The following is a 115,343-nucleotide window of genomic DNA, read 5'->3' as shown; positions in this document are numbered from 1 at the left end:
AGTTCACCGCCAGCGCCCCTCGTGTAACAGCTTCCTTCATGACCTCAATCGTCAGGCGAGCGTCATCTGTACGGTACTCCACATAGCTACCGCTTCCCTTCAGTCCATCACGCTTCAACAAAGGCTCGCGCTCTAGCGTAGCCTGGATGTCCAGCATCCGACGGCGCTCACTACGCTTAACACCAGCAAGGAAATCATATACTAGCAGCCCGACAGAGGTGGTGAATGCGTTAAACGTGCCGCCCTTGTGAAAAGGAAGCAGCATACGCTCCGGTATGGTCACATGTGGGCCATTTTCGAATACGATGGCCCGCTCCTTCCCAACCTCGGCTACCATCTTAACTTCAAACTGCTTCAAATAACGAAGACCACCATGCACTAGCTTGGTCGAGCGGCTGGACGTACCTGCTGCGAAATCCTGCATCTCCACCAGTGCTGTCTTCAAACCACGATCCGCCGCATCCAGCGCAATCCCCGCCCCTGTAATGCCGCCGCCAATAATTAAAATATCAAAATGCTCATCTCCCATACGTTCCAAAACAGCGGTTCTCTCCTGCGCAGCAAATCCCTGTTCTCCCATCATGTATCCCTCCAGCTTTGTATATATTCACGATGCAATCTGCCAACCGAATCATCATAAGGTACAAAAAAAGACCACGAACATCGCTGCGGCGGATGCCGAGCGGTTCATGGTCTCTCCAAGTCTCCTGACGAGTATTAACTTATCTATATCGTAGCACACACAGTACGCTATGAAAAGGGAAATCTGCCTGTTGCCAGATGGCTGCCTTCTACCTAAAACTATCTCTACTTGAACGCCATTGCGGCATGAACTGCCTTTTTCCAGCCACCATAAAGCTCAGTCCGCACGTCCTCACTCATGGACGGAGTAAAGGTATGATCACTCTGAGCATATCCCCGGACTTCATCCAGACTGCTCCAAAACCCAACTGCCAGTCCCGCTAAATACGCCGCACCGAGTGCAGTTGTCTCGTTCACAGCAGGTCGTTCTACGGGCAAATCGAGAATATCGCTCTGGAACTGCATCAGGAACTCGTTCATCACAGCACCTCCATCTACACGCAATGAACGCACAGGTACACCCGAATCGCTCGCCATGGCAGTTAGGACATCTTTAGTCTGGTAGGCCAGCGATTCCAGTGCCGCTCGTATAAAGTGCTCCTTGGTCGTTCCCCGCGTCAAACCAAATGTCGCGCCGCGCACGTCACTGTCCCAATACGGGCTGCCCAGCCCCACAAAGGCCGGGACAAAATATACCCCCTCCGTCGAGGTCACACGCGCCGCATACGCTTCACTATCTTTGGCTTCACGGAACATACGCAACCCGTCACGCAACCACTGAATAGCAGACCCAGCTACAAAAATGCTGCCCTCCAGCGCATACTTTACATGACCGTTCAGCCCCCATGCAATGGTCGTAATCAGTCCATGTTCCGAGTCACAGGGTTCATCTCCCGTGTTCATCAGCATAAAGCATCCCGTACCGTAAGTATTTTTAATCATGCCCTTGTCAAAGCATCCCTGACCGAACAGAGCTGCTTGCTGATCACCCGCCGCTCCGGCAATAGGAATTTCCTGCCCAAAAAAGTGATAATCCACCGTATGCGCATATATCTCAGAAGATGATTTCACCTCTGGTAGCATAGACGCAGGAACGCCGAGAATATCCAGCAGCTCCTCATCCCATTTTAGCTCATATATGTTGTACATGAGTGTGCGGGCCGCATTGGAGTAGTCCGTTACATGTGCTTTACCACCGGACAATCTCCAGATTAGCCAGGTATCAATCGTACCAAACAGCAAATCCCCACGCTCCGCTTGAGCTCGTGCCCCTTCGACGTTGTCGAGTATCCATTTGACCTTGGTGCCAGAAAAGTAGGGATCAATGAGTAGCCCCGTTTTGCTATGAAAAATATGATCAAATCCACGGCTTTTCAATTCCTCGCAGATCCCGGCTGTTTGCCGTGACTGCCATACCAGTGCATGATATACAGGCAGACCCGTATGTTTATCCCACACCACTACGGTTTCCCGTTGATTCGTAATACCAATCCCGGCAATTTGGCTGGCTTTCACACCTGATTCCGACAAGCAGGAGGCGATGACGGCCAAAATAGAGCTCCATATCTCATTTGCGTTTTGCTCTACCCACCCCGGCTGGGGAAAATACTGTGGGAACTCCCGTTGTGCCTTGTATACCACTTTTCCCTGCCGATCAAACAAGATGGCCCGCGAACTGGTTGTGCCCTGATCCAAGGCAAGAATGTATTGCTCCATCGTTTTCCAGCCTCCTTGCATATTTATGTATGGTTGCCCACTTGATTTAAATAAAAGCTATTGCTTATAATGCTCGAACAGTTGTTTATTGGAGGTCGTAACTGCTGTGGCTCCCGCAGCCAACGCCGCTTCCACATCCTCAGGGGTGCGAATAAGTCCGCCCGCCAAAATAGGAATGCCCGTGCGTTCGCTAACTTCCTTAATCATCGGTGGAACAACACCGGGCAGCACCTCAATATAATCAGGTCGTGTTTTTTCCACCAGCGCGTAGCTTTTTTCCAGCGCAATCGTATCGAGCAGGAACACCCGCTGTACAGCAAGAATCCCCTTCTTTTTAGCGGTTGCAATCACCCCGGATCGGGTCGAAATAATCCCAAACGGCTTAATTTCCTGACACAAATATTCAGCCGCATACTCGTCATTCTTCAAGCCTTGCACCAGGTCGGCATGCAGAAGCATTTGCTTGTTGCGACTTCTAGCCATCTGGTACAGGTTGCGCAGCTGCGCTACATGCGTATCCAGAAAAACCGCATATTCATAAGAACTGTCCAAAATACCCTCCAGCTGCTTCATATGCTTAGCTGCAGGTAGAATGCGTTGCCCCTGAAATGGCATGAATATCCCCCTTAGGCTGAATGTCAGTCAAACTCGTTCAAATTTTATATTATCACTCTGTTCGACGAACGTGAAGCGGTTTCATTGCAGATATGTATAAAGGCTGCCTTCCCTGCAATAGATGTCAGCAGGAAGAAGACAGCCTAATCGTTCAAAGAACTGGATCAAATCACACGACGGCACCCTTAAAACGCTCTATAGTGTACTAGCCCTCAAACCCTTGGCGCAGCCATGAGGTAGCGAGCGTGATCGCACCGCGCTTGGCCGCGGTTTCCGACAATGGGTTCAGCATCACAAAGTCGTGGATGATGCCCTGAAAGCGTGCAGCGGTTACCTCTACCCCTGCTTCACGCAGCTTGTTCGCATAGGCCTCACCTTCATCGCGCAGCACATCGGCCTCGCCTGTAATGACCAGCGCACGCGGTAGCCCTTTGAGCTGTTCTCTGGTGGCACGTAATGGGGAAGCCGTGATCTGCGCTCGTTCATTGGGATCTGTCGTATATTGATCCCAAAACCATTGCATTCCTTCGCGGCTCAGGAAATATCCTGTGGCGAACTCCTGGTAGGATTCCGTGTCAAAGGAAGCGTCCGTCACCGGATAAAATAACAACTGCTGCCGGATGGAAGGACCACTGCGTTCTTTGGCCAGCAGCGTTACGGCCGCGGTCATGTTACCGCCGACACTGTCTCCGGCTATCGTCAGCGTATCGGGCTTCAGTCCATGCTCGCGCCCATGCTGTGCCACCCATTGAACGACCGCGTAAATTTCCTCAATCGCCGTCGGATATTTAGCTTCAGGTGACAAGCTGTATTCCGGGAATACAACGGCTGCCTGTGAGCCGACTGCCAATTCACGAATCAGACGATCATGCGTGTGGGCATTACCGAATACCCAGCCTGCTCCGTGAATATATACAATGACCGGCAGATCGCTTGTCACTTGTTGTGGACGAACAATTCTGACCTTTACCTCACCGCCAGGCCCACCTGGAATAGTTAAATCTTCTACATCTGCGGCAGGTTTGTCTGCTGGACCGGATTGAACCTCATTGACCGTTTCACGTCCTTTTTCAGGACCCAAATCATATAGAAACGGAGGCTTGGCATTATCGTCTGCAAATTTCTGTGCTGCGGGTTCAAGCTGTACTTTTTTACTCATATCGGTTCACTCTTCCTTTCTTATCTGTGGTCTACATATATCCAATATGGCTTAAGTTTGCTCATTCAGTTTCACCTTATATATTTAAACGAGTTCCTCTCTTTCCAATCGGAGGACTTTAGTTTGCCCAACAGAAGAGCTTGACTTTTATTTTATATTGTAACTATAATAGTTACATATTAAAGTTCGTAAATGCACTGGGTACACTTACGATCAAACGAATGAATCATCCATCATCCACATCATATTTATAGGAGGCTATCTATTATGAAAATTGCAGTTATTGGTGCAACCGGTAAAGCAGGAAGTAATATCGTAAAAGAAGCATTAGACAGAGGGCATGAAGTAACCGCCATCGTCCGTGACTCGGCTAAAGTTACAGAAAATCGTGCTACTGTAGTACAAAAAGACGTTTTTGATCTGAAAACAGATGATCTGAAAGGCTTTGACGTAGTCGTTAATGCATTTGCCGCTCCACTCGGACAAGAGCATCTGCATGTCGATGCAGGTAACGTACTAATTGAAGGTCTGCGTAATGTATCCGGTACTCGCCTGATTGTCGTAGGTGGTGCAGGCAGCTTGTTCACTGACGAATCCCAAACACTTTTGGTAAAAGATGCTCCCGGCTTCCCTGATTTCGTATATCCAACAGCAAATAACCAAGGAAAAAACCTGGAAATTTTGCGTGGTACCAGCGACCTGAACTGGACTTTCATTAGTCCTTCTGCGGAATTTGCTCTGGGTAAACGCACAGGCTCTTACCAAGTGGGAAAAGACACGCTGTTGGTTAATTCCAAAGGTGCAAGCTATGTCAGCTACGAAGATTATGCAGTTGCCGTAGTGGACGAAATCGAAAAACCACAACATCTGAACCAACGTTTCACTGTCGTATCTGAGTCCTAATTACTGTATTCTCGCAGCACATTTAGCATAAAAAAGACCCTTCGCCCATTTTCTCATGCTGCATGGAAAGTCCGCTTTACTCTAAATCAGACTTTCCATGCACGCTATGAGAAGCTGTACCCGAAGGGTCTTTTTGTTATGACCTGTTGAAGCTCTCGTTATGACTTGTCAATGCTGGCCTTCTTTTCTGTATCGTGAGCGGAAGTCTCCCTCTTATCGCTAAAACACAGCTTGAGGATCGGAGGCGAAGCCAAGGTCGTCAGAATGATGGCAATGATCACCGATGTAAAATATTGCTGTGCCAACAGACCCGACTGTAGACCGGTAGCTGCGATAATAAGTGCAACCTCGCCGCGAGATATCATCCCGGAGCCGATCGCGAGGGCAGAACGGTTATCGAAGCCCGTCAGCCGCGCCCCGAGTCCTCCCCCGATTAGCTTTGTCACCAGCGCAATCAGTGTCAAAACAACAACAAATCCGAGCTGCTGTCCTACTCCCTCAAAGGAAACATTTAATCCGATGCTGACAAAAAATACAGGAACAAAGATGGAATAAGCGATGGGCTCCACCTTTTCTTCTACGACGTGCTTAAAGCTGGTTTGTGCAATGGCAATCCCGGCCGCAAAGGCTCCGATAATCCCTGCCATCCCCAACATATCCGCAAAATACGCAAACCCAAAGCAAATAATCAAAGCAGTCGTGATGACTGCTTCAGTCACCTTGAGTGGAGCAAGTATTTTCATAAGCCATGGAACAACGAACCAGCCCCCTAGAATAGCTACGACGAAGAAAACTAGCTTTTTGCCAACAAGAAGCCCCAGCGAAGTTTCTCCACCCATACCGAATATACTCATTACTACCGCTAGCAGCACCACGACAAGCACATCATCCAGCACTGCCGCACCCAAAATGGTCGAGCCTTCCCGGGTATTCAGCTTATTCATATCCTTGAGTACCTGTACCGTAATGCTTACCGAGGTAGCACTCAGAATAATTCCTAGAAACCAGCCTTCATGCACCGAGAATCCAAAGGCTTCCCCTACACCAAAACCGCAAATTAGCGGTAAAATAATACCTCCAACCGCCACAGCTACCGCAGGCTTCCAGTTACGTCGAAGTTGATCCAGGTCCGTCTCCAGTCCAGCAATGAACATCAGCAGCAGCACGCCGATTTCAGACATATTATGTATCAGCGAATCATTCTGAAGCCATCCTAATACGGCTGGACCCAGGACAATTCCTGCGATCAGCTTTCCCAACACCGCTGGTTGACCGAGCTTGACAGACAAATGACCCGCGACTTTTGTGAACAGTAGAATCAGCAGAAGATATAGTATAAATTGCATAGGCTGATAACCTCCTTTTATTTAATCCTTGAACTCATCTGCGCATAACCCACAATATTGAAGAAAACTGATAATCATAAAATGCTAAACAAACGTGCAAAATATGTGTCCGACCTTAAACAAACTGCTCGCAAAATAAAAAGGGAAACCCGAAATACAGCACAGGTTCCCCTAAAAAAGACATAAAGGAGCCTTGGTGACAGGCTCCTCCGGTAAGTTCATATATTCATTTGATGTTGTCGATCATACTTGCGCAAACAAGCAATTTTATCTTTTAATTATATCTCTTCTGCAAACCCGTGTAAACGTGTTGAATCAATTTTCTGCTTTTTTCACATAGCGGTCACGGTATTCGTGGTCCAGCATACTCATCAGAATCGAATCATGGTATTCATAATTGTAGAATAAAGCATCCCGCTGCACACCTTCGCGCTGAAAGCCTACTTTCTCATAGCAACGAATGGCGCGTTCATTAAAATCAAATACATTCAGCTCAATCCGATGCAGATTACAGATACCGAATCCGTAACCCAGCATGAGTACAAGCGCTTCGGTACCGTAGCCTTTCCCCTGATTTCCCTGCTCATTGATCGCAATACGGATGTTGGCACTGCGGTTCAGGCTGTCCATATCCTGCAGGGCTATATCCCCAATGACACGATCATCTTCGCGAAGCGCAATCAACAGCAGCAAGCTTGAGGCATCCTGTCCTTTAGCTTCAATATAACGCGCAATTTGATCCTTGGTAAAGCTGCGTTGTGTGCCTGTCAACCTCCGCACATCCTGATGGAACAATGTATTATAGTATAGCTCGGTGTCCTCTACGTTAACGGGACGCAAGTACACCCGTGATCCTTCAAGTAACCGTGCCACAGACTCTGAGGCTGAAGTTTGTTGAGTCATCATGATCTCTCCCATGCTAAAAATATAAATGACGAAAATCAAAGCAAATTATTGCGCAAGTTCGACTACGCAAGGTCTGCATTTTGCTCCGTAGTCAGGCTAGAATCAGCGAGGGACTCGCGCCAAATTACGGATTGAAGCAGCAGGCCTGCCAAACCCAAGATTCCAACAGTCATCCCGATCCAGACAAAAGCCGTTCCCGCCCCTGCTATTCGGATCAATACTCCCCCCGCAAGCGGGGAAACGACCATGATTGCTCCAATCACGGTACTTTGGATACCAAAGACGCGCCCCACCATATCAGCAGGGGTTTTGGCTTGTAATATATAATTTTGGGTGATAATGTACAGGCCGTTGCCCACGCCCAGCACGGCCCCGATCATAAGCAGTACGGGCAATCCTGTTCCGGGTTGTGCCCAGCCTAAAGCAGCAATAGCTCCGCCAACCAGCACATATCCACCACCGAGCCCCCAGCCTGCGCTTATGCGATTCAAGCGATTAAGCACAAGCATGCAGCCGACGGCGCCAGCACCAATGGCTGAAACCAGCCAGCCAAGCAGTGATTCATTACCCGGAGCGAGCACTCGCAGCAATGTAGGGAACTGGTAGTCGATCATGAGAATGGCGATCAAGCCGAAAAGTCCGAATATAAGCGTATGCAAAAGCATTCGACTGCGCCATAAGAACGCCCAGCCCTCACGCCATTGGTTGAAAAAACGAGATGCGCGGACATGCTCCTCCTGCATTTTGTCTTCATCAGCCTCAGGCGCTGTATGCGCAGCCGACTTTCCTTGCTGCCCGGCTGCAACAGCTTGTTGGTCTGTGCTGACCAGCGTGGGACCGATTCCCCGCAACGGCCACAGCAGCAGGCCGGAACAGAGACGCAGCAATGCATTGAGAATAATGCATGCCTGAGGGGACAACACAGTCAAGGTCATAGCGCCCAGTAATGGCCCCGCCACTTTGGAGGCCTGATTGACCAGCCCATTCAGCGAGGTCGCCCGAAACAGGTCGTCGCTGGCGACTACCGCACGGGTTAAGCCTTGCTGTGAAGGCATTTGGAATACGCCAGCCGCCGCGCGCAGACCGAGCAAAGGCAGCAGCCACGCCGGGCCCGGGACGGCGAGGATCGCCAGCGTCAATAAGGCGATAGCTGCATCGCAGACGATCATCAGCCGGGCCTTGTGTACCCGGTCGGCTAACGTGCCCGCGATGGAACCCAGCAGCAGACCCGGTAGGGCCATCACTACCGGAATCAGCGCAATCATCATAGGGTCGGCTTCCCAGCGATAGGCAACAAGCACCTGAATGGCGATAGCATCAAACCAATCGCCAAAGGAGGCAGCCGTGTGCGCCGCAAACATCCGCCGAAAACGGCCATTGCGCCAAATGCTAGGCGTGGATTGCAGTTCTTTCTTTTCCTTCATTATCTACTCACCCTGCTCTCATTTTCAGCTTCTTTAGCAATAAGAACATTCTAGCGGGTCTATATCAGAGGAAAATCAGACAGCTAAAAACATCAGACGACAGAAAGTGTTTGCTCCAACCAGTGCCTTAGCGCCTGACGATGCAGTGTTAAACTGTTGTCCCGGTCAAGCCGATCATATTGAGCCGCATATTTCTCTTCCAGCGTGGGATAGGTGCCACAGAGCTTCAAAAAACCGCGGATTTGGCAGACCGCCTTGATTTTTAGCAATTCCTGTTTAGCCATATCAAGGGTGTCCAGCCCTTCATCCATGAGCCGCTCGGCGTTGTTCACATCTCCAGTACGTAAAAGCATAAGTCCGCGCATCATGCGATAACGGCCCAATTCACGCAAATACGGAGCCTCCGACAGCAAGCCTTCCAGACGATCAGACAGTTCCGCAGCCTTTTCCATATGATCGGAAACCAGATGCATGTACATCTCCATCAGTGCAACAGGCATCACAAATTTATCGAGATTATCCCGTTCCATTACCCTCAAGGTTAGTGGTAGACCTTCCTGTGCGCGTTCAGGTTCTCCATTTTCCACATAAGCCTCCAAGATGTTGAGAATGCGTAATTCCCGTTCCTGTTCACTGGACAGCAGCCTGCTGGAAAGCGCACACTCACATAGAGCAATCCCCTCGTCCGTTACCCCTGCTGTGCCCGTAAATAGCAGCAACATCCAATACAATCGGTCTACGGGGGCAAAGTCCTCCCGCTTCAAGAACCAAGCCACATCCGCCTGTACAAAATGGGTATACATTTGATAAAAGGCGGACATTTGAAAACCCATCTGCTCCTGCTGGGCAGCCAGCGCTACGATGGAATTTCCCTGCCCCAATAGCTGGTATTTCCGGAATAGTCCATGTACAGCGTCCTGCACCTCCTGATCGTGCAAGGACGGATGATTCTGTGGCTGCACGTCAGTCAAGGTCAAGCTGTAGCCATACCCTCTAACCGTATGAATACGGAGCCCATCCCATGACTTAAGTTTTTTGCGCAATCTGTAGATATGATCATCCACCGTACGTTCCACCGGATACTCCAGCGGCCACACACGATCCAGCAGTTGTTCCCGGGTGAACACCTGATTCCGGTTATCGTACAGAAAGCGCAACAGCGCAAATTCTTTAGCCAACAACATAACACGATCTGCATTACAGACCACACTGTAGCCATCTGCATCAAATTGTAGCCTGATCATCCACCTCGCCTCCGACATATCGTTTCTTGGCTGCACCCAGCCCTATAAACATAAGCAACACACTCAGACACAAGAGCAGCAGCAGCGGGATTGTCCAGCCTTGCGTCGCATCATGCAGATAACCGAACAGCGTCGGTCCTGTTGCTGCTAACAGATAACCAAAAGATTGCGCCATACCAGACAGCTCTGCTGCCTGCTGCGGTGTCCGCGTCCGCAAATTAAAGAACATCATCACTAACGGGAAAGCAAAACCACCCGCTATACCGATACAAATAACCCAAATCACACTCCACTGTGTAGCTCCAAGCAAAAATCCACCCAGACCGATAAAATACAGGGCAGCCATAATCAGAACCAACACCCGTTGATCCTTCACCCGTGCCGCCCAAATAGGCACAATAAAGGTAAATGGCATTTGCGAAAACTGCAGCACGGACAGCATCCATCCCGCAGTCTCTGAATCCATTCCCTGTCCGCTCATCATTTCGGGAAACCAAGCGGCAGGAACATAGAACAAGGCAGATTGCAGCCCCATAAACAGCGTCACCTTCCAAGCCAAAGACGATGTATATACATTCACGGTTCGGGCAGACACTCCCGCTTTATTGGCTGTTTTGCGCGCCTTAAGGAGCTGGGGCACCCAGAGTAAAATACCTACGACACCCACAATCGCCCATATTCCCAAAGCACCTCGCCAGCCCATACCTCCATTCAAAGCCAGCGGTATACTCAGCCCGGATGCTGTTGCAGCGACCACGTTCATAGATACTGAGTATACGCCGGTCATCAGTCCGCTGTTGCGAGGAAACTCCTCTTTGATCAGACTGGGCAGCAACACATTACACACGGCAATAGCCAGTCCCAGCATGGCGGTCCCGACAAATAATGCGGTCACCCCCAGCGTTGAGCGCACCACAATACCTGCGGTCAATAGCAGCAAGGCTGCAAAAATAATAAGAGACGACCCGAAGCGGCGCGACAGTTTGGCTACAAAAGGCGACAACAGGGCAAAAGCCAGCAGCGGCAATGTCGTTAATAGGCCACTCAGTGTATTCGAAATATGCAAAGAATCCTTAATCAAACCGATAAGAGGTCCTACCGAGGTAATCGAGGCGCGCAGATTGGCACCTACCAAAATGATCCCTACGGCAAGCACCCAAGGACCGGCATGCCACAAAGATTTGTATACCAAAGCTCGTTGGTGTTGCTGTGAACTCATCTCTCCATTCTCCAATCTATCTGTGTTATGCTCAAAGGCTCCAACCAAGTGTACGGCTGGAGCCTAGCAATTTTTATCTCATTAAATTATAAAGGCATTCGTGCCATATGCATAGGACGGATCGAAACAGCGCTCCAAGTCTTCAAGTTCAGCATATAGCTTCATTAAAAAAAAAGCTGCCTGAAAGGATAGTTTCCTTTTGAGGCAGCTTTCAGTTCATAAACTTCGATGCGACCAGCGCTGCTTAACGTACCAGCCAGCCGCCGTCCACCGCCAAGATATGACCGTTCATGTAGTCGGAACCCTGACTGGCGAGGAAAACCACAACTCCCATCAAATCAGACGGATCGCCCCAACGACCCGCAGGAATACGCGACAAGATTTCTTGATTGCGACTTTCATCCGCACGGATTGGAGCTGTATTTGCCGTAGCAATATAACCCGGTGCAATCGCATTAATCTGAACGTTATGAACTGCCAGCTCGTTCGCAAATGCCTTGGTCAAACCAGCTACCGCATGCTTGCTCGCTGTATACGGTGGAACGAACTTGCCACCCTGAAAAGCAAGCATAGAAGCGACATTGATAATCTTCCCGCTTTTTTGCTCTACCATCACCTTTGCCACTTCCTGGCTCAGGTGATATACGGCATTCAGGTTAATCTCCATGACAGCGTCCCAATCCTCATCTTTATACTCCAGCAGAGGGGCGCGACGAATCGTACCTGCATTGTTTACAAGGATATCAATTTTACCGAATTCATTGACGCATTCTTCTACAATTTTTTTAATGGATTCTTTCTCTGTCAGATCAGCCTGATAAAAGGCAACCTTCACACCCGTCGGCTCCAGCAAACGTCTTGTTTCTTCATATTCATCATTGTTAGCTACAATGAACAGATTTGCACCTGCTTTGGCCAAAGCTACGGAATATCCTTGACCCAAACCAGTGTTGCCTCCTGTTACAATCGCCGTTTTACCTTTTAGACTGAAAAAATCCAATGAAAAATTGTCCAGACCCATGCCTACGCCTCCATCACAAATTAGTATAAAAACCTATAATTCCTGAAGCCTATAGCGCTGCGCGTACTTCCTTATATTTAGCTACATAACGTGCTGCATTTTCTGTGATCAAGTCGTAGCGACCTTCCTTGGCTGGAGCCGTCAAATTACCCCCAATTCCCACGGCTACACATCCGTTACGCAGCCAGGTTTCCATATTGTCCAGATCAACGCCACCAGTTGGCATAATCTGTACATGAGGCATTGGACCTCTGACAGCCTTCACAAAGTCCGCCCCCATTGCACTGCCTGGGAACAACTTCACGACATCGCTACCCAATTTCATGGCTTCCTTGATCTCATTCAGCGTCATACAGCCGGGCATATAAGGAATCGCGTACAAATTGCATAGCTTCGCTGTTTCTTCTTCAAAAGAAGGACTCACGACAAACTCTGCTCCGGCTAGAATAGCAATTCTTGCCGTCAGTGACTCCAGTACCGTTCCTGCACCAATCACTGCCCGATCCTTAAATTCGTCTCTCAATCTTCGAATGACCTGATCCGCATCCGGCGTCGTAAACGTAAGCTCAATATTATCCAAGCCGCCTTCAATGCAGGCTTTAGACATTAGATATGCTTCCTCCGCCGTGTTTCCCCGAATGACTGCGACGACACCTACTGAAGTGATATGTTCCAAAACTTTCTTTTTCGTCATGTTCCTGATCCTTTCCACGAATGGGATGACCATGTACCCTCAGCCACTTGCAGGTTCACGCCCCAATACACTAATTGGATTAACGCAACTCGCTCATGGCAACCTGGTCCATGTCTTTGTATGTTTTATTTTCACCGGCCATGCCCCAAATGAAGGTATAGCTACCCGTAGCCGCACCGCAGTGGATAGACCAAGGTGGAGAAATAACGGCTTCATCATTTTTCATCACCAGATGGCGCGTTTCGTTCGGTTCACCCATCAGGTGGAACATTCTCGCATTCTCATCCAGTTCAAAGTAGAAATACACTTCCATACGACGGTCATGAACATGTGTCGGCATGGAGTTCCACACACTGCCGTTCTCCAACGTCGTCATCCCCATAACCAATTGGCAACTTTGAATGCCTTCATCATGGATAAAGCGACGCAACGTACGGTTGTTGGCTGTTTCCTGCGAACCCAGACTTTCAGACGGTACATCGGCAAAAGACTGCTTCGTCGTCGGATACGTGGTATGAGCCAGGGCCGAAACGATATAAAATTTCGCAGGCTTTTCACTGGAATCGCTTTCAAAGATCAACTCCTTGCCCCCTCTGCCTACATAGAGACAGTCTTTTGTGGCCAGCTCGTAAGTTTCACCGTCCACCTTGACCGTACCGCTGCCGCCGACATTAAAAATGCCCAGTTCGCGGCGCTCCAGGAAAGTTTCTGCTTTGATTTGATCGTTACCTTCCAGCGCAACAGATTTATTCACGGGATAAATGCCCCCGATAATGACACGATCTTCATGCGTATAGACCAGCTTTACCTCCTCAGGTACAAACAGTTCCTGGATCAAATAGTGCTGACGCAACTCTTCAGTCGTAAAATGCTTGGCATGTTCGGGATGAGTTGAATAACGCATTTCCATAAAAACATTCCTCCTGTTTAGATAAACTTTTTTATCGACGGAATTGTTATAAAAGCGGTTTCTAACTCTACTTCTTAGCTAGAATTGTAATAATTATCTAAGAGGGTGTCAACCCAAAACTTCACTATTCCTAGAAAAACCCTTAGTACATACGAAGTTTTACACACTTTTTACCTTTTGATAAACAAAACCACATTTTTTTATCTATATTACCTAAAAAGTTTTTAGCCAATATATCAACTTCATCATTGTGAAAAACCGATTTATGTGATAATTTCAATTTATTAAGTTGGTGCATGCGCTTACAGATTAAGTTTACTAAACATAAGGAGGAATACAAATGACCGCAACATTGGATGCTGTTACCTTCGGAGAACCGATGGCCATGTTTTATGCCAATGAAGCAGGCTCTCTGGATGAGGTGCGTTCATTCACCAAAGCGTTGGCCGGGGCAGAGACGAATGTTTCAGCCGGTTTGGCGCGTTTGGGTCTACGGGCGGGACTCGTGACTAAACTCGGCGAGGATACGTTCGGCAAATTCATTGCCAGTGCGCTACGTCAGGAAGGGATCGACACACAGAACGTCATGTTTACCAAAGACCACTCTACCGGGATGCTGATTAAATCCAAAGTTACAATTGGGGACCCCGAGGTGGAATATTTCCGCAAACATTCCGCCGCTTCTACATTAAGCATCGCTGATTTTAACGAGGCTTACTTTTCCGGAGCTCGCCATCTGCATTTTACAGGTATTTCTGTCGCCCTCTCCTCTGAGTGCCGTGATTTCGCACGTCATGCGCGGCAATTTATGAAAAAGGCTGGCAAAACCGTATCCTTTGATCCGAACCTCAGACCTAAGTTATGGCCTGACACGAAAACGATGGTGGAGGCGATTAATGAGGCATCTGAGGGGTGCGACTGGCTTCTACCCGGGATTCATGAAGGTAAAATATTAACAGGCTACACCTCACCGGAGGATATAGCTTCGTTCTACCTCGATCGCGGCACCTCGCTGGTCATCATCAAGCTGGGAACCGAAGGCGCATATTACAAATCCGCAGATGCTGAGGGATACGTCAAACGCTTCCGCGTAGAGCATGTCGTGGATACCGTCGGTGCCGGTGACGGATTTGCCGCAGGCGTTATCAGCGCGCTGCTGGAGGGCTTGCCCCTGGCAGAAGCAGTCAAACGCGGGAATGCCCTCGGCGCACTGGCCGTCATGTCAGCCGGAGATATGGACGGCTATCCGACACGAGCCGAGCTGGAATCCTTTTTGCTCAGTGCCAGCACGAATTAGTCCGGGTTTATTCCCCGCATAACCTTCACCGCTATAAGCGCAAGCTCAACAAGGCGAATCCAAAGTCAGCCTTAACTTCCAATAGCCCGTATTCGCGTTTGTACGATCTGAGCAGCATACGCATACTCAGATCGTACAAAGGAATACGGGCTATTTTTCTAATATATGACACATTGCTCGTTACAGCGTTTTGACGGATTCTCCCCGATTGATATCCGGCACAAATCGGTAAATAATCGGAACCGATTCGCCGCCTTCCTCAATGCTGGACAGCAGTGTTTTTGCCGCCTGCTTCCCCATATCCGCAATGGGTTGTGTAATGGTCGTAATCGGCGGATTGTAAATATGGGCAAACTCCGCATCGTCAATCCCGATAATGGACAGCTCTGCCGGAATACGTATACGGCGGGCATTCACATACTTCAACACCTCAGCCAACACGATATCATTCCCGGCCAACAGCGCAGTCGGCGGCTCCGGCAGTTGGAACAGCTCCTTCAGCGTCTGCTGGATTTCTTCTCTCGGCACACTGTGCATATATTCTTCACGAGATGGCAAGCCATGCTCCTCCAGCGCCTTTTTGTATCCGCTGAGCCGCTCCACTCGTGGAGTAATCCGATTCAGGCCCAGGGGCAAGGTAATCAGCGCAATTCGCTCATGCTTGTGAGCCACAAGTTCCTGAATCGCCAGCTTAATCGCCATTTCGTTATCCAGTAGCAGGCTGCGCGTATTTACCCCATCTACCAAACGGTCCAAAAATACTAACGGATACTTTTCACGAATGAGTTGGTTGTAAATATCTGCATGCTTGCCTGTCGGGAAGATGATCAGGCCGTCCACCTGCCGAGCCTTGAGCATCTCAATATACTGGCTCTCCTTGTCTGGATTTTCATCGGCGTTGCAAATGATCACCTGAATGCCAAAACGCTGCAATTCCTCCTCAATCGCACGGATAGACTGGATCGAAAGGGTATAGTCAATGTTGGCTACAATGACCCCCACCATAAACGTCCGGTTTTGCTTCAAGCTGCGGGCCAGCCCGTTAGGCTGATAGTTCAGCTCTTGAATAACCTCGGCAATCCGGTCTCTGGTCTGGTCGCTCATATATTTATATCGTTTGTTCAGAAATTGCGAGACAGTGCTTTTAGACACTCCTGCTTTCTGGGCAACATCTTCAATCGTCGGCTTCTTCATCGGTACACTCCTTGTCTTTCATGTACTGCGTTAGTGCAACAAAAGTATATCTTTTTTTTAGTAAATTTACCATACTTCTATTTATGAATGCCATTATGATATAAGTCGAACTTCAAAGTTGCCTATCGTGCCCCCGTGTAGAAGTATGGTTCTTCAGCAGCAAAAAGAGGCAGTTCAAGATGTTCTCTTGAACTGCCTCCGCGTACACAACTCTATCGAAAAGCTAGGCTCCAGCTGGCCCTAAATGCTGCTCGACATCAATGTGCCGGAACGGGCGTTGCAGACTGATCTGGTGTATCGTGCTCGACCAGCGCATGCTTTTCCCATAACCGGCTCTTCCAGCGGGCATACATGATGACAGCACGAGTCCATTCATCAGCAGCAATCGCCAGCCACACGCCGGCGAGCCCCATGTCCAGCTTGAACACAAGCAGATAACCAAGCGGCAAGCTCATGCAAACCATGGAGATCAGACCCATAAAGACCGGGAACTTTGCATCTCCAGCAGCACGCAACGAGTTAATAATGACGATATTCGTGGTCCGACCAGTTTCTAGCAGAATGCTAAGTAAAATGACCTGCGCTCCCAAACGAATAATTTCAGGGTTTTCCGTGAACAAACCAAGCAAGGGAACACGGAAAAAGATGACCACCGCATCAATAATCACGGTCACGAGCAACGCCCATTTCACACTGGTCAGTACACGTTTATAGGCAGTATCCTTCTGTCTGGCTCCCACGAGTCTTCCTACCACAATAGCCGTACCCATACCGACTGCCATACTGAACAAGTAAATATAGCTTGAAATATTATTCGCATATTGACGTGTCGCCATTGCTTCTGCGCCCAGATAAGTCACGTACAGTGTGAAGATGAGCTGACACGACTGATACATAATGGACTCCAGCGCGGATGGTACACCAATGCGCAATATTTTAGAGATGAACTTTTTGGACAATTGGACGTAATATTTCCACTCAACACGAACCTCAGTGACCCGGTACATCAGCCAGAAGAAGATCAGGAGACAAATAAAGCGGCTACCTACTGTAGAAATAGCAGCACCCTCTACTCCAAGTGCAGGCATTCCCCAATGCCCAAAAATCAAAACATAGTTGCCGACCACGTGGATCACGTTCATAAAAACCGATACATACATTGTTTCTTTGGTAAAACCATGTGTACGAATAGTCGCCGCCAGCGCATTAATCAATGCTTGAAGAAAAATGGCACCCCCGACGATGCTCATATAAGACTCCGCGTAAGCCAGAATCTCACCCTGGACATTCAGCCATTGCAACATGTGCGTACCAAATACGAGAAAAATTACGCTAAGCAAAAGACCTACCATCAAATTCAACGTAATGGCCGTACCTGTAACCTGGGCCGCTTCGACTAGTTTCTTAGAACCGATATATTGAGCTACGACGATAGCAGCGCCGTTGCCGATAACCTCCAGTACAAGGATAGCAATTGAAATAATTTGATTGGACGCGCCCACACCCGACACCGCATTATCAGATACAGAACTGATCATGAATGTGTCGACGCTCCCCATTAGCATAAACAGAAACAATTCAAGGAAAATAGGCCATGTTAGACGGAACAAATTCAGTTCCTTAGCTTCGGACAATACCGAACCATTTTTTAGTGCTCTGGTTGTCATTCATTCACCTTTCTTCATAGATTTATTTAACGATCAAAAGGTATGTTAGCACAGTCATTCTGAAAATACATCCCGTTTACGTAAAATGATTTGCAAAATGCGTAAGAATTCATTTATCACCCTCTTTATAATTGATTATCGAACTTTATTGAAACAGGATATTGCAAGAATATATCAGTAGTCTGGTCTTTTCGACGCAATTATGAACTAAAGAGTATAATAGAATACGAGCCTGTGAGCATTGCCGCTGACAGGTTGTGAAGATTGTTGTATGCTTCCTAAGCATAATTTGTGAAGTAAAGATGGAATATATAGGACATTCATAGGGTTAAAAGGTAATAAAGGAGGCTTTTACAGATGACTCAATCATTTCAAGCTCTTGTCGTCGATCAGACACAGGACGGTGAAGTTCAAGCAGAGGTACGTTCTCTGGAAGCTAGCAGTTTACCTGCTGGAGAAGTATTGATTCGTGTCGCTTATTCCAGCATCAATTATAAAGATGGGCTTGCTGCCCGCAAGGATGGCAATATTGTCAAAGCCTATCCGTTCGTACCAGGCATAGATTGCTCGGGAACCGTCGTCTCTTCGGAGGATAGCCGCTTTAGCGAAGGACAAGCGGTGCTCGTTACCGGATATGGGCTGGGTGTGTCTCAATTCGGGGGATTCAGCCAATATGCACGTGTGCCTGCGGGCTGGGTGGTTCCACTTCCGAACGGACTCACGCCGAGAGAGGCAATGATTTTCGGGACAGCCGGATTCACCGCAGCCCTGTCGTTATATCGACTGGAACAAAACGGCGTTACTCCCGAGCAGGGCAAGGTACTCGTCACCGGAGCGACGGGCGGCGTAGGCGGGGCAGCCATTGCCTTGCTGAACAAGAGAGGCTACCATGTCGTAGCCAGCAGTGGCAAGGCCGATGCGCTCGATTACCTCAAGGCGCTCGGAGCAGCCGAGGTTATTTCCCGCGAGGAGGTCTACGACGGTGCGGAGAGCATCCGCCCGCTGGGCAAGCAGCTTTGGCAAGCGGCTGTTGATCCTGTAGGCGGAAAGCCGCTCGCTTCGCTGCTCAGCCAGATCGCCTACAACGGCTCCGTTGCCGTGAGCGGCCTGACGGCAGGCACCAAGCTGCCTACGACGGTGCTGCCGTTTATTTTGCGCGGCGTAAGTCTGCTGGGCATAGACTCTGTCTTCTGCCCATACGACACTCGCGTAGCAATCTGGAAGCGGCTCGGCAGCGAATGGAAGCCGGAACAGCTGGAGCAGCTCGTTGAGCGCGAAGTCGGATTGGCTGACCTGCCAAGCGCGCTCGAAGACATCCTTGCAGCCCGCTCGCAAGGAAGAACGCTAGTACGGCTGGTTGACTAAGCGGCGTAAGTCCGCAAGCTATCCATTGACGTGTTTTCGCGTGAAGAAGTGTCATCCCTTAGGGTCTAGCTTAGGAACATGTAAGAAGCCTGTAAATCTGCAGTTTTGAGATTTACAGGCTTCTTTTTTTGTGTGGTACATTTGAAGCAGACGGTTTACTTTTCGCAACCAAATGAACCTTTTGAGAACCTCAGTTGTTATATAGATAAACTGCACGAGAAAGGAGAGCACATCATTGGAGAGCAATCGAGAGTTGTTTGATTTGTATCAACGAGATGTATACCGAACCTGCTACTACATGGTACATAATGCATCGGATGCAGAGGATTTAACGCAGGAAGTGTTTATCATCCTGTTTCGCAGCAATCGTGAACAGATCGAACAACTAAAAGCTTGGATTATGAAGATTACGGTCAATCATTGTCTGAATTACCTTAAACGCCAGAAAAGCCTGCATTTGAAGGTATCGGCTAATCCCTATCTATTTAGCGGGGCGGAAGGTAAACCTGTAGACAGGCTGGTGGAAGAACGCGAATCGGCAGAGGAATGGGCCGTTTATATGAATCGCCTTCCGGCCAAAATCCGCGCTGTGCTGACACTCCGCTATATGCATGATTTCACGCTGGCGGAAATATCCAAACTGCTGGAAATTCCGCTGGGAACCGTCAAATCGAGGACTCACAAAGGACTAAAGTTATTGGAGCAAATATTGCGGGATGCAGGGGTACAAATTCCCGAGATGGAAGGAGAGAACTATGAACAACATAGAAAAGGCATTGAAGCGCAAGTTAAATGATGATTCGGAAATGGCCTATCCTGACTTCGATGAGATGTGGAACCGGATGGAACAGACAGGGCATACTGCCCCTACGCTAACCGACACTTCCAATTCATTCACTCCCCACCGACACAGAAATTGGCGCAAAATAGCTATCGCCGCCTCTCTGAGTGCACTTCTCGTTGCCGTTCCCGTCTATGCCGCCATCCACTATAATTGGGGCGATCTGCTGCACGGAAGAAGCGGCATTCAGACGGCACTAAATCAAGACCTTGGACAGCCCTTGGAGCAATCCGTAACCAGAGACGGAGTGAAGCTGACGCTACATACCGCTATTGTCGATGAGAACCGGACCGTGATTCTGTACAGCTTGGAGGTCGGAAAACGAGCAGAGAACGAGTTTTGGAATGTCAAAGGCGTATCGCTAAAAAGTGCTGCGGGGGAAAGCAGTGCAGGGGAATATAACTTTCAGCAATGGGACCCGAAAAATCAACGGTACAACGGGTACTTTGAAAGTGACTGGACACCGCAGCAAGAAACAGAGAACGTGCGGCTGAACGTAGATCATATTGAGCTCACCAGCGTTCAAGAACTGGAATTGCCGCTCGATATCACATCGTCTCAGATGCAGACGTTCAAGCTGGATCGTAACGGCTTACAAGATATGAAAGTGCAGGTATTTGAACAAGGGAAGGATAAGCTGATGCTGTCCTCGGCAATTACCTTCGATTCGTCGATACCCAAGAGATGGGATAATCCGCAAATTGTTGCTTACAGAGGCGGCGAGCCAGTGATGTCGCAGCCTGGAGGGGCTTTTGGCAAACCCGGAGATAACGGGGAGTATACCGCACAACAATATTTTACTAAAGCAGATATACCGGAAGGACAGACTGCTTTCAAACTGCAATATGCACAAACTGAGAAAAGTATACATGAACCCATAAACTTTGATCTGCAGCTAAGCAAGAAGAAAATGGAAAGTGGGACGATTAAAAGCGTGCTGAACACTCCATTGGAGAACGGCAATCCGAATTTTACGCTAGAACAAATGATTGTCACACCTACGCAAATCCGTGTCACGATCAGAAGCAAGGAGAAATTCGCCATGTTACCTTATCAAAAGTACTTACTTTCTGTGAACGGCACAACGTTAGAGGGTAGTCGTTGGTCATCACCTGATCAGGAACACGATCTGAACACAATCCGTTTTGAACGGCCGTCCAATCTTGTGATTACCAAGGATAGTCCTATTACTTTTACAGGCAAATACAAGGTTACGACCCATTCGGACGACAAAACGCCACAGCGTTTAACTGATATTTCTGAGCAAAAGCAGACGCTAACGACGCAAATCGGTGGCTATCCTGTGAAGTGGACCTACTACAAACAGGGATCAGACTTATTCGTAGAAACCGAAAGCGAGGACGCTCACTTTGGAGGGATTAACCAGACGCATATTGGCCTGGGTAAAGAACGGATTATCGGCAAGCCGATCACAGCCAATTTTGCCGGAGACGGCAATAACAAGGCAGTGGATGTCTACAAGAACTTCAAAGGGAAGGAAGCTTCTATCTATATGTTCTACTATACAACGGACGACCCGAAAGCAGAGACAACCGTCCCTTTACAGCCTCCGACAAGCAACAGCGAAGCATCCAAATAGCAATGCTATAAAAAGAGGGTCCTTCTATACCTGTGTGAACCGTGGTATAGGGGACCCCTTTATATTTTCCTATGAAGGCACAGTCTGCCTGGAACGATTGACTCCCGTCCTACTTCACAGAGCCTTGCGTAACGCCGTTGATGATCCATTTTTGTGCCAGCAGATAAACGATAATCATCGGCAGCAAGGCCATTAGATACGAGGCAAAGGCCAGATTAAAGTCGGTATTGAACTGCCCCTGAAATACATACTGGACGAGCGGTAGCGTATATTGCTCCGCATCGCTAATAATAATGAGCGGCAGCAGGAAGTCGTTATATGTGGACAGACAAGTGAGAATTCCCACCGTAGCACTAATCGGCGCCATCAGCGGGAATATAATGCGCCAAAAAGTACCCCATGTCGTCGCACCATCTACCGTGGCCGCCTCTTCCAATGCCACCGGAATGGAGCGAATATAACCAACATACACGAAAACATTAAACGCCAAACCATACACCGTATGCAGCATAATGAGACCCAACAGATTAGTCATATGAAGGCCCGAGGCCAGTTTTACAATCGGCAGCATGATGATCGGGAACGGTATAAACATGGCGCTCACAAAGTAAAAATATAATCCCTTAAAAAAGCGTCGCTGCATATTACGGGCAATCGCATAAGCGACCATCGAATTGGTTAGCAAAGTCAATATGACCGTCGATGTCGTGACCATCACACTGTTCTGAAAAGCGCTGAAGAAGTTGGTCATTTCTACTGCACGACTAAAATTTTCCCAATGCAGCTCGGTCGGAAAGGCAAAGGCGGAATGCGCCATCTGTTCGGGATTTTTAAGTGCTATCGTTACCGTCATATAGAGGGGAAACAGGATAAATATTGCCCCCAACGCTACCAGAAGCAGCACAGGCCAGTTGGTACGTCTGCTTGTTTTCATCAGTTATCCATCTCCCTTCTCTGGAGGAATCGCAGCTGTAAGATGGAAATGATCGCGATCACAATAAAGTAAATAACAGAGTTAGCCGACTGATAAGCAAATTCTCCGCCTCTAAATCCCCCGGTGTATATCAGGTGGGAAATCGACTGGGTGGCTCGTCCCGGCCCGCCATTCGTCAAAGCCACGATCTGATCGAACACCATCAGGGAATTTTTCATCGCCAATACCATATTAATCGTAAAAAACGGTGCAATTAACGGAAAGGTAATGCTCCAGAATTCGCGCCATTTACCCGCACCGTCCAGGTTGGACGCCTCATACAGACTTGTCGGAATGGTTTGCAGCCCGGCCAGATAGAGAATCGTATTAAAGGCAATCCCCTGCCATACAGCTACGATGACAACCCCCACCCAAGCCAGTTGTTCGCTGCCCAAAATGTTCGTCGACAATGAGGTAATACCTAAATTTTGCCCCCAAATCGTAAACACGTTCGAGAATAAGTAATTGAATATGTAACCCACGATTAGCACGCTCAAAATATTAGGCAAAAAATAAATACCGCGGAAAAAGTTACGAAACCGTATTTTAGCATTCAGCCCTAGCGCAATCAGCAAACTAAGGATATTAGTCGCAATGGTAACCACAATCGCAAATTTGAAAGTAAACCAGTATGCGTTCCCCACATTGTCGTCCTGAAACAAATTAATATAGTTCTTAAACCCGACAAAGTGATACTGATGACCAAAGCCATTCCAGTTCGTAAGCGAATAATAAAAGCCCTGCAAGGCAGGCAAGGTCAAAAACACAAAAAACAATAGCACCGCCGGCACCGTCATCCAGTAAAAAGTCGTTAGTCGCTTATTCATGTCTCCTCCTCCTCTCCTATCGGCGGTTAGCTACCTTATCCCATTCTCGGTCCAGCTTGGCCAGATAAGCGTCGATGTCTCTGTTTTGCAGGAAGGCCTGCACAATCGAATTCAATTGGACCGCCTTGGGAATATAGTGATCGGCAAAATCAACGACGCGACCCGATTTAAAATACGGCAACAGCTCTGCCACACTCGGATCATCCTGCGTGACTCCCTTCACCGTCGAAAACAGCGTTTGCTCTGTAATGTATTGCTTGCTGTTCTCCGGCTTCAACAAGAAGGCAATGAACTCCTCGGCTTCCTTTTTATGCGGAGTGCTCTCCGATACGGCTAATAGCGTATCTATACCGGACACCAGTTTGACCGCCTTTTCGTCATTCCCTGTTGGTAATGGGAAAAAACCAAGCTCCACTTTCGGGTTAGCTTTGCGAATTTCAGATATGGCCCACGAGCCCTGAATGTACATCAATCCCTGCCCGTTAGCGAAGGCACGATTACCGTCGGCATAGTTTTTGCCAAAATTATCGCCATGTCCGTATTTCAATAGCTCCAGCTGCTTTTCAGCAACCTCGCGGTACTTGTCCTGAAAGGTGACCTGATTTTCACGCCGTTGCAGGAAAAAATCAATGCCCACCAGATTCGGACCCAGCGCATTAAAGGGGAGGTTCGTTTGCCAATCATCTTTATATGTAAAATAGAACGGGATTTTTCCAGCAGCTTTGATTTTTTGCGCCGTTGCAATCAGCTCATCCCACGTTTTGGGTACCCGTAATCCCATTTCCTTGAAAAGCGTTTTGTTATACATCACACCGTTCGCATTCGCAGCATAAGGAATTCCATACACAGGATCGACCCCGGTTACATCCTTAAGCATTTTGAGGTAAATAGGATCAATCGTACGTGGCAATTCTGTATTCGCCAGGTCCGTAAAAATACCACTTTGTGCCAAAATGGAGTAGGTATCGGTGGCCCCAAGCCCTACAATGTCAGGTACATCGTTTTTGACAACCCGGGTCAATAACACAGTCTCTGCCTCTGGCGGGTTGACCTGTGTCACTTCAATACCGGGATGTTCCTGATTGAATTGAGAGATTAGCTTATCGAATGAACCCTTGGCCTCCGGCTTGTTTTGAAAAAACTCAATTTTCACCTTACCCGAAGCATCGCCCTCGTTGCATGCGCTTACAAAAAAAGCCAATAAAAGGATCGCCGCCAGTGTAGACAGCTTTTTGACCCAACCCCACATGCTCATACCTCCTTTTCCCCTATGTCAATCTATGCGGGACTAGACAATTAATACCCGTCCCTTATGGAAAAGAAACGATACTGCTACAGCATGAACCATTATCTTTTATTTTCCGTCCATATGTACGCCAACTTACAACTACAACAGTGGCAGGTCATGAAGCAGTCCCAAGAAAAAGGCATCGGCTATCTGGGCTCAAAGACTGCTCCGGTATACTGAGAAATAATATCAGGAGGAATTAATGTTAAAAAAGATCCTAATGACCACAAGAGTCGATTGGATCTTTTTCGCTTTTATAATGTTCAGGCTAGATAAAAAACGTGGTATATCTCAGTGAATCAGAAAAGCAGCATCCCAATCTGGATTTTTATTTCCAATTAAGGAAGCTAACGCGAGAGCTACTCCCGCACTTCCATTCAGAAGACCAGCCTCATCCACTTCTGCCAGCTTTCCATCCAATAGGCTATGATCATAGAAGCCAAACAACGAATTAGTATCGAACATATCTAATACATCTTCCAGTAATCTGTCCCGCATCATCCCTAACTGCTCGTGGGCAGTATCTGAGTACATGCGTTGAACCAGATGCAATAATCCCCCAATACCATGACACAATGTAGGAGAAGATAATCCACCTTTGCGGTAAAGCCTTTTTTCAATATCCAAATATGCGCGTAGCCCCGTTTCGATCCATTCTTCATTGCGAGCAGCTTGTCCTGCCAGCCAGATAGAACGTGCAATACCTGGTACACCGTAACACCAGGAATCACGATGATTTTGAGTACTGCCTGGAGATGGTTGGTCTTCCAGCCACTCCTCAAAAGAAACTCGACCAGGCCAAATCATACCCTCCACATCCTGAACACGCCAATGATGTATAAACTTTGCCAGTCTATGTATATCGTTTATTAAAAGAGGAGAGTCCACACCATGAAGGGCAGACAAACTCAGGAAACATAAGGGACCTGAAATACCATGCGAAAGCCCTAAATTAAAATTCCCCTGAGGATATTGTAGCTTTTCATTCTCCTGAAACTGATATTCCGAGGAAATGTGCCAAGAGGGTACAGTGTGACCATTTATATTTTTCTCACCGCACATGACATGGAACAAATCCATTGTCTTTTCCCATACCATTCGCATAGCTGGACGGTTTGGGAACAGCATAGCAATACGCCCGACCCCCGTAAAGCCAGAGATGGTGTCATATTGACTCATCTGTAACTGCCCCTTTTCCCATTCCACTTGATGTAGGGATAGACTATGTAAAGCAGCTTCTTCAAACCATGAAGCAAGCGTATCCAGCATGCCTTGATAACGTGTGCCATTCCTAGATAAGGAGTAAATGGCCAACAAAATACCTGCTAATCCACTATACAGGGATAAGTCGTGAACACCTCTTTGCTCCACCATCATACGAATTCGCTCTAAATATTGATGTCCTACAAGATCCCAACCATCCTCGGGATACAGATAATCCAGCTGACCCATAAGTAAACATATTCCCGTAAATCCACTGCCCAAACTTTCATCTGACCAACGTTCTATCTTCATTCCGTCGGTTTCTATTGGAGGTATCTTTTTCATCCATAAACGCACCTGATCCGGGTCTCTATAGCGTTCAGTAATTTCCTGCAATACTGCGGATATCTTATCCTTCATTTCTCCCTTGACGGGTATCCATTTGTCGCATGTATATGAAGTCGTCGTCATCCTGATACTCTCCCTCCGGTTTGGACCAAAGCTTCTTCTTCATTGAATGAACTAGCTTGAATGTTGTACATCTCTGCATATAATCCATCTAGTAGCATCAGCTCCCTATGGGTTCCCTGCTCAACAATTGTCCCATTATCCATGACTACGATTTTATGCGCCAAACGTGCCGAAGAGGTTCGATGTGTTATAAAAATTCCGATGCTACCCTTCATTAACTCTAGAAATAACTCCAGCAAATCCCTTTCTGCTACTGGGTCCAAGAAGGAACTCGGCTCATCCAAAATATATACATCTGCCTGGCGCAAGAAAGCCCGAGCAATTGCGATTCTCTGCCATTGTCCTCCCGAAAGCTGGAAGCCACCCTCGAACCATTTTCCGAGTTGCGTGTCTAATCCTTCCGGAAGCTCGGTTATAATTTGGTCTATAGCCGCATATTGAGCCGCACGGATGAGCTCCTTGTCCTCCTCCAAACGCTCTAGCGATCCAAACCCGATATTATGACGTGCTGACATTTCATAATGCATAAAGTCCTGGAACACGACTCCTATTTTATCCTGAACTTGCTGCAGATCATAACCCTGAACCGGAAGGCCATTAATCTTAAACACACCTTCATAATTAGAGTAAAGCTGCATCAGTACTTTCATAAGCGTTGATTTACCTGAACCGTTCTTTCCTACAATGGCTATGGTTTGTCCTTTACTCATGGTTAAATGAATATCACGTATAGAGGGAACCGTTTTACCCGAGTAAGTAAAAGAAACACCTTCTATAGATATTTGCTCAATACACAAATTTCCGTTTCTATCTCGAGCAGTCGGTAGCGCTTGTTCCTTTTGCTGCCGAACCGGGTCTGATGTGGGGAGCTGTAAAAATAAAAATAGCTGCTCCATATACAAATTATTTTGAGAAAATTGTACAATTCCCTGAATCAATGCCTGCATCTGGCTTTGCGTCAGCATAATTGCTTGAATATAGCCATATAAGCTACCTATTAAAATTTTCTTCTCAAAGGTCTCCCTAATAGCCACCCATACTACTCCCAACAACACAGCAAGCTCCAACAGACTGTACATAAAAGTAATTGTGACCCGTTTACCTAGAATTCGTCGGTCCTCTACAAAAAATCTCTGCAGCAAATCCCCATATCTCTTGAGCAAATAAGAACTCATATTAAAAATTTTGACCTCCTTGACTGCACGATCATTGGTCAACAGGTAGGTCATATACCAAGATTCTCGATATAACGGAGTTCGATTCATGTAGATTTCAAATTGTTCTTTGTTTAGCTTAAAAATAGAGTATACAGACACCAGAGAGATCACAAATAGAATGATGACCACCCACCATTTCCACAGAAAAATCAAGGTTGCGGAAGACACCATGGTGACCAAGCTGGATAAAATGCCCGCCATTTGCGTATACAGTTGATACGGCCGATAAGAGGCCTCCTGGGAGGCGCGCTTTAATTGATCGTTAATTTCCGAATTTTCATAATCGGCTAATCCTAGAGAGCTCGATTTTTCCCCGATCATCATATTCAAGGACTTGGACAGCACCGCTTCCAGTGTGCCTTCAACAAACGTTTGGCTCATGGTAACTACACTTTTCAGTACGTGAATCGCTATGAACAGACCAAACTGTAACATAATCAGGGAGATGCCTTGAGTGCCAGAGGAAACAATGCTGTTAAGTAGGTTTTGCATAATTATCAGTGTCAAAACAGGCATCAAGCCCTGAACAATATGCAAAAAAATGCTGGATACCATATACGTCTTATTCATACCAAATACCAACGAAAACAGCTTTAATCCCTGTCGTACAGACCTCCAGATAGAAGACTCAAGATTGGTATTCGCTTGAACATCGGTCATTGTCGATTCCCCCGATATTGAACTAAACTGTTCAAAGCATGTCTGGCCATAATCATGATCTTCCGTTCTCGATCCCTGTCTATCCCGAGCAGTCGGTTCAAATGCATATGAATCACACTTAATACAATATCTTCTCTCGTGTTAGTGGATAACCCTTCCACTTCATGCTCATAGAGTACATGGATATACTGCTCTACTGCTCCTTTTCTTATGTTGAAAATACTCTCTATAGCCTGGAGGTTGGATTGTATGGAGTCTGAAGTTTCCAGATCAGATGCCATCCATTGTAAAAAAAACTTCCTTTCTTTGCGAAAATCCTCCAAATACTCTTTGACATCGAAATATCGATTTAGTAATTTAAACGCAGCTTTCTCATGGTAACCAAACTGATAAAGGAGATTGATAACACTTAAAGTGGCTATAATATCCGCTTCTAAGGAAACTTGGTTAAATCGGATGAGGTGTACAAGCTTAGCTGTTACCTCACTGTCGCAAGAAAACATTCTTTCCGCCCAGATCATGAGTTTACTCCCACCGTATCGCTCTATTTCGGGCTCATACGTGTCGATGATCACTCTGGCTATCATCCCTTCATGCAGGAGCATCTCTGTCCATTTATGAAACGTAGAGAGAAACTCATCTGCTGTCCTATTCTTCGAAAGCTCAAATCGGACACGCAGATGCTTGTCCGGATCGGCATATCGTATAAAATATGCCTGAAGGATGGTACCACTGTCTTGATGCTCCCGCACAAATTCTTCCCAATACCCACCTATAAACTCATTTTGTCGGCTGTTCATACCGTATAGCTTCGCGTAGAACCAAGATTCTCCCGGCAGATAAGCATGGACTGTGTTTGTCAGTTGTTGCTCACTCTCTCTTGCAACCAATTCAAGAGAAGCTGCAGTCTCTTCCATAAAACGTTGCGTATCCACAGTCTGATTTCGAACAAGCGGACAAACAAATTCAGCCGTTAAATGTCCTTTTCCACAGGAGACAGGTGAATTGTCAAGACCACCAATGTGCTCTATCAAGGTAACCTTTCCTTTAGACTGGAGATCCCTGCATATTTGTTCGATATGCAGTGGATGGTTCATATCCAGTAAAATACGATTATCTGATTCAATCATATAAACATAGCGTGGTATGTTCCATTTCTCCTGAAATGAACGTATCTCCTTGACGAAGTCCACCATGTTCTTCGACGGGCTACTTGCTGTATCACTTGCAATTCTCCACGTTCCCGGATAGAGAATGATATGCTTGTACCTGAGGCGTGGAGTAAAAGGGGCGTGAGCCACAAATCCCCACTCCAAAGGTGACCAATGGCGATAGCCATTATCGCTAACCTCCACGAGAAAACGGTATATATTGGGGGTCAGCTCCGCATTAAGCATGTGTCCCGGACTAGCAATGACCTCTCGATTGCGGCTCTTTGATTTCAAATAAAAGTGATCGTTCCGCACACCAACGACTAGATCGGAAATATGAATTTGTCGATCTTCCGGCATTGTATGATTAGTCCCTATTGCGATCTCATAAGGTCGGGTTTGTTTCGTTAACACTACATTTGCCGATCTTCCCGAGCTCGGCAAATAAGATATGCCAGCCAGCAGCTTTTCGGGTTGCAAACGCTGCTCTTCCAACTGGATACTAGAGAAGATATCGTTAAAAGGCTCCCCGAACAGGTCCAAAAATCTACCAAACGTCTTTCCTGCTGCGTCAGACCCCTGATTAGGTGCTAGGAGCAGTGTATATTGGCCTTGGTCCAAAGCCTGCTGGTCGGAAGCGATTAGCTGAAAAAATAATTCCATAGAAGGTGCTGCTAGCCATTCCTCCGCTTCCTGACCCTTTATCAATTCGTCTACCATGCCATCTGTCAATACAATTTCATACTTTCCTTCATGAATAGCAGATACAAACCATTGAAACAAAAGCTTCTCCTGATGCGATCTCGACTTGGATGGAGACATGTTCTGTAACCGTACTCGACGGCTCGTGGGGTGTTTATAGCCTGCCGGAGTCCCTAGCCCTGTGTCCTCATCCAGCAAATCCAGCAAAGGTACTTCCCGATATGGTCCGTATTTCTCCAAAAATTCCACACAAAACTCATTCAAAGGTCTGTTCTCACGCGTTGAAAGTTTGGTCAATAATTCAGCAACACACTCAATATCCTTACGTATGGAGTTCGGAAGAATGATACCTCGATCTTCCAGAGAGAGGTCGATTTGCAAGCTTGATTTCGCACTGAACATTTTGTTCATTTTTTGTCTTAAACTCTCTAACAACTGTCCTCCTTGACCTATAGGAAGAAGATTATATTTAGCAGAAGTATCTGCGATGTTATCAAGATCTTCTTTTAATTCTTCAATACCTGTTACTGGGTTCAGAACAGATCGTATATGATTTAGCGGTTCAGTAATCGTCGTAGGTGGAATAAGTTCGGAAATCAGAAATTCTTGCTCGAAAAGTTGCCACACATAACGTTCAATTACCTCAATATTAGCACCCTCAAATGTTTTTTTAAGATGATCGACTAAATCTAGATATGGTATGAAGGTTGAGCTTGCATCCATCACACAATCAAATACCTGAGTTATACGAACAGACACACTCTGATCTTCGCCATCAACCATACTGCCATGCCTTGTCGTATAAGGAATTTTAGCTCGGTTACCCTGACGATAAATTAATGTATTACTCCGAATCCGCAGCTGACGCACAATCTCTCTACGGCTTTCGACCATCTCAACTGCTTTCATTAGCCATTCCATGTCGGGTCTTGCACGCTTTTTAAACGTGTTCGTTTCTTGTAAAAAAAGATGCGATTGTTCCCCGAATCGCCCATATGTGATACCAGATAGTAAACCAAACGGTGTTGGCCGTGTAATCATTCTAATGATATAACGCATAAATGCTTTGATTACTTGTCCTTGTTTGCGCTGATTGTCTTGATTACTGATATGTACTAAAGATTCAAGCAAAGTGGGACTGGAAGCCGCTAGCGCTTCACGAATGAACGGATCGCGGGACAATTCCAATAGACGCTCTAATGCAATCTCCCTGGCATCTTCCCCCTCTTTAATACTGACGGGAAAGCATTTAGAAAACTCTTGGATGGGTAATACAGGAGTACGAAGCATGAAAAAATCTAACGTTTTGTACAGATTTTCTGTTGTCTTCATGAGGAACCTCCGTTCTAAAACAAACTTTTAAATTATTTTTTTTTGCCAACGTACAAAGCTGATAACTGAGCCGATCAATGTGATAGCGATTAAGCACATCCAAAAATTAAAGGAACCTTCCACCCTTAAAGCAAGCACAATTTGTTGAAAGGGATCCATTAGCAAGACAAGCGGTCTAACCACCTGATAAAGAGCGGCGGATAAAACAAAAATAGCAATAAAAGCAAACAAGGGTCTTGAAATAAACAAGCATACGGCACTACTCAACAACAACTTTGCCACACAGGCCAGTGTTAAAACTAAATAGAATGCAAGTGTATATGGGATTGCATCCGATGAGGGAGACGCTGTTCCTGAACCATATTTAAAAAAGGTGGAAGTATGAGGAAAAAGCAACCAGCCAGCTACTATACCTATCACTAGGGCCGTCCCTGTAAAGACGACTGTTGTAACCGATAAAGCGAGTAGCTTGCCAAGCCAGAATTGAAAACGACGATACGGTCTCAATACATATAGCCGATATGCTCCGGTATGAAGATCGCCACTTAACTGATCGACATACAGAATAGGCAACATGGCTAAGATTAAAAATAGAGAAATCTCGCTCATCATAAGCCAAGGCAGATTCAAATTATTAACAATTACCGTCCCTTCACCAAACCGAAATCGCATTGTACCATTCGTCTTGAGACTCCATATATTCACAAAAACAATAAGAAGCATTGCTATATATAATAAAAAAGTAGATTTACGATTCCAAATTCGCTCTAATTCACTCAACCAGATTCCAGACATACAGATCCTCCTAATACAAATAATCATCAGCTGTAAAACGACGGTAAGCCCACCCTGTAAAAAAAATCAGGTGGAACAAGACGGCAATCACAATCGCACCATTGACGGACCAATTCCATATCAGCGATTGATCCAGCCCCTTGTATTGTAAATATGGAATTAATAAAAAAGTAACCAGATTCTTTAAGAGTGGAATAGAAGAGAATACAGCAGCCAACTTCAAGTACAACGGATCAAATAACAAAACACCCAGATTGTACGTCATACAAATACCAATTGCATACGTTACACTTTTACTGCACATAGCAATAAAAGAATAGAGGGAACTGATAGCTAATAAAGAGGCAAATGCCCACCCATAGTATTCAAACGCTTGGAGCCATATTTGCCCGAAAATACCCATACCGTTTATATTATGTGAGAACCTCCAAACAACAACGATTATTTGCGAGGATATAGCATATACGATCAGAAGAAGTAAAATAGAAGTGTTCACAACTAATAGCTTACTCCAGAAAATCTGACCACGGGTAAAACGACGCATAAATAACAATCTCAGCTGTCCGCTCCTAAACTCCTCCGTAAATACAGCAGCCACCAAGGTAGCCACAGCAAAATTGCATATTAAATATAGATTTTCACGCAAGCCTGCAACAATGAAATTTCTGGATAAAACCTCCACAGGAACCCTTAACGTATGCAATATATATATTCCTGTCGAATAGACCAATACAGGGGTACATATAATTAGTAACCAGAACCATTTTCTTTTCCACAATCTCTCAAACTCGCTATAAATAAGTGTCTTCATAGTCCCATCAGCCCCATAAAAGCATCCTCTAACCGTTGACCCTCCTTGACAAGTTGATCGGCGCCTCCCTTCCAAATAAGCGTCCCTTCTTTGATGACAATCAGTTCGTCACACATTTGCTGCAATTCATCTAACAGATGGCTGGAGACAAAAAAGGCATAATTGTCTGAATCACGCAAACGAAGAATTATATCTCTTAGCTCACGCATCCCCATAGGATCGAGACCATTGGAAGGCTCATCAAGCAACAATAGCTCAGGGTTACCCAACATAGATTGGGCTATACCAAGCCGTTGTTTCATCCCCAGCGAATAGGTTTTGACCTTATCATCCCCACGATTTTCCAGCCCCACCCGTTCCAACAATTCTTTAATATGGCTTTCTCGATCAGAGGATACAACTCCCGAGTGCAATCGGGACAAATTACGCAGCACCTGTCTGCCTGTCATATAATCAAAAAAGACCGGAGATTCAATGATAGCGCCCACTTTGGACAGCGCCTTTTCCCGATCCGTCTGTACATCATATGAAGCTATCCTTACAGAACCACTAGTGGGCTGCATCAGCCCCGTCATGATTCGCATCATCGTCGTTTTCCCAGCTCCGTTCGGGCCAATGAATCCATAAATCTTCCCTTTTTCAAGCTCAAAGGAAATATTATTTAACAAGCTTCTTTTGCCCACATTTTTGTTTACCTGCTTTACTTCTAATAAGAAATCGGTCATACTTTTCCCTCCATTACCAAACACAATATCCAAATATCTTTAAATATTTTATAGTTAAAAAATAAATACTTATCAAACAAGAAGAAGGGACTTTAAGGTCCCTCCTTCTTGTTTTTCTTTTATGGAGTACAATAAAAATCATTATTTAAAAAAGCAACAATCGGGATTAGCAGAGTGAACCAACGTTTGTAAAACATCTGTTGCCACAGGTTTCAACACAACTGGCAGCAGTTTTGCCGCTACCACATCCACTAGAACATGCCACAATGCTCAGAACCTGAGGCTCTACAGAACCTTGAGATTTGTTTACTTGAACGTCCAGATCAAATAAGTTTTCAGCCATTGCATTCCCCCCCTTTCGTTTAGATACACCATCAGCCTTCAACGAGATTCATGTCCCGTCGAAATACTCCCCTTCTCCAGTAGGATAGAAGGATTTATATGAACAAAATCCCGACCAGATCGTCATCCATTCGAAATATTGTCATATATGACCATGTGGGAAATCTTATGTATAATCTTCGTTGACAATACAAACTTCCTCTAACAGTGATTAGTGTCGCCCTTACAAATGAAATAATATCACGTGTTGCAAAATGTAAATCTATTACTTTATATGTAAAACTAAATGATAAGAAATCATTATAATGTATTAATTTTAATATATGGTTATTATATTCCCACTTCCATTCTCATTAACAAAATAAAATAGCCCTTCAGTAAACGTTCTACCTCAGGGCTACCCTCTATATAGAATAAGCTGTTTTCTATCCAGTAACTACTAGCCTGTACCTACTCCAGTTCAACCCACTCGCCGAGCAACGTGTCCAGCTCGGCTTGCAGCCGCTCACGCGCATCCCACAGCTCCGCCATGTGGATCGTGTCGCCGTTTGTGCCGAGCAGCTCCAGCTCGGCATCCGCTGTCGCCAATTCTGCTTCTTTGGCCGCGATGGCCCGCTCCAACCGCTCGCTGGATGCAGCGGGCGTACGTGATGGCTTCGCGGCCTTCGCTCCGCGTGCCCCAGACCCGGCAGCGGGCGAGCCCAAGCGACCTGAGCGTGCACGGCTCGCATCGTCTTCCGTAGTCGCTCCCGCATGCGCAGCCGCCCCCATGCCATTGCTCGCTGCACTGGAATGTACAGCTGTGCCCGAGCCAGAGCCGCCACCCGATGCGGCTCTGCTTGCAGATGTCGGGCGTGTCCCGGTATCCCCGTCGCTCTGTAGACGAGCGTTCTCCAGCTCCCGTTTCTTCGCTCGGTACTCGTCAAAGCTGCCTAGATAAAAGGTCAGCTTTCCAGCCTCCAGCTCCCACACGCGCCCTGCCAGCTTATTCACAAAATAGCGGTCATGTGAAATCGCCAGTACCGTTCCCGTGTAGGTGTCTAACGCTTCCTCCAGCGCCTCGCGTGAGTCAATGTCCAGATGGTTCGTCGGCTCATCCAGCACCAACAAATTTGGCTTTTTCATGACCAGCAACGCTAGCCGCAAGCGGGACCATTCGCCACCGGACAGCATGCTCACGGGCTTAAACACATCGGCACCGTAAAACAAATACTTCGCTAGCAACCCGCGTGCCTCGCCTTCTTCCACCCCTGCTTCCTCCTTGAAGTAAGCAAGCACAGTCGCCCGGCTATTCCGTTCTCTCTCCTGCTGCGCCAAATATCCGTACTCCACGCGCGCACCCCACTGGACCGTGCCTGCATCCGCGCTTTCCTGACCAAGCAGCAGCTTGAGCAGCGTCGTTTTGCCTGAACCGTTATCACCCAGCAAGGCCACCTTTTCACCGAATTCCAGGCTGCCCGTTGCCCCGTTTAATATCTGACGCTCTCCATAGGCTTTTACTATTTCTTCAAACTGTAGCACCCGGCGACCGGAACGATCCTCCAGCTTTAAGTGAAATTCCGCCCCCTGCGGGTCCAATACAGGCCGCTTCACCAGCTCCATACGCTCCAACGCCTTACGAATGGAGGCTGCCTTTTTGAAAAACTTTTCGTTGTCGCCATTGCGCCCCCACTCTTCAAAACGCCGAATGGCCTCTTTCATCTTTTTGATCCGCTTTTGCTGTTCCTTATAATCTTCAAATTGCAGTAGCAATCGTTCTTCCTTTTCCTTAACATAGCCGCTGTAGTTCGTATAATACGTAAACGCCTCGCCATCCTCAAGCTCAATCATTTTAACGGCGACCCGATCCAGAAAATAACGATCATGGGATACAACCACACACGCTCCTGTGTAGCCCTGCAAAAATTGCTCCAGCCATTCCAGCCCCTTCAAATCCAGATGATTGGTCGGCTCATCCAGCAGCAACAAATCCGGCCATCCGATGAGCTGTGATGCCAGCGCTATTTTTGTTTTCTCTCCACCCGACAGCGAGCCGAAGCTGCGCGTATACATACCTTTGGGAATACGCAGCCCATCCGCTACCTGGTCAATGTTTGCATCCATTTCATAGCCGCCATTGCGTTCAAACCGTTCCTGCAAGGCAGCATACGATTGCAGTAGCTTCTCCAGAAGGCTCGCATCCGCTGCCACAACCGGATCTGACATTTCCCGTTCCAGTGTGGTCATCTGATTGCGGCAATCCTTCAGCTCACGATAGGCGTAAGCCAGCGTTTCGTACACGGTGAAGCTCTCAAACTCCGCCGGAATTTGCGGTAAATAGCCGATTTTCGTATCCTTGGCGATGACGAGCTGCCCTTCATCCGGGCGGGACAAACGTGCGATTAGGCGTAATAGGGTGGTTTTACCGCTTCCGTTGCGGCCGATGAGCCCCACCTTTTCTCCCGTATGGATATCAAACGATGCACCATCCAAAATCAGATTGGCAGCGTGGTATTTTTTCAATTGTTGACCGTTTACTATATACATGTTCAGGCTCTCCTTTATTTAGGAAGACCCTTACCCAGGTAACACAAAAAAGAGCCGCAGGAGCAACCCCGCGACTCTTCGGAAGATACAGAAATCCGTTCGAGTTAAGGTAGGCGTCTTCTCGCGATGTTTACAACCGTATGATTAAAATTGGACAGACTTCTCCCGTTGGATGGAAAAGCATGAACAATGCCAGCCATAGCAATCGGCAGCTGGCTAATACGGTTGTTCAGCATCTCGTGATTCACCTACCTCACCTCCTTCTTCATAATTGTGTGTTAGTATAACATGTTTGCTCGTATTATGAAAGAGGACGATGGTCCAGCGAATTATGAAACAGAGTGGTGTCCTCTGACAGCCTGCGAAGTCCCGGCTCTGGTAATCGAAAATACGCCGCAGACAAAAGCAACAATCACAAATGCCCCACCTACCCAAGCGTTCGTGGCAACAGATTCACTATTCTCAATCACTACTCCTCCCAAGGCAGAACCGAGAGCGATCCCGACCTGGAGCGCGGAGAAATTAAAGCTTTGCTGAATACTACCCGATTCGGGTGCATGTTCAATAAGATAACTTTGCATCGGGGGCGACAAGGCCCAACTCAGTATGCCCCAGATAATCAGTAGTGGCGCAAATACATAAATCGAGTGAATTGAGAATGGCAGCAAGAACATCACGGCGATAAACACGCCTACGACGACTAGAATACTTTTCGCTGTGCCGAACCGATCTGCCAAAGAGCCGCCAATAAAACCACCGCTCACTGCCGCCATCCCAAAGACAAAATAGGCCACACTAACCCAAGAAGCGTTCAAGCCCATCATATTTTCTAAAAACGGAGTGAAATACGCATATAACGTGTAATGGCCCGCCAGTGTCAGCGTGGTTACCAAATGAGCACTGATGACTTTAACATTTTTTAAGGATTTCAACTGATCACGCATAGGTACAACATGTTCTGTCGGAATCCGCTCCATAAACAAGTTGATAACGATCATAGCAACGACCGTCAACAAAGCAATGATCAGGAAAAGCACCCGCCAGCCAAACGCATTTCCAATCAGCACCCCGGCTGGAATACCTAGAACGATGGAGGAGCTAACCCCCATGGAGATGACACCAAGGACACGGGCCTGATAAGCCTTGGACACCACTTTGACTGCAATGGTCAGTGACAATGTCACGATCAGCGACCCGCTTGCAGCGGTAATGATACGAGATACAAACAAGACTGCATAATTCGGACTCCAGAAGGCCAGCAGACTTCCCAGAATAAAGATAAACATCGACCACAGGTACAGTCGTTTTCGTTCAATTTTGGCTGTCAACGCCAACAAAGTTGGCCCAGCAATAGCATACACGAGCGCATAGATCATGATAAGCTGTCCTGCCGTGCTTACGGAGACATTCAAATCCTGTGCAATTTGGGGTAGCACGCCACCGATAATCAGCTCCACCAGCCCCACCGTAAAGGTCGCAATCGTTAAAATAACTACTTTGAAGTTCATACATTAGCTCCTTTGCTGTCATGTAAATTCCCTCGTATTACGCAAAAAAATCCTGACCACAAGAAATGTACAAGACGTACACTTTTTGTAATCAGGATTTATCGGTTCCTGGTAGAGACCCTCAAACCATATTATTGAGGTTATACAAATGGGGCATTCATTTATTACGCATTCACGAAGGTTATAGCTATTACTATAAAGGAGCCTGTGGCTAAGTTCAACCCCCTACAGCCGCAAAAATTCGCTCATAGCACGATCCGACAGATAAGGTAGGTACTCATGACCGTATTCGTGATACAGGAGTATTTCCTTGTCTGATACGATTTTATTGTACACCGCAAACTGCGTGGAAGGCGGACAGATGATGTCCGACAGTCCTGTCACAAACAACACACGACCACGAATACGATCTGCCAAATGTTGAATATCGATGTAGCCTAGTCGGTGAAAGAGCTCCTCCTCGCGCAGATGGTTCGGATCAAACCAACGAAAATAATAAACCAGTTCTTCATATGCAGATGTAGTGGCATCCAGCATCCAGGCTCTTTTATAGTCCGACAGAAACGGATATACCGGAACTGCCATACGGACACGCGGCTCCAATGCAGCGCAGGCAACCGTCAGGGCCCCTCCCTGGGAGCAGCCAAATGCGCCGATCCGTTCAGGGTCGACCTGCTCCATAGACATCAGAATGCGCACCGTCTGCACGGTATCCAAAAATACATTGCGGTAATACAACCGATCCGGGTCCGGGTCGTCAATCCCTCGGATGATATGGCCGCGTACCGTCGTTCCCTGAACCTGCAAATTGTCCTCGGACAGCCCACCTTGCCCCCGGCAATCCATGGCCAGCACAGTGAATCCGTGTGCCGCATAGCTTACCTTGTCGAACCAGTCGCCACTGTCGCAGGAATATCCATGAAACAAGGCCAAAGCTGGCCCTTGTTCCGTAAGGTGCTTGGGACGAGCCAGCTTCCCATGAACCTTTGCTCCGCCCACTCCAGTAAAATATAGATGGTAACACTCCACCATCGGAGAGACAAAATCAGCAGGCTCCAGTGTATAATCAAGCGGCTGCCGCTCCATCTCCTGTAATGCCCGTTCCCAGTATGCGTCAAAATCCGGCGGCTTCGGGTTACTCCCCATATACGACTGCAATTGCTGTAAAGACATATCCTCCGGCATTCAAGTTCCTCCTACATCCGACCTGACTCACGGTCGTCTGCGACCACTTCATCCGTTGCGATGACATACTTCATAATGTCAGACACTGTCGTGTATGCAATACCTACATACGTGTCAGCGGCTCCATAATAAATCGCAATCCGCCCGGTGTCCGCATCATGCAGCGTAGCACACGGGAACACCACATTCGGCACAAAACCCCGTTCTTCGTACCATTCCTCCGGGGTCAGCACGAAATTCGAGGAACGATATTTAACTTTAGACGGATCATCCAGGTCAAGAACGGCTACGCCCATACTGTATACCAGCCCATTGCACGTGCCTGTCACCCCGTGGTAGAACATCAGCCAGCCCTCTGTCGTCTCAATCGGAGCCGGTCCGCCGCCAATCTTTACCGATTGCCACCAGCCCTGTCCGCCCTTGCTCATGACATGACGGTGCTTGCCCCAATAGACCAAGTCAGGACTTTCACTCAGAAAAATGTCGCCAAACGGTGTATGTCCGCTGTCGCTCGGACGGGATAGCAACATAAAGTTTCCGTTTAGCTTGCGGGGCAACAGCACACCATTGCGATTAAACGGCAGGAACGGATTTTCCAATCGTACAAAGCTTTTAAAATCCTTCGTTTGTGCTATTCCCAACGCTGCACCGTAAAAATCTGTGCACCAGATGATATAATACGTATCCTCCACGCGGACCAGACGCGGATCGTAAGCATAATTAGGCTGGTAATCGCTTCCTTCCTCATCGACCAAATGCAGACGTTCTGTCTCAATGTCCCAAGCCAACCCGTCGTCACTCCAGCCTAGATGCAAATGCGGACGTCCATTAATCGTTTCAGCCCGGAATACCCCTACAAACCGTCCCTCATACGGAGCTACTGCACTGTTGAAAATACGGGCAATGCCCGGCACCGGATTCCGCCCAATGACCGGATTCTCACTATGCCTCCACACCGGAGCCTCGCTACCTTCCGGCTTATCCTGCCACGGCATTTTCGACAGACTTTCTCCCACAATTCGTACGTTACCTACATCCAAATCCACATTCAATTTACTCATACGTATATTCTCCTCTCACCGAGATACTTGATCTCATCATTTTTCTATTTCGCCGTTATTCTATTTCACCGAACCCTGCGCGAATCCGTTATAGATATATTTTTGTAATGATAAAAACGCAATCAGCGTCGGAATAATGGCAATGATAATGCCCGCGCTAATGACTTCCCATTGCGAGCCATATGGCCCTTTAAACTTGAATAGCGCCGTCGATATGACCTGAAGGCTTGTTTTGGGCATATACAGGAACGGGGTGTAAAAGTCGTTGTAAATATTAACGCCCTTGATAATGATCACCGTCACAATGGCAGGCTTCAGCAGGGGCAAGATAATGCGCCAGTAGATCGTCAGATAGGAGGCCCCGTCCAGCATGGCTGATTCATCCAGCGCCACCGCAATGGAATCCAGAAATTGCAGAAAAATATACACCGCAATAATATCCGTTCCCAAATACAGCAAGATCGCCGCCCAAGGCGTGTTAAACAACTCCAGCTTGTTGATAATTTGGAATGTCGATACCTGTGTCGTCACCCCCGGAATGAGCGTGGCGAGCAAGAACGCACCCAGCATGAGACTTTTGCCCTTAAATTTAAAACGGTTCAAAATATACGCGATCATGGAACCGGTCAACGTAGCTCCGATGATCGAAATCAACAGGATAAAAGCTGTGTTCACAAATCCGGTCAGCATATTTCCGTTAATAAAGGCTTTGGTATAGTTAGCCCAATTCAGCCAGTTTACGGGGGGAGTCAGAGGACTGGTTGCCGCATATTCAGCCTTCGTCTTCAAAGATGCAAACAAAATTACGACAATCGGCAGCAGTGCAATGAACGCACCTAGTAGAAGCGCGGCATACTTGATGCTGCTACCCAGTATTCTTTTCAGCTTATACATGATTAGTCCTCCTCTCCCCGAATTAGCAACCGTTGAAGCAGTGTGACAGCAATCACGATCAGCAGCAGAACGACCGCCATCGCTGAGGCCAAACCGACCTTGCTGTATTTGAATGCCACATCAAGCGTCTGAATGACGAATGTTTCACTGCCGTTGGAGCCACCGGTCATAATATACGGGATGTCGAACGCACTGATCGCCCCGCTAATCGCCAAGATGAGATTCAATTGCAAAATCCGCTTGATACTCGGCAAAATAATAGAGCGGAATTGATGCCAGCGGTTAGCCCCGTCTATATCAGACGCTTCATACAGATCACTGGATATGGAGGAAATCGCACCGAGAAACACGATAAAGTTAAAGCCCATGTATCTCCAGATCGACGTGCCAGCCAGCGAAATATTGATAATCTCCGGGTTGCCCAGCCACAGCTTGACATACGAACCCAGCCCCATCGCCTGAAGCAGTGTATCAAGGGTACCGTCTGGCTTAAAAAAGAATAGAAAAATAAAACCAATAGCTACCCCGTTCATCAGGGAAGGAAAAAACAAAACGCCTTTAAAGAAATTTTTAAACCAGGTTTGAAAGCTGAGAATGGTTGCAAAATAAAGGGCCAGCCCCATCTGTACAAACGTGGCTACAAAGTAATACAGACTGACTTTAAACACCGAGAAATACTCGGGGTCGGTAAAGATTTTGATATAGTTTTCAAAGCCCACATATTCCAGACGCTTACTATAGCCATTCCAGTCCGAAAAGCTGTACTTAAACATATTGATCACTGGCAAGTACGCAAAAGTGATCAGCAGCGCTAGCGGAATAATTGAAAAGGCAACAATAATCGCCAATCTTTGTTTAGAGTAGCTGAGATTCGAAAATTTTAACATGCTGCACCTCCTGGCTATCCGTCCATCGACTGCTACGTCGATCCTTTCTTTTCGTCAGTTCAGATGGTTATTTTGCTTCCTTTGCAGCCACTTCAGCACGCGCCTTCACCCATGCATCGTTCAGATCCTTCATAATGGCATCATACGATTCCGGGCGGTTACCGACCGCTGCCTCAATAATGCGTTTTTTGAAGTCAGGCTGCCACAAGCCGATTTCTCCCTTTTTGTCGATTTTATCGACAATCCCTTCCTGTCCTTTTGGAGACGGAGTGAGCGTTTCAAAAACGACTCCCTGATCTTCGTATTGCTTCAAAATGCTAGGCATTGGGGCACCCTTCAGCGGACTAATGCTACCTGCCTGCTCTACGGCATAGTTGGACTTTTCGGTAAACCAATCCACCCAGGCATGGGCCGCCGGTTTATTTTCACTGTTTACGTTAATACCGAGGTTAAAATCACCAGCCAGAGGCACAAGTACCTTGGAGGCATTCGTCGGGAAAGGCATAAAACCGATATCATCCTTGTTAGAAGCTGTGCTTTTGATCTGGTCAATCGCCCAAGAGCCAAGCACCATCGTACCGATTTTGCCTTGAGCGAGATCCGCCTTGGAGGTCTCCCAATCTGTAGTCGTTGGATCTTTTTCAATCAGGCCTTTTTTAGCCGCATCGTACAGGACCTTATACAGTTCATAGTGGGGCTGGCCCTTCGTGAAATTGTCATCTGTATTCGGTTGTGTGACATTCACATATTCCTTCGTACCCGCCAATGTTGCCAGACTAGACTCCCACTGGGTCAGTGCCCAACCAGAGGCATAGTTCGTAAACAGCGGCACTGCCTTGGTTTTGTCCTTAATCTGCTGTAACGCTGTCAGGAATTGGTCCGGTGTTTTGGGAAGCTGCGTGATTCCTGCGTCCTTGAACACCTTTTTGTTATAAATCACACCAGAGTAAACCATCGCAATTGGAATACCGTAGCTGTTATGATCCACCGTACGTTCTTCAAGGCCGGTATACTTGTTTTTCATCTCCTCATAAGTACCCAGCGGCTCGAAAAAGTTGGGCAGCTCTTCAACTGGAATACTGCCAGGAATCAGCAAAACATCTCCATAATCCCTGGTCCCCATACGGATTTTAATTTGACCCTCATAATCGGCCAATGCCTGAAAATTGACCTTCACGTTCGGATAAAGTTTGTTAAATTCCTTGGCGTAATCCTGAAATACGGTATCCACAATATCAGTCCGCTGTGTGATAACCGTAATTTCACCTTCCACACCCTTCGGATCAGAGCTGGCAGCTGGCTCATCCTTCTTTGAGGTACAGCCAGTAAACAGCCCCGCTAACAAAACCACGGATAGTAATGACATCAAAACCTTGGACAACTTCATGAGACGACTCCTCCTGTTGTTTTCGAATAAGGTTATCGTTAAAGTAACAAAATCATTTTATTATGTTAGCGCTTACTATGTCAATTGCAATATTCTTTTTGTAAAGTGGAATGGGTCACATCTTATAAAAAAACACCAATTTAGCATGGTTGACAGTTTACAAACAGCTAGATATGATAATCCTGTAAAGTTAACGATAACCTAATAATTCATTTTCCGAAGGAGGCTTTGTCTCTTGGAAACATTACTGGACGAAATTAGACAGGAATGGAAGGAGCACATACTCCCATTCTGGCTTGGACTGAAGGATGAGACACACGGTGGGTTTTACGGCGAGGTGGACGTGGATCTGCACATTCATAACCAAGCTAACAAAGGCGGGATTGCCACTGCACGGCTACTCTGGTCATTCTCGGCGGCTGCCCGTGTAACAGGGGAAGATACCTATGCAGAAGCCGCACGACATGCATTCACATTCCTGCGGGATCACCTGCTTGATCCATTACATGGAGGAATGTACTGGATGGTGGACTACACCGGGCAACCCGTGGACACGTGCAAGCATGTATACGCGCAGGCATTTGCGATCTATGCGATAGCAGAGTATGCACGTGCCACAGACGACCCGAATGCATTACCACTAGCTATGGAGCTGTTCCACCTGCTGGAGCAAAAAGGATATGATCCCACCCGGCAGGCATACGGCGAACAATATGACCGATCGTGGAACACGCAGCCTAATGAGCTACTCAGCGAAAATGGGGTTACCGCGCATATCACCATGAATACGCATATTCATGTTTTGGAGGCGTACACCCAATTGCTGCGCGTCTGGCCAAATGAAGAGGTTCGAGATGCACTGACGAACGTACTGGATATTTTATATCATCGTGTTTACGATGCTTCTGCCCGACGACTGGGGGTATTTTTCGACCATGAATGGCGCTCTCTGCTTGACCTGACCTCATATGGTCACGACATCGAAGCCAGCTGGTTGATTGAGGACGCTATGAGTGTGTTGGGTTATTACCTGTCAGAATACGTGGATATGGTGATAGATATTGCCAATGCGGTAGCAGAGCGCGCTGTTCAGCCAGACGGATCGCTCATCAATGAGCGGGAAGGAGAGCGGGTAGACACCTCACGTATCTGGTGGGTACAGGCCGAGGGGATGGTTGGTTTTTATAATGCGTTTCAACGTACAAAAGACGAACGATTTTTGCAAATTGTGAAAAATCTATGGTCCTATACCCGGCAACATATCATAGATCCGCGCCCCGGAGGCGAATGGTTCTGGTCAGTTCAAGCGGACGGTAAGCCTGATGCGAGAGAGATTGCAGGACCCTGGAAGTGCCCTTATCACAACAGCCGATTTTGCATAGAAATGCTAGAAAGGATGGAAAACCAATGATCCATAGCAAATACAATGAGCTGCGGTTGCAGCAAGAGGAACTGATTACACGCCCCAATGAGGTTAAAACTACCTTTTATAATGGTATCTACGAACGCTACATCTACCCAGTGCTCACACGCCATCATGTTCCACTTCACTGGCGGTTTGATCTGGATGCGCAAACCAATCCCTTTTTCATGGAGCGGCTGGGTGTAAATGCGGCATTGAATCCAGGGGCGATCTATCATGAAGGAAAATACATTCTTGTTTCGCGCACAGAGGGACTGGATCGAAAGTCATTTTTTGCTTTGGCAGAGAGCGATAACGGCATTGATCAATTTCGATTCATTGACGCTCCCCTCGTATGGGAGGATATCGACCCGGAAGAAACAAATATGTACGATATGCGATTGGTAAAGCATGAGGACGGCTGGATTTACGGTATTTATTGCTCGGAAAAAAAGGACCCTGACGCACCACCCCACGATACCTCCAGTGCTGTCGCTCAGGCCGGACTGGTCCGCACTCGTGATCTTCGTACATGGACCCGGCTTCCCAACATCACTACCCAGTCCCCACAACAACGCAACGTTGTCCTGCACCCTGAATTTGTGGACGGTCAATATGCCTTCTATACTCGTCCCCAGGACGGGTTTATTTCCACCGGTTCAGGCGGAGGCATCGCCTTCGGCCTGTGCAAAGATATTACACAACCCGTGATTGAACACGAAACCGTCATTGATGAGCGCTGTTATCATACGGTGTACGAAGCCAAGAACGGTCAGGGGCCTGCCCCGATCAAAACCAGTCGCGGCTGGATTCATATTGCTCACGGGGTACGCAATACGGCCGCCGGGCTGCGGTATGTGCTGTATACCTTTGCCACCAGTCTAGAAGACCCTACGCGCGTCATCGCCAAGCCCGGCGGGCACTTTCTGGCTCCTTATGATGAGGAACGCGTGGGCGACGTTTCGAATGTTATTTTTTGCAACGGGGCTGTTGTTAACGAGCAAGATGAAGTCTTTATTTACTACGCATCCAGTGATACCCGTATTCACGTAGCGACGACCACCATCGCTAGACTGGAGGACTACACCTTCAATACATCATCTGATCCCTTGCGTTCTCTCGGCAGCGCCGCTGTTCGCCGTGAGCTAATTCATCACAATGAAGCGCTATTGCAAGCACACTCCTGTCCTTCCCAGCGGACATAAGCCGCAGGCTTTATCCTGCTTGCGGAACCATGTATACTATCCATAGAACAACTGTTACCCGCAGGCTAATAGTTGTTCTATGGACAGCAACCCTGCTAAGTTTTTTGGATTTTACAGGCGGCTAAGCTACTGATATATTCCCCAGCATTTTGCATCCATTCTCTGGATTAGGCAAAATGCTTATCTTTTTAAAATTGGAAGGCGGAACAGGAATGAAGAGCAACGTTACGATGCGGGATATTGCAGATAAGCTGGGAGTAAGCAGCGTGACCGTGTCGAAGGCGCTCAATGACAAGGATGGGGTTAGCGAGGAGCTAAAAGAGCGTATTAAGACGCTCGCGGGCGAAATGGGTTATCGTTTCAATACCGTTGCCAAGTCCATGAAGGAGGGCCTCACCTATAACATAGGTGTTGTCATTCCTGAACGTTTTACCGGCCCCGGCCAATCGTTTTATCTGCACATCTACCAGCAAATTTCACGGGCACTGGAGCCATACGGCTACTATGGCATCCTTCACATCCTTCATCGCGAAGACGAAGAACAGCTTAATCTGCCACGTATCTATTACGACCGCAAGGTGGACGGCTTCATTCTCCTGGGTCAAGTGAGCAAGCCATATATCGAGCTGGTACAAACCATGGATCTACCCAAAATGTTTCTCGATTTTTATGATGAACATGCCGATATCGACTCCGTGGTGACGGATAATTTCTACGGAGCATATGAGCTGACCAACTATTTGATCGCCCAGGGGCATCGTGATATTGCATATGTAGGCAATATCTATTCCACCAGTAGTATTCAGGATCGTTTCCTCGGCTACTATAAATCCTTGCTGGAGCACAGACTGCCCCTCCGTAACGAGTGGGTGCTCAGTGACCGGGACGACGAAGGTACTTATGTTGAAATGGAGCTTCCTCAGCCGCTACCGACTGCCTTCGTATGTAACTGCGATCAGGTCGCTCACAATCTGGTACACAAGCTCATTGCTCTGGGATACCGCGTACCTGAAGACTGCTCTGTGGTCGGCTTTGACAACGATGTATACGCCACTCTTATTGTTCCGCAACTGACCACGGTCGGAGTAGACATCGAGCAGATGGCACGTACCGCGATTGATTCAATGATGAAAAAAATAAGTCATCCCGGCAGCCGCTTTGGTCGAGTCCTGGTGCAGGGACATATTGTATATCGTGATTCCGTGCAGCCCATCCAGAGACCATGATCAATGCATATCTTACTTTGGGGAGAAGTCATCGCTATTCTCAATTTTCCACAACCAAAAGCCGCTCAGCATGTCGCTGGAGCGGCTTTTGACGTTCATAAATTCTGCAGTGTGATCATCGTACTCACATTCAATTGTAGATTTTGCGAAATCCTGGATTAGGAGCGCTGGGCGACAAAGGAATTGCCCGCCCGATTGAGAATCGGCAGCATCCGCATTTCTTGCCCCATCGAGGCTTGGCAAAATGGACAAGCTGGCTCGTTCAAAAAGGTGAAATCCGTTCGCATCCAACCGTTGCAACCCTCGTTTGTACACGACCAAATAGCCGTATTTTCCTCTGGAATGATTTCCGGGGCCTGGCGTCTGTACATCTATATCCCCCCTCGGTTTTTATAGGGTAATATCCCCTGTCGTATTACTGTTAATTTCCACCTGTGCCAGGTTTTTCGAATTTTGATTCCAGTCGTTCCGAAGGCAAGATATAGACGAACTAAACCATTTCGATCTATATCTTGTTCAATGGAAGTCGCTATTGGATTTTTGAAAAATTCACCTGTGCGGGTATTAATATGCTCCAAGCTCCGAAAAATATGCGCATTTTACCAAAATGTTTATTTACGGATAGCCTTGGTCCAGAAACCGCCATGAAATTGCTTCGGCTCTACTGTAATGACAAAAGCCTTAGGATCCAGCTCTAGAATGGACTGATACAGCTTATTCTGGTTTTTCCGTTTAGCCAAAATTTCCATCACCAGGCGCTCTCCATCACGCCCACTGCCCAGCCAGGCTGTAACGCCGTATCCCTTGTCCCGCAGCGCATTGGCAATTCCTCCATTGATCTCATTGCTGATCACCTTAACGGTGACATAACCGAGCGCTATTTTTTCCTCAATCCATGCTCCAATAAGAATGCCCAATGCATAGCCAATGGCGTATACTGCAAGACTTGCCACTTGATCCAGGTACTTAAGCACAACATTCAAGCCCAACACATAGACCGTAACTTCCACGGTGCTAATGAGCGCAGCAATGTACTTCTGTCCTTTCAGCGTCAGAATCATGCGCAGTGTATACGCCGATACGTAAATAATTTGAATAACGAGAATAAACAATAAAATTTTGAGCATGCGCTCACTCCCCACTTCACGTTCTGATTTAATCCGTATCCAACATTATACCCCCGTCTGTGATATACAGCCTCTGGTTTCGTATTACCCTCGCTCGGGTAATGACTAACTACAGCATGCTGAATGAAAGTTCGATCACATAAGGAGGGCTATAACATGAAGGATAACGGAACTAGCGATAAAATCAAAGGTAATGTGAACAAAGCCAAAGGTGAAATCAAGGACCAAATCGGGAACGCTACCGATAATAAGTCCCTTCAAGCCGAAGGCAAACTGGATAAGGCCAAAGGCCATCTTCAGGAAACAGCAGGCAAACTGAAGGACGGCAAATAATCCTGAATGGATAACCTCGACGCACTGTTTTACCAACAAGTCACGCTGTCTTGTGCAGCGGGCTTGTTTTGTGTTGTTCGGATACTTTTGGAAAAACTTTTGCGCAAACAGGGCAACTTTTACGGTTGCTGTTGCGTCTAACCAATATAAGCACAACCCATAATGACTCTCCAAGCTGTTGGATTTTGTAGGCATTAATGTTACTCTAGTCTATGAACCAGGCTATAATTCTTAAATAAAGGGGTAGACCAACGAATGAAATCACTGAAATCTATCAAAAAACCTGTCATCATCACTGCCGTATCCGCCTTGGCCATATCCGGGGCTCTTTTCAGCCAATCCACATATGCCGCACAAGTGACTAAGCCGATCCAAGCAGTATATAACAATATTAAAATTATCTACAACGGAACCGAGGTTCCTGCTGATGCTAAAACAGAACCATTTCTGCTGGATGGCGTGACGTATATCCCGCTGAAGCTGGCAGGTACAGCTTTGGATAAAAAGGTAACATGGGATGGTACAAACAAACGCGTAGTCATTGCCGACAACGGCGTTCCGATTGATCAGTCTACAGTGACGGCGTTGAACAACCAGATTACGACGCTGACTCAAGAGCTCAACACAGCGAAAGCAGCGAACACGACGAAGGACGCTACCATTGCTCAATTGCAGAAAGACAACCAGACGCTAAAAGATGAAGCAAGCAAAAATAGCTCTAGCTCCTTGAAGGATCTTCAAAAGAAGCTGAACGATGATCACAGCGATGCCTATAGCACCAACTCTGATATCACGTTGGATGGTAACAAAAGTGATATTACGGTGACCATCGAAATGACAAAATCCAGATGGGATGATCTATCCGACAGCAGAAAGGAAAGCTACCTCGAAGACATCGTTGAAGATATTTTGAAAGAGTATAAAGATGCTGATATTGAAGGCACAGTGAAAAACTCCAGTAATAGAGATAAACTGGCGACCTTTTCAACCAACAGCAGAGGCGATGTGACGATTAAAAAGGTAGCTTCTTCTCTGGATACAAGTACGATCCAACGTAACTTGTCCGATAGATATGGCACCTATAATGGGGTCGGCTTTGATTTCACAGTAAGAGGCGACAGCAGTGAAGCTATCGTCGAAGTTTATGTAAATTCGGATGACTGGAATAAAATGTCAAACAATCAAAAAAACAACCTGACAGACGGCGTTATTAATTATCTTAAAGACAGAGAGTCTGTATCCAAAGTCGTGGGATACGTACGCAATAAAGGAAACAGCAGTCAAATCATTACCTTCTAAGATTAATCTTTCAAAAAAAGCGACAAAGGCCCTTAAGCCTTTGTCGCTTTTTTATGATGTACAAGCAACATACATTCCACTACTTAATTAATCTGCCAACAGAAGTAATATATTTTATATAGTCTTTATCCGCATCGATTGTATCGATATTTCTCGTATAAACCAGATTACCGGGACTGGTTATTTTAACTTTGTAAAACATACTGGGTTTAGAATAAGGATTTACACTATAGGTCCCTTTGCTATACACAATCAGAGGATTAAAGTCGATTTGCCTGGAAGCAGGTGATAAGCTGCTCTCGTACATAGCATGAATATTTAATAACCCTTTTTTTCGATCCCAATCAAAGGAAGTAAGATCAAATGCATTCGCATCAATGACTTGGGCCAAGTCTTGTCCCTTAAACCTCATAAGAACTGGACTTTCTGTAAAGCTATCATGCTTTAGTTTCAATAAGCCAAGCTTGGGATCCCACTCCATCTTCGCATCTGTATCTTTCAACAGGATGGATACTGGCAAAAACATTGCATTACTTAGCATGATAGGGACTGTATCCATTGTCATCGGTTCGCCGTTAACCGATATTTCGGGTGATCCAATCGTTGCCGTTACATTACGGTCTAACAGATCAATCGAAGCGGTCTTGTTCGCTGCATTGTAAGTTACTTTGCCGCCCAGTATATCCTCAGCCGCTTGGAGCGGTATAAGCAGCCTTCCCTTCTTATCCACAAAGGGTGATGCAGGGTAGGTGTATAAAACGTAATGATCATTGACCTTCAGGTGTATGGGGGTTTGAGCTTGAGCTGATGTCGAATTCGAGTGTGCACCAGCAAAACTTAGTAGAATCATAAGGCAGACCAACAGTCTGATTTTCATAATGCTCTCCTTTGTTAGCGTTTAGGCTAAAACCAAAATTATTTTAAACAACCGTTCTTATTAGCCTTTTCTTAACTAGATTACCCTCACAAAATCACAACGTCAACCATAATTTATAATTTTTACCTAATAGACAAGTGATTCATAAATACATTAATAATACTTATAAATATAAAGGTATTTAGCGATGAAAGCAGAATATATCACTGTATTCCAATTCAGAAAGGGGCAAATGTGTATGATGAGAAGTTTTGTTAAACGTAAAGTCAGGAAAAGCATTGCAATAACACTAACATTATTATTAGCAGTCGCAAGCGTACCATTAGGTGCAAGTGCAATAGACGCGGCGGCAACGCTGCCAGACCAGAACAATAAGCAGGATGCGCCAACCTTCTCTAATGTATCGGTTCATGACCCTTCCATTGTCAAAGACGGTGACACTTATTATGTATTTGGGTCACACATCTCTGCGGCGAAGTCAAAAGATCTTACAAACTGGACTTCTTTTGCAAACGGTTACACTACGCCTGGGAACACACTTTACGGGGACTTATCGAAGAATCTAGCTGGATCTTTCGCTTGGGCGGGTGAGAATGATGCGGATAGTAAGGGAGGATTCTCAGTATGGGCGCCCGATGTATTTTGGAATGAGCATTATGTCAATGAGGATGGGACAAAAGGGGCATATATGATTTATTATAGTGCATCTTCCACCTACATTCGTTCCGCGATCGGCATTGCAGTTGCACCCAAAATCGAGGGTCCATATCAATATGTGGATACCATTATACACACTGGTTTTACGAAGGATACTGCTTTCGATAAAGATAGCAAGGTAGATAAAAAATGGACAAATACGCCGATTCAACAACTTATTAAGGAAGGCAAGCTTGAGGGGCCCAGACCGGGATGGTTTAATACCGATGGTTCTTATGCGAATCGGATGTTCCCAAATGCAATCGATGCAAGCGTTTTTTACGATGCAAACGGTCGCTTGTGGATGACGTATGGATCATGGTCCGGGGGAATATTTTTACTGGAGCTGGATAAAGCAACTGGCAAACCCATGTATCCAGGTCAAGATGGAACTACGGAGGACGGCCGTCTGATTGATCGTTATTTTGGCACCAAGATCGCAGGTGGATACGGTGAGTCCGGGGAAGGTCCGTATATTGAATACCACCCAAAAACGGGTTATTACTATTTGTATGTAACCTACGGCGGTCTTGCAGCCGACGGAGGGTATAACATGAGGTTATTCCGTTCTAAGAAACCGACAGGACCTTATAAAGATGCCAAAGGACAGAATGCTGTTTTGCCGGCAAACACCAAAAATACAACTTATGGCAACAAGTTGATAGGTAATTTCTTATTCGATAGTAAAATAGGCGATCCCGGTACAGGCACTGGCTACGGCTATGTTTCCCCTGGACACAATTCTGTATACACCAATCCTACTACTGGACAAATGTTTGTCGTCTTTCATGCCCGATTCCCTCAGCAGGGGGAGACACATGAGCTGCGTGTACACCAAATGTTTATGAATCAGGATGACTGGCCTGTCGTAGCTCCTTACCGTTACGGTGGCGAGACGCTTACAAAGCTGGATGAGAAACAATTCATTGGCGATTATCAATATGTTAATCATGGCAGTGATTCTTCGGCTACGATCAAGAATACACAATTCATTCAGCTTAGAGCAGATCATACCATCGAAGGCGATGTCCAAGGAACATGGCGCAAGTCGGGAGAGGCGAATATCCAATTAACACTGGATGGTGCTGTATTGGATGGGGTATTCTTAAGACAATGGGATCAGGTTACGAATCAATACATCCTGGTGTTTACAGTTTTATCGAATAAAGGTGAAATGGCTTGGGGCAGTAAGCTCCCTGATATGACCGATACGACAGTAGTGGACAGTGTATATCGTGAGTTAGATCTTGGCGATACAAGTCGGGTGACGGCTAGCCTGAATCTTCCGAAGGAAGGCAGTCGGCAAACCCGGATTACCTGGAAAACTTCAGACCAAAGCGTCATTACGGATACAGGTGAAATCAAGCGTCCAGGAATCGGAGAAAAGGCTGCATCTGCCACTTTGACGGCTACCATTACCAAAGGAGAACGTAGTCGGGACAAAGTTTTTAACATCACGGTATCCCCTTATGAGAAAGCAACATTGACTGCGTCATACACATTTGAAAATAATCTGGAGGATCAGCAAGATGTTTTTGCTAATGGAGAAGTTATCGGTGACCGAATCGATCGCCAGGGAGGAAGTGTATCCTACGCTGAAGGCGTAAAGGGCCAAGCTATAGTCCTTGATGGAAAGTCAGGCATTGCTCTACCTGAAGGACTCATATCCAGCTCAGCATATTCCGTGTCACTGTGGGTAAAACCAAGCGATTTAACTCTGCATACACCAACTTTCTTTGGAGCTATGGATAGTAACCACTGGATTAGCCTTCTGCCCAGAGGACCCGAGAAGGATAATACAATGGTCTGGTCCGGCAGCTCACTTTGGTATACCGGCAGTACTGGCCTAAAGATCAAAACAAATGAATGGACCCATCTCGCCTTCACTGTAGAACGTGGGGTGTTAGCCGTGTATGTGAATGGCGAGCTTCAATTTATCGGTTCAGAATTCCCAGATGTCTTTACCTCCAAATCTGGAACATTCAGCTTAGGTGTCAACTGGTGGGACCCTGCGTTCAAAGGATCTATTGATGATCTGAGTATATTTGAAGGTGCGCTCCCCCCTGTACAGGTGGCAGAGTTAGCGAAGATGAAGTGAATTAAGACTAATGAATCGTAAGCAACTCTAGTGTCGAAAAGAAAAGCTACAAAAAAAGAGAGCGCTGAATAGCGCTCTCTTCCAATGAAACATATAAAATATAAAGAATATTAATAGGCCAATGCAAAAAGTCCTTTGATGTGGGACAAGTAACGGATGTTACTGCCTTCCTTCATCAAAGTGGCTACAGCGCCTTTCAGTTGGGTGCCATTCGCGCCTACAGTACCGATCGCGTCTGTTCTTCCCAAGCTGCCCAGTGTACCGGAGAACACTGGCGTAAAGCGTTCCATTTTCGCTCCGTTGAAATAAGCGAAGATGTTGTAACCAACTAATTCGCCCATTTGCCAAGCCAACTGTGCAGTTGGAGGGTATGGACGCTCGCCTTCACCCGGGAACACCACTGCGCTGTCGCCAGCGAGGAAGATGTCTTCGTGAGAAGTCGATTGCAGTGCACCATTCACAGTTGCGCGACCACGGTTTACTTCGATACCAGATGCGCCAACCAGTGCATTACCTTGTACGCCGCCTGTCCAGATCAGTGTGTTCGTTTTGATCGAACGTCCGTCTTTCAAGAGAACTTCGTCAGCTTTCATTTCTGTAATCGGAACACCCGCTACGATTTGAACGCCACGTTTTTCAAGGCTTGTTACTGCACGATCAACCAGTGGTTGAGGGAAGCCTGCCAAAATAGATGGTCCAGCTTCTACGCAATACAAGTTGATATCTTCGTAGTTAATACCTTTTTCGCGACAAATTACAGGCAATTTGTCAGCATATTCGCCCACCAGCTCAACGCCTGTCAGACCGCCACCACCGATAACGATTGTAGCGTCTGCTTGGTTACCGGATTGCTTGTAAGCATCCAGACGAGCTTCCACATGTGCGCGAATGCGATTGGCTTCTGCCACTGATTTCAGCGTGAAGCTATGCTCTTGCAGTCCTGGAATACCGAAGTAAGCCGTTTCGCTGCCCAGGGAAATAACGAGAGCGTCATAGCTCAACGTAGCGCCACTGGCCAAGGTTACTTTTTTATCATCAGGCTTGATTTCGGAAACAGTATCCACTTTCAGGATAATTTCTTTGTTACGCAGCAGTTTTTCCAAAGGAAGCGCAACAGCTTTTTCGGCAATTGTACCTGCCGCCAAACGGTGCAGTTCCGTAATAATTTGGTGCGACGCAAAGCGGTTAACCACTGTAATGGTGGCTTGGCTAGCGTCCATATGCTGGCGTGCTGTAAGAGCGGCCAGCAATCCGCCGTATCCGCCGCCCAAGATCAAAATTTGCTTCGACATGTCCATCCTCCGTTCTCGATCAGGTAATTATTTGCTTTCGCGTTGGCGCTCATTCAGAATATCCAGGAAAGCCTGGCTGAAACGCAGCGTTTTTTGTACATTCGGATCTTTAAGCATTTTGAGCAGGCCAAACAGACCTACACTGCCGTCCGTAGTTTGTACACGGTCATTTGCTTCAATTGCAGCAGAAGCCAATCCTTTAGCCGAATCTGTAACAGGCTTCACAAACTCTCCCATGGAGCTTTTCATATCTCCGATAAAGACAGGGTCAGTCGCCAGACTGCGAGCTACATCATAAGCGTCGGTCATCAAAGTAACCATCTCAGTCAACTTGGGCAGATTTTCTACCAGCACGGTCAGCGATTGCTGAACCTCCGGTTTCATCAATTGGTCCAATACATCCCGAGACTCTTTGGTAGCTTCCTGTGTTACTGCCACCTCTTGTTGGTTTTCAGACATGCGTGAACGTCCTCCTTTACTGTGAAAATAGAAGTCCATTCCTTTCTCGTAACCTGTATCCATAAACTCTAGCAATAAAACGTTCATCGAATTCACGCCCTTAAACATGCAAGAAGCACAGCTAAAACCGGCCTATACCCTACAGGGCAAGACTGATTTATCGCAGATGCCAATTGTATATTGCTCAGACGGTATTCTGTTGTTACTGCTGCGGAATATTCCACGAAGCGCTCCTTCGTGACTACAACAGGCCGAAACGGAACCCTATACCTCTATATTACACCTTTCACGACACAATCGTCGAAGAAATTTTAAATTTGCACAAATTTCTGCAAAATTTTTATTGTTATTTTAGATAAAAATTAGAATAAGCTCGATTTTTGTCCAAGTTTCCCTTAAAAGAAGGGTCATCTTATGCTAGAGGAGGGTAATAAAGAGAGTGCGTTTTAGTTCGATAATATAAAAATAACACAAAATATATTCATACGGAGGTTTTAAATGATGGCTAAAACATTTGGAGATATGGTTCAAGAAGCGAGGCAGCACGTTCAGGGCATTGATTCACAGGAGGCACGTCAGCGAATGGAGGCAAATCCAGATACATTTGTTATCGATGTACAGGACTCCCATGATGCAGGCGCTTGCGGTCTGATTCGCGGAAGCGCCAATATTTCATTGGGCATGCTGCCCATCCGCGCTGACTTGGAGGTTCCACAGGATTTGCGTGACGAACGTCTACGTGACCGCAACCGCCCGATTATCACCACTTGTGGGGCAGGCGGACAAGCTGCATTGGCAGCTTATACACTCCAGCAGATGGGCTTTACCAATGTAGCTTTTATCGAAGGCGGAACAACAGCCTGGAAGGAATCCGGCTTTGAAGTAGAACTGTACTAAGGGATCTACGCTCCAAGAGTCGCCCTACGTATGTAGGGTGCCTTCAGAAGCGTCAGGATTATCAGGTGCCTCGAAATCATCAGGAGACGGCTGCGGTACACCAGACTCAATGAACTCATCTACATCGCGGGCAGCCTTAACTTGATTGCATTCATTGCAAGCACATACACAATTGACCGGCGTTGTGTGCCCCCCTTTTGCCCGAGGCAGTAAATGATCAATCGTGTCACCGTAGCCCCCGCAAAAAAAGCAAGTATAACGGTCACGCTTAAGCACATATTGACGAAATTCCTTGTTGCTATACAGTCTGCGCACGGTGTATGGATTAACAATCACCGCCATACGCTCTCTGACCAGGGTCATGGCCAGATCAAGCTCAATCTCTTGATGCCAGCGTCTCCCCTGGTCGGTTTTGCCTCTTAGCCGAATCATGCCATTGCGATTGAGCCGCAACGCCCGGGTATCCGCAGGCTTCAGCCTGCTAAGCAGATGCCGAACCCGTTGCTGGTGGCACTCACGCGCTTTGTCCGTGACCGGCTTCCTGCGGGGGCGTTGTGCCTCCATAGGTAGCGACGCCTCTAGGCTGTGCGCAGCCGTATTTGCTTCAAGGCTATGCTGCATCACGGGAGCAGCCGAGGGATTTGTTTCCTCGCCGGAAGGAGCGGACGTAGCCGCACGTTCTTGCGGGGCCAACCCCCGGCAGGAACGGCAAGGACCACGTCGGGAATAAGGACCAGCCCGGCGACCCGTTCTGCGCTGAAAGTCCGTTAAAGGTTTCATCTCCTGACAATACGTACATTTCTTTATCAGCGGTTTGCTCGCTTCATCCTTGTTCTGCTGTGGTTCTGTCACGTCCACTCCTCCTTTCCTCTGTTTCTCACGCTTCACAGTTTGCCCAAAACCCGAACTATTGTTAAGTTAGATTCATTTTACCGTTTTCACGTTCCCTTTTCTAGCTACCCGAGTCGTTGGGAACACTTAGGTATAACAAATTTTAATGATTTAGCATACGTTATACAGCGATCCTCGTTCTTCATTCAGCATCATATTGACCGTCTGACGTTTAGCCCCCCTCACTTGGTGGGTAACTTGTTATATATGAAGGAGGGACGCACATGAAAAGGAACCATACGATGATGCAATTTTTCGAGTGGAATGTCGAAGCTGACGGTTCTCACTGGAAAAAGCTTACCCGCCTGGCTCCGGAACTGAAGGCCAAAGGAATTGACGCGATATGGATTCCACCTGTCACCAAAGGCCAATCGCCCGAGGATACGGGATACGGCGTCTATGACCTTTACGATCTGGGCGAATTTGACCAAAAAGGTGCGGTGCGCACCAAATACGGAACCAGGGAAGACCTGCTGGAGGCTGTTGCCGCCTGTGTTCGCCACGGCGTGGCCGTCTATGTCGATCTGGTCATGAATCATAAGGCCGGCGCGGATGAAACTGAAGTATTCAAGGTCGTCGAGGTTAACCCGGATAACCGCAATGAAGTCATTTCCGAGCCCTTTGATATCGAAGGCTGGACTAAATTTACGTTCCCCGGCCGTCAAGGTCAGTATTCCACATTTCAATGGAACTTTGAACATTTTAACGGAACCGATTACGATGCTAGCCAGGACCGGACAGGAATCTATCGTATTTTAGGTAAAAATAAAAGCTGGAGCGAAAATGTAGATGATGAATTCGGCAATTATGATTATTTAATGTTCGCCAATATTGACTATAATCATCAGGATGTGCGCAAAGAGATGATCCGTTGGGGAAAATGGCTGGTAGATACTCTGCAATGCAACGGATTCCGTCTGGATGCAATCAAGCATATTAATCATGAATTTGTACGAGAGTTTGCTACAGAAATGATTAAAAAACGCGGGCAGGATTTTTATATGGTAGGCGAGTTTTGGAAACCGGATCTGGAATCGTGTCAAAAGTTCCTGGATACCATTGATTATAAAATCGACCTATTTGACGTATCCCTCCACTACAAACTACATAGCGCTTCCTTGGGTGGCAAGGATTTCGATTTAAGCACCATTTTCGAGGATACGCTTGTTCATACCCATCCCCTCAACTCGGTTACTTTTGTCGATAATCATGATTCCCAGCCGCATGAAGCGCTCGAATCCTGGGTGGAGGACTGGTTCAAGCCCAGCGCCTATGCACTCATCTTGCTGCGCAAGGACGGTTATCCCTGTGTGTTCTACGGCGATTACTACGGTATCCAGGGGCAAACGCCCGTCAAAGGCAAGCAGGCTGAGCTAGACCCGCTTCTATATGCCCGGTACCATAAAGCTTATGGTGAGCAAAAAGATTATTTCGATGATCCCCATACGATTGGATGGGTTCGTCAAGGCGTGCCTGAACTGGAAGGCTCCGGATGTGCTGTGGTGATCACCAACGCAAATGACGGAGAAAAGCGCATGTTCGTAGGCAAACAACGTGCAGGGGAAGAATGGATGGATTTGACCGGACATCACGATCATACCGTAAAAATTGAGCAGGATGGCTACGGCATATTTCCCGTTCGTGCCGGCAGTGTATCGGTGTGGGCACTTCCCGCAGAGGAAGACAGCCAGGAAACAGAAGAAGAAGCGAACGCTTAATCTATACCCAACACAAAGAGGACAGGATGCGAGGAAGCGCCCTGTCCTCTTTGTGTATGGAAAGTCACTCCGTTACCTTGCTTTGGTTGGCCACGGCCTGCTTCTTAGCCTCTACATGACTCGGATCACCGAGATAAAAACGCCGGATGGGATCTATATGCTCATCCAGCTCGTACACCAGTGGAATGCCTGTCGGAATATTCAAATCCAGCAATGCGGTTTCGTCCAGATTCTCCATATACTTGATTAAGGCCCGCAAAGTGTTACCATGTGCAGAAATGATTACTCGATCCTTTTTGAGAATCAAAGGTACAATCCGCTGCTTCCAAAACTCACCGACCCGATGCACGGTGTCCTCCAGGCTTTCCCCAAGCGGTAGCTCTTCTGGCTTAATATTACGATAACGCTCTTCCCGATGCGGACTCCGCTCGTCCTGCTCATCCAGCATGGGGGGCCGCACCGTCAGACTACGCCGCCAGATATGAACCTGCTCCTCGCCGTATTGCACGGCGGAATCCAGCTTGCTAAGCCCCTGAAGAGCACCGTAATGGCGTTCATTCAGCTTCCATGATTTCTGCACAGGTATCCAGAGATGATCCAGCTCATCCAAGATGTGATACAGCGTGCGGATAGATCGTTTTAGCACAGAGGCGAATGCCAAATCAAACGTATAACCAGCCTCCTTGAGAATACGTCCCGCCTCAATGGCCTCATGAGTCCCTTGTTCAGTCAGGTCCACGTCCGTCCAGCCCGTAAACAGGTTTTGTCGGTTATACACGCTTTCTCCATGCCTAACCAGCACCACTTGATACATACACTCACTCCTCTCCTGTCTTCTTTATGTTTTACCCAACTTCTATGTATTTAACGTAAAATGCAATTTTTAAACCGTCTATTTAATACAAAAAAGGACGGCATTCAGCCATCCTTTTCTTCTTACCCTGCACTTAGTCCCTCTTACTGAATTTGGCCAACAGATCCAGAATCCGTACATACAGCCAGACTAGAGTCACCAGTAATGCAAAAGCACCATACCATTCCATATATTTGGGTGCACCTTGATCTGCTTGCTCTTCAATAAAATTGAAATCAACCAGCAGATTCAAAGCCGCAATGATCACGATAAATAAACTAATGCCAATTCCCAGCCAACCTGTTTCATGGATATAGGGAACATTCATACCGAAAAAGTTCAAGATAAAATCAACCAGCGTCACCAGAAAAATCGCCATCGTACACAGGACCACGAATGAGATAAAGCCGCGTGTCACCTTGATGATTCGCTGTGTGTACATAAAGAGCATCAAGAACAAGATACCCACGGTCAGCAAAATGGCATTGGCTACAATTCCAGGGTACTCATACTCCATAAAAGCTGAAACGCCACCCAAAGCAAAACCACTCAGAATCGCATATACAGGAGAGAGTAATGGAGCCGTTTTGGGAAAAAAGGATATCGCAAGTGCTACGCCTGCCATACCAATAAAGCCTGCCGTCAGCAAGGATAGCACCTCTACGGTTCCTTCGTAGGTCATGTACCAGGTAATACTTCCAGAGACGATGAGCAGAACCAGCAGAAGCAACGTTTTGTTCACCGTTCCTCCGATGGTCATGCGTTGTTCACTAGCTTCTCTTTCATCTTCGCGCAAAAAGATGTCATCACGTAAAACCGGATTGCTAAAGCTCATACAGGGTACTCCTTTTCGATGTTGTTGTTTGCTATGCTATATGTATATATCGGCACAACATGAAAAAAGTTTCAGAAAATTCCAACAAAAAAACTCTAACCTTGCCATACGGCAAAGCTAGAGTTAGAGGATCAGGTCGTTACAGGTTAAAAATCAGCTGTCGCAATCTGGATCGTACCCGTAGCTGCTCCAGCTGCGGTAGTCTGCAGAGCAGCTACCAGCAGTAAAGCAACCTCTAACGTGAGGCTGTTAGTTGGGGGGATAACATAAGTGATCACAGGTGCATTGACACGAGTTACGACAAGATTGATCGGTGCCGGACCGTTATTATTAACGGTAATTGTAGCATTCGCGCCACCGTTCAAGTTTTCAAAGTATGATTTACCAATATTAGCTGCGAGAGAATAGAATTGCTGAGGTAATAGAATCGCCATAGGATTCACCTCCCTTGCGCTTGATAGTGTATTCTATGCTTCCAATCTACGAGCGTAACGTTAAGTGACTCAGTAATAAGACACAATTTGAAAGACTCATAGATTAACGTACCCTAACCTATGCTAAAAAGGAGTTGCCCTCTCAGATCCTTTGCAGAATCTGCGGACAACTCCTTCTGGGAATCATGGATAACCACTTACGATATATAACCGCCTGTATAATGCCTTTGCTTCCTTATTGCACGTCAATGCTCAATTCCTGCGAACCGAAACGAGAAGGCGCGGAAACTTTCACGCGGATATTGCCAGCCTCACCCTTTGTACGAATCCAGAATGCAATGCGTCCACCAATTAGGGATAAGCTTGAAGGACCGATCAATTCACCCACTCCCTCGACCTCCACCGAAACAGGATCTGCATAGAACGGCAGGGCATTGCCGTATTCGTCCAGAGCATCCACTACTACTCGGGTTACGTCCCAATCGCCAGCTTCCAGCACCATATCATCTGCAGCTACCCGTAGCTCTGTCAGCACCGGATTACGTGAATAGTATTTGCGGATCACTTCTTGCCCGTCTACGTACCCAATGAATACAGCGTGTTCCCACTTCATGCCCCAGTGGCCTGTCAGCTCGTCGATCACGACAGGGGGGTGAGGAAGCGCCGGGTACTTTTCTCGGTTCGGACGATAAACACCTTTGCGCTCATGACCGTAGATGAACTCCACCTCATCGCAATTGGTGAACACGACCAGCGGCACGATGCCTCCGATATTCCGCTCGCCACGAGACCAGTAAGTGACCGGCTCCATAATGATTTCCTGTTCGACGTTCTTCTGGCTCCGGTACACGCTCGCTGCAAATTTAGGTAGGCGGAACATATCCATGACACCGTGGTAGCAAATTTTATCACCGGAACCAAAATCAGCATGCGTGTTATAGTCAAAAGCACACCAGCCAATCGCTCCGGCAATGCCCTCATCGGCATAGGAAGCATTTTGGACCCGCGTATGGCGCAGTGCATGCTCCATTACCCGTTCCTCCTGGTCAAAACGCTTGGTCGGGTACATATGCCCGTTATATTCCGTTACCAGATAAGGGACCGGATGATCCAGCTTTGTAACGAGAGACGGCTGGCGCAAGCCTGTCGTTTCGCCATCTACGCCTTCTGTATCGTCATACGTATCAAAATTGCGGATTTCCTTCGCCAAATATTTTTTGTGCCCACCATCATGAACAAAATCATTTATCGTATATACGTCTTCCAGCAGCTCACTGCCTACAATATAACGCACACCACCCGTAGCACGGGTCGGATCTAGCTTTCGTGCCAGCTCATTGGTACGCGTGTACAGATCATGGTCATCCTGCGACTCATTAATTCGTACCCCCCAGATTACAATGGAGGGATGATTACGATCACGGATAATCATGTCCTCTACGTCCCTCACTGCCTGCTCCTTCCACGCTTCACCGCCAATATGCTGCCAACCCGGTATCTCTTCGAAAACGAGCAATCCAATCTCATCACAGCGGTCTAGAAAATGACGGGACTGAGGGTAGTGGGATGTCCGTACCATATTCAGCCCCAGCTCCTCCTTGAGCACATCTGCATCACGACGCTGCGCTCTTTTGGGCATAGCATAACCAACGTACGGATAGGACTGGTGACGGTTCAGGCCGAGCAGCTTGATCTTCCGCCCGTTCAAGTAAAAACCGTCCGGCTGAAATTCAGCCTGGCGGAAGCCAAAGCGCACGGTCACCTGATCCAACTCTTCTCCGCCTCGTAGCAGCGTCAGCTTCGCTTCATACAGCTTGGGATCATCTATAGCCCAAAGCCGCAGGCCGCCCAGCTCTTTCAGCTCCAGCGTTACTTCCGCCGCCGTCACCGCTGCCAGCTCGATCTCCGCCTTCACGCTCGCTCCGTCCAGCAATTGCAGCGCGACCGTCAAGTCGTCCTGCTGATCGCCGATGCCCTCCAGCTCCACGACCACGCGCACCGCCTTATTTGCCGCAAGCGGCTCCGGTGTCTGAATGAATATCGTTCCAAGGTGTACAGGCTCCACTATTCGCAGCTGCACTTCGCGGTAAATACCGCCGTAGGTCAGATAGTCAATGACTGCCCCAAAGGGAGGGATGTCGTCCCGTTCCGTGGAATCGACAATGACTGTGAGCACATTGGAGCCGCCATACTCGGCAAGTTCGGTCAATTCAACGCTGAACGGTGTATATCCACCTTTATGCTCCCCCGCTTTTACCCCGTTTAGATATACCTGGGCATAGGTCATGACTCCTTCAAAATCAACATACACTCGCTTACCTTTTGCATCTGCCGGAATGTTCAGCTCTCTTTTATACGTAGAAATAAACTGAAATGCCTTGTCGTCAAAATAATTATACGGAAGCTCTACATTGGTGTGCGGCAGCTGAATTGGCTCATACCGACTTGCATCAATGCCTGCGCTTACTTCGCTCTCGACATATTCAGGAAGGTAAAACCATTGGTCATTCAACGGCAAAATGGTACGCATGGGCAGTCACCTCAACCTTTTATTTTCCACTCTTATACCATAGTAAAATATTTAAGTAAAAATTACGAGTAAAACTTAGTAAAATAAATATATGTTCAATGTAAGCATTTCCAAGACAATTGTCAATCCATTTTTGTATCTTTTTATAATCAAAAAACAGCCCCGGAAGGCGGGGCTGTCCAAATCCATAGCGTCGATTTTATTTGGCATCGGTATGCAGCGGCGCACTGCTGTTGCGAATCATTAGCTCGGTCGGAATGATGACCTTGCGCCCCACCTCGTTTGCACCGTTGCGTACTGTATGCAGCAAGAGCTGAACGCCCGTTTCTCCCATCAGTTCGGTATGCGTTTTGACTGTTGACAGAGATGGGGTCAAATATTCCGCTGTCGGAATATCGTTGAAGCCAACAATTGAGATACGTTCCGGCACCGCAAGCTGATGCTGCTCCAGCGCCTTCAACACCCCAATAGCCACCGAATCGCTCGCGACAAAGAAGGCTGTAGGCAGGTTTTCTGGTCCTGCCAGAATAGCCGCTTCCATCGCACGGAAGCCGTCTGCCGCCGTTCCTCCGCACACATGAATATCATCCGACGTGCATAGCCTGTGCTGTTCCTGATACCGCAAAAACGTCTCATAGCGGGCATCTAGCTCGACTCGTTCGGAATCATGGGACTGCTCATCCTTGCCCATACCTACATATCCGATGTGACGATGGCCTGCGCCCATCAAATAATCCAGTGCATCAGCCGCAGCGTGAGCAAGGTCAATGACCACATAGTCTGCCCCTGTACGCTCTACCGGATGATCCAGAAAGACGCAAGGAATGGGCAGTTCCAGCATACGTTCTACCTCTTCGCTGCTAAAATGCCCCAGCACGATTAGTCCATGTAGCCCTTCGGATGACGTCTTCAGCGCAGTCAGGTCCTCTCTTCTGAAAATACGCTCCAGCTGCGCCCCGCTTTGGCGGCACTCTTTTTCCACGCCAAACCGGATAGACAGATAATAAGGGTCTTCCAGTTCCTCGTACGCGCTAAACCAGTGCACCATACCCAACCGGATGGGTCCCTCTGCCTTCTTGCGGGGCTGACGACCAATACCGCCATTTTTACGCTTAACCGTCGTATATTTCATGCGCTCGGCAACCTCAAAAATTTTACGCCGCGTTTCCTCTGATACAGACAGTGTTTCATCATAATTCAGCACTCGGGAGACCGTGGATATCGAAACCTCTGCCTCCTGGGCGATATCTTTTAACGTAGGCATTGCAGACTCCTTTAATTGTTTTACTCTATTTTTACTTTTATTTTACTATTATCTTACTCGTCTCCCCTGTGCAACACAACCCGTCATTCCTAAAAGGGTCAACCATTTTTTTCATATTATAAGCCTAATCATGATAAAATACGTACCATAATAGAAATGACACTAAGGAGGATACACACATGAAACAGGAACTGATTGACCGCCTGACTACATATGTTCAGGTAGATACCCAATCTGATGAAAGTAGCCACACTTGCCCCACTACACCCGGACAGCTCACATTGGGCAACCTCTTGGTGGGCGAATTGAAAGCCATTGGTATGACAGACGTAACTATTGATGATCATGGTTATGTGATGGCGACCCTTCCTTCCAATACGGATAAAGAGGTTCCCGTCATCGGTTTTCTCGCCCACCTCGATACGGCTACCGAGCTGACTGGCGCAGGGGTAAAGCCGCAATTGACGGAAAACTATGATGGGGGCGATATCACGCTGAATGCTTCGCTTGGTGTGGTTCTTTCTCCACGTGAGTTTCCCGAACTGACTCAATATAAAGGCCACACCCTGATCACAACAGATGGTACCACCCTGCTCGGTGCAGACAACAAAGCCGGGATCGCAGAAATCATGACAGCTATCCACTACCTGATTGACCATCCAGAAATTCAACATGGCAAAATTCGCGTTGCCTTTACACCGGACGAAGAGATTGGAAGAGGACCGGAACGCTTTGATGTAGCCGCTTTTGGCGCTGAATATGCCTATACGGTAGACGGCGGACCGCTCGGAGAACTGGAGTATGAGAGCTTTAACGCCGCAGCCGCCCATATTACCATTCACGGTGTGAATGTGCATCCCGGTACGGCTAAAAACAAAATGATCCACGCTGCCAAAATCGCTATGGAGCTGCACAGTCGGTTACCTGCAAACGAAGCCCCGGAATATACAGACGGATATGATGGCTTCTATCATCTCTTGGAGTCTACAGGCACGGCAGAACAAGCTAAACTATACTATATTATCCGTGATTTTGACCGCGAGAGCTTTGAAAACCGGAAAGCTTATTTAACAAATGTAGTCAAAGAGCTGCAGGCCGCATATGGAGAAAACCGTATTGCGCTGGAATTGAGAGATCAGTATTACAACATGAAAGAGAAAATAGAGCCAGTCAAGCATATCGTCGATGTCGCTTATGAAGCAATGACAAAGCTGAATATCGAACCCATTATTAAGCCGATTCGTGGCGGTACAGACGGTTCACAGCTATCCTACATGGGACTGCCTACACCGAATATTTTTACAGGTGGGGAGAACTACCACGGTAAGTTTGAATACGTGTCGGTGGACAACATGGTACTTGCTACCAAGGTTATTGTGGAAATCGCACAACTGTTCGAGCAACGCGGCAAGTGAACTACCTATACACAACACTGACATGTTAAGGTTAAATAGAAGGCATATCGTTCCGTAATGGAAACGGTATGCCTTTTTTTTCTGAAGCTTTCATTTCCCTTTAAATTTTCAATATCTTTATAACTATCCGTCTTTAGACCGACAACTATATACGAGACTATAAAAAATATATCTAGTAAAGAAAGGTAGGTTATCTATTTGAATACAATAGATGCATTAATTGCAGCCATTCCCTACATACAACAGATTATGCGTGAGAAAGTGACCCTTGCTCTCTTCGACCGCACTCATGTCCTTATGTATACCCAATCTGAGGGTATGGACCTCGGCTTTGAAACGGGTTCGGAGCTGCTCGAAGACTATAAAGATTTTGCCATGCTTAAAAATGGACGTGAGCCCAGCCTGACCCACATCCCTGCTGAAATTCTAGGGTTTCCTCTTGATATGATCAGTATTCCTGTATTTGACGAGAAAGGTGAAGTCATCGCAGCGTTTGCGGCCTCTTATAATTTGACTAACAAAAATCAACTGGATCAAATCGTATCTGAGAACCTCTCCATCACTGAGCAGCTCATTGATATGGTACAGCATGTGGCGGCTCATTCCGAGGAGCTTCAGGCAACCAGTGAACAGATTTTGAAAAACACCCAAATCGCCGTACAAAACTCAGGTAAAATCAATCAGGTAGCTGTGTTCATCAAGGAAATTTCTGACCAAACCAACCTACTTGGATTGAATGCAGCGATCGAGGCCGCGCGTGTCGGAGAAGCAGGAGCAGGCTTTGGTATCGTCGCTCAAGAGGTGCGCAAGCTATCCGTAGAATCCAAAAAGGCGACGGTCGATATTGAAGGAGCCCTTAAGGATGTACAGAACTCCATTCGTCAAATGGAGCAGGAAATTGAGCAAATTGTTTCTTCTTCTCAAGAGCAGGCGACTCTGGTAGGCTCTTTCACTGAAGTGATGGAGCGTATGCAAAAGGCGAGTGAAACGATGCAACATCTGGCCAATGACCTGACTTCGTATGTCGTAAAATAAATCTTGCCATAAAAAAGGGGAGCACACTGATCGCAAAATGCGTAAAAGTGTGCTCCTTTTATGTACAAAAGCCCTATCGGGCTTGAAGGTCTAAATCTGAAACTCAAGCAGTATAAGAAAAAACACCATGATTTGAAGGAATCACAGGGTCTAACCCTCCCAAAATATTTCCCAACGGAAGAGCAATACTAAGAAACGCCAAGACCATAGTTACCGAGATTAATGCCTTTTTCATTATGAAGCCCCCTTAATAAAATGGTTTGGTATTGCTCTTGCTGTGATGGTGTTGCCAAATCTCGATAAGTCTCAAACAGAGCAACCAGTGTCCTGAAATCGGCATCCGCTTCTACACTGGCAGAGAATTGCAGAGAATCAAGGACATAATTTAAGGCAACGGAGTACTGCTTCTTCTTGAAATGGTAAATGGCCAATTGGTTGACCAGTTTTAAATAATATACGCGGTTTGCTCTATCTTCATAACCTTCAAATATCTTAATATCATCGGCAAAATCGTTCAGCAGGTCGTCTATATTCCAATTATTCAGGTTAGCTGCTTCGGCAATACCAACCAATCCTGGAAGTAGCTCCTCGTCATTGTCGTGAAGAAATTGAACGTACTCAGGCAAAAGTTCCCTTCTCCCCGAAAGTAATTCAATCGTAAATAAATTGGCCTTGGCGAGGAAACGGAATCTCTCTACTTCTTCGTGACCGCTCTGATCCAGCCCCATAAACCAACCCATTTCGCTATACTTCATAATATAGTTTCTGGCTTCCTCATACTTGCCCATATTCTGATAGTAAATAGATTTCGCCAAATAACTGTAAGCATAATAAAACACTAGCGGGTGTTTGGTGTCCAATGTCTCATACTTGCCGTCTGCAGCATTTCTCAGTTGGGTGTGATACAGGTTTTCAGCCAACGTATGCAGATAGTCTGCTACTTTGTTTGCTTCATCCCAATCATTATGTGTGTAGCTGATTCTAAACAACTCACAAGCTTTATCGAGTTCGTGGCTGTCCGACAACAAATAAATGGCTTCCCTTTGGTTCAGGACCTCTTCCACTAAAACCCGCCTCCCTATCCTGAAAATTGCGATTACCCCTTAGCACAGCGGCTACTCTTCAGGGTAGTTATACTCTTAGCCTCCATTTTTTGCATACCATTATATTACAAATATAGTCAAAACCTAACTTGAAGTCAATTCAATCATCGCTACCTTCTTTTTTTGCAACCTTACATTGCTGTGTACGGTTATCGGTTATGAATAGTTGACTCCCCTTATAGAAATAATGCTAAAAGAAAACAAAATGTAGGCTCTCTCATGGATGGTTTTTATGATGCTATAGTATCGTGGGGGTAACTACGTTACGAATTAGTGCGTACTTTTCAACCGGGTAGCTGGGCCTTACAATCAAACCTGTGCATGAAACTAAAGTATAGATTGATACTCAACAGAGCATGTACCTGTTCATCAAAATATAAATTCACTTAAGGAGTGAAGTTAATAACATGGAACTTCAATTGGCTTTAGACTTAGTAGATATCCCGCAAGGGATTGCATTGGTAAAAGAAGTAGAGTCGTATATTGATATCGTAGAAATCGGTACGCCGATTGTCATCAATGAAGGGCTTCATGCAGTAAAAGCAATGAAAGAAGCATTCCCTAATCTGAAAGTGCTGGCTGACCTGAAGGTTATGGATGCAGGGGGCTATGAAGTGCTAAAAGCTTCCGAGGCTGGTGCGGATATCGTTACGATTTTGGCTGTAGCTGAAGATGCAACAATCAAAGGCGCAGTAGAAGAAGCGAAAAAACAAGGCGGCAAAAAAATCCTGGTGGATATGATCGGTGTTAAAAACCTGGAGCAACGTGCGAAGGAAATCGACGCTCTGGGCGTTGACTACATCTGTGTGCATACAGGCTACGATCTGCAAGCTGAAGGACAAAGCCCGTTCGAAGCACTGCAAACCGTCAAAAAAGTCGTGAAAAACTCCAAAACTGCCGTGGCTGGCGGTATTAAGCTGAGCACATTGGCTGAGGTCGTGAAGGCTCAACCGGATCTGGTTATCGTCGGCGGTGGTATCACTGGCGAGGACGACAAAAAGGCTGTAGCTTCCCAAATGCAACAGCTTATCAAACAAGGTTAACCCCAATGGAAACCTCTCAATATTTATCTGAGGTACTCAAGGAGCTACAATTGGTTCCACAATTGATCAGTGATACGGAATCGGAACAGCTGATCCATTCCATCGCCGTTGCCAATAAGGTATTCGTGGCAGGTGCGGGCCGCTCAGGGTTCATGATTCGCTCGCTGGCAATGCGGCTGATGCATATGGGAATTCAAGCTTACGTAGTCGGGGAAACCGTAACTCCCGGTTTGGGCGAGGGTGACCTGCTCATTATCGGTTCAGGCTCTGGTGAAACCAAAAGCCTGATCTCCATGGCAGAAAAAGCAAAGAAACTCGGAGCCTCTCTGGCGCTACTAACCACTTCTCCCGGTTCCACCATTGGCAAACTGGCCGATGTCATCGTCAAGCTGCCTGGTGCGGCCAAGGACCCGTCCAACAAGGACTACCAGACGATTCAGCCCATGGGCTCATTGTTTGAGCAGACCCTGCTGTTGTACGGTGACGCATTGGTACTCAGAACGATGGATCTGCGCAAGCTGACCTCCAAATCTATGTTTGGTCAACACGCCAATTTGGAATAAAACTGCAATTCCTTTACGATAACAAAGCAGGCTGTCCTTTACATGTCACATGTGAAGGACAGCCTGCTTTTATGCTTGTATAAGGCGACGTTCGATACAGCATAAAATAAGGCAAAACAAGCCCGCCATGTATTAAAACCATTTATTCGTTATTCCCTGCTGGCAACGGCGGAACTTTGGACGGATCAGCAAGTGCCCAATAGGCATATTTGGCCTTTAACCGTTCGTCGAATAGTAGCGGCTTATCCAACCGGGCTATCGGAAACGTGCTGAGCCACGTATTTCCATCATCCGTACCCCAAATCGTCACATTGCTGATATGATCCTGCTGCCTTGAAAACATATCGAACAACGCCCGATAACGGTGAGCCTGCCGGATCAGCATAGATTCTGGAATCGTTTCATAGCGATCTGTGTCATTGGAATAAAGGCCCATATCCAGCTCGGTAATCTGATTATCCAGACCAAGCGAAGCAAACTTTTCTATGGACTGCTCAATCTCGCTAATAGCGGGAAACTCCAGGCGGATATGCGATTGGTGGCCTACCCCGTCAATCGGTACACCTTTAGCGAGCAGATCACGTACCAAATTGTACAGAAAATCCCGTTTCTTCGGCTCATGCGTGTTGTAATCGTTAATGAATAGCCGTGCGTTCGGGCCCGTCACTTCCCTCGTGACACGGAATGCTTTTTCAATATAATCAGTACCGGTAATCTGATACCACTTACTACGGCGCATGCCATCCGGCTGATCAGGATCAATGACCTCATTCACCACATCCCAATCGGTGATGACATTTTTATACCGGGCTGCAACAGCGCGAATATGCGTCTCCAGCCGATCCAGCAAAAGCTTTTTATTCTCAGCAGTCGGCGTCATCGGCTGTCCATTCTTATCCTTGAACATCCAATCCCCAGTTTGGTTATGCCACACCAAAGTATGGAAGCGAATTTCCAATCCATGCTGTCTAGCAAACTGCACAATTTGGTCTGCTTCCTCCCAATGGAACTGTCCCTCGGACGGTTGTAAGGAGATTGGCTTCATCGCATTCCCTGCAACGACGCTGTTAAAATGCTTCTGTACCAACTCTCCGTAAGCCCCTTCGGTCTGGAAAGCTTCAATCGCCGTGCCAATGCTAAACTGTCCCCCATATAATCCATGCAAAGAAGGAATGTCCTTTTCAATAGCCAGCGGAGGTACAAGTGACAGTTCGAAATCATCCATATAAAAGGAAGACGTTCCTTCCACCGTTTCCAAATACATGGAAACGGTGTCTGCATCGTGCGCAAGCGTATACGTACCAGACAAATGCATCCATCCCCCTGTCGTAGTAGCCGTGTCGCCTACAACAGTTTCATACGCACTATCCCCTTGATGATCACGCTGTACGCTGAGCCTCACCTTGGCAGGCTGCTCACCCGGCGCCAGCTTCACCCAGGCACTGACCGTATATCGGCTGCCCTTTTGCATCGTAGCAGTCACATCCAGCTTGGGTCCGGCATATGTCTTTTGTCTGCCTGTTGTCAGCAGACTGTATGAGCCGCTTCGTGCATCGGCGTCCGAAACCTGTACGGTCTCGGTACCCATACGGGACACCCATCCTTGAGCCGTACCATCTTCAAACCCGGATACGATACCATTGGCCGGCTCCGTTGGCGTCTTCGATACCTGTGTTATTTCTACCTCATCCACATAGTAGGCCTGCGCGGGATTCGAGCTTTCCACATACAGCTTCAATGCATCCATCCCCCCGGTAAAAGTATATTTCCCCTGAAGTTTGATCCATGATGTATCCGCCGTCTCTGTCTGCGCTACCGTCTTCCATGTCGTAGTCCCGCCTGTCGGCTGCTGCTCCACTGTAAGTTTAACCATGCTCGGACTCGCAGAATGACCATCCAGCTTCACATAGCCACTAATTTCATACTCCACATCCGGCTGCAACAGCGACTTCACATCCAGCTCCGCCCCGTTCCAAGCCGCTGTACGAGCGGTTGCCTTCAGACTGTGCGTGCCGCCATATGCTGCTTCCGTGACGGATGCAATTTGGGTATAAGTTCCTCGGGGCTTCCAGCCGTCGCTGTTTCCTTGCTCAAATCCATACGTTCCAATGGTCTTATGGATACTACCCGCCGATAGCACCATATCCGAAACGGGCGGGGAATGTTCTATAGACGGAGCTGCCTTTGCCACAGACTCTCCCCACCAACCAACAGGCGATAACAACAGCGCTCCCGCCAGTACCAGACAAAAAGGCTTAACCCAACATGACCGCAAAGCAATCCCTCCCGTACTCCAATTTTTTGGAATTGGTATTTGGCACCATTGGTTTTCATTTACTATCCTTTGACACCGCCCAAGGTCATACCCTTCACAAAGTATTTTTGCAAAAAGGGATAAACTAAAATAATAGGCACTGAAGCGACAATCGTCATCGTGGCCCGAATCGAGGTAGGCGTGACCGACTTCGCCAGATTTTCCGAACCAGCGAATTGGCTCGCATAATCCTGAGCGTTAACAGACGTATTGGAATTTTGCAGTATTTTCATCAGCTCATATTGAAGAGTGCTCCATTGCTCATATGACGAATTGTACAAAAACACATCGAACCAGGAATTCCATTGCGCGACCGCTGTAAAAAGCGACACCGTCGCCAGTACGGGAACACACAGCGGCAAAACGATGCGCATAAAAGTGGCAAACTCCCCAGCCCCGTCAATACGCGCCGACTCCAAAATCCCTTCCGGCAATCCCTCAATAAAGGAGCGAATGACAATCACATTAAACACCCCAATCAATCCCGGCACGACATACACCCAGAAAGTCCCCAGCATCCCAAGCTCACGAATCAGGAGAAAGTTCGGAATCAATCCACCGCTAAAATACATCGTTAAAATAAAAGCAATCGAAACAAATTTGCGCAGCACATATTCCGGCCGGCTGATCGTGTACGCCACCATCGCGCAGCAAAACACCGAAGTCACTGTGCCCACAACTGTACGTAATACAGAAATCAGCGTAGCATGGAAAATCGTCGCTTCCTTGAACACAAATTCATAATTACTCCAAGTGAATTCACGTGGCCACAAATAGATCCCGCCCCGAATCGAATCATTCGCTTCATTTAACGAAACCGCCAGCGTATTTAAAAACGGATACAGCGTGAACACCATCAGGCAGAGCATAAACACGATATTGCACGCATCAAAAATTCGATCTGAGGGGGCCCGAAATCGCCCGTGTACGGCCTTCCCTTTGCCCATGACTTCCGCTCCTTTCTAAAAAATAGTTTAGGCATTTGGATCGCGCACCCTAATTCAACTAATTGTTATTGGAGCTTGTTGGTGCTGTTACTTGGAACTGTTATTTTGAGTGGTTATATTAGTAGCAATTGGAGTTAACCTTGGTGAAATATTATTGGTACTATAAGAAGTCATGTTTTAGTTCGTTTGATAAGGTTTTGATGAGGTCAGCGAAGCGGCCTGCTAAAAATCCACTGACTTGCACCTGTAGTATGCATGAGCATGCACCTTCTGTTACCACCACCACTAGCACAATCCTAAAAACAAGCGATAGCGAAGCTGAGCCAACCATGATGGCACATTTACCCAAGGAAGCGCGAGTCACGCGCCTTCCATAAACTCTCCCCTTGCCACTACCCTCAGTTCTCAAAAAAAGTGACTTTACGGCGGGTAGCAGCGGAGCGGGCGGAATTGTTCTGAAGAAGCGGAGCGTTCGCCTTTATCCCCGGATTTTAACCTATGATCTTTATTCCAATAAGAAAATACGGGGATAACAGCGATCGGAAGAACAATCCGCACGCGGAGCGGCTTTCTCCCCCCATAACTCCCTTTATTCTAGAACAGCCTCTCCTCCCCTAACCGCTTCGCAATATGATTGGCGCTAAACAGTAAGATGAAGCTGACCACCGTTTTGAACATCCCAGCAGCAATGGAAAGCGAGAAATTACCCATCTGAATACCATATTTCAGCACGAAAATATCCAGATTCTCCGAGTAATCCACGTTCATGCCGTTGCCCAGTAAGTATTGCGGTTCAAAGCCGGATTCCAGTAAATTGCCGATGTTCATAATGAGCAGGATGATAAATACAGGCTTCAACCCCGGTAATGTCACATGCCAAATCCGCTGAAAACGCCCGGCTCCGTCCATCTCGGCTGCCTCATACTGCGAGGGATCAATCATCGTCATCGCGGCCAAATAAATGATGGTGTTCCAGCCGACATTTTTCCATACCTCCGATGCACCGAGAATGCCCCAAAAATAGCTTCCCTCGCCCAGCCATAGAATAGGCTCCTTAATCAACCCCAGCCACATCAGCACCTCATTGATGATGCCGCCATCCGCAGACAGCGCCGTACTGATGATGCTAGCCGCGACCACCCACGAAATAAAATGTGGCAGATAGCTGACCGTCTGCACGACCCGCTTGAACATGATCTGACGAAGCTCATTCAGCAAAATCGCTAATGTTATAGCGGTGACAAAGCCCAGCACCAGATTAATAAAGCTCATCGCCAGCGTATTGCGCATGACCCGCAGAAAGTGTTCATCCTGAAATAGAAAATGGAAATGTTTTAATCCGACCCATTGCTGATCGAGCAACTTGCGGGCAGGCTTAAAATCCTGAAAGGCAATCGTCCAGCCCCAGATGGGCAAATACTTGAAGATGAACAGCCAGATTAAAAAAGGGACGGACATCCATACCAGTGCCCGTTGCTGATTCAGCTTGTGCATAAATCCCCTAAAGCCGGTTCGCCGCGAGGGCGGCAAATGATCCGAGGAGATCGTGACAGGTGGTGGTGACGAGTGGCCCATAGCTGCTTCCTCCTTTACTTTTTACCGGGATTTTCGATTTTTTTGGCAACCTCCTTCGTGATCAGCTCCTCATACGCCTTTACATCCAGCTTGTTGAATTCAGTGGTGTATTCATTCCAAATCGCATCAAACTGCTCCGGTGCAGACAGCACCAAACGCGGGAAATATTTGCGCTGTAGGTCCCCCTTCTTTTGCTGGAAGAGCTGCGCAGTTGAGCCTTGAGCAATCGGAATACTCCAGGCCGGATACCATGGGCGCTCGTCAGGTGCGGAAAACATTTGCGAGAAGGACTCTACACCATAGACTTTTAGTAGCTTTTTATCTCCCTCGGTGTAGGACATACGCGCAACCTCAGGCTGCCGTCCGGGGCCAACCGAGTTGCCGTCAGGCAGGGTAGAACCGCTACCGTATCGCGGCCAACTGTATTCAAAATATTTGAACCCGAATGATTCGCGGAACGCGTCCTGACCAGTCTGCTTAATTTGCTCCTCAGTCCGGTAAAAGCGTCCTTTTTTATCTACATCATAGGTTTCTCCCTTGATTCCCCAGTTGGATAATATCTGGTTTTCGTCCGTCAGCAGGTTGTCAAAAAATTTGATGATACGCACCGGGTCCTTGGCACTGACCGTAATTCCTATGCCTCGGTTATTAACGAATGACGAAGGATCAATGTACTGATCCTTTATATTCTGGTCGTATACAACAGGCAGCCCTATATACTCCATATCATCATTGCCCGATTGCTTGGAAGCCTCCTGCAGATTATTCAGGGCCTGCCCCGCCTGCCAGCGGTAGTCGAAAAAGCCCAGCACCTTACCCGAGGTCAGCTTTGCCAAATATTGATCGTAATTGTCCACAAAGGACGATTTATCAAATAGGCCCTCTACATTGAGCTGATTTAGCTCTTTCAGATACCGCTTTGTGATTTCCATATCTCCATAATCCGTGGCCCGGTGTGTTTTCATATCAATAATCGTGCCGCCATCATTCGGATAGCCTGCCAGATGCATCGGCGCGTTCGTAAGAGCATAAAACCTATCCTGCGTGGTTAACGCCAGGTACCCAGTCAATCCCTCATCTGCATGCTTTTTCGCATAGTTACGAATCAGGGCTAAATACTCGTCAAGTGTTTTGATTTTTGGATATCCCGCTTCTTTTAATACCCTGCGTTGCACCCAAAAGGCTCCTTGCTCTAAGTTAGGTGCAGGTAAATAATCGCCTACCACCGCACTGAGCGGCAGAAAGTAAATGTTCCCATCCTCCGCTTTCATCAAGTTGTAGTACGGTCCATATACACGCTTAATATTGGGTCCATATTTGTCGATCAAATCATTCAGGGGAATAAAAGCCCCGGCATCCAGCAGCTTATCGATCGTGCCATCCGGTACTATCACATCCGGGTAATCGTTACTGGCAATAAATGTACCAATCTTCGTATTGGAATCACCCACCAAATGCTCCAGCTTCCAGTTTACCCCCGTCTGATCCTCCAGGATTTTGCCGATCCGCGTTTCATTGGTATTAGTGTCCCTCCCCGCAGTGGCATTAAAATACGTGAATGTGACCTTCTCCTTGCTATCTCCTGACGCCGGCTCCTTGCCCGAGCTCCCTGAGCAAGCAGCGATCATAGACGCCATCATAACCATTACCAGAGTGATGATTCCGAACCTTTTGCTTGTCATGCCAGACCCTCCCCTTTCGCCCTCTTTTGTCGATTGTGTGTGAATATCGTGCGCATGTACCTCAAGTGCTGAGAATCCCGCACGCCCTAAATTGTAAGCACTTTCATTTTATAAAATGCTGTTCATTTCGTTCACCTGTCAATCTAAAGGTGTTACTTAGAAAACTATAGGTAAAGGTCCTTCAAAGCAAAATAGGTACTGCTCTCCACCTCACTCCCGATCCGCAGGAATCCTAATTCGAATCTCCGTACCTTCGCCGGGTGCGCTGCGAATGGCAAACTCAAAGCGGCTCCCGTAGTAAATCTTAAGACGATAGATGACATTTTGCAGACCTATACGCTCACCCATTTCTTCCTGCCTTTGCATGTAACCATACAAGCGTTGTACCTGTTCCTCAGACATGCCCACCCCATCATCCCGAACCGTTAGAATCAGTTGTCCTTCCTCATGCTCAAAATGAATCTCAATGCGTCCTCCATGCTTTAGCGGCTCAATGCCGTGGATACTTGCATTTTCAACCAGTGTCAGCGCGACCATTTTGGGAAGCAGATTGTCCAAGTCTTCAGAGCGAGCCTGCACTTCGTACTGTATTCGCTCACCAAAGCGATATTGCTGAATTTCCAGAAAACAACGGATCAGCTCCAGCTCCTCCCGCAAAGTAACCCGATCCTTGTTCCACACCAGCGAATTGCGGAAAATCCGTGCCATGTTATGAATAATGCGCGCTGTCTCATCCTCATGCTTCATCAAGCTCCGCATGCGAATCGTCTCCAGTGCATTGAACAGAAAATGTGGGTTGATCTGACTGTGAAGTGCATTCAACTGGGCATGTCTGCGCTGAATTTCCAGATTTTTTCGCTGTATATCGGCCATATAGACATCGTTAATCAGTCGCTTTATTTTCAGCGTCATCCGATTAAACTCCCCTGTTAATTGCCCGATCTCATCTCGCGACTCTGTGCCGCGAATCAGCTCAAAATGCTGGTTTTTCACCTTTTTCATGTGCTTTAAAATACGATGAATCCTCACGTTCAACGAACGTGTAATCCAAATAATGATTAATGTAGGCAGCAGCATATTTACACAGGTTAACAAGAGCACAAAATTGCGGGATTCCTGCATTTCATACAGCACTGCATCTCTCGATACCGCAGCCACAATGCTCCAGCCATTCAGATTGCTCGTAAGCACATAATTTGTCTTGAACTCCATCGTGTCCTCGGGCAGCTTGAGAGTGTTATAGGCCACATTTTTGTGGTTTATATCCACTTTGGGGTCCGTTGTATATTCGATTCCCCCTCGTTCGTTCAGCAGAAAGAGACTTCCCTGCAAATTCAGGTTATTGAAAATCTCCCGAATGGACGACATTCGCAGTTCTATTTTCAGTATTTTTTCACGACCATTTTGGGAATAAAAGTAGTTCATCCGCCGAATCAGGCTAAAAGGGTACGTCTGTTCACCTGTACTGTCATCGGTACGTACAAATATAGGCTTGGACTGGCGTCCAGGCGAGATTTTGGTATACCATGGCAAACTTCTGACTCCCTCATCTATAAAGCTGATTCCCCCGGAATTCAGCAGCGTTGAATTATTGGTGTAGATCGTAATTCCACCTACGGAATGGTATGCAGGACTGTAAGTGTTGTTCAAGATATGACGTAAATAAGAGTCATAAGCGGCGATATAGTCAGCAGGGTGGGGATATGTTTCTTCCAATACCTCATTGAGCTGATGATCCGTATAAAAGATAGACGAGATTTCCATCGCATCTTCAAATTCACGGTAAAATTCAATTTTAATCTGTTCCAGTGCGCGCGAAATATCCTGCATACGCTGTTCCTTCACGTTTTGCGAGGTGACATGGTAAAAAATCAGATTGGTCAGCACTACAGGCGTAAAAACACAGAGAAAATAAAGCAGCAGCATTTTATCTCGCAGTCGTACATGATCAAGAGTCATTCTCAGCATCTTCATTCGCCGGCCCTCTCTGACTCGTTGCCAACAATCAGGCTGTTGCGGTATTCGCTTGGTGTGGCATGCGCCATCTTTTCAAACTGGGTAACAAAGTAGTCTGAACTGCCGAAGCCCACGCGCTCAGCAATTTCATAAATCCGCAGATCCGTCTGCCGCAACAAGCGTTTCGCCTCCTGAACGCGCAATTTCAGCAGAAATTCGTTAAAGTACACACCATACGTTTTTCTGAACAATTGACCGAGGTATACCGGGTTCATGTAAAAGCGAGCCGCAATACTTTTCAGGCTTATATTCTCGGCGGCATGCTGCTCAATGTAAGCACGGATGTGCTGGATGCCTCCTTGCTGACAATCCTTGCGCAGAACCCCGATATACCTTCCACTTTCCTCGGCAAAAGCTGTAAACAATCGCTGTAGTTCACCCAGGGACAGGTTCATGTCCTGCCAGTTCATCATCGGTTCTAGTGACTGAAGTGAGCGCTCATCTCCCTGCATGTTTTGAATGACCCGAACGATACTAAGTACGCACTGATGCAGACTCATTTTCATAGCCTCAGGAGCATAACACTCCTCCCGAAAGCTGCTAAATAAATAATCCACGGCCACACGCAGCTCATCCAACCGCAGTTCCTCAACTTGTTCCGTCAAGCGATCCAGTACGTCCTGAGGGATGGTCTTATAGTGAAGTGGTGGCATTTCCTCCTGTAGATATACAACAATACCGCCATGGTCATAAATGTATTTATGGAGCACTGCCTCCTTCGCACAGGCATAGGACTGCTGGATATCCTGCAACCGATTCACAGGCTTTCCTGCATAGATGAAAACTCGACTTCCCAGCTGATCTTTTAGTGTCTTCATCCCCTCTATCTCGCGTTGTAGCGCTTTCATAAGAACTTCGACCTTGCCTTCAAAACACTCCAAAAGGAAGTCCGGTACGATAAGACCAATCCGGTTACGATGCTCATGAACATAGAGAGGGTACTTGCCATCCATTAACCGATGAAGCGCTTGCTCTATAAGCTCCCTGAATTGGAAAAGCGATAGCATGATATTATTGTCACCGGAGCGCCAGGGATGTTGGTCATTCAGCTCGACGAGTACATAGTACATATAAGTGGCTTCCCCAAGCCGTAGCTGCTGCTCCCACTGTGTCACCACTACATCATCCACTGGGTTCATCATCACAGTCTCTAACAGCCCACCTGCATGGTGATTCTGATATCGTTGCGCATTCTGCTGTTCACGATGCAGTCTTTCACTCAGCTTGCGCAATGTAGCCGAAAAGTCACCCTCATCAATCGGCTTAAGCATAAAATCATGAACCCCATAGCGGATTGCCTGCTGCGCATAAGCAAAATCACTATAGCCGCTTAAGATAATAAACGCGGGATGTTCTGTACTCTGTTCGAGCACAGACCTAATCAGCTCTAACCCGTCCAGCACAGGCATACGAATATCGGTAATGACCAGGTCCGGGTGAATACGGCTGATTAGCTCCAGCGCATCCTCACCGTTATCAGCTTCTCCTACGACTTCAAAACCACAGGCTTGCCAATCCATGAGTTGAAGCAGCCCTTTACGAGTAAAGGTTTCATCATCCACCACAATGGCTCGATGCAGCTTCATAACACGCTTCCTCCTTTTGAAGTATGCCTATTTTATTATTTTGGTTAACTATTCCAATGGTCTCAGTCACTATGGTAATGTAAAACATCAGGAATTGGAAATTTTCGTTACGCGTATTATATGACGAACAGAGGGGTGCAAAGCATGCGCACGCCAGCGGCCAAACCAAAGCAGCAAATATACAAAAAGGAGACGAATCCCTGAATAGGGGTTCGTCTCCTTTTTTTCGTATTGCGTAAAAAGCTTTATTCTCTTATTCGTGAATTCAGGCTATCGCTCAGCGATGATGCTGACTGCTTGCAGATGGTCGGCGTACTTTACAAACTGCTTGCGCATACCCATAACCCTTGTCCGGGCAGCATGGTTACGCATAAGGTTAAAGGCAATTTTCCCAAATCTCAACCAGCCCTCGTCCTGAATGATACGTGGCAAATGCAATAAGTGCATGGGAACCGTATAGATTTTAACGACCTTAAAGCCTTCCTCTTTCAGTAACTGTTCCCACTCTGACACCGTCAACGGTGTCGCATTAACTCTCATGGATACAGCCAAATCCTTGTAAATTTGTTTTCTGAGCGCAGGCTCAATATGGTTAGAAGCAAGGCACATCTCATGAATAGCATACTTCCCACCTGCTTTCAAAAGCCGCCTGGCTTCCGAAATAATCTGCGCCTTCTTGGCCCTTGTGTGCATCGTCAGCATGGCTTCCCCATATACCACCGTCGCAGAGGCATCCGGCAACGGAACCTGTTCAGCATCGGCAATAATGACTTCCCGATTTGCTCCGCTTGCATACGTTTTTACGATAGAAGCCGCCTTCTCATTCTGTTCAATCGCAATATAACGACGGGGATTAAGCCGCAGTGTGATTTGGGCAGTTATACCCAATCCGGGGGCAAACTCAATAACCTCATCCTGCCCGGTTACGTCAAGTCCCTCTATCATCCAACGTGTCGTTTTTAACCCTCCGGGCCTAAGCACGCGCTTACCGAGACTTGCTAATATCCAGTGCCCTGGCACCTGTTTGTAATCTACTGTCTGCATTGGCTATTAACACCTCTTCTTAAAATTTGATAATGATATTCATTATCAATACGAGTGTAAAAAAAATAACCTTTTTCTTTTTTTTATATGAGCATGTTGCTGCTGTGTCCTCTTTTATATGTTCTGCGCATAGCTTTCACTTGGCGTTTGGGTCAACACTACATGCAGACTGGAATTTGCCTCTGCACCGCCACGATAGGAAAAGTGCTCATCTCCCGTAACATGAATGATATCCCCTTGGACAACTTCCGTTGCTTCGCCGTTCACAGTTACAATACCGCTGCCTTCAAGAACAAGCAAATATACATTCGCTCCTGGGTGATTATGTGTTGGCAACTCAGCATTAGGAGTAAAGTTGAGAATAAAAATTACATTGTCGGCTTCCTTATGCACAATTCGTTTTGTAAACGCAGCTTCCTTATATTCCTGAAATTGAATGAGATTTGATTTTTTCATATTGGTTCACGCTCCTGTTTGAAATTAAATTTGCTTAAGATGGATTAATACCTTTATTGTATTGGATTATTTCGCTCGACTTGTGATTGCAATCACAAAACTAAATTTAAGTGAAAATACTTTTAAAATATTTAAAAATTTGATTTCAATCATCTTTTTCATCGACACATCCAACTAGAATCGGATTATGCAAGATGCTAAAACAATAACAAGCAGGAGGTTATTCCTATGAAGCCCGGATTCAAGCTGGCAAAGGATATTTATTGGGTAGGAAAAATTGATAATCGTGAGGTTCCCTTTCATCGTCTTTTACTATCAAAGGGTACAACTTATAATGCATATCTATTAAAAACCGGAAAGCCAACCATTGTGGATACCGTGGATATGGCGTTCGGTAGAGAATTTGCCGAAGCTGTAACCGAATTGATCGATCCATTGGATATTCAATATATCATCGTCAATCACACGGAACCAGATCACTCGGGCGGATTGGCTGCACTTGCTTCCAAGGCAACGAACGCTACGATTGTCTGCACTGAGATTGCCGTTCCGGAAATTCAACAAATGTACAAGCTTCAGCATCGCAACTTCCTCGTAATCAAGGATGGAGATCAACTGGACATTGGAGGCAAAACGCTGCTGTTCAAAGAAACTCCTTATCTGCATACAGAAGAAACCATGATTACGTATTGTATAGAAGATAAAATCTTGTTCCCTTGCGATATTTTCAGTACACACGTGGCTGTAGAGCATCTATTTGCCGATGAGGCTGGTTTTGATATCACCGAGGACTTTATCGGATACTATCAGGCTATTATTCATCCACATCGCAGATATGTGCGTACATTAATCGAAGCTGTTGCCGATCTGGATATTGAGATGATTGCACCTTCCCACGGCTTCGCAATCCGGCATGATATTGCCAAGTTTATTGATTTGTACGCCTCTATGAGTACCGAAACCAAGGAGGATAAAAAAGTAGCGATTGTCTATGCCACCCTAAAAAATAATACTAAAAAAATGGCAAACATCCTGAAGGACTGCTTTTTGGAGAACCAAATCAAGGTGGAGCTATGGGACGTGGATAAAGCGGATGAAACGGAAATATTGAATAGTATTGCCTCAGCAGATGCTGTGTTCGTTGGTAGCTCTACTAAATATGCCGATATGACGGGCAAATTGGAAGACCTATTGCAACAAATGCAAAAGATGAATCTGGAAGGCAAGCTGGCTGCTGCCTTTGGTTCCTACGGCTGGAGCGGGGAAGCCATTGAAGTTGTACAGGATTACTTGAACGGTACTAATATGAAGGTCCAAAGCACTTCAGATGTAATCAAATCAACGGGTATGACCCATGTGGAATTCCCGGTACGTATTCGTTTCTCTCCTACAGAAGTTGAAAAAGTGAAAAAAATTAAAAATGCCGCTGAATTTGTCTCAGATCTACTGCTTAGTGTTATTTAAAACACAGTAGCGTATAGCGAATAGGAGAGATACTGAATGGGTAACCAACATTACGTTATTATCGGAGGCAGTGTCGCCGCCGTCAACGCGGCAAAAGCGATTAGAGATCATGATGAGCTGGCCGAAATTTCTATTTACGGGGAGGAAGCATCCTTTCCGTATAACAGAGTCAAACTTTCCAAGGGACTATTTACTGATTTGCACAGTGACAAAATCCTGATCAAAAAGGAAAAATGGTTTGCCAATCAACGAATTCATGTGTATTCCGGCATCAAGATAACCGAGATACATCCAAAGGATTGTACTATCAAAACAATAGATGGACAAACCATTGCTTATGACAAGCTGCTGCTGTGTACAGGAGCTCACAACCGTAAGCTTGTGCTGGATGGGGCTTCTCTAAGGAACGTTCACAATATCCGTTTTCGACAAGATGCAGATAGCCTTAAAGCAGAATTGCGACAGGGAGACCGGATATGTATCATCGGCGGCGGTATTCAAGGCGTGGAAACCGCCTGGTCCTTCCAGCAAGCAGGGTATGCTGTAACCATACTGGAAGCTTCGCATCGGCTTATGCCCCGCCAGCTAGATGAAAAGGCCTCCGCTATTTTGACCGATCAAATGACCGAACGGGGTACTCAGATCAACCTTGGGCAAGGCGTAAAACGTATTAAAGGCACAGATCACGTAGAAGGTGTGGAACTACAGGACGGCTCTGTTATCCCTTGCGAGCATGTCGTGTACTCTATCGGAATTGTACCGAATACGGAGCTTGCTCGCCAAATCGGCCTTGATATTGGACAAGGCATTCTGGTGAATGCGCAGATGGAGACCAGCTCCGCCAATATCTATGCAGCAGGTGATGCAGCCGAATTTCAGAGTAGAGTAGATGGGTTATGGGAAAGCGCAATGGAGCAGGGAAAAATAGCAGGCGCTAATATGGCGGGCGCATCCGTCAGCTATCAGCGTCCCCTCCCTGTAACCCTTTCGAACTGCTATGAATCTCCTCTCTTTTCCATCGGTCTGGTAGATGAACAATTCTGCGACACCAGCCTGATTATTAAAAATCGAGCTTCTTATACACGTATGTTCATACAAAACGGCTCTATCTGCGGCGTGATTGGCTTTGGAGATGCCCTTGCTTCACTACCATACAAAACAGCCATCATGCAGGGACTCAAACCGGACGCACCAGAGCTTACAAAAATTTTGAATGACAAGGAGAACTAGAGATGAAAAAATATGTTTGTCAGCCCTGTGGATACATTTATGATCCTGCTATCGGTGACCCCGATGAAGACGTTATGCCTGGTACAGCGTTTGAGGATCTTCCAGAAGACTGGGTTTGTCCCGTCTGCGGTGAGGATCAAAGTCATTTTGCCCCAATAGATGATACAGAATAACAACCATGCGCTATAACCTGTAGTTTCCGGTTTATGAATGGAGTGAATGAATGTGAATGAGATGTCCTGTCCCTGCCAGTGCGAAAAGGAGCCCTGTGCCCGCAAAGTGCCTATCTTTTCCTCTTTGTCCTGCGAAGATTTGTGTAAGGTCAGCTCCATGATCCGACACCGAAAATATCAGAAGGGTGAAGCCCTGATTATCGAGGAACAAGCATCCGATACGCTGTACATTATTAAAAGCGGGCATGTCAAGCTGCTGAAGATGACGCCTCAGGGCAAGGAGCAAATTCTGCACATTCTGACAACTGGCGATTTTTTTGGCGAGTTGAACATATTTAACAGCGATGAGCTGAGTAACTTTAGTGCGTATGCCTTAAAAGATACTGATATTTGTATGCTCACCAAGGATGATATGGAGCAGTTGATCCGCAACAATCCCGATATCTCTTTGAAGCTGCTCAAAACCATTACTAAACGCTTGGCACATACCGAAAACCTGGCTCAAAGCCTAGCTACCAAAGACCCGGAAATCCGCATCGCCTATATGATTCTTGAGCTTGGACATAAATACGGCAAGCCGGATGGTTCCTACATTAAAATAAACCTCCCCCTTTCACGCGAGGAAATGGCTAATTATGTGGGTGTCACCCGCGAAACCATCAGTCGCAAATTCGGAAAATTTGAACAGCTGGGGATTATTCATAGCAGGGGTACAAGAGAGATTACCATCTGCGATGTACAGAAACTGAACGAATATATGGATTGAGACACATAGATACAATGTTACTCTAACATGAGGACAACAAAAAACCGCTTCTTTAACTTATGGATTGCAGTTGATCTATCAACCACTTTCATTTCGTTAAAAGGCGGTTTTTTAGCATATTTTATACTCCACTAACTATCAATTGTCGTGTTCACACCTTGGGAAGACGCTCCCCATGCAGGCTGCGCTGAAGGAAGTTCTGGCGAAACTCTGTCTGTAGAAGGAGCAGTCTCAATCGTGGTCGATTTGGAGCAATCCCACACTACTTTGACCAAATACCCAAACAACAACACATTCAACAATGATGTCACACACAAAATAATACCGTATTGATCCCGAGAGTTGGAGCTATAGAAAATATCAAAGGTGTTCAGGAAAATCGTAAGACTGAATCCACCCGCAAGCCACAAAAATCTGTGGTCTCGTAAATACAGATACGCCAGTACAGCTAACGCGGCCGCAGGGAACAAGTACCGTTCATGCATGCTGGAAGCGAAGGTAAATACACCTGCAATGAGCACCAGCGCAGCTGCTGCTGCAAATTGTGGTTTGCGACTGCGGATATACATCCACCATGTAAATAAAGTCACCAGCACAATGCAGATCATACCCCATGTATGGTAACTGAACAGGAACAATGTTGTAGTGTCCTGCGTATAATTGCCACCGATCAATGCAAAAAAGTTATACGCGTTCACCGAAGCATACGGATACTCGCCGACCGTTCCCTTGTATAGGTCAAGTAGCCATAACGGCTCTTGCCCCCACGAAAATGGCAATATGACCAGAATGGTCGTCACAACGGCACCGCCAATGGACAACAGCCAAGGCTGTATTTTTCGTTGTCTCAGCAGCTCAAAAAACAGAACAGGGCCATAAATAATTCCCTGCGGCTTCATCAATACGGCTACCGTAAACAATACGGCGGACCAGCCGACCCGGTTTTCCACAAGCAGCACAATCATGCCCACAATCAGCATAGTAAAGAAAGAATCTACCTGCCCCCAGAAGGTCGAATTGATAAACACCGCCGGGTTAAACACGTAGAATATAGCCAATCCAAGGCTTATTCCATAGCCGACCCGTTTGCTCGCCAACCGGTACAGCATGTACGCTGTCACGATATCGGCTAATATATTGGGAAGCCGCAGCAGCACGGACATATAGGGACTGAAAGCATCCGTAGAGCCGATTTGACCGATCACATATAAAATATAAATATAGAACGGCGGATAATCACTTGATCCGTTCGTGTAAAAGCCCGATAAGCTATCCGCTGCTGTCGTAGCCCAGTTCCGGAATAGCATTAAATCCATGTGACCCGAAATCCATGGGGCGATCGCCATTCTTAAAAAGAAACCCACACCCAGCACAGTCCACAGCATCAGTCCTCGATTACGTTCCCCGAGCTTCCATTCACGAGCCCGAAACCGGTACGCAATAAACACGAACGTACCGAAGAACAAAGCGGCGAAAATCGCCAGCGGAGTAGCATAAGCAGATGAGGAGTTCCCACTTCTTCCACCACCCATACCACCGCCAGGACCGCCCATGCCATATCCGTTACCAGACATGCCACCGGGGCCTCTGTGCTGTCCGTCTCTGGCAACACCACTGCCGCTCGATACAGACGTATCATTCCCGGTCGTTGTACCTTTGTCACCCGATGTCGATGTCCCCTCAGTGGAGGAGTTGGTAGGTTGGTCTGTCGTCCCCTGATTCTTGCTGTCAGCGCTATTCGCCGAATCCGGCCCCCTCATACCTCCGCCAGGTCCGCCCCCTCCCCCAAACCCGCCGGATGGGCCCTGCCTAACAGCCGCAGACTGGGACGCGGAGCTACCTGAATAACTCCATAACGAAACGACACTAGCGACAGCACACAATATGAGACTACATAGAAGTATATATTTCAGACCGTTCGCTTTCCAAACGTTCAAATCCGATGCACCTCTCTCTGTTTCTATTTTCCCATATTGTATCTGCCTTAGCTTAGGACTTTGTGAGTTCTGGCTGAATGTTGGCTGAATACCGAATCATCATACTGAAGATTGTCGTTCCATCTCCATAATCGCCCTTTCCAGCTGAGATTGCGGATGCTTCAGCATGTTGCCGTGACCGACAGCTAATAAAGATGGATTGAAACTCGCCAGCTTTTTGGCGCTTTTCAGCGAAATTCCCTTGTTCCAGGTAGCCAGTGCCGGAAAAGGAAACAGCGGCTTAAGCCTTCCCGATACCGCTATACCACCTCGGGTCTGAAAGGCGTCGCCTGCAATTAGCGCTCGGGTGCGAGTATCCAAAAATGCCATCGAGCCCGGCGTATGTCCTGGTGCACTGATCGCCAACAGCGAACCTACATGATCCCCATCCTCCAGTAAAACGTCAGGCTGGGTAAGGATATGCTTCGGTACATCGCCTCGAATAGGAGTATCCGGTTCTCCTGTCTCCAACGATACATCGCCCTGTAGCAGCGGTGCGTCCCGCCTGGAAATGAACACTTGCGCGTCAGGATACCTTGCCTTGAGCTTATCCAACGCACCCACATGATCCCCATGGGCATGGGTAAGTGCAATTCGAATAATCGGCTGCCCGATCCGCGCCGCAGCCTGCGCTATACCACGGGTACTGTATGGCAATCCGGCATCTACCAAGGTGAGCCCCTCTTTCTCCTCCACCAAATAACAGTTCACCGGGAACAGCCGGGGCATAAACGTCAATTGATACACATGCTGCACCTGAACAATACGCATTTATCTCATCTCCTTGACTTAATTATAAACTAATTATATTAGTATTATAAATAATATAATTAGTTTTAAGCAAATACTTTTGCTGCTATTCAGCTGGAGTTGGAGCTTGGAACTGCTACGGGGACGGCCGTACTGAGAAAACAGCAAAAAGCATCCCCGGGACTCTGCCCCCGGGGATGCCTCTCAAAACAAGAATTCATCTTTTCCTCCTGTTATTAATAACGAAGCCTTCTTGGCTATTTCCTCTTTATCAAACGGAGTAATTCCAGATGACCATAAAGCGAGAAGATGACCATTGTGCCCGTCTTCTCGCTTTATGGTCATTTATAAGCGTCCTCTGCAACAACTTCATCCGTAATTACAGCCGGATTGCCTCAGCAATAGGCGTACTGCCAGACACCAGATTAATTGCACGTTGATACGTCTGCTGTTCCTCCAGCGCTGCTACCACCGCTGCCGCCACATCTTCACGAGAAATGGTGTGGCTGGTGAGCTCCTCACCGGTAGCAACTTTGCCGGTGCCCACATCATCCGTCAGACCACCCGGACGAAGAATCGTGTAGTCCAGGTTGCTCGCTTCCAACAGGCGGTCAGCGTAATGCTTCGCCACATAATACGGTTTAATGGATTCAGGCCACTGCTCCCGATTCTCCGCATGTAGGGCGCTGACCATAACGAAGCGCTGGATACCCGCTTGTTCGGCGGCTTCCATCGCCTTGACCGCTCCATCCAGGTCGATAAGCAGTGTTTTATCCGCTCCTGTTTTTCCACCGGAGCCTGCTGTGAATACGACAGCATCGCTGCCCTTTATAGCTGCGGCAATATCACCAACCGTCCCTTCGAGGTCAGCTACCACCGTTTCTGCTCCCAAACGTTCAAGCGCTTCGGCCTGATCCGAATGGCGGATCAACGCCTTTACGCGATGCGATTTATTCTGCCCCAGTAGGCGAACAAGATGTCTGCCTACTTTTCCATTTGCGCCAATCACCAGTACGTTCACTCATACCCCTCCTGTATTCGCAGTCTCTCATCTACATTATACAGATGTATTTTACCCTTCGGGTCTGCGACGCAATCATGTTAGCTGCATCAGGTTGAAATCAGACTTCTTTGGTAAGCTCGACATCTCTCTTTTGCCGCACACGCAGACCTGCCAAAAAGGTAGCCATCATCACCTCAATGCTCCGATCCACTTCCACAGGTAAACCAAAGCCGCCCTTTTGTTCAAGCGAGGCAAATCCATGAAGCAGACTACGGAATCCCCTCGCTGCATGAATGCAATCTTCTTCCTTAAAGCCATAACCACTGGACAGGACGGTAATGACCAGCTCGGCCACGCGATCCGCAGCCTGCCTCATTTCGGTATCATTTCGATCAGTTGCATACAGCATCGCTTCATACAAACCTGGTCGCTCGCGAGCATACCGCATATACGCCTTCCCCATAGCGGTCAGTGCATCTTCGCCCGCTCTACCAACCGCTGCGCTCATCAAAGTTTCCTCCAACTGTTCGAGACTGTGCAATGCCAGTACTTGGCGCAGTCCGTTCAATCCGTTCACGTGGTTATACAAGGACGGAGGGCGAATGTGCAGCTTTTGCGCCAGCGTGGTGAGCGTGACATCCCCCATCCCTTGTTCATTGGCAATGTCCTCGGCAGCCCGCAGGATATCTTGCAGTTTTACTCCGTTTCTAGGCGACATCATCCTGTCCCCTTCCATCGAATTTCTATGTAATCCAGTTCCTTATACATATACAGAGTCGATCCAGATTCTATTTTAACTAATCCTGTTAGTTTATACAAAGAAAATGCCGTTTACAACAGCCAACCTGCATCGAACCTTTATAGAAGAGCATAGCAGTCATTACTGATATAATAAAAAATAAGATCATAAAACGGATCTAATCCCTTTCCCGATCCCCTACAAAGGAGCTAGCTATATTTATGGAACTCAATCCATTTCCAGCTATTGAATTCAATCACATTATCAAATATTTCGCCGGGTCTGGACAGCAACGTGCTGTTCTGAACGGGATTACGGCAAAAGTTTCCCCCGGCAAAATCACCACGTTGGTCGGTCCATCAGGGGCTGGTAAAAGCACGTTGCTTTCACTGTGCAACCTCCTAATGACACCAGATGAAGGGGATATCCGTGTCCTCGGCAAACCTATATCGGAGTGGGAGATCCCTGAACTGAGACGGAAAGTAGCATTGGTTTTTCAGGATGCCCCCATGCTTCAGGGAACGGTCCTATACAATCTCCAAACCGTAGAACGGCTGCACGGTACGGTGCTGGATGATCCTGCCGGCCTGTTGGAACGCGTAGGACTTACTCGCGACCTGTTGGAGCAGAAGGCGCAGGAACTGTCCGGCGGACAAAGACAGCGCTTGGCCTTGGCGCGGACACTCGCGAACCGCCCGGATATTTTACTGCTGGATGAGATTACTTCTGCACTGGACCCTGCCTCGGTCAAAGAGGTTGAGGAACTGCTGCTGCAAATGAACAAAAAAGAGGGAACAACGATGATCTGGATTACGCATCATATGGAACAAGCCCGCAGGGTAGGCCACGAAACATGGCTGATGATCGACGGAAGACTGGTAGAACAAGCGGATACGGAGACGTTTTTTAATGCTCCGCAGCATAGTGAGACCCGCAGGTTTGTAGCAGGAGAATGGGTATGACGATTGTTGCCTTGATTCTCTCTCTCGGTTTTGTATTTATCGCTATCGTCATGTCCAAATCCTTCAAACTCGGTCTGGACCGAGACATGATCATCGCCACGATCAGAGCGTCGGTCCAACTGCTGGCGATTGGATATGTATTGCATTTGATTTTTGGGATGCAAAGCTACGGATTTATCGTATTATTCATTCTGCTCATGATTACCGTAGCCTCACAAAATGTTGCGCGCAAAGGACGATTTATCCCCGGTCTCATGTGGAAGTCATTCCTGACACTGCTGTGTGTGGAAATCGTTACACAAACATTTCTCATTGGCCTGCATATCATTCCTGCGACAGCCCGATATATGATTCCGATTAGCGGCATGATCATTGGCAGCTCCATGATTTTGTCCAGCCTGCTGGTGTCCCGGCTCAAGTCGGAAGTCCTGCTGCGCAAGCCTGAAATCATGCTCATTCTGGCGCTAGGCGGCACGCCTAGACAAGCCATCTTCCCTATACTCAAGGATTGCATACGTTCCAGTATGATTCCAACCATCGAGGGGCAAAAAACGTTAGGGCTGGTCCAGCTTCCCGGCATGATGACCGGACAAATCATCGCAGGTGCCAATCCGATTGCCGCCGTGCGTTTGCAATTGCTAATTGTATTCACTACCATGACCTCTGCTATTTTGACCAGCGTGCTGCTCAGCCTGTTCATTTATCCGGCATTATTTAACCGCCAGCAACAACTGCACACAGAAGCATGGGAACGCTGACCGAGGCGGATATATCCAGTTATTTACCATTTTCTATAAAAAAAATAGAATGTTTAATTCCTGACATGACGGTTAATAGATACACGTACCCGCTTTACTAAAATTCGATGAGGAGTGATTGAACATGGCTAACAACAACCAAAATGGCAAACTGAGTCGCGAAGAGGCAGGACGTTTAGGTGGAGAGGCTACTGCTAAAAATCACGACAAAGAATTTTATCAGGAGATTGGCGAAAAAGGTGGCGAAGCTACTGCCAAAAACCATGACAAGGAATTCTATCAAGAAATCGGACGCAAGGGCGGCGAAGCCCGTGGCAATTCAGACCAAAGTGATAGCGACGGGAAAATGAGCAGGGAAGAAGCAGGCCGCAAAGGCGGCGAGGCCCGCGCCCGTCAGCGTAGAAATAACTGACAATAGGGAGTATGTGGTCAGTGCAATTGCAATGTAGAGGCACAGACTGCATATAAACATGAAGTATAGTGGACGTTTATGTTATAAAAGCCTATCTGCCGGAACAACGGCAGATAGGCTTTTTGTGTGAAAGTTACTTTCGTCAACCGATCATACACCTTACAATATACATAAACAGGTTAAATAACCAATCATACATATTTTATTACAAATGAAAGAATCGATTATGGGAGGTTTGCGCGAATGTTGATTACAAAGAATAAAACGGCTGCAACTATTTTAAGAATTATATTTTTTTCACTGATTTTCAGCTGGATTTATTATTATTCAGATCATCACTCAGCAGAAACCGCTAAATTAGTTAAAACTACAGATGATTACTTGGTCATACAGAGAGATGCTTCTAGCGGAGGTGAATATAAAGAATTATATATTTCCTCAAAGTCTGTGATCCCTCCTCTGGTTATAGGCAAACCATATTATTTCGTATCTGATCAAAGGTACTTTCAACGCCCATATATCCGTTATGTAGAGGAGTAAAATAGAACAAGACAACAAGGACTAACATAGCCCTTGACTAAAGCTTCATGAATAATACAAAAGAGTGCATGCAACTCAAGTCAAATATTTCTGTATTCCGGCTGTTAAGATGGAGTCGAAAGGAGGGAACCCTCGTGTACGAATGGAACGAAATGGTTCAGCTCATGATCGATTGGATTGATAATAATCTTACTTCAGCACCTTCGTTGTTGAGAATGTCCGATCAGTTAGGCTACTCCCCTTACTACTGTACAAAACAGTTTCATTCTCTTACAGGAATGACGTTAAGGGATTATGTGTGGATGCGCCGGATTAGCCGTGCTGCACTGGAACTCCGGGATAGCAATGTCCGCATCCTCGATGTTGCAGTAAAGTATGGGTTTTCTTCACAGGAGGCTTTTACACGGGCATTTGTAAAAGCGTTTGAGGTAACTCCGGCTGTATACCAGAAGGAGCCCCGACCTATTCCGTTGGCCATTCGTGTTGAGGTATTCTCTCCTTATCATTACCATTTGAAGGAGCGGGATAAGATGGTTAAGGATCATTTGCAAGAAGCTGAAGTCAAAATCGAGCATATACCAGCACACAAATTTATTGGAATCTGGGATACTTCTTCTCGAAACTACGGTGATTTCTGGAGAAACGGACACAATTGTGATGAAATTTGCGGGACATTGGAAAGCATGTCTCATCTCAAGCTTCCCAAACAATTGGGCCAAACTGCGGGCTGGTTCTATCAGGATGGTCAGAAGGGATATCTCTATGGAATACCGGTTGCCGCTGACTACAATGGAGAGATTCCCGCAGGAATGAAGTGTCGGGACATCCCCGAATCAGATTACCTGGCGTTTTTCCACCCACTCTTCAATTATTTAAAAAACAATGGAGACGTTATGAGAATGGTGGAGGAGAAGGCTTGGAACTTTGACCCTAGCAGCCTGGGGTATGAATGGGATGAGGAAACAAAGCAGGATTATCAGCGGCATTTCCCAGAAGGATACGGATACGCAGTGTTACGTCCAGTGAAAAAAGTGTAGGGAAAAAACCCCAATAAGCCTCTACGATCAGGATGCCGTTCATCGTCTTGCTAAAGTTTGTTAAAAAATAGTAACAGTCTATTACTAACGGGTTCCGTTTTGAGGTGCAATACACATTGAATTGGCATTGTGGACACAATACGATGTAAATACAGAATAAACCGATCACTGAATTATACAGTTGTTGGTTTATTCTTGACCAGTATTTTTATTTTGCAAGTAAAAATCAATGATTTTAACCCAATCCGGTAACAACGCCACATGGTGTTTTATCGTTTCACTATCTGATTCCAATACAATCACGCCATCTGAGCTGCTGTTGTCAATGACAATTAAATGATCGATAAGTTTAAGATGTAAGAGAAGATTGTCCAGTGAGGTCTGATGCCGTCTTATAATATCAGCGGTATCAATGTGGTGACCCCCATTTCGAACTCGTGCAGCAACTCGCTCGATATTAAGACGATAATCACCAAGGCCCACATAAAACATGATAACTTCAAAGCCTTTTTCTTTTGCCACTCGCATTTGTCGAATCACATTGCCACCAGCAAGTGTCGTCTCTACGGTAAAATCTCGTTTATTTCTTATACAATCCCGCGCTAGCTTAATCGCTTCCTTTCCTGCCGATACTTTGTGTCGATCAGGGTTTTCACGATCAATCCCTCGCGCTAACGCATCTGGATCGATATTAACACTTACACCCAGTCTATCAACGATTAGATTGCGAATTGTAGTCTTACCACTTCCGTTGTTTCCTGCGAATACAAACATAGTAGCAAACGGCTCATTCATGATAAAATATCCTGTTCTTTAATTCGTTCGACTTGACCATTACTGTACTCTTTAACAAATTGACCATCCGGTGTTTTGTAGACGATATATGTGCCATTTGCTTTAGCGTCCAGTTTTGCTCTATCTCCAGTTAGTTTGATTAACTTGCCTAGGTCGTGTGTACGATTCATTCAGCCATCACCATCCCATCCAAATCATATATCGAGAGTATATCATAAATCGAAAAGTCTGAAAGAATCCAGCGTCACTCAAATCCATACGAATACCGCACGACTAAAAGTCGTGACAAGTAAATAGGATCGAAATATCGTTCTTTTTAATACATTTTAATAAATAAATTTGGAATAAATGCTACCTTCAGCTTTTTTTATTCGTCTATAACAACAAATACAATTGCGGAGGTATAGGCAATGAAATCTTTTCGTTTTTGGCTAGTCCTAATCTCATGTCTAGTTATTACTGTAAATATTACGGGGGACGACGACTATAATATACTATTGGCTATCATTAGCCCGCTAGTTTGGATGTATGAATCATTTCGATTTGTGCGAGAGGCAGACATCCCCATAACTATTGTTTACTTCACTACACTAATTTTCTGGTATCTCATTGGATACGCTTTGGACCGTGGGATTAGAAAATTGAAAAATTAAAATCACTTGAAATTACCTTCTAAATTGTCATCTACCTTCTCAGGCTCGTACTCGACCGTTCTGTAGTCAGGTGATGAAGGAATCATATTGATCACAACATTTCTCATTTGTAGCTTGTACTTTCCTTCCTCAAAAGCAAGAATATGCTTAATGGAAGGTAACTCCATATCCTCATACTTCGTTATCGACGAAACAACAATCTTGGAAGGGTTAGAATCATCCACAGACACGATACGATAATCAATCGGCGTTCCCTGGGCTTTTAGAAAATCAAGCCGTGCCCGTTCTGTTTTAAAGCGATAATCATCAGACAGTGAAATCATCTTATCATAATCGCGACTCATAGAAGCGTTCATATATTCTGAAAATGTCGAGACAGCAGCCTCTTTGGGCTATCGGGAAGTTTATAAGATTCCTTACCTCCTCCAAAACCTGTAGCAATTACGGTCAAAATCCCTCCTAGGACAACCAAGCAAGCCAACTTATTACGCGATACAATCCTCAATAAATAAAACCCCCTTTGTTGTAAATTTTACCACCTATTTTCAACGTATCTCAACTTAAAAAGGCACTGTAAAACGCAGCATAACTTCTTGTAAAATCCCATTCATTTAAATCCAAGGCCATTCTTTTAATATAATTTTATTTTAACGCAAATACTCACTGAATACCTTTGTTACCTTATGTAATGTCGTCTTCCCATCCTGTAAACTAAGTTCCATCAAGCGGTAACCGCTGGATCATAGAGAGGATGAGATATTTATGGGTTTGGATAATAGAGTTTTTGCGATACAAGCTGGTCTGGACGGACGTGTAAATGCAGTTATAGATCAAACCCTTGCCGAGAAGCGCCTGGTCGGCGCAGTCGTCATGATATATATGGACGGTTCACCCGTGTATGTCCGAGCGGCGGGGCTGGCTGATCGAGAAGAACAACGTCCTATGCATGAGGATGCTTTATTTCGGCTTTCTTCTGTATCCAAACCGATTGTATCTACTGCGGCTTTGGTTTTGGCAGCCCAAGGATTGATTAAGCTCGATGAATCTATTGAACGCTGGTTGCCCGATTTTCGCCCCCGATTAATCAGTGGTGAGCAGCCCTCCATTACAGTACGCCAATTGCTGACACATACTGCCGGGTTGACCTATGGCTTTTTAGAGGAAGAAGGCGGCGGTCCCTATCATCGTGCAGGCGTATCAGATGGCATGGATTTCTCAAATCTTACGCTGGAAGAGAACTTGCAACGTTTGGCTTCTGTGCCACTGTTATATGCACCGGGTAAAGCGTGGGGATATTCGATTGCTACTGATGTGCTCGGCGCGATCATTAGCCGTGTATGTGGCACAACCCTTGATGCTGCTGTTAAAAAGCTCGTTACAGAACCTCTCGGTATGCACGACACCAGTTTCGCGGTCGCCGATGCCGGACGGCTTGCGGCTCCTTATGTCAACGATATATCAGAACCCCGGCGGATGCGTGAGCTTGAGGTTGCGCAGGTTTTTGAAGGCACCGCAGGACTTCGTTTTCAGCCTGCACGAGCCTTTGGTCCCACGGCTTTCCACTCTGGTGGCTCGGGTATGATTGGCAGCGCAAAAGATTTCATGCGGCTGCTGGAAACCCTGCGAAACGGCGGCAATCCGTTACTTTCAGAGGAATGGGTCCGTGAAATGGGCACCATCCAGACCGAGAACCTCCCCTTGGCTGGCTGGCCGGGGCGGGGCTTTGGACTAGGATTCACCGTACTCCAAAATCCCGACGAAAGCGGAACAGCAGAATCACCCGGAACGTGGCGTCTCGGAGGAGCTTACGGTCATTCGTGGTTCGTTGATCCCGCACTAAGACTTAGTGTGGTCGCCTTTACCAATACAGCATTCGAAGGGATGTCAGGTCCGTTTACAACCGAGCTTTGCCAAGCCATTTACGGTAGCTCAAATAGGGTCCAATAAAGTGGGGGTTACATGTTTATGGTCTACCGGCGAGGACAGGACAATTAACGTGGTAGAGTGCCCGTGCTTTCCACACTCATCCCCGAACTGCTCCAGCTTGAGCATAGACTCAACCATGACTTTCAGTAAGTAATTTTGCTCGCCGCTAATTCTATGGCACTCAATGACTTCAGGTGCAGATTGGCAAAACTCAACAAATGAATTGCATTGATTCGTGTGCACGAGCACGTGAGCCATGATCGGTTTTCCAACTTTCTCATGTGAAACTATGGCACGATACCCGGTGATAATACCTTTATCCTCCATGCGCCGCACTCTTTCCGTTACGGCAGGCTGGGAAAGCCCAACCTCCTTACCCAACTCGGTCATGGAGATACGCGCCTGGTTTTGTAGACACAACAAAATTTTATGATCCACTTGATCCATCAAATCTGCCTCCTTAAGTCCAAGGCAATATTACAAAAACACAATTATTATTATGTATTATTTCGAATATTGCCTTATTATTTTATGATTTAATGAAATATTAGCATGCAAAATTAAGGACGTAAAGCAGGAAGGCGTGGAGAGGGAATGAAACTAATGAAATATAGTAAGCCCCTGCTTTTTATTGCGCTTGGCCTATTCGGTGTATACACGATTGAGTTCGGTGTGGTTGGCATTTTGCCGGTCATCATTGAACGTTTTCATATTACGGCAGCTCAGGCCGGGTTTCTTGTCAGTTCATTTGCATTGATCATCGCGCTGTTCGGTCCCTTCATGGTGCTATTGATGTCCAGGTTTAACCGCAAGCGAATCATGACAATGTCGTTGTTTGTTTTTGCCATAACAAGCTTGCTGTCAGCCTATACATCCAACTTTTATCTACTAGTAATTTTACGTATCATTCCGGCTCTGTTTCACCCGGTGTATTTCTCGCTTGCCTTTGTCGCTGCCACTGCGTTATATCCCCCGGAAAAAGCAACGCAAGCTTCCGCCAAGGCCTTTCTCGGCACGAGCATGGGAATGGTACTCGGTATTCCAATTACAGCCTATATCGCCAATCAATTTTCATACGAGGCCTCCTTCTGGTTTACTGCGGTAGCGAATGGGATTGCAGGGATCGGTATTTTATTTATGCTGCCGGATACACCACAAGCCGAAATGTTCTCCTATCGGAAGCAGCTTGGCATTTTGCGTAAAGTATCACTGTGGCTCAATATCGGGGCGGCTACTTTTATTTTTGCAGCCATGTTCTCGGTGTATAGCTATTCTGCCGAATATTTGGGGCAAAATACAGGGATGAGCAGCAAGGTTATCAGTTTTCTGCTTATTATTTTCGGCATCGGCGGAATGCTCGGCAATCTGTTGGCTGGCAAGCTCATGGGCTTGCATAAGGTACGGACCGCTCTTTTTCATCCAGTAGTCTTGGGGGGCACCTATTTGCTGTTGTACGGGATCAGTTCTTCATTTATCCCTACGCTCTTCATCATTATCGTGTGGGGGGGCGTTCATACCAGCGGACTGATTGTCGCCCAGATTTGGGTGATTGATGAGGCCAAAGAAGCTCCTGCGTTTGCCAACAGTCTTTATATCTCGTTTATTAACCTAGGGGTCTCACTCGGCTCGCTGGCAGGGGGGTGGTTTATTGCCAGAGCGGGAATCCATGGGACGCTGTGGAGCGGTTTGCTGTTCGCCATGCTGGCGATGGTATGCATCGGGTCTAAGTTGATTTATCCACGTATTTTGCGAAAATATAAAGGATTAGATGTGCAAAGCTAAAAAGTTGCAAGAGGGCCAAGCCTGTTTTCATAAAAAATCGGTTCAACACTTTGTATGGTGTTGAACCGGTTTTTGTTTAAAGATTGATTCCTGCCTGTCGGATTAGATCATGCCCAGCGATCACGATGCTTGCCCCTTGCTTTGCTGCTTCTATGGCTGTTGCCAGCCCTATACCTGCACTGCCGCCAATCACGACGACACGTTGATTATGTAAATTCATATTATTCTCAGCTCCTTTATAAGGATTATATCATAACTATTTTTAAGACATACTCATTTTTATTCGTATGGGCTTTCCTGTACCGTGCTTTTGCGATAGGATGTCGGCGATTGGCCCGACCAGCGCTTGAACTGTCTGCTAAAATGCGCAATATCCCCATAGCCGAGCATATCGGCAATTTGTTGCACCGACCATTGCGGATCAGCCAACAGCAACTTGGCCTCATGCAGCACAAGCCCGGATAGATATACACGGGGAGATACGCCGAAAACGCTACGGAATACACGATTACAATGGGACACGCTAATACCTAGCTCGGATGAAATCCCCTCGATCCCATCCTGTTTTTCGACCGAGCCAGCCTGTCCATAAGGCTGATTCACTCTGCCCTGAAGACGACTGGCAATCTGATGGGCAAGCTCTGCCTGCACATATCCACGCCCTGTCAGATGGGCCGCTTCACTGGATACAGCCTCCCACAACGTTGCGAACAGTTCAAACACAGCAGATTGAATCCGCATACGCTTTGCCACCGAATCACTACCTACTCCTATGTCTTCTGGCGTTGAAAGATCGAGCAGCTTGCCCAGCGCTGGTCCCATCTGCCCTGCCACTGTTCCTTCAGCTGGAAACACCACCTGCTCCAGACGACTCAGGAGCGAGAGAAACAGCTTATCATCAATGTCGAAATGCATACAAAAATACGTAAATCCTTCTCCGTTACTATGGCTCGAATGGACAATGCCCGGGCGCAGCAGCACCAGATCACCCTGTTGCTGGGTATAGCTGCGACCATCCACAACCATGATCTGTTCTCCCGCAAGCACGATGTTAATTTCATATTGAGGATGCTCGTGTGGCGGATAGCTCCACTCTCTTCCGACACTTCGTGTATGAATGGCAAACAAATTGACCGTGGTCCGTACATCGGGAAAAAAGAATTCCTCTCCGGCAGCTGTAAGATCTGGATGATGGGGACGCTTCGGTAAACGTGGTGACGACATGTTTTCCCTCCTGGCTTACTTACATGGATATACTCCAGTATATCGCTTTCAGCGTGATTTGGATAAATAGTTGCGCGATTTGACAATGGTTCCCCGTCATTTGACATGCTAGGCTCTAAGTGAAGTTAGTCAAAGTTAAACCTTACTATGAAAGGGGTTTCATTATATGTCGAAAAATATATTTTATAACACGCAGCATGCACCGATCGGTTCTTTTTCCAGCTTTACGCTTGGGTTTAAGGGCAATCGCGGCGGACTCGGTTTGGAGCTGGGCAAGCCTGCCGATGAAAATGTATATATTGGGCTGCAATCCAAAGATGGCGGATCATACGAGGCGCTTCCCTTTTTTGCATCCACACAGGATGAAAGTGCCCGCTACGACGTGGAGAAAAAGGGTAACCGAACGGAACCACAGCTTATGGCCTTTGCCGATTCAGACATTACCCGTGAGCTAAAAGCAGGAACGGATACATGGCAGGCTGGTGATTTGACGTTCCGGCTGTACTCTCCTGTTCGCCCGGTGCCCGAGCCGGGAACCGCGGGTATGGATGAGCTGCGAGCAGCGTTGGTTCCGGCGGTATTCGCTGAGCTAACCGTCGATAACACGCAAGGAACTGCAGCACGAAAAGCTTTTTTCGGCTATCAGGGCAGTGATCCGTATAGCGGCATACGCATTATTGGAGAAGATCCGCGCAGGGACGCTACGGATTCTACCCCATTGGAGGGAAGACTCACAGGCATCGGCCAAGGGCGCAGCACAGCCATTGTGACCAACAGCAGCGAAGCAGTACCTGCCAGCGGATTTGCAATGGAGAAGCTGCTTGGGGAGACCATGGCCGAGAATTTATCCTTTGGCCTGGGCGTGACGGGTGCGCTTCTGATGGACGTTCCCGCAGGTGAGAAGCGCACGTATACCTTCGCCATATGCTTCTATCGCGGCGGCATCGTAACGACAGGCATCGAGGCATCGTATTACTATACCCGGCTGTTCAAGGATATTGAAGACGTGGGGAGCTATGCATTGAAGCATTTTACAGACCTCACCGCAGCCTGTGTTCAGGCTAATCGCTGGATGGAGTCGGCCGACTTGAGCCCGGACCAGGAATTTATGCTCGCTCAGGCGATCCACAGCTACTATGGCAGCACCCAACTGCTTAGTCACCAAGCGGATGGAGAACCGATCTGGGTTGTGAACGAAGGCGAGTATCGGATGATGAATACACTCGATTTGACGGCAGATCAGCTCTACTATGAATTGATTTTAAATCCATGGACGGTACGCAACGAGCTGGAGTGGTTTGTCCAAAGGTACAGCTATCGGGATGAGGTACGCTTTCCGGGAGAGGAACAGACCTATCCGGGTGGTATCACGTTTACGCATGATATGGGCGTGGCCAACGTGTTCTCCCGGCAGGGATACTCCTGTTATGAGCTGGCAGGGATTGACGACTGCTTCTCTTACATGAGCCATGAGGAGCTGGTGAACTGGCTTTGCTGCGCCACGGTATATATCGAGCAGACACAGGATCAGTCATTTACAACACGTATGCTGCCTGTCTTGTGTGACTGCTTCGAAAGCATGCTGCGGCGGGATCACCCCGACCCGGCACAACGAAACGGCTTGATGGGCTTGGACAGCTCTAGAACCCGGGGAGGCGCGGAAATTACGACCTACGACAGTCTGGACGTATCTCTGGGTCAGTCCCGCAACAACATTTATCTAGGCAGCAAATGCTGGGCGGTATATGTTGCACTGGAAAAAATATTTGCCTCAAAAGGGCTTAACTCCCTCTCACAGGAGGCTGGCTTACAGGCGGACAAATGCGCAGCCGCAATCACAGCACATATGACAGACAAGGGCTATATTCCTGCAGTTATTAAGGAAGGCAATGACTCGCAGATTATTCCTGCCATTGAGGGGCTGATCTTCCCTTACTTTACAGGATGTGAGGCTGCGCTTAAGCCTGATGGACGGTTCGGTGGATATATCCAAGCACTGCGGCGCCATTTGGAAACTGTACTGGTACCGGGAGTTTGTCTGTTTGAAGACGGAGGCTGGAAGCTGTCCTCGACCAGTAACAACTCCTGGATGAGCAAAATCTATCTGTCACAGTTTATTGCCCGTGAGCTGCTGGAACTGCCTTGGGAAGAAGCTGGGCAGGCCGCAGACGCTGCCCACGTCTCATGGCTCCTTCACCCTGAAGAATCCTATTGGTGCTGGAGTGATCAGATACTGTCCGGTATTGCTCACGGCAGCAAATACTATCCACGCGGAGTTACCGCCATTTTGTGGCTGTATGAAGGCAACGGCAACCGTCTGACTCTCCCTGAACATATGAGTCAGGATCAGGAACAGCATGTCTGAGGATCATCTTCACCTGCCCAAAAGGAGGCTCCAATATGAGCAAGCTTATGGATATGCCAAAAGAGAGCGGCTATGCGGCTTGGCTGCATTACAGCCGCAATAGTAAGGTAGAAAAGCTGCCCGCTTGGTGCAGGTTCATCGTGGTCCATGAGACAGATGAAGTGCTTGAATCGGCTGCGAGTGAGCTTCAGCACGGATTGACCTCCATGTTTGGACAGCAGCCGAAGATCAGCGCCGTTCCTGTGAATGCGCCATTCATTGCGCTGGGTACGTTCCCAGCACATCCTTTGGTCGCAGAACGATTCAGCGCAGAGGAACAGGCAGAAGTGGGTGCAGAAGGCTACCGAATTCGCGGGATAGAGATGCCAGATCCGGCATATTCAGCTTCGCATGGTAACGATGAGTTCAAAGGACAATACGTTACAGTCGCAGGGCAGACCTCCAAAGGCGTATTGTACGGAGTCTTTCATCTGCTGCGCTACCTGCAGGGAGGACTAGATGGGAAGTTGAAGCCCACCACCGAATCATTGCACGCCCCCATTCTAGACCAATTATCCAACCCTGTTAATCCCATCCGCATGATCAACCACTGGGATAACATGGATGGTAGTGTTGAACGTGGATATGCGGGCGGATCTATTTTCTACGACAATAATGCCTTTACTACAAATATGGAGCGCCTGCGTGACTATGCCCGTCTGCTCGCTTCTGTAGGCATTCAAGCACTATCCATCAACAATGTGAATGTCCATCAGGTAGAGACTGAGCTGATTGCAGATAAATTCCTACCGGATGTGGCTAAAGTAGCTGCGGTGTTTCGCGCCTATGGCATACAGATCTACTTGAGCATTAACTATGCCAGTCCTATTCAGCTCGGCGGGTTAACCACGGCCGATCCCTTAGAATCAGCTGTAGCTGAATGGTGGCAGACCAAAGCCCAGGAAGTTTACGCCGCCGTTCCTGATCTGGGTGGTTTTGTGGTCAAAGCCGATTCCGAAAATCGGCCTGGACCGTTCAGCTACGGACGCCATCACGCCGATGGAGCCAATATGCTGGCAGATGCATTGCAGCCCTATGGCGGACGCGTGATTTGGCGCTGCTTTGTCTACAACTGCAAGCAGGACTGGCGCGATCGCAAGACGGATCGGGCCCGCGCAGCCTTTGACCATTTTAAACCGCTGGATGGACTGTTTCGAGAAAATGTCATTTTACAGATCAAAAATGGCCCCATGGATTTTCAGGTGCGGGAGCCTGTCTCTCCCCTGTTCGGTGCGCTGGAATCCACTCAGGTACTGCTGGAATTTCAAATTGCGCAAGAGTACACCGGCCAACAGAAACATCTATGTTACCTTGTTCCGCAATGGAAGGAGGTATTGGATTTTGACACCTACGCCCGAGGAAAAGGCTCCACCATCAAGCGTATCGTGAGTGGCGCTCTGCATTCTTCCAAGCATACCAACTATGGAATAGCCGCTGTATCCAATATTGGTGCAGACACCAATTGGACCGGACATTTGCTCGCCCAGTCCAATCTTTATGGCTATGGCCGGTTGGCATGGGACCCGGACCTGTCCGCAGACGAAATCGCTGACGAGTGGGTTCGGCTGACGTTTGGCAGACAAGGGAATAGCGACGGCGACACAGATTTGATTTCTACCCTTAAGCAGATGCTGCTCGATTCATGGAATATCTACGAATCCTACACCGCCCCTCTCGGGGTCGGCTGGATGGTCAGTCCCGATCACCACTATGGGCCGGATGTAGACGGGTACGAATATTCTATGTGGGGCACCTACCATTTTGCTGATTGCCGGGGGATCGGGGTAGATCGCACGTCCGCAACCGGAACGGGCTATGCAGGACAATATTTTTCTCCCAATACTAATATCTACGAATCTACGGACACCTGCCCGGATGAGCTGCTTTTATTCTTTCACCATGTTCCTTATACACACTTGCTCCACTCCGGCCAAACTGTCATACAGCACATTTATGATACCCATTTTGAAGGTGCAGAACGTGCGGCCCATCTCCGAGACACATGGGTTAGTCTACGAGGGCAACTGAATGATGCCATGTATGAACAGGTGCTGAAGCGGCTGGAGCATCAGACTGAGCATGCCAAAGAATGGCGGGATCGGATCAATACGTATTTCTACCGTAAAAGTGGCATTCCGGACCAGAAGAATCGCCCTATTTATTAAGCAAGCTGCCTCGGCAATACTTTCATACAGACTGGAACAGGGCTTCTCTACGCCTAGGTTCGCTTTCTCCTATACTGGCATTGTCTATCCGCACATCATTAAAAGGCATGCGTCTTTCTCAGACCTATGCCTTATTTTTTTGCCTGGAAGCTTTTAAGCACACGGTTGCTTACGTAAAATGTCATATTTGTCCACTCTGAGTGTGCAATAAATTCTTCTCTTTATGCAACCGCTTGCTTTATACTATTTTTGTAGACGTTTACAAAATGTTGTCGAATTAGACTATGCTTTGGGGAGGATGATCGGTTTGACCTTGTATCGAAGTCTATGGAAAAAAGGGTGTATGCTTCTACTAAGCCTTGTGCTCTCTCTGACCGCCTTCATTGGCTCACCCTCTAATACGGCGAGCGCTGCGGTTGCAGATGATTTTCAGGCTTCCGTTATGGGACCGCTGGCGAAAATTAATGACTGGGGTTCCTTTAAAAAGCAACTGCAAACGTTGAAAAACAATGGCGTGTATGCCATCACTACCGACGTCTGGTGGGGCTATGTGGAGAGCGCAGGAGATAACCAGTTCGATTGGAGCTACTACAAGACCTATGCAGATGCCGTGAAAGAAGCGGGACTGAAGTGGGTTCCTATCATCTCAACGCATAAGTGTGGAGGAAATGTGGGAGATGACTGCAACATCCCACTGCCAAGCTGGCTGTCGAGCAAGGGCAGTGCAGATGAAATGCAGTTCAAGGACGAAAACGGTTTTGCCAATAACGAAGCCCTCTCTCCATTATGGAGCGGGACTGGTAAACAATATGACGAGCTATATGCCTCATTTGCTCAAACCTTTGCTAGCTACAAAAGCATCATTCCCAAAATTTATTTAAGCGGTGGGCCCTCTGGAGAATTGCGATATCCTTCATACTATCCGGCAGCGGGATGGAGTTATCCTGCACGGGGCAAATTCCAAGCCTACACTGAAACAGCCAAAAGTGCGTTCCGCACGGCCATGAATGAAAAGTATGGATCAATGGACAAGATTAATGCAGCATGGGGTACCAAGCTGAGCAGCCTTAGCCAAATCAATCCGCCGACTGACGGGGACGGATTTTATACGAACGGCGGGTATAATTCCACGTATGGGAAGGATTTTCTGTCGTGGTACCAAAGCGTGCTTGAGAAGCATCTGGGCGTCATCGGAGCTGCTGCACACAAAAACTTCGATTCTGTGTTCGGTGTCCGAATCGGAGCCAAGATTTCCGGTCTGCACTGGCAGATGAACAATCCTGCCATGCCTCACAGCACAGAACAAGCGGGTGGATATTATGATTACAACCGTCTCATTCAGAAATTCAAGGATGCCGATCTAGACTTGACATTTACTTGCCTGGAGATGAGTGACAGTGGCACAGCACCGAATTATTCGTTGCCGTCCACCCTGGTTGATACCGTCTCCTCCATCGCGAATGCCAAGGGTGTTCGCCTGAATGGTGAAAATGCACTCCCGACAGGCGGCAGCGGCTTCCAAAAAATCGAGGAGAAAATCACGAAGTTCGGTTATCACGGGTTTACGTTATTGCGCATCAACAATCTCGTCAACAATGATGGCTCACCAACCGGTGAGTTGAGTGGATTCAAACAATATATCATCAGCAAAGCCAAGCCTGACAATAATGGCGGTACAGGCAACAAAGTAACGATATACTATAAAAAAGGCTTCAACTCGCCTTACATTCACTACCGTCCTGCTGGTGGTAGCTGGACTGCTGCACCGGGTGTGAAAATGCAGGATGCCGAAATTAGCGGCTATGCTAAAATTACCGTCGATATCGGTTCTGCCTCCCAATTGGAAGCTGCTTTTAATGACGGCAATAACAACTGGGACAGCAACAATACTAAAAATTACCTTTTCAGCACTGGAACTTCTACCTACACACCCGGCTTGAACGGAGCTGCAGGATCTATCCGAACGGGGGCACCTTCAGGAAGTGCCGTCAGCGTAGTGACTTCCACCTACACAACCGACCTCAACGAAGTGGCAGGGCCTATCCAAACAGAAAAACTTTCGGGTGTATCCTTAAACGTAAGCACTTCTACCTACACACCCAATGTTAACGGAGTTGAAGTAACTGCTCAAACGGAGGCGCTTTCGAGCGCCTTCACCTCTATAGATCCGGGTACCCTCTCCAAGCCCACTCCCCTTGGCACAGACTGGAGCAAACAGAGCATTTATTTTATCATGACAGACCGATTTAGCAACGGAGATCCATCCAACGATAATTACGGTGGTTTCAATTCCAACAACAGCGATCAGCGCAAGTGGCACGGTGGCGATTTTCAAGGTATTATTAACCAACTCGACTACATTAAAAATATGGGGTTTACCGCCATCTGGATTACTCCAGTAACGATGCAAAAGAGCGAATACGCTTACCACGGCTATCATACGTATGATTTTTATGCGGTAGACGGACATCTCGGTACCATGGACAAGTTCAAAGAGCTGGTTGGTAAGGCACACGACAAAAATATCGCTGTTATGCTGGACGTAGTTCCCAATCACACCGGCGATTTTCAACCTGGGAACGGCATCGCCAAGGCTCCCTTCGACAAAGCAGATTGGTATCATCACAATGGCGACATCACAGGAGCAGACTACAGCTCCAACAACCAATCGAAAATCGAAAACGGTGATGTGGCTGGATTAGATGACCTGAATCAGGACAACCCTGCAACAGCAAATGAGCTCAAAAACTGGATCAAATGGCTGTTGAACGAGTCGGGGGTCGACGGACTGCGGGTGGACACTGTGAAGCATGTACCCAAAGGGTTCCTGAAGGATTTTGATCAAGCCGCCAATACCTTCACCATGGGTGAAATTTTCCATGGCGACCCTGCCTATGTAGGGGATTACACCCGATATCTCGATGCCGCATTAGATTTTCCGATGTATTATACAATCAAGGATGTGTTCGGACACGATCAATCCATGAGAAAAATCAAGGAGCGCTACTCCGATGATCGTTACTATCGCGATGCCCAGACCAACGGTGTATTTATCGACAATCATGATGTAAAACGTTTCCTGAATGACGCCTCTGGCAAGCCGGGTGCTAACTATGACAAATGGCCTCAGCTCAAAGCTGCCTTGGGCTTTACTTTGACCTCACGCGGGATTCCTATCATCTATCAAGGCACCGAGCAAGGCTTTAGTGGCGGAGATGATCCTGCCAACCGGGAAAACGTTGTGTTTAACGCCAATCATGACCTGTATCAGTACATCGCTAAGCTGAACTCTGTGCGCAACAACCACCCTGCTCTGCAAAACGGCAACCAAAAGGAAAAATGGGTGGACGACTCCTTTTACAGTTTTCAGCGCTCTAAAAATGGCGACGAGGCCATCGTCTTTATCAACAACTCCTGGAATAGCCAAACCCGCACGATTGGCAACTTCGATAATCTGTCCAACGGAACCCGCCTGACCAACCAGCTAAGCAACGACTCCGTTCAGATTAACAACGGCTCGATCACCGTGACTCTCGCTCCAAAGGAAGTTAAAATTTTCACCAAGTAAACAGCGGCATTCAGTTATATTGGTTATTCAGATATGCTAAAAATAAATGATAGAAGGATATACTAAAAAAGAGCAAGGATGCTGGTAACATCCCTACTCTTGGCAGCTGCCGCTTTGAAGAGCGGTCGGCTGAAAAGGGCTATCTATTAGAAATAGACCGTGTTCCCTCTCCAGGGCGGTCTATTTCTTTTTGTTATACTCTACTTATTTTTCTATACGAACATAACTTCGCAATGCTAAAAAAAGTCCCAGCACAAAAATGAAGCAAATACTGATGAATCCTCCAGGAACATACGTAAATGTTCTGCCCATGTCGCCATGGGTAGAAAACAATAACGGCACTGTCCATGGATAAAAGGTATTCCCCGGTATATTAATTAAAACAAAATTTAAACACATGACCGTACACATTCCCATAATAGCAGGCACAAATTTTTTCCAACGAATAGCGAAGAACGTGATGATCGGGATGAGCATAGCGTGCATAAGAATCATTTTAGCAAATACCCCAAGCTGATACATAACGATTTCAAAGGTTAGCGGTCTGGCCGTAATAAACATACCCAATATCGCAGATAGCACAAATGCTAACAGCAGGCTAACAGCGATGTACATATAGATAACGAGCAGCTTGCTGAAGTAAATCCGAGTTCGGCGAACTGGGTTTGTAAACAGTGCAATATGAGTGTTCTCCTGGTATTCTCTCGCATAGATATAGCAGGTCAAAATGTAATAGCTCATATATCCAGTTATTAAATTAATGGAGGATACCAAATCCATAAAGTATTCATTCCATCCATCACGATCCAAGGAAAGTTTAGGATTTATGGCGTAAGTACTAAAAGTCAAAAATACGGTTGCTATTAAAATAAACACACTTAGAAAAAGAATTTTAGTTCCTTTCAGCTTCAAGCACTCTGCTCTAAACAGGTCAAACATAGTAGCCCTCCTTTCAAAAAATCTTCATTTAGGCTCTTCTCTGATATGTCCATATGGATAAAAACAATCCAAGAAGAAAGATCACGGATAAGCTGAGCCATGCTATTGAAACATTGGTAGGTATAGTCGCATTTCTTTCATTAGGAGATAAGAGATAGGGCACAATCCAAGGGTACCATTCACTTTTGTATATAAAATTCAAAAATATTGCAGTACAAACTACGAGTACAACCACCATGATGCTCTTCCAGCGTATAGCAAAAAAAGAGGCGATTGGAATTAACATCGCATGCATCACACACATTTTAGCAAACACTTGGATTTGGTATACCCAGATAGCCATCGTTAAAGGTCGATCTGTAATGGACATGCCTAATAAGGCAGACAAAAACAGAACGAGAAATAAGGATACAATAATAAATCCATAAATAATGATCAATTTACTAAAATAAAATTTAACCCTGGTGACAGGCGTGGTAAACATAAACAGATGCGTGTTTTCCTGATACTCTCTTGCAAAAATATGACCCGTTAAAATGTAATAGCTGATAAATCCGGCTGCAATATTGACCAAGGAAACAATATTTGTAAAATAGTAGTCCCAACCCAGATTATCAATTGAATATCTGTAAAAAATAGCGCTCAATCCAAACATCAACAGTACAACAGCCAGTAATATAATATAGCTCAACAAGAAGGCTTTAGAGCCTTTAAGCTTAATAAGTTCTGCTCTAATCATGCCGCTCACCCTCTTCTGAAATGAGTGTTAGAAAGTACTCCTCCAGTGTCTGCTTTGTGGTGTGTATCTCATAGACTGAAAACTGATGATCTATTAACTGCTTATTTAACGCAGCTGTATTCTCAATCTGACTATGAATTCTTAGTTGTTGTGGGGATATTACATTAGATTGAAGCTGCTTCATGTGCTCTTGCAGAAATATTTGCACTGCTTCTGCATCATCTACCTTTACATCTGTATATTGCTCAAAGCCTTCCTCTAACCGGCTCAAACGATCTTCCGCTAACAGTTTTCCATTATGTATAATCCCGATGTGTGTAGCTAACTGCTGAATTTCGCTCAAGATATGACTGGAAATAAGAATCGTTTTTCCTTCTTCCTCGTACAACCGCTTCAATAGCTGACGAATTTCCTTAATTCCAGATGGGTCCAGTCCGTTCGTCGGCTCATCTAATATAAGCAACTCAGGGTCATGAACAAGCGCCCTCGCAATCCCTAATCTTTGCTTCATCCCTAGGGAAAAATCCTTAAACTTTTTTTTGCCGGTATGCTCTAATCCCACCGTAGTTAGGGTACGTTCTATCCTTCCATCGTCCTGCACCCCCATATACATACAGCAAATTCTTAGATTGTCGCGTGCGCTCAAATTTTCATATAAACCAGGCGTTTCGATAATTGTACCTATTTTCGAGAAAATAGAAGGATAGTTTTTCTCCAGCCGCTCGCCAAATAAAAAAACCTCCCCACTTGTAGGCTCAATTAGCCTCATTAGCATGCGGATAGTGGTTGTCTTACCAGCTCCATTTTCACCGAGGAAACCGTAGATACTGCCACGCTCCACATGTAAGGATATGTCGTCTACAGCTACAGCCCCCCCAAACTGTTTGCGGAGCTTTTTCGTTTCGATAATATATTCCACTTTCAAACCTCCTAATCACTAAATAATACAAGTATACAAAATATAACCACTACTACGTGTAAGATTGCTTACACTGTACCATCTGTCCATAAAACAAAACAGGCACCTGACGAAGCGTACACTTCGTTGCAGGTGCCTTGTTTATATATAAACAACGTGGGATTACTTAGGCCTCAGTAGCCACGTTGATATTGTTCAGGTATGGAAGGCTCCTCGCCGCGCAGCGTCACTGCTGCATGAATCGCCCAATATGGATCGCGCAACAATCCGCGTCCCACAGCGACCAGATCAGCATCCTCGTTGCCGATAACGGACTGCGCCAAGGCTGGGTCATCCAACGAGCCTACAGCAATCACCGGGATGTTCAGTGCCTCGCGAATTTGGCGTGCGAACGGCACTTGATAGCCCGGATAGTTGCCCGGCTTTCTGGCGCCAGCAGGGCCTTCCCCGCCCGAGCTAACATGGATCACGTCTACGCCTGCCGCCTGATATGCACGGCTCAGCTCAATGGCATGATCCACATCGTACCCACCATCTACGTATTCCACCGCGCTGATGCGTAAGATTAACGGCATACCCGCAGGCATTTGCTTGCGTACAGCCTGAATAACTTCAACACCGAAACGGGATAAATCCTTACCGTACTCGTCGTCCCGCTTGTTTGTAACTGGCGAATGGAATTGGTGAATCAGGTAACCGTGTGCACCGTGAAGCTCAATCGTATCCACGCCTGCTTGAACCGCCCGACGGGCGGCGTCTCCGAATTTTTGCACCATGCCACGCACTTCCTCCGTGGTCAATGCGCGCGGCTGTTTATAATTTGCATCCGGGTAGGCGATTGCCGAGGGAGCCACCGGCTCTGCTGCATCCTCAGCTTTACGGCCCGCATGAGCAATCTGGATGCCTACCTTGGACCCGTGCGTATGAATGCCATCAACCAGCTTCTTATAAGCCGGGATATGCTCATCTGACCAAAGGCCCAGATCAAAATCTGTAATCCGTCCATCCGGCTCTACGTCCGTCATTTCTATAATAATTAGGCCCGTGCCTCCAATAGCTCGGCTTAGGTAGTGAACATGATGCCAGTCATTCGGAATCCCGTCCTTGGCTGTCACCGAGTATTGGCACATTGGGGCCATGACCACCCGGTTTTTCAATTCTAAATTCTTCAGGGTGTACGGTGTAAACAACGAATTCGTCAAAGCGTTCATCTCCTTTTTATCTCTATCACACAAATGAAAATGCGTTCCAAATTACACGGTCTATTATAAGCACAATCGGCACAGTCCAAACGAAACAAAGAGATTCCCCAACTGGGGTATCCCTCGTATTTGCACCGTGCAGTCATTATGTATACGTAATGTTGTAGATATATTGCACACAACCTATTATCCACAACTCAATAACTTTTTGCAAGTAAATATTTAAATATTATTAAATATTTTTTTGTCTACATCCTCTTTACCCCTAGCTATAACACAAAAAGACGCCCTTACGGACGTCTCTGCGGAACTAATCTTATTGTGCTGAACCTAATTGCACCCATGCCTTCTCAATCTCTGCAACCGCCTGATCCTTGTTCATGTTACCACTGATATATGCCTGCATCAGCTCGCCAAATTTTTGGTGGAACGTATCCAGCGAGTAGTTAACAGACAGATCACCGGACTTCGACGTTTTCAAAATGCTTTCCATTTCCTTAGGCATTTCCAGATCAGGAAGCGGTGCATCCTTAATTGGAGGAATCACCTTCGCTACCTGGGAGAACCAGTTCTTACCGTATTCCGAAGTGTACAGCCAGTTGAAAAATTCAATCGTTTCCTTCGATACTTCAGAATCCTTGTTGATACGCAGCGCCTGATCTGCACCGGTAATGATGACTGATTGATCAGCTTTGTCACTCACCGGATATCCCATGATGCCGATCTTGAGATCAGGATTAATTTTCTTGATCGCTTCCTCATCCCACGCACCTTTACCCGTCATAAACGCAGCTTTTCCAGATGCAAAATCACTTACTCCCGCATTGCTGTCCCGTTCCAGCGGCTTATCTGTGCCATGTTTCACCGTTAAATCGATGAAGCTAAAGAAGTTGTTGTACAGCACTGGGTAGTCCTTGATTTTTGCTTTACCTGCGATAAAATCATTAACGAGCTGCTTCGGCTCTACGCCAGCATCCTGCGCGGCAGCATCTACATAGTGCATGAAGATATGCTTCCATACCCACCACTCTTTATATGCGTTGGCAAATGGAGTAATGCCCTTCGCCTCTAGTTTGGTAACAGCATCCTGCATCTCCGCAATTGTCTTCGGCGGGGAGGTTATCCCAGCCTTGGTAAGCAAATCTTTGTTGTAAATCAACGCAAACAGGTTCCCCTTCACCGGGAGTCCCAGCACTTTGCCGTCACTGGAACTCATATTCGCTCGAACGGCATCCGTCATGGCTGCTGCCAGCGGCTCATTGGTCAGATCGGCGCTATAATCTGCATACGTGTCGATGTCGCCTCCTGCCGTCGTTTGGAATACATCCGGTGTACTACCTGAGGCTATTTTCGACTTCAGAATCGTGTTGTAGTCTGCCTGCATGATCTCCAGATTGATCTTCACGTTAGGTTTGACCTTCTTATACTCCTCGATATACGCGTTAAAAGCATCGGTATACTCTGGTGAAGCTGTGAACATGTTTACTGTAACCGTTTTCAAATCTTCTTTGCCGCCAGCACTTTCTTTCGACGCATCCGTGCCGCCGCTGCTTCCACATCCGCTCAACAAACCGACCGTCAAAAGCAAACTGCCGGATAACGCCATCATCTTCTTTAACATGGATACTCCCCCATTTGTTTGTGATCAACGTCCATGCGCTCATTCTAAAAAATATACTGCAATTTAAAAAGGCAGATTAGTGAAGCGTTAAGGGTAAAAAAGTGGTTTATTGCAGGCTCACGCGATACTCAGACGGTGACACCTGATAATAATTACGAAAAGCCTTACTGAAATAATTTTTATCTTTGTAGCCGAGCATATCCGAGATTTCCTGTATTTTCAGGCTAGAATCACCCAGCAGCTCCTTCGCCTTGTCCATTCTAACCTTCTGTACATATTCGTGAATACCGTAACCAAACTGCTGCTTGAACAGCTTCATCAGGTATTCCCGACTCAAAAAATAGGTTTCGGCAAAAAAAGAAATTTTGATATCCTCAAAATAATAACGGTCGATGTGCCTTTTGATGTCCGTTATGTCAAAGGGCTGGTTCCCCGCTTGAGCATGTTGGACCCCAGCAATGTAAAGCTCCAGCATCCGATTCAATCTCTGACCGTAGTGGACAAAGCTCGTAAAATCAGCAGACAGATCGCTTTCCCCCACTTGCTCCAGTTCTTCCAAAGCTCCATCTTGATTCAACACTGACGTAGACGCACCTAACTCAACCGCAGCTTCTCTCAGTAAAAAATGGAACTCGTTCATCATTCGATCCGCATCCTGTAAACGGAAAATAGGGCCTGATGCCAATTGTTTCAGCAGATCGCCCAGCAGTACCTTTGCCCGGTTCGCCTGACCTGTCTGAGCATCCTTTTGGATCGACAACAGTCGCTCCGTCCATGACATTTCCTCTAACGTACCCATTTGCCGTGGCACTGTATGAAGAATGGATTCCCCTTCCATCTTCAACACATCCGTGCTGTGAATGAGCGTCTTGGCATCCATATAAGCAGACGCTAGCTCCAATACATCTGTGCAGAGCTTACCCAATCCGGCAACTACCACCATGCTGAACAGCCCATGCAGGTTCACCACCGCCTTCTGTGTCACTTGTGCCAATAGTAAGGCCATATGTTCTTCTTGTCCTGGGGCCAAGGTACAGATCGAAACGATCTCACGCTCCCGTCGCGGATGGGAGAAGCTAAAACAACTCAACCGTTCATCTGATGTCTGAGCTAACACATTGGTCACGGCAAAATCCATCAGATCGGCATCGCCATGAAAACGCGTCCTGCGAATCTCATCCCTGTTCAGCAGCCGCAGCACGATCACCCCAAAGCGATTCCCCGGCTGATCCGCTCCGATCAATGGGAGCAACGTCGTATTGGCCTGCCTTTTAAAGCTACCGTCCAAAATGGACAAATATAGCTTCTCTTTCAGCTTCGGCAGTGACATATTCAGCGTAATGTTCTGGCTAATGAACTTGTTTTTGCTTTGCTCTCGACTTTCCAGAATGTCCACTGCTTTGCGCAGTGCCTGGTTCAGATCCTGACGATTGATAGGTTTGAGCAGATAGTCCACCACCCGGGATTGAATCGCCTGCCGTGTAAATTCAAAGTCATTGTAGCCACTAATGACAATCGTCAGCAGGTGGGGATATGCCTTTTCGATAGCACGAAGAAATTCGATACCGTTCAGCTCAGGCATTTTCATATCGACCATCACCACATCTATATGGTGCTGACCCAACAGCTCCAGTCCCAACCTTCCATTCGTCGCCTCATAAATATGTTCGATGCCCAGACCGTCCCAGTCCCCGATAATACGAATGGCTTCGCGCAATGGCTCCTCATCGTCA

The 115,343-nt window shown here is 46.9% G+C and carries 98 protein-coding genes, 1 pseudogene and 1 riboswitch (2 of these 100 running past the window's edge); of the genes and pseudogenes, 31 read left to right on the top strand and 68 right to left on the bottom strand.

All coding sequences use genetic code 11. The features are described 5' to 3' along the window. From MHB46_RS15865 to MHB46_RS15850, 4 genes are all read right to left on the bottom strand, one after another. Window positions 1-580: the 5' portion of a glycerol-3-phosphate dehydrogenase/oxidase gene (locus MHB46_RS15865; protein WP_341163758.1), read on the bottom strand. The gene continues 1,124 nt to the left of window position 1, outside the view; the window shows 580 of its 1,704 coding nt (coding positions 1-580); its start codon is at window positions 578-580; the stop codon falls past the left edge of the window. Between the two features lie 227 nt (window positions 581-807). Then, window positions 808-2,298: a glycerol kinase GlpK gene (gene glpK, locus MHB46_RS15860; protein WP_341162818.1), complete on the bottom strand. Its 1,491-nt coding sequence runs from the start codon at window positions 2,296-2,298 to the stop codon at window positions 808-810. Window positions 2,299-2,355: 57 nt separating this feature from the next. Further along, window positions 2,356-2,913 (bottom strand): glycerol-3-phosphate responsive antiterminator, encoded by a 558-nt coding sequence (locus MHB46_RS15855; RefSeq protein ID WP_025721809.1) that lies wholly within the window; start codon window positions 2,911-2,913, stop codon window positions 2,356-2,358. 205 nt (window positions 2,914-3,118) lie between these two features. Continuing rightward, window positions 3,119-4,072, bottom strand: coding sequence for an alpha/beta hydrolase (locus tag MHB46_RS15850; protein ID WP_341162817.1), 954 nt, complete (start codon window positions 4,070-4,072; stop codon window positions 3,119-3,121). 267 nt (window positions 4,073-4,339) lie between these two features. On the opposite strand from MHB46_RS15850, the gene MHB46_RS15845 reads away from it, so the two are divergent. Beyond that, a complete protein-coding gene (locus MHB46_RS15845) occupies window positions 4,340-4,975 on the top strand; it encodes an NAD(P)-dependent oxidoreductase (protein ID WP_209947693.1) in 636 nt (211 codons plus the stop codon). 158 nt (window positions 4,976-5,133) lie between these two features. Here the strand turns inward: MHB46_RS15845 and MHB46_RS15840 are convergent, their stop codons facing one another. The 8 genes from MHB46_RS15840 to kduI form a co-directional block, all read right to left on the bottom strand. Next, on the bottom strand, window positions 5,134-6,321 hold the full coding sequence (locus MHB46_RS15840; protein WP_341162816.1) for a cation:proton antiporter: 1,188 nt from the start codon (window positions 6,319-6,321) through the stop codon (window positions 5,134-5,136). A gap of 315 nt (window positions 6,322-6,636) precedes the next feature. Then, window positions 6,637-7,227, bottom strand: coding sequence for a GNAT family N-acetyltransferase (locus MHB46_RS15835; RefSeq protein ID WP_432421725.1), 591 nt, complete (start codon window positions 7,225-7,227; stop codon window positions 6,637-6,639). A 62-nt stretch (window positions 7,228-7,289) separates the two neighbouring features. Beyond that, window positions 7,290-8,651: an MFS transporter gene (locus MHB46_RS15830; protein ID WP_341162815.1), complete on the bottom strand. Its 1,362-nt coding sequence runs from the start codon at window positions 8,649-8,651 to the stop codon at window positions 7,290-7,292. 92 nt (window positions 8,652-8,743) lie between these two features. Next, the gene (locus MHB46_RS15825) at window positions 8,744-9,895 is read right to left on the bottom strand and encodes a winged helix-turn-helix domain-containing protein (RefSeq protein WP_341162814.1); all 1,152 of its coding nucleotides are present in this window, start codon (window positions 9,893-9,895) and stop codon (window positions 8,744-8,746) included. After that, the gene (locus MHB46_RS15820; RefSeq protein WP_341162813.1) at window positions 9,876-11,114 is read right to left on the bottom strand and encodes a CynX/NimT family MFS transporter; all 1,239 of its coding nucleotides are present in this window, start codon (window positions 11,112-11,114) and stop codon (window positions 9,876-9,878) included. The genes MHB46_RS15825 and MHB46_RS15820 overlap by 20 nt, the downstream gene beginning before the upstream one ends. Window positions 11,115-11,358: 244 nt before the next feature. Continuing rightward, window positions 11,359-12,135 (bottom strand): 2-dehydro-3-deoxy-D-gluconate 5-dehydrogenase KduD, encoded by a 777-nt coding sequence (gene kduD / locus MHB46_RS15815; RefSeq protein ID WP_061831955.1) that lies wholly within the window; start codon window positions 12,133-12,135, stop codon window positions 11,359-11,361. 49 nt (window positions 12,136-12,184) lie between these two features. Next, window positions 12,185-12,829 carry a bifunctional 2-keto-4-hydroxyglutarate aldolase/2-keto-3-deoxy-6-phosphogluconate aldolase gene (locus tag MHB46_RS15810; RefSeq protein ID WP_025683172.1) on the bottom strand — a complete coding sequence of 215 codons (645 nt, stop codon included), beginning with the start codon at window positions 12,827-12,829 and terminating at the stop codon, window positions 12,185-12,187. Between the two features lie 79 nt (window positions 12,830-12,908). Further along, a complete protein-coding gene (gene kduI, locus MHB46_RS15805) occupies window positions 12,909-13,739 on the bottom strand; it encodes a 5-dehydro-4-deoxy-D-glucuronate isomerase (protein ID WP_061831956.1) in 831 nt (276 codons plus the stop codon). 340 nt (window positions 13,740-14,079) lie between these two features. Between kduI and MHB46_RS15800 the strand changes: the two genes are divergently transcribed. Continuing rightward, the gene (locus MHB46_RS15800; RefSeq protein ID WP_341162812.1) at window positions 14,080-15,036 is read left to right on the top strand and encodes a sugar kinase; all 957 of its coding nucleotides are present in this window, start codon (window positions 14,080-14,082) and stop codon (window positions 15,034-15,036) included. Window positions 15,037-15,216: 180 nt separating this feature from the next. Here MHB46_RS15800 and MHB46_RS15795 read toward each other — a convergent pair whose 3' ends face one another. Both MHB46_RS15795 and MHB46_RS15790 read right to left on the bottom strand, forming a co-directional pair. Then, on the bottom strand, window positions 15,217-16,230 hold the full coding sequence (locus MHB46_RS15795; RefSeq protein ID WP_322158928.1) for a LacI family DNA-binding transcriptional regulator: 1,014 nt from the start codon (window positions 16,228-16,230) through the stop codon (window positions 15,217-15,219). A 257-nt stretch (window positions 16,231-16,487) separates the two neighbouring features. Further along, window positions 16,488-17,897: an MATE family efflux transporter gene (locus MHB46_RS15790; RefSeq protein WP_341162811.1), complete on the bottom strand. Its 1,410-nt coding sequence runs from the start codon at window positions 17,895-17,897 to the stop codon at window positions 16,488-16,490. Between the two features lie 357 nt (window positions 17,898-18,254). Between MHB46_RS15790 and MHB46_RS15785 the strand changes: the two genes are divergently transcribed. From MHB46_RS15785 to MHB46_RS15775, 3 genes are all read left to right on the top strand, one after another. Beyond that, a complete protein-coding gene (locus tag MHB46_RS15785) occupies window positions 18,255-19,262 on the top strand; it encodes an acrylyl-CoA reductase family protein (protein WP_341162810.1) in 1,008 nt (335 codons plus the stop codon). Window positions 19,263-19,497: 235 nt separating this feature from the next. After that, window positions 19,498-20,058 (top strand): RNA polymerase sigma factor, encoded by a 561-nt coding sequence (locus MHB46_RS15780; RefSeq protein WP_025721972.1) that lies wholly within the window; start codon window positions 19,498-19,500, stop codon window positions 20,056-20,058. Further along, window positions 20,018-21,703, top strand: a complete 1,686-nt coding sequence (locus MHB46_RS15775; RefSeq protein ID WP_341162809.1) for a DUF4179 domain-containing protein — start codon at window positions 20,018-20,020, stop codon at window positions 21,701-21,703. The genes MHB46_RS15780 and MHB46_RS15775 overlap by 41 nt, the downstream gene beginning before the upstream one ends. A 109-nt stretch (window positions 21,704-21,812) precedes the next feature. Here MHB46_RS15775 and MHB46_RS15770 read toward each other — a convergent pair whose 3' ends face one another. The 18 genes from MHB46_RS15770 to MHB46_RS15685 form a co-directional block, all read right to left on the bottom strand. Next, a complete protein-coding gene (locus MHB46_RS15770) occupies window positions 21,813-22,637 on the bottom strand; it encodes a carbohydrate ABC transporter permease (RefSeq protein ID WP_341162808.1) in 825 nt (274 codons plus the stop codon). Then, complete coding sequence (locus MHB46_RS15765) at window positions 22,637-23,503, bottom strand: carbohydrate ABC transporter permease (protein WP_053326352.1); 867 nt, start codon at window positions 23,501-23,503, stop codon at window positions 22,637-22,639. The genes MHB46_RS15770 and MHB46_RS15765 overlap by 1 nt, the downstream gene beginning before the upstream one ends. Before the next feature lie 16 nt (window positions 23,504-23,519). Continuing rightward, a complete protein-coding gene (locus MHB46_RS15760; RefSeq protein WP_341163756.1) occupies window positions 23,520-24,752 on the bottom strand; it encodes an ABC transporter substrate-binding protein in 1,233 nt (410 codons plus the stop codon). Window positions 24,753-25,082: 330 nt separating this feature from the next. Beyond that, the gene (locus MHB46_RS15755; protein WP_341162807.1) at window positions 25,083-26,465 is read right to left on the bottom strand and encodes a lanthionine synthetase C family protein; all 1,383 of its coding nucleotides are present in this window, start codon (window positions 26,463-26,465) and stop codon (window positions 25,083-25,085) included. Further along, a complete protein-coding gene (locus tag MHB46_RS15750; protein WP_341162806.1) occupies window positions 26,462-28,342 on the bottom strand; it encodes an ABC transporter ATP-binding protein in 1,881 nt (626 codons plus the stop codon). Before MHB46_RS15750 ends, MHB46_RS15755 begins: the two co-directional genes overlap by 4 nt. Then, complete coding sequence (locus MHB46_RS15745) at window positions 28,339-31,527, bottom strand: lantibiotic dehydratase (protein WP_341162805.1); 3,189 nt, start codon at window positions 31,525-31,527, stop codon at window positions 28,339-28,341. Before MHB46_RS15745 ends, MHB46_RS15750 begins: the two co-directional genes overlap by 4 nt. A gap of 27 nt (window positions 31,528-31,554) precedes the next feature. Then, the gene (locus MHB46_RS15740; protein ID WP_061831967.1) at window positions 31,555-32,322 is read right to left on the bottom strand and encodes an ABC transporter permease; all 768 of its coding nucleotides are present in this window, start codon (window positions 32,320-32,322) and stop codon (window positions 31,555-31,557) included. 10 nt (window positions 32,323-32,332) lie between these two features. Further along, window positions 32,333-33,133, bottom strand: a complete 801-nt coding sequence (locus MHB46_RS15735) for an ABC transporter permease (protein ID WP_341162804.1) — start codon at window positions 33,131-33,133, stop codon at window positions 32,333-32,335. Beyond that, complete coding sequence (locus tag MHB46_RS15730; protein WP_061831969.1) at window positions 33,130-33,858, bottom strand: ABC transporter ATP-binding protein; 729 nt, start codon at window positions 33,856-33,858, stop codon at window positions 33,130-33,132. The genes MHB46_RS15735 and MHB46_RS15730 overlap by 4 nt, the downstream gene beginning before the upstream one ends. Before the next feature lie 166 nt (window positions 33,859-34,024). After that, window positions 34,025-34,201: a gallidermin/nisin family lantibiotic gene (locus MHB46_RS15725; RefSeq protein ID WP_155729784.1), complete on the bottom strand. Its 177-nt coding sequence runs from the start codon at window positions 34,199-34,201 to the stop codon at window positions 34,025-34,027. Between the two features lie 449 nt (window positions 34,202-34,650). Further along, entirely contained in the window at window positions 34,651-36,726 is a 2,076-nt protein-coding gene (gene abc-f, locus MHB46_RS15720) for a ribosomal protection-like ABC-F family protein (protein WP_341162803.1), read from the bottom strand. A 104-nt stretch (window positions 36,727-36,830) separates the two neighbouring features. Next, complete coding sequence (locus MHB46_RS15715; protein WP_179085895.1) at window positions 36,831-36,974, bottom strand: RAxF-45 family protein; 144 nt, start codon at window positions 36,972-36,974, stop codon at window positions 36,831-36,833. An 81-nt stretch (window positions 36,975-37,055) separates the two neighbouring features. Beyond that, window positions 37,056-38,234, bottom strand: coding sequence for an MFS transporter (locus tag MHB46_RS15710; protein ID WP_341162802.1), 1,179 nt, complete (start codon window positions 38,232-38,234; stop codon window positions 37,056-37,058). Between the two features lie 68 nt (window positions 38,235-38,302). Then, window positions 38,303-38,402: riboswitch (purine riboswitch) on the bottom strand. 57 nt (window positions 38,403-38,459) lie between these two features. Then, complete coding sequence (locus MHB46_RS15705) at window positions 38,460-39,419, bottom strand: acetylxylan esterase (RefSeq protein WP_341162801.1); 960 nt, start codon at window positions 39,417-39,419, stop codon at window positions 38,460-38,462. Between the two features lie 11 nt (window positions 39,420-39,430). After that, on the bottom strand, window positions 39,431-40,480 hold the full coding sequence (locus tag MHB46_RS15700; RefSeq protein ID WP_165177988.1) for a glycoside hydrolase family 130 protein: 1,050 nt from the start codon (window positions 40,478-40,480) through the stop codon (window positions 39,431-39,433). A 60-nt stretch (window positions 40,481-40,540) separates the two neighbouring features. Continuing rightward, window positions 40,541-41,374, bottom strand: coding sequence for a carbohydrate ABC transporter permease (locus tag MHB46_RS15695; protein ID WP_025721962.1), 834 nt, complete (start codon window positions 41,372-41,374; stop codon window positions 40,541-40,543). Between the two features lie 2 nt (window positions 41,375-41,376). Then, on the bottom strand, window positions 41,377-42,261 hold the full coding sequence (locus MHB46_RS15690; protein ID WP_061829466.1) for a carbohydrate ABC transporter permease: 885 nt from the start codon (window positions 42,259-42,261) through the stop codon (window positions 41,377-41,379). 67 nt (window positions 42,262-42,328) lie between these two features. Continuing rightward, entirely contained in the window at window positions 42,329-43,648 is a 1,320-nt protein-coding gene (locus MHB46_RS15685; protein ID WP_341162800.1) for an ABC transporter substrate-binding protein, read from the bottom strand. Between the two features lie 235 nt (window positions 43,649-43,883). Here MHB46_RS15685 and MHB46_RS15680 point away from each other — a divergent pair, with 235 nt between their 5' ends. From MHB46_RS15680 to MHB46_RS15670, 3 genes are all read left to right on the top strand, one after another. Further along, window positions 43,884-45,059 (top strand): AGE family epimerase/isomerase, encoded by a 1,176-nt coding sequence (locus MHB46_RS15680; protein WP_341162799.1) that lies wholly within the window; start codon window positions 43,884-43,886, stop codon window positions 45,057-45,059. Then, window positions 45,056-46,255: a glycoside hydrolase family 130 protein gene (locus MHB46_RS15675; protein ID WP_341162798.1), complete on the top strand. Its 1,200-nt coding sequence runs from the start codon at window positions 45,056-45,058 to the stop codon at window positions 46,253-46,255. Before MHB46_RS15680 ends, MHB46_RS15675 begins: the two co-directional genes overlap by 4 nt. 212 nt (window positions 46,256-46,467) lie before the next feature. Next, a complete protein-coding gene (locus MHB46_RS15670; RefSeq protein ID WP_341162797.1) occupies window positions 46,468-47,481 on the top strand; it encodes a substrate-binding domain-containing protein in 1,014 nt (337 codons plus the stop codon). A 158-nt stretch (window positions 47,482-47,639) separates the two neighbouring features. Here the strand turns inward: MHB46_RS15670 and MHB46_RS15665 are convergent, their stop codons facing one another. Further along, complete coding sequence (locus MHB46_RS15665; RefSeq protein WP_025721956.1) at window positions 47,640-47,852, bottom strand: cold-shock protein; 213 nt, start codon at window positions 47,850-47,852, stop codon at window positions 47,640-47,642. A gap of 240 nt (window positions 47,853-48,092) precedes the next feature. Beyond that, on the bottom strand, window positions 48,093-48,608 hold the full coding sequence (locus tag MHB46_RS15660; protein ID WP_023990890.1) for a DUF2179 domain-containing protein: 516 nt from the start codon (window positions 48,606-48,608) through the stop codon (window positions 48,093-48,095). Window positions 48,609-48,764: 156 nt separating this feature from the next. Here MHB46_RS15660 and MHB46_RS15655 point away from each other — a divergent pair, with 156 nt between their 5' ends. After that, window positions 48,765-48,941: a CsbD family protein gene (locus tag MHB46_RS15655; protein WP_013312524.1), complete on the top strand. Its 177-nt coding sequence runs from the start codon at window positions 48,765-48,767 to the stop codon at window positions 48,939-48,941. Between the two features lie 255 nt (window positions 48,942-49,196). Beyond that, window positions 49,197-50,240, top strand: a complete 1,044-nt coding sequence (locus MHB46_RS15650) for a stalk domain-containing protein (protein ID WP_341162796.1) — start codon at window positions 49,197-49,199, stop codon at window positions 50,238-50,240. Between the two features lie 79 nt (window positions 50,241-50,319). Here MHB46_RS15650 and MHB46_RS15645 read toward each other — a convergent pair whose 3' ends face one another. Next, window positions 50,320-51,117 (bottom strand): copper amine oxidase N-terminal domain-containing protein, encoded by a 798-nt coding sequence (locus MHB46_RS15645; protein ID WP_341162795.1) that lies wholly within the window; start codon window positions 51,115-51,117, stop codon window positions 50,320-50,322. A gap of 238 nt (window positions 51,118-51,355) precedes the next feature. On the opposite strand from MHB46_RS15645, the gene MHB46_RS15640 reads away from it, so the two are divergent. After that, a complete protein-coding gene (locus tag MHB46_RS15640; RefSeq protein ID WP_341162794.1) occupies window positions 51,356-53,911 on the top strand; it encodes a LamG-like jellyroll fold domain-containing protein in 2,556 nt (851 codons plus the stop codon). Between the two features lie 110 nt (window positions 53,912-54,021). Here the strand turns inward: MHB46_RS15640 and MHB46_RS15635 are convergent, their stop codons facing one another. Together MHB46_RS15635 and MHB46_RS15630 are read right to left on the bottom strand one after the other, a co-directional pair. Continuing rightward, complete coding sequence (locus MHB46_RS15635; RefSeq protein ID WP_061829474.1) at window positions 54,022-55,203, bottom strand: NAD(P)/FAD-dependent oxidoreductase; 1,182 nt, start codon at window positions 55,201-55,203, stop codon at window positions 54,022-54,024. Between the two features lie 27 nt (window positions 55,204-55,230). Further along, entirely contained in the window at window positions 55,231-55,662 is a 432-nt protein-coding gene (locus MHB46_RS15630) for a DUF1641 domain-containing protein (RefSeq protein ID WP_013312528.1), read from the bottom strand. Window positions 55,663-56,163: 501 nt separating this feature from the next. Between MHB46_RS15630 and MHB46_RS15625 the strand changes: the two genes are divergently transcribed. Continuing rightward, complete coding sequence (locus MHB46_RS15625; RefSeq protein WP_023990896.1) at window positions 56,164-56,559, top strand: rhodanese-like domain-containing protein; 396 nt, start codon at window positions 56,164-56,166, stop codon at window positions 56,557-56,559. Between the two features lie 24 nt (window positions 56,560-56,583). Here the strand turns inward: MHB46_RS15625 and MHB46_RS15620 are convergent, their stop codons facing one another. Further along, window positions 56,584-57,411: an HNH endonuclease gene (locus MHB46_RS15620; RefSeq protein ID WP_341162793.1), complete on the bottom strand. Its 828-nt coding sequence runs from the start codon at window positions 57,409-57,411 to the stop codon at window positions 56,584-56,586. 263 nt (window positions 57,412-57,674) lie between these two features. Here MHB46_RS15620 and MHB46_RS15615 point away from each other — a divergent pair, with 263 nt between their 5' ends. Next, the gene (locus MHB46_RS15615; protein ID WP_341162792.1) at window positions 57,675-59,168 is read left to right on the top strand and encodes an alpha-amylase; all 1,494 of its coding nucleotides are present in this window, start codon (window positions 57,675-57,677) and stop codon (window positions 59,166-59,168) included. A gap of 64 nt (window positions 59,169-59,232) precedes the next feature. Here the strand turns inward: MHB46_RS15615 and gpmA are convergent, their stop codons facing one another. From gpmA to MHB46_RS15590, 5 genes are all read right to left on the bottom strand, one after another. Beyond that, entirely contained in the window at window positions 59,233-59,982 is a 750-nt protein-coding gene (gene gpmA, locus MHB46_RS15610; RefSeq protein ID WP_190298221.1) for a 2,3-diphosphoglycerate-dependent phosphoglycerate mutase, read from the bottom strand. A 133-nt stretch (window positions 59,983-60,115) separates the two neighbouring features. Beyond that, window positions 60,116-60,856 (bottom strand): Bax inhibitor-1/YccA family protein, encoded by a 741-nt coding sequence (locus tag MHB46_RS15605; RefSeq protein ID WP_023990900.1) that lies wholly within the window; start codon window positions 60,854-60,856, stop codon window positions 60,116-60,118. 146 nt (window positions 60,857-61,002) lie between these two features. Beyond that, window positions 61,003-61,290, bottom strand: coding sequence for a hypothetical protein (locus tag MHB46_RS15600; RefSeq protein ID WP_190298222.1), 288 nt, complete (start codon window positions 61,288-61,290; stop codon window positions 61,003-61,005). Window positions 61,291-61,525: 235 nt separating this feature from the next. After that, window positions 61,526-63,820 (bottom strand): glycoside hydrolase family 2 protein, encoded by a 2,295-nt coding sequence (locus tag MHB46_RS15595; protein WP_341162791.1) that lies wholly within the window; start codon window positions 63,818-63,820, stop codon window positions 61,526-61,528. A 199-nt stretch (window positions 63,821-64,019) separates the two neighbouring features. Beyond that, entirely contained in the window at window positions 64,020-65,084 is a 1,065-nt protein-coding gene (locus MHB46_RS15590) for a LacI family DNA-binding transcriptional regulator (RefSeq protein WP_341162790.1), read from the bottom strand. 179 nt (window positions 65,085-65,263) lie between these two features. Here MHB46_RS15590 and pepT point away from each other — a divergent pair, with 179 nt between their 5' ends. Both pepT and MHB46_RS15580 read left to right on the top strand, forming a co-directional pair. Then, complete coding sequence (gene pepT / locus MHB46_RS15585) at window positions 65,264-66,499, top strand: peptidase T (RefSeq protein ID WP_023990904.1); 1,236 nt, start codon at window positions 65,264-65,266, stop codon at window positions 66,497-66,499. A gap of 198 nt (window positions 66,500-66,697) precedes the next feature. Then, window positions 66,698-67,534: a methyl-accepting chemotaxis protein gene (locus MHB46_RS15580; protein WP_165178012.1), complete on the top strand. Its 837-nt coding sequence runs from the start codon at window positions 66,698-66,700 to the stop codon at window positions 67,532-67,534. Window positions 67,535-67,722: 188 nt separating this feature from the next. On the opposite strand, the gene MHB46_RS15575 is transcribed toward MHB46_RS15580, so the two are convergent. Further along, complete coding sequence (locus tag MHB46_RS15575; protein WP_061829483.1) at window positions 67,723-68,598, bottom strand: hypothetical protein; 876 nt, start codon at window positions 68,596-68,598, stop codon at window positions 67,723-67,725. Between the two features lie 446 nt (window positions 68,599-69,044). On the opposite strand from MHB46_RS15575, the gene hxlA reads away from it, so the two are divergent. After that, window positions 69,045-69,680 carry a 3-hexulose-6-phosphate synthase gene (gene hxlA, locus MHB46_RS15570; RefSeq protein ID WP_013312540.1) on the top strand — a complete coding sequence of 212 codons (636 nt, stop codon included), beginning with the start codon at window positions 69,045-69,047 and terminating at the stop codon, window positions 69,678-69,680. Between the two features lie 5 nt (window positions 69,681-69,685). Then, on the top strand, window positions 69,686-70,243 hold the full coding sequence (hxlB, locus tag MHB46_RS15565; protein WP_341162789.1) for a 6-phospho-3-hexuloisomerase: 558 nt from the start codon (window positions 69,686-69,688) through the stop codon (window positions 70,241-70,243). A gap of 142 nt (window positions 70,244-70,385) precedes the next feature. Here hxlB and MHB46_RS15560 read toward each other — a convergent pair whose 3' ends face one another. The 8 genes from MHB46_RS15560 to MHB46_RS15525 form a co-directional block, all read right to left on the bottom strand. Further along, window positions 70,386-72,518: an endo-1,4-beta-xylanase gene (locus MHB46_RS15560; protein ID WP_341162788.1), complete on the bottom strand. Its 2,133-nt coding sequence runs from the start codon at window positions 72,516-72,518 to the stop codon at window positions 70,386-70,388. 62 nt (window positions 72,519-72,580) lie between these two features. Beyond that, complete coding sequence (locus MHB46_RS15555; RefSeq protein WP_103047237.1) at window positions 72,581-73,504, bottom strand: carbohydrate ABC transporter permease; 924 nt, start codon at window positions 73,502-73,504, stop codon at window positions 72,581-72,583. Between the two features lie 594 nt (window positions 73,505-74,098). After that, window positions 74,099-75,079 (bottom strand): ABC transporter permease, encoded by a 981-nt coding sequence (locus MHB46_RS15550; protein WP_165178022.1) that lies wholly within the window; start codon window positions 75,077-75,079, stop codon window positions 74,099-74,101. Between the two features lie 14 nt (window positions 75,080-75,093). After that, window positions 75,094-76,761 (bottom strand): ABC transporter substrate-binding protein, encoded by a 1,668-nt coding sequence (locus tag MHB46_RS15545; protein ID WP_165178024.1) that lies wholly within the window; start codon window positions 76,759-76,761, stop codon window positions 75,094-75,096. 210 nt (window positions 76,762-76,971) lie between these two features. Next, the gene (locus tag MHB46_RS15540) at window positions 76,972-78,735 is read right to left on the bottom strand and encodes a sensor histidine kinase (RefSeq protein ID WP_341162787.1); all 1,764 of its coding nucleotides are present in this window, start codon (window positions 78,733-78,735) and stop codon (window positions 76,972-76,974) included. Beyond that, entirely contained in the window at window positions 78,732-80,363 is a 1,632-nt protein-coding gene (locus MHB46_RS15535; RefSeq protein WP_165178028.1) for a response regulator, read from the bottom strand. The genes MHB46_RS15540 and MHB46_RS15535 overlap by 4 nt, the downstream gene beginning before the upstream one ends. A 270-nt stretch (window positions 80,364-80,633) precedes the next feature. Then, window positions 80,634-81,407, bottom strand: a complete 774-nt coding sequence (locus MHB46_RS15530) for a class I SAM-dependent methyltransferase (protein WP_341162786.1) — start codon at window positions 81,405-81,407, stop codon at window positions 80,634-80,636. 114 nt (window positions 81,408-81,521) lie between these two features. Next, window positions 81,522-81,863, bottom strand: coding sequence for a cupin domain-containing protein (locus MHB46_RS15525; protein ID WP_103047231.1), 342 nt, complete (start codon window positions 81,861-81,863; stop codon window positions 81,522-81,524). A 228-nt stretch (window positions 81,864-82,091) separates the two neighbouring features. On the opposite strand from MHB46_RS15525, the gene MHB46_RS15520 reads away from it, so the two are divergent. From MHB46_RS15520 to MHB46_RS15505, 4 genes are all read left to right on the top strand, one after another. Further along, the gene (locus MHB46_RS15520; protein WP_190298233.1) at window positions 82,092-83,327 is read left to right on the top strand and encodes an FprA family A-type flavoprotein; all 1,236 of its coding nucleotides are present in this window, start codon (window positions 82,092-82,094) and stop codon (window positions 83,325-83,327) included. 36 nt (window positions 83,328-83,363) lie between these two features. Further along, window positions 83,364-84,557 carry an NAD(P)/FAD-dependent oxidoreductase gene (locus MHB46_RS15515; protein WP_341162785.1) on the top strand — a complete coding sequence of 398 codons (1,194 nt, stop codon included), beginning with the start codon at window positions 83,364-83,366 and terminating at the stop codon, window positions 84,555-84,557. 2 nt (window positions 84,558-84,559) lie between these two features. Then, on the top strand, window positions 84,560-84,730 hold the full coding sequence (rd, locus tag MHB46_RS15510) for a rubredoxin (protein ID WP_007432984.1): 171 nt from the start codon (window positions 84,560-84,562) through the stop codon (window positions 84,728-84,730). A gap of 61 nt (window positions 84,731-84,791) precedes the next feature. Beyond that, window positions 84,792-85,496: a Crp/Fnr family transcriptional regulator gene (locus MHB46_RS15505; protein ID WP_254326386.1), complete on the top strand. Its 705-nt coding sequence runs from the start codon at window positions 84,792-84,794 to the stop codon at window positions 85,494-85,496. Window positions 85,497-85,627: 131 nt separating this feature from the next. On the opposite strand, the gene MHB46_RS15500 is transcribed toward MHB46_RS15505, so the two are convergent. From MHB46_RS15500 to MHB46_RS15485, 4 genes are all read right to left on the bottom strand, one after another. Next, complete coding sequence (locus tag MHB46_RS15500; protein WP_341162784.1) at window positions 85,628-87,433, bottom strand: glycosyltransferase 87 family protein; 1,806 nt, start codon at window positions 87,431-87,433, stop codon at window positions 85,628-85,630. Between the two features lie 99 nt (window positions 87,434-87,532). Further along, window positions 87,533-88,243 carry an MBL fold metallo-hydrolase gene (locus MHB46_RS15495; RefSeq protein ID WP_341162783.1) on the bottom strand — a complete coding sequence of 237 codons (711 nt, stop codon included), beginning with the start codon at window positions 88,241-88,243 and terminating at the stop codon, window positions 87,533-87,535. Between the two features lie 358 nt (window positions 88,244-88,601). Next, window positions 88,602-89,243, bottom strand: coding sequence for an SDR family oxidoreductase (locus MHB46_RS15490; protein ID WP_076295206.1), 642 nt, complete (start codon window positions 89,241-89,243; stop codon window positions 88,602-88,604). Window positions 89,244-89,343: 100 nt separating this feature from the next. Then, the gene (locus tag MHB46_RS15485; protein WP_165178340.1) at window positions 89,344-89,943 is read right to left on the bottom strand and encodes a TetR/AcrR family transcriptional regulator; all 600 of its coding nucleotides are present in this window, start codon (window positions 89,941-89,943) and stop codon (window positions 89,344-89,346) included. A gap of 242 nt (window positions 89,944-90,185) precedes the next feature. On the opposite strand from MHB46_RS15485, the gene MHB46_RS15480 reads away from it, so the two are divergent. The 5 genes from MHB46_RS15480 (at window position 90,186) to MHB46_RS15460 (ending at window position 93,673) form a co-directional block, all read left to right on the top strand. Beyond that, entirely contained in the window at window positions 90,186-90,926 is a 741-nt protein-coding gene (locus tag MHB46_RS15480) for an ABC transporter ATP-binding protein (protein WP_341162782.1), read from the top strand. Further along, on the top strand, window positions 90,923-91,684 hold the full coding sequence (locus MHB46_RS15475; RefSeq protein ID WP_029518725.1) for an ABC transporter permease: 762 nt from the start codon (window positions 90,923-90,925) through the stop codon (window positions 91,682-91,684). The genes MHB46_RS15480 and MHB46_RS15475 overlap by 4 nt, the downstream gene beginning before the upstream one ends. A 124-nt stretch (window positions 91,685-91,808) precedes the next feature. Further along, window positions 91,809-92,096 carry a general stress protein gene (locus MHB46_RS15470; RefSeq protein WP_341162781.1) on the top strand — a complete coding sequence of 96 codons (288 nt, stop codon included), beginning with the start codon at window positions 91,809-91,811 and terminating at the stop codon, window positions 92,094-92,096. Window positions 92,097-92,339: 243 nt separating this feature from the next. Next, window positions 92,340-92,636: a hypothetical protein gene (locus tag MHB46_RS15465; protein WP_341162780.1), complete on the top strand. Its 297-nt coding sequence runs from the start codon at window positions 92,340-92,342 to the stop codon at window positions 92,634-92,636. Window positions 92,637-92,770: 134 nt separating this feature from the next. Beyond that, window positions 92,771-93,673 carry an AraC family transcriptional regulator gene (locus tag MHB46_RS15460; protein WP_341162779.1) on the top strand — a complete coding sequence of 301 codons (903 nt, stop codon included), beginning with the start codon at window positions 92,771-92,773 and terminating at the stop codon, window positions 93,671-93,673. Between the two features lie 189 nt (window positions 93,674-93,862). Here MHB46_RS15460 and MHB46_RS15455 read toward each other — a convergent pair whose 3' ends face one another. The 3 genes from MHB46_RS15455 to MHB46_RS15445 form a co-directional block, all read right to left on the bottom strand. After that, window positions 93,863-94,468: a zeta toxin family protein gene (locus MHB46_RS15455; RefSeq protein WP_341162778.1), complete on the bottom strand. Its 606-nt coding sequence runs from the start codon at window positions 94,466-94,468 to the stop codon at window positions 93,863-93,865. Next, on the bottom strand, window positions 94,465-94,638 hold the full coding sequence (locus tag MHB46_RS15450) for a hypothetical protein (protein ID WP_023990932.1): 174 nt from the start codon (window positions 94,636-94,638) through the stop codon (window positions 94,465-94,467). The genes MHB46_RS15455 and MHB46_RS15450 overlap by 4 nt, the downstream gene beginning before the upstream one ends. A 485-nt stretch (window positions 94,639-95,123) precedes the next feature. Next, entirely contained in the window at window positions 95,124-95,465 is a 342-nt protein-coding gene (locus tag MHB46_RS15445; RefSeq protein WP_341162777.1) for a hypothetical protein, read from the bottom strand. 418 nt (window positions 95,466-95,883) lie between these two features. On the opposite strand from MHB46_RS15445, the gene MHB46_RS15440 reads away from it, so the two are divergent. Then, window positions 95,884-97,068, top strand: a complete 1,185-nt coding sequence (locus MHB46_RS15440) for a serine hydrolase domain-containing protein (RefSeq protein ID WP_341162776.1) — start codon at window positions 95,884-95,886, stop codon at window positions 97,066-97,068. Here MHB46_RS15440 and MHB46_RS15435 read toward each other — a convergent pair. Further along, window positions 97,051-97,494: an Lrp/AsnC family transcriptional regulator gene (locus MHB46_RS15435; RefSeq protein WP_023990936.1), complete on the bottom strand. Its 444-nt coding sequence runs from the start codon at window positions 97,492-97,494 to the stop codon at window positions 97,051-97,053. The genes MHB46_RS15440 and MHB46_RS15435 overlap by 18 nt on opposite strands. Window positions 97,495-97,650: 156 nt before the next feature. On the opposite strand from MHB46_RS15435, the gene MHB46_RS15430 reads away from it, so the two are divergent. Further along, on the top strand, window positions 97,651-98,829 hold the full coding sequence (locus MHB46_RS15430; RefSeq protein WP_341162775.1) for an MFS transporter: 1,179 nt from the start codon (window positions 97,651-97,653) through the stop codon (window positions 98,827-98,829). 112 nt (window positions 98,830-98,941) lie between these two features. Here MHB46_RS15430 and MHB46_RS15425 read toward each other — a convergent pair. Continuing rightward, window positions 98,942-99,049: pseudogene (locus tag MHB46_RS15425) on the bottom strand (SDR family oxidoreductase); the annotation flags it as partial. Window positions 99,050-99,108: 59 nt separating this feature from the next. Next, the gene (locus MHB46_RS15420) at window positions 99,109-100,053 is read right to left on the bottom strand and encodes an AraC family transcriptional regulator (protein ID WP_341162774.1); all 945 of its coding nucleotides are present in this window, start codon (window positions 100,051-100,053) and stop codon (window positions 99,109-99,111) included. Window positions 100,054-100,219: 166 nt separating this feature from the next. On the opposite strand from MHB46_RS15420, the gene MHB46_RS15415 reads away from it, so the two are divergent. From MHB46_RS15415 to MHB46_RS15405, 3 genes are all read left to right on the top strand, one after another. Beyond that, window positions 100,220-102,418 (top strand): glycoside hydrolase family 52 protein, encoded by a 2,199-nt coding sequence (locus tag MHB46_RS15415; RefSeq protein WP_341162773.1) that lies wholly within the window; start codon window positions 100,220-100,222, stop codon window positions 102,416-102,418. A 35-nt stretch (window positions 102,419-102,453) separates the two neighbouring features. Next, window positions 102,454-104,622, top strand: coding sequence for an alpha-glucuronidase family glycosyl hydrolase (locus tag MHB46_RS15410; RefSeq protein WP_341162772.1), 2,169 nt, complete (start codon window positions 102,454-102,456; stop codon window positions 104,620-104,622). 307 nt (window positions 104,623-104,929) lie between these two features. Beyond that, window positions 104,930-108,190, top strand: coding sequence for a family 14 glycosylhydrolase (locus tag MHB46_RS15405; protein ID WP_341162771.1), 3,261 nt, complete (start codon window positions 104,930-104,932; stop codon window positions 108,188-108,190). A 204-nt stretch (window positions 108,191-108,394) separates the two neighbouring features. Here MHB46_RS15405 and MHB46_RS15400 read toward each other — a convergent pair whose 3' ends face one another. The 6 genes from MHB46_RS15400 to MHB46_RS15375 all read right to left on the bottom strand — a co-directional run. After that, window positions 108,395-109,129, bottom strand: a complete 735-nt coding sequence (locus tag MHB46_RS15400) for an ABC transporter permease (RefSeq protein ID WP_341162770.1) — start codon at window positions 109,127-109,129, stop codon at window positions 108,395-108,397. Window positions 109,130-109,157: 28 nt separating this feature from the next. Further along, on the bottom strand, window positions 109,158-109,868 hold the full coding sequence (locus tag MHB46_RS15395; protein WP_341162769.1) for an ABC transporter permease: 711 nt from the start codon (window positions 109,866-109,868) through the stop codon (window positions 109,158-109,160). Continuing rightward, entirely contained in the window at window positions 109,861-110,787 is a 927-nt protein-coding gene (locus tag MHB46_RS15390) for an ABC transporter ATP-binding protein (RefSeq protein ID WP_341162768.1), read from the bottom strand. Before MHB46_RS15390 ends, MHB46_RS15395 begins: the two co-directional genes overlap by 8 nt. Window positions 110,788-110,960: 173 nt before the next feature. Further along, window positions 110,961-111,989, bottom strand: a complete 1,029-nt coding sequence (locus tag MHB46_RS15385; protein ID WP_341162767.1) for an NADH:flavin oxidoreductase/NADH oxidase — start codon at window positions 111,987-111,989, stop codon at window positions 110,961-110,963. A gap of 316 nt (window positions 111,990-112,305) precedes the next feature. After that, the gene (locus tag MHB46_RS15380) at window positions 112,306-113,610 is read right to left on the bottom strand and encodes an ABC transporter substrate-binding protein (RefSeq protein WP_341162766.1); all 1,305 of its coding nucleotides are present in this window, start codon (window positions 113,608-113,610) and stop codon (window positions 112,306-112,308) included. A gap of 106 nt (window positions 113,611-113,716) precedes the next feature. Then, window positions 113,717-115,343 carry the 3' portion of a response regulator gene (locus MHB46_RS15375; protein WP_341162765.1) on the bottom strand. 20 nt of this gene lie beyond the right edge of the window, so only the last 1,627 of its 1,647 coding nucleotides appear in the window; its start codon lies off the right edge, out of view — the gene reads right to left on this strand; its stop codon occupies window positions 113,717-113,719.

The sequence above is a fragment of the Paenibacillus sp. FSL H7-0703 genome, from assembly GCF_038003485.1.
In the GTDB taxonomy this organism is placed as follows: Bacteria; Bacillota; Bacilli; order Paenibacillales; family Paenibacillaceae; genus Paenibacillus; species Paenibacillus polymyxa_B.
The sequence above is the reverse complement of the archived record's forward strand: the minus strand, read 5'-3'. Positions and strand labels throughout refer to the sequence as shown.

Bases quoted from the DNA above. Each gene is read 5' to 3' on its own strand.
- glpK (WP_341162818.1), bottom strand. From the start codon at position 2,298: ATGGAGCAATACATTCTTGCCTTGGATCAGGGCACAACCAGTTCGCGG.
- MHB46_RS15855 (WP_025721809.1), bottom strand. From the start codon at position 2,913: ATGCCATTTCAGGGGCAACGCATTCTACCTGCAGCTAAGCATATGAAG.
- MHB46_RS15850 (WP_341162817.1), bottom strand. From the start codon at position 4,072: ATGAGTAAAAAAGTACAGCTTGAACCCGCAGCACAGAAATTTGCAGAC.
- MHB46_RS15845 (WP_209947693.1), top strand. From the start codon at position 4,340: ATGAAAATTGCAGTTATTGGTGCAACCGGTAAAGCAGGAAGTAATATC.
- MHB46_RS15840 (WP_341162816.1), bottom strand. From the start codon at position 6,321: ATGCAATTTATACTATATCTTCTGCTGATTCTACTGTTCACAAAAGTC.
- MHB46_RS15835 (WP_432421725.1), bottom strand. From the start codon at position 7,227: ATGATGACTCAACAAACTTCAGCCTCAGAGTCTGTGGCACGGTTACTT.
- MHB46_RS15830 (WP_341162815.1), bottom strand. From the start codon at position 8,651: ATGAAGGAAAAGAAAGAACTGCAATCCACGCCTAGCATTTGGCGCAAT.
- MHB46_RS15825 (WP_341162814.1), bottom strand. From the start codon at position 9,895: ATGATCAGGCTACAATTTGATGCAGATGGCTACAGTGTGGTCTGTAAT.
- MHB46_RS15820 (WP_341162813.1), bottom strand. From the start codon at position 11,114: ATGAGTTCACAGCAACACCAACGAGCTTTGGTATACAAATCTTTGTGG.
- kduD (WP_061831955.1), bottom strand. From the start codon at position 12,135: ATGGGTCTGGACAATTTTTCATTGGATTTTTTCAGTCTAAAAGGTAAA.
- MHB46_RS15810 (WP_025683172.1), bottom strand. From the start codon at position 12,829: ATGACGAAAAAGAAAGTTTTGGAACATATCACTTCAGTAGGTGTCGTC.
- kduI (WP_061831956.1), bottom strand. From the start codon at position 13,739: ATGGAAATGCGTTATTCAACTCATCCCGAACATGCCAAGCATTTTACG.
- MHB46_RS15800 (WP_341162812.1), top strand. From the start codon at position 14,080: ATGACCGCAACATTGGATGCTGTTACCTTCGGAGAACCGATGGCCATG.
- MHB46_RS15795 (WP_322158928.1), bottom strand. From the start codon at position 16,230: ATGAAGAAGCCGACGATTGAAGATGTTGCCCAGAAAGCAGGAGTGTCT.
- MHB46_RS15790 (WP_341162811.1), bottom strand. From the start codon at position 17,897: ATGACAACCAGAGCACTAAAAAATGGTTCGGTATTGTCCGAAGCTAAG.
- MHB46_RS15785 (WP_341162810.1), top strand. From the start codon at position 18,255: ATGACTCAATCATTTCAAGCTCTTGTCGTCGATCAGACACAGGACGGT.
- MHB46_RS15775 (WP_341162809.1), top strand. From the start codon at position 20,018: ATGAACAACATAGAAAAGGCATTGAAGCGCAAGTTAAATGATGATTCG.
- MHB46_RS15770 (WP_341162808.1), bottom strand. From the start codon at position 22,637: ATGAAAACAAGCAGACGTACCAACTGGCCTGTGCTGCTTCTGGTAGCG.
- MHB46_RS15765 (WP_053326352.1), bottom strand. From the start codon at position 23,503: ATGAATAAGCGACTAACGACTTTTTACTGGATGACGGTGCCGGCGGTG.
- MHB46_RS15760 (WP_341163756.1), bottom strand. From the start codon at position 24,752: ATGTGGGGTTGGGTCAAAAAGCTGTCTACACTGGCGGCGATCCTTTTA.
- MHB46_RS15755 (WP_341162807.1), bottom strand. From the start codon at position 26,465: ATGACGACGACTTCATATACATGCGACAAATGGATACCCGTCAAGGGA.
- MHB46_RS15750 (WP_341162806.1), bottom strand. From the start codon at position 28,342: ATGACCGATGTTCAAGCGAATACCAATCTTGAGTCTTCTATCTGGAGG.
- MHB46_RS15745 (WP_341162805.1), bottom strand. From the start codon at position 31,527: ATGAAGACAACAGAAAATCTGTACAAAACGTTAGATTTTTTCATGCTT.
- MHB46_RS15740 (WP_061831967.1), bottom strand. From the start codon at position 32,322: ATGTCTGGAATCTGGTTGAGTGAATTAGAGCGAATTTGGAATCGTAAA.
- MHB46_RS15735 (WP_341162804.1), bottom strand. From the start codon at position 33,133: ATGAAGACACTTATTTATAGCGAGTTTGAGAGATTGTGGAAAAGAAAA.
- MHB46_RS15730 (WP_061831969.1), bottom strand. From the start codon at position 33,858: ATGACCGATTTCTTATTAGAAGTAAAGCAGGTAAACAAAAATGTGGGC.
- MHB46_RS15725 (WP_155729784.1), bottom strand. From the start codon at position 34,201: ATGGCTGAAAACTTATTTGATCTGGACGTTCAAGTAAACAAATCTCAA.
- abc-f (WP_341162803.1), bottom strand. From the start codon at position 36,726: ATGTATATAGTAAACGGTCAACAATTGAAAAAATACCACGCTGCCAAT.
- MHB46_RS15710 (WP_341162802.1), bottom strand. From the start codon at position 38,234: ATGAACTTCAAAGTAGTTATTTTAACGATTGCGACCTTTACGGTGGGG.
- MHB46_RS15705 (WP_341162801.1), bottom strand. From the start codon at position 39,419: ATGCCGGAGGATATGTCTTTACAGCAATTGCAGTCGTATATGGGGAGT.
- MHB46_RS15700 (WP_165177988.1), bottom strand. From the start codon at position 40,480: ATGAGTAAATTGAATGTGGATTTGGATGTAGGTAACGTACGAATTGTG.
- MHB46_RS15695 (WP_025721962.1), bottom strand. From the start codon at position 41,374: ATGTATAAGCTGAAAAGAATACTGGGTAGCAGCATCAAGTATGCCGCG.
- MHB46_RS15690 (WP_061829466.1), bottom strand. From the start codon at position 42,261: ATGTTAAAATTTTCGAATCTCAGCTACTCTAAACAAAGATTGGCGATT.
- MHB46_RS15685 (WP_341162800.1), bottom strand. From the start codon at position 43,648: ATGAAGTTGTCCAAGGTTTTGATGTCATTACTATCCGTGGTTTTGTTA.
- MHB46_RS15675 (WP_341162798.1), top strand. From the start codon at position 45,056: ATGATCCATAGCAAATACAATGAGCTGCGGTTGCAGCAAGAGGAACTG.
- MHB46_RS15670 (WP_341162797.1), top strand. From the start codon at position 46,468: ATGAAGAGCAACGTTACGATGCGGGATATTGCAGATAAGCTGGGAGTA.
- MHB46_RS15665 (WP_025721956.1), bottom strand. From the start codon at position 47,852: ATGTACAGACGCCAGGCCCCGGAAATCATTCCAGAGGAAAATACGGCT.
- MHB46_RS15660 (WP_023990890.1), bottom strand. From the start codon at position 48,608: ATGCTCAAAATTTTATTGTTTATTCTCGTTATTCAAATTATTTACGTA.
- MHB46_RS15655 (WP_013312524.1), top strand. From the start codon at position 48,765: ATGAAGGATAACGGAACTAGCGATAAAATCAAAGGTAATGTGAACAAA.
- MHB46_RS15650 (WP_341162796.1), top strand. From the start codon at position 49,197: ATGAAATCACTGAAATCTATCAAAAAACCTGTCATCATCACTGCCGTA.
- MHB46_RS15645 (WP_341162795.1), bottom strand. From the start codon at position 51,117: ATGAAAATCAGACTGTTGGTCTGCCTTATGATTCTACTAAGTTTTGCT.
- MHB46_RS15640 (WP_341162794.1), top strand. From the start codon at position 51,356: ATGATGAGAAGTTTTGTTAAACGTAAAGTCAGGAAAAGCATTGCAATA.
- MHB46_RS15635 (WP_061829474.1), bottom strand. From the start codon at position 55,203: ATGTCGAAGCAAATTTTGATCTTGGGCGGCGGATACGGCGGATTGCTG.
- MHB46_RS15630 (WP_013312528.1), bottom strand. From the start codon at position 55,662: ATGTCTGAAAACCAACAAGAGGTGGCAGTAACACAGGAAGCTACCAAA.
- MHB46_RS15625 (WP_023990896.1), top strand. From the start codon at position 56,164: ATGGCTAAAACATTTGGAGATATGGTTCAAGAAGCGAGGCAGCACGTT.
- MHB46_RS15615 (WP_341162792.1), top strand. From the start codon at position 57,675: ATGAAAAGGAACCATACGATGATGCAATTTTTCGAGTGGAATGTCGAA.
- gpmA (WP_190298221.1), bottom strand. From the start codon at position 59,982: ATGTATCAAGTGGTGCTGGTTAGGCATGGAGAAAGCGTGTATAACCGA.
- MHB46_RS15605 (WP_023990900.1), bottom strand. From the start codon at position 60,856: ATGAGCTTTAGCAATCCGGTTTTACGTGATGACATCTTTTTGCGCGAA.
- MHB46_RS15600 (WP_190298222.1), bottom strand. From the start codon at position 61,290: ATGGCGATTCTATTACCTCAGCAATTCTATTCTCTCGCAGCTAATATT.
- MHB46_RS15595 (WP_341162791.1), bottom strand. From the start codon at position 63,820: ATGCGTACCATTTTGCCGTTGAATGACCAATGGTTTTACCTTCCTGAA.
- MHB46_RS15590 (WP_341162790.1), bottom strand. From the start codon at position 65,084: ATGCCTACGTTAAAAGATATCGCCCAGGAGGCAGAGGTTTCGATATCC.
- pepT (WP_023990904.1), top strand. From the start codon at position 65,264: ATGAAACAGGAACTGATTGACCGCCTGACTACATATGTTCAGGTAGAT.
- hxlA (WP_013312540.1), top strand. From the start codon at position 69,045: ATGGAACTTCAATTGGCTTTAGACTTAGTAGATATCCCGCAAGGGATT.
- hxlB (WP_341162789.1), top strand. From the start codon at position 69,686: ATGGAAACCTCTCAATATTTATCTGAGGTACTCAAGGAGCTACAATTG.
- MHB46_RS15555 (WP_103047237.1), bottom strand. From the start codon at position 73,504: ATGGGCAAAGGGAAGGCCGTACACGGGCGATTTCGGGCCCCCTCAGAT.
- MHB46_RS15550 (WP_165178022.1), bottom strand. From the start codon at position 75,079: ATGGGCCACTCGTCACCACCACCTGTCACGATCTCCTCGGATCATTTG.
- MHB46_RS15545 (WP_165178024.1), bottom strand. From the start codon at position 76,761: ATGACAAGCAAAAGGTTCGGAATCATCACTCTGGTAATGGTTATGATG.
- MHB46_RS15540 (WP_341162787.1), bottom strand. From the start codon at position 78,735: ATGAAGATGCTGAGAATGACTCTTGATCATGTACGACTGCGAGATAAA.
- MHB46_RS15535 (WP_165178028.1), bottom strand. From the start codon at position 80,363: ATGAAGCTGCATCGAGCCATTGTGGTGGATGATGAAACCTTTACTCGT.
- MHB46_RS15530 (WP_341162786.1), bottom strand. From the start codon at position 81,407: ATGCAGACAGTAGATTACAAACAGGTGCCAGGGCACTGGATATTAGCA.
- MHB46_RS15525 (WP_103047231.1), bottom strand. From the start codon at position 81,863: ATGAAAAAATCAAATCTCATTCAATTTCAGGAATATAAGGAAGCTGCG.
- MHB46_RS15520 (WP_190298233.1), top strand. From the start codon at position 82,092: ATGAAGCCCGGATTCAAGCTGGCAAAGGATATTTATTGGGTAGGAAAA.
- MHB46_RS15515 (WP_341162785.1), top strand. From the start codon at position 83,364: ATGGGTAACCAACATTACGTTATTATCGGAGGCAGTGTCGCCGCCGTC.
- rd (WP_007432984.1), top strand. From the start codon at position 84,560: ATGAAAAAATATGTTTGTCAGCCCTGTGGATACATTTATGATCCTGCT.
- MHB46_RS15505 (WP_254326386.1), top strand. From the start codon at position 84,792: ATGTCCTGTCCCTGCCAGTGCGAAAAGGAGCCCTGTGCCCGCAAAGTG.
- MHB46_RS15495 (WP_341162783.1), bottom strand. From the start codon at position 88,243: ATGCGTATTGTTCAGGTGCAGCATGTGTATCAATTGACGTTTATGCCC.
- MHB46_RS15485 (WP_165178340.1), bottom strand. From the start codon at position 89,943: ATGTCGCCTAGAAACGGAGTAAAACTGCAAGATATCCTGCGGGCTGCC.
- MHB46_RS15480 (WP_341162782.1), top strand. From the start codon at position 90,186: ATGGAACTCAATCCATTTCCAGCTATTGAATTCAATCACATTATCAAA.
- MHB46_RS15475 (WP_029518725.1), top strand. From the start codon at position 90,923: ATGACGATTGTTGCCTTGATTCTCTCTCTCGGTTTTGTATTTATCGCT.
- MHB46_RS15470 (WP_341162781.1), top strand. From the start codon at position 91,809: ATGGCTAACAACAACCAAAATGGCAAACTGAGTCGCGAAGAGGCAGGA.
- MHB46_RS15465 (WP_341162780.1), top strand. From the start codon at position 92,340: ATGTTGATTACAAAGAATAAAACGGCTGCAACTATTTTAAGAATTATA.
- MHB46_RS15455 (WP_341162778.1), bottom strand. From the start codon at position 94,468: ATGAATGAGCCGTTTGCTACTATGTTTGTATTCGCAGGAAACAACGGA.
- MHB46_RS15450 (WP_023990932.1), bottom strand. From the start codon at position 94,638: ATGAATCGTACACACGACCTAGGCAAGTTAATCAAACTAACTGGAGAT.
- MHB46_RS15445 (WP_341162777.1), bottom strand. From the start codon at position 95,465: ATGAGTCGCGATTATGATAAGATGATTTCACTGTCTGATGATTATCGC.
- MHB46_RS15440 (WP_341162776.1), top strand. From the start codon at position 95,884: ATGGGTTTGGATAATAGAGTTTTTGCGATACAAGCTGGTCTGGACGGA.
- MHB46_RS15435 (WP_023990936.1), bottom strand. From the start codon at position 97,494: ATGGATCAAGTGGATCATAAAATTTTGTTGTGTCTACAAAACCAGGCG.
- MHB46_RS15430 (WP_341162775.1), top strand. From the start codon at position 97,651: ATGAAATATAGTAAGCCCCTGCTTTTTATTGCGCTTGGCCTATTCGGT.
- MHB46_RS15420 (WP_341162774.1), bottom strand. From the start codon at position 100,053: ATGTCGTCACCACGTTTACCGAAGCGTCCCCATCATCCAGATCTTACA.
- MHB46_RS15415 (WP_341162773.1), top strand. From the start codon at position 100,220: ATGTCGAAAAATATATTTTATAACACGCAGCATGCACCGATCGGTTCT.
- MHB46_RS15410 (WP_341162772.1), top strand. From the start codon at position 102,454: ATGAGCAAGCTTATGGATATGCCAAAAGAGAGCGGCTATGCGGCTTGG.
- MHB46_RS15400 (WP_341162770.1), bottom strand. From the start codon at position 109,129: ATGTTTGACCTGTTTAGAGCAGAGTGCTTGAAGCTGAAAGGAACTAAA.
- MHB46_RS15395 (WP_341162769.1), bottom strand. From the start codon at position 109,868: ATGATTAGAGCAGAACTTATTAAGCTTAAAGGCTCTAAAGCCTTCTTG.
- MHB46_RS15380 (WP_341162766.1), bottom strand. From the start codon at position 113,610: ATGTTAAAGAAGATGATGGCGTTATCCGGCAGTTTGCTTTTGACGGTC.